Raw genomic sequence first — 115343 nt, 5'->3', positions numbered from 1 at the left:
GCTGTACCATCAACGTGATCAGCGGTGAAGAAGAGGCGCGCCTGATTTATCAGGGCGTGGCGCACACCACCGGCGGTTCCGATCAGCGTCTGGTGGTCGATATCGGCGGCGGCAGCACTGAACTGGCGACCGGTGATGGCTCGCACGCCACGGTGTTGTTCAGCCTGTCGATGGGCTGCGTCACCTGGCTGGAACGCTTTTTCAGCGATCGGCATCTGGCGAAGGAAAACTTTGACCAGGCTGAACAGGCGGCACGTGAAATGATCCACCCGATTGCCGCGCAACTGCGTCAACAGGGCTGGCAAGCCTGCGTCGGCGCCTCGGGCACGGTACAGGCGCTGCAGGAGATCATGGTGGCGCAGGGCATGGATGAGCGCATCACCCTGAATAAACTGCAGCAGCTGAAGCAACGTGCCATTCAGTGCGGCAAGCTGGAAGAGCTGGAAATTGAAGGGCTGACGCTGGAACGGGCGCTGGTGTTTCCCAGCGGCCTGTCGATTCTGATCGCCATCTTCCAGGAACTGAGTATTGATAGCATGACGCTGGCGGGCGGCGCGCTGCGTGAAGGACTGGTTTACGGCATGCTGCATCTGCCAATCGATCGCGATATCCGCACCCGCACGCTACAGAACGTGCAGCGTCGTTTTAGCATTGATGTTGAGCAAGCCGATCGGGTCCGTCAGTTGGCAGAAAGTTTTTTCCGTCAGGTCTGTACGCTGTGGAAACTGGATCAGCGCTGTCGTGAGCTGCTGCTCAGCGCCTGCGCTATTCATGAAATTGGCCTGAGCGTCGACTTCCGTCATGCGCCGCAGCACGCGGCTTACCTGGTTCGTCACCTCGATCTGCCCGGCTTTACTCCGGCGCAGAAAAAGTTGCTGGCCTGTCTGCTGCAAAACCAGAGCGGCAGCATCGACCTGGCGCTGCTGACGCAGCAAAATGCCTTACCGCCGCGGCTGGCGGAACGGATGTGTCGTCTGCTGCGTCTGGCAATCATCTTCTCCAGTCGCCGTCGCGACGATACCCTGCCCGCAGTCCGGCTGCAGGCCGACGATGATGCGCTGCATCTGACCTTGCCGGCCGGCTGGCTGGAGGCGCATCCGCTGCGCACCGAGCTGCTGGAGCAGGAGAGCCATTATCAGTCCTATGTGCACTGGTTATTGACCCTGTCATAATCGACGGGCGTGAAGTCAGCGTGAGGCGAACCGCCGTCGTCTCAGCGCTGTACCCTCGAGTTTAGGCTTTCTTCGCCTTATCCAGCATCGCTCGCAGGCCCGCCACGCGGCTCTGCCCGGTTTTCATCCGCTCTTCAGCACTGACCACTTTGCGCTCCGTTTCCCACTGCAGATCGTCCTGCGGCAGCTCCAGCAGAAAACGACTCGGTTCCGGCCGCACTAACTCGCCATATTGCCGACGTTCGCGACATAAGGTAAAGGTCAGCTCCTTCTGTGCCCGCGTTATGCCGACGTAGGCGAGACGACGCTCCTCTTCGATGTTGTTCTCATCAATGCTGCTCTGATGCGGCAACAGTCCCTCCTCCATTCCCACCAGAAACACATAAGGAAACTCCAGTCCTTTAGAGGCGTGTAGCGTCATCAGCTGCACCTGATCAAGCTCTTCGTCGCTTTCCCCACGCTCCATCATGTCGCGCAGGGTAAAGCGCGTTACCACCTGCGCCAGAGTCATCGGCTCATCCAGATCGCTGCCTTCCAGCATCTCCGTCATCCACTGAAACAGCGTATTGACGTTCTTCATCCGCATTTCTGCCGCTTTCGGACTGCCCGAGGTTTCAAACAGCCAGCTTTCGTAATCGATGCCGCGAATCAGGTCGCGCACGGCATTGACCGGCTCGCGTTCGGTCAGCTGGATAATCTCATGCAGCCAGTGGGTGAAGCGTTGCAGATGTTCCAGCCCGCGCCCGCCCAGCGTCTGTCCCAGCCCGACATCAAAGCTGGCATTAAACAGACTCTTATTGCGCAGGTTGGCCCATTCGCCCAGTTTTTGCAGCGTCGCCGGGCCAATCTCGCGGCGCGGCGTATTCACGATGCGCAAAAAGGCGCTGTCATCGTCGGGATTGGTCAGAACGCGCAGATAAGCCAGCAGATCCTTGATTTCCGGGCGGGAAAAGAACGAGGTGCCGCCAGAGATGCGATAAGGAATACGGTTCTGCATCAGAAACTTTTCAAACACCCGTGACTGATGGTTGCCGCGGTAGAGAATCGCGTAGTCTTTGTACTGCGTCTTGTTGATAAAGTGATGGGCGATCAGTTCACCCGTGACCCGCTCCGCTTCGTGCTCTTCACTGTTGGCAGTCACCACTTTCAACTCGCTGCCCTGGCCCAGTTCTGAGAATAAGCGCTTCTCGAACACGTGCGGATTATTGGCGATCAGGATATTCGCGGCTTTCAGGATGCGCTGGGAGGAGCGGTAATTCTGCTCCAGTTTCACCACTTCCAGCGCGGGGAAATCCTCTTTCAGCAGCACCAGGTTTTGGGGTCGCGCGCCGCGCCACGAGTAGATCGACTGATCGTCATCGCCCACTACGGTAAAGCGCGCCCGCGCGCCAACCAGCAGCTTAACCAGTTCATACTGGCTGGTGTTGGTGTCCTGATACTCATCCACCAGCAGATAGCGGATGCGCTGTTGCCAGCGTTCACGCACCTCCTGATTACGCTGCAACAGCAGCGTCGGCAGCAGGATCAGATCGTCAAAATCCAGCACGTTACAGGCTTTAAGATGCTGGTCATAAAGCGCATAGCAGTGCGCGAAGATTTTATCGCGCTCCGATTGTGCCAGTGCGGCCGCCCGGGGAGGATCGACCAGATCGTTTTTCCAGTTTGAAACGGTAGAGATCAGCTGTTGCAGCAGGGTCTTATCCTCTTCCAGCCACTCTTTGGTCAGCTCTTTCAGCAGGCCAAGCTGATCCTGGTCGTCAAACAGCGAAAAGTTGGACTTCATGCCCAGCGCCGCGGTTTCACGCTTGATAATCTCCAGCCCCAGCGTATGGAAGGTCGAGATCATCAGGCCGCGCGCCTCTTTGCGACCCAGCGTCTGCGCTACGCGCTCTTTCATCTCTCGCGACGCTTTATTGGTGAAGGTGACCGCCGCGATATGGCGTGCCTGGTAGCCGCACTCGCGAATCAGATGGGCGATTTTATTGGTGATTACGCGGGTTTTGCCCGATCCCGCGCCCGCCAGCACCAGACAGGGACCGGTAACAAATTCGACGGCGCGTTGTTGGCTGGGGTTTAAACGCATAGGAAAAATCGCTCAGTTGAATCAAAAGAAAGGGGTTTATACTGGGCGGCAATTATACACAACCGAGATAGCAACATGGCGAAAACCGCGGCGGCTTTACACATCCTGGTGAAAGAGGAAGCGCTGGCAAAAGAGATTCTGGCGAAACTGGCTAAGGGTGGCAATTTTCAGCAGCTGGCAAAGAAGCACTCAACCTGTCCTTCCGGCCGCAATGGCGGTGATTTGGGGGAATTTCGTCAGGGGCAGATGGTGCCAGCCTTTGATAAAGCGGTCTTTACCTGCCCGCTGTTAACGCCTTACGGGCCGGTAAAGACCGGCTTTGGTTATCACATTATCAAAGTTCTCTATCGCAGCTGATTACTTCTGCTGCTTCATCTGCTGCAATACGGTGCTGCACTGGTTATCGTCGTTATCACTCGGCGAAATCAGTGCCAGCAATGCCGCAGCCGGGCCGACAACGGTACCCAGCGCCACCGCTGCTGCGCCACGGGCCAGCAGCGGACCGGCTTTCACGCCGGCATCCGGATTTTTAAAGGTGCCGCGCACATAGAGCGGTGAACGCAGCGTGATGATACGCACCCCTTTACTCTCCGGATTGACCGAAAGATCCATCCGCTCAGTGGCAAAATTGGCGTTACCGGTGACGTTAATCACCGCATTTTCGGTATCAAACACAAACAGGTTTGGCGTCGCCAGACCGTTTTGCAGTTTGATATCGGTAGCGGCGCAGTTAATCCGTACCTGATCGTCGCCAAATAGCTTGCCCACCACGTAGTTGCCGACGTTCAGTCCGGCAATCTCCATCAGGCTACGGCTGATCACGCCGTCGTTCATCAGCAGCTTCAGCTGACCGTTACTGGTCGCCAGCAGATCGGCTACCGAGTTACCGGTGCCGGTGAAGCTGGCATCGCCGTTTAGCTGGCCGAGACTGTTTTGCATCGCCTGAACATTCGGGAACAGCTGACGCAGGCGCAGTTTACGCGCATGAATGTCAGCCCGGCCGCGCATCGGCGTGCGATCGCCTTCCAGCCGGATAGTGCTGTTGAGGGTGCCGCCCGCCATACCAAAACGCAGGGGATCAAGCAGCAGATCGCCATCCTTCAGCTGCAGATGGGTATAAAGATCGCTCAGCGGCAGCGAATTGCTGTGTTCAATGCGTTTCCCGCTGAACTTAACGTCGGCATCCATCACGTCCCAGTTTTTAGTGTCGAACCGATCGTGTGGCAATATCCGATCGGCTGGCTGGCTCGATTTCTCACCCCGCCGCGATTTTGCCTGTGCGGTTTTGTCGCTGCCTTTACCGGAATCGACCCCAATCAGCGGCCCCAGATCGGCCATCCGCAGTTGGTCTGAGGTCAGCTCACCGCTCAGCCGGGGGCGCGGTTTGCCCTGGCTGTAGGTCAGCGAACCATGAATATCACTGTCGCCAATATGGCCGTTAAATTTCTGATAGTGGTAGATCGCGCCCTTATCGTCGCTGAATTTCGCGATCAGGTGGCCATCGGTTTCGTACGGCGGCGTGTCAGGCAACAGCACGCCGGTCAGCCCATACAGATTCGCCAGCGTGTCGCCAGAGAAGCGCAGACGCACATCCAGCCCGCCGAGATTCATTGGGTCTTTCACCCCGCCGGTCACCTGCACGCGCGTGGTGCCGTTGCGGATATCGGCCTGCACCGGGAACGGCGTCGTCTGGCTGCGCAGCGACAGCATTCCGCCAATCTTGCCTTCACCGTTCAGTTTCTCGTCGTTATAGGTTCCGCGCGCCTGCCAGCCGAAGACAAAGTCGCCTGCGCCCTGCTGCTTATCGTCACCGCCAGCGATCTGACCATACGGCACCGGTTTACCTAACGGATTAACCTGTACCGTTACATCGGCGTGGTTAATCGCGTCGCGATAGCGAATCTGGCCCTGATCGAACAGGATGTTATCGAGGCGGAATGACCAGGCCGAAGGTGCCGCCTGCTGATCGTTGCTGTCGCTGTTGGCGAGATTGAAGGTCCAGTTATTTTTCTTATCCGCGGTCTGAACCAGCCGCGCATCGGGCCGCTGCAATTTAATCCACGGGATGAACAGCTCTTTATGCAGTAACGCCAGCGGAGCCAGCGTGGCATCGACCCGCTGCAGATGCACCATGGTCAGGTCAGGAATATCGGGCGGATTGCCCAGCATGATATCTTCCGCATGCACCTGCGGCCATGGCACCCAGCGCCGCCAGCCCTGCTCTTGCGGATTGCGCGCCCAGTCGACGCCCAGATCGCCGCGTATCGCAAACGGACGATTGAGTTCGGTCGTGACTTTCTTATTGATGGTGGGTTTCAGTCGGTTCCAGTCAAAGGTGGCGATCACCACGATGATGATCACGATTAACAACAACAGAATTCCTGCAACCCAACTGACTATTTTCCCGGTACGCGACATTGCGCTTTCTCCTTGCACTTTCACGGTCTCCGTTAAAGATAGTCGAGACCGTGGGCAACGGGATCAGGGAAGCTGGATAGTGAGATGATTCAACTCAGAAAATGGGAGCGGACGCGAAAAGAAATAGCCCTGCGCGGCAATAGCGGGCGAACTTCTGACCTGCTGCCACTCATCGTCGGTTTCTACTCCTTCGACGATCACCCCGTTACAGTAGCGGTTGATTAGCGCCAGCAGCATCGAAAACAGGCTGCGTCCTTCATCGGAATTGCGCAGCAGGATAAACAGCTCGCGCGACAGTTTGATGTAGTCATATCTCAGTTCGGTCAGCGCCGAAAAATTGGCCATGCCAGAGCCAAAGTCATCCAGCCACAGCGGCCCGAGCTCCGGCATCTGAGCGATCATCTCTTCCTGTGGCAGGACATGGTGTTCTGTCAGTTCAAAGCGAACCCAGGGCAGGCGAACAATCAGGCTGCGGATGGCCGGATGATGCTGAATAGATAACAGCGACGGCCCATCAATGTTGACCGAGGCGACCACCGCATTCTGCTCAAAGAAAGCAGCCCACTGCGTTAACAGTTCGAGTTGTTCCTGTACCACATGCAGTCGCTGCGCAATCTCAAGCCCGGCAAAATAGGCTTCCGGCGACAGGGTTTCTTCCGGTGCAGACGGATGGCTAATGGCCGTCAGCAACTCGATTGCCAGCAACCGCCCCGTCACCTGATAAATCGGCTGGAAGCGATAAAATCGTTGGCATTGGTGCCAGAAATGCGGCGTTTCCGGTTGGGAGTTGAGGTCAGTTGAAGAAGGTAGCCATTGACTAATACTCTCCATCACCATGATGTTTTCCTGGTTGGTAATGAGCGCTCAAAATTGGCGACTCAGCGGCGATTATCGACCATGCCTGTGATCGCTTGATGAAATGTCCGGCCACATCAAAGCGGGGAGTTTAACAACCTTTAGCGGGACACTATCGCCAAAACAAGCCGAAAATAGCCCTCTTTATCAGCGCGATCGCCGCTATTCGTCACCTTAAGTTAAATTAAAACACCGTTTTAAAAGCATTGACGTCTGCCATACCAGACGCGAGACTAAGGCGATATTTCACTACAGGTCTAAAACCATGACGCAGAAAAAAATTGCCATTATTGGTGAATGCATGATTGAGCTGTCCGAAAAGGGTGAGAACATTAAACGCGGCTTTGGCGGCGATACGCTGAATACTGCGGTCTACCTCGCTCGCCAGGTGAATCAGGATCAGCTTCGGGTCGATTACGTTACTGCACTCGGCGTCGACTCCTTCAGCGATCAGATGATCGCCGCCTGGCAGCAGGAGAAGGTCAATACCGATCTGATCCAGCGCCTCGACAACAAGATGCCCGGCCTGTATGTGATTGAAACCGATGCTGAAGGCGAGCGCACCTTCTGGTACTGGCGCAGCGATGCCGCAGCCCGTTACTGGCTCGACAGCCCTCAGTCAGAGGCGATCTGTCAGCAGCTGGCGCACTACGACTATCTCTACCTGAGCGGCATCAGCCTGGCGATTCTGGCCCCGGCCAGCCGCGATAAGCTGATGCAGTTGCTGGACCGCTGTCGGGCCAATGGCGGTAAGGTGATTTTTGATAATAACTATCGTCCGCGCTTATGGGCGGATCAGGCCAGTGCGCAGGCGGCTTACCGCGCCATGCTTAACCGCACCGATATCGCTTTTCTGACGCTGGATGATGAGCATCTGCTGTGGGGCGAACAGCCGCTGGAGGCGGTGATTGCCCGCACTCGCCAGGCGGGAGCCAGTGAAATTGTGATTAAACGCGGCGCAGAATCGTGCCTGGTCGCCGTGGGTGATGCCCCCCTGACGGATGTCCCGGCGGTGCGTCTGGCGAAGGAGAAGGTGATTGATACCACGGCCGCCGGCGACTCGTTCAGTGCCGGTTATCTGGCCCGCCGCCTGACCGGCGCTTCAGCCGAAGCCGCTGCGCAGCGGGGCCATCTCACCGCCAGCACCGTGATTCAGCATCGTGGCGCAATTATTCCCGCTGAGGCGATGCCCGACTAAACGGCTCCGGCGAGGGCGTATCAGTACCGCCCGTAGCCTGCCCGACCCATTATTGCCTCTTAACAGCCCGCAGCGAAATATCCGGTAAATTCCGGCTAACAAAGCGGGCTATACCGGACATTTACCTTAAGCGGATAAATCGTCATTAATCGCCTATCCTGCCGCCTTAACGCCTCCAGAACGACTTATAAATTCTTGTTTAAAATTAGCCGCTTACTGGAAAAAAATCGCCACCAGGCATAGTCCGAATCTGGTCATTTTTACCGTTTTCGGATGGACGTCCGGCTGAAAAAAGACCATCTTTTAATCAACAACAGCAGGACGCTGTGCTCTCCGGCCGCGAACAAAACAATTAAAACATCCCTCGCATCAGGACATGTTATGCACACAGAAATTATTAATATCTGGCCGCACGGTGATGCGCCAGGCGCCAGCGATTCGCGCGCGCAGCCGCAAATTATCGATATGGCCAAACAGTATGAGCCTTACGATCGCGCCGCCACCGGCGTACGTTGCCCGGAAATGGCGATCTGGCATCCGGTGGAGTCGAACGGTATTACCCTGCTGGTCGCGCCGGGCGGTGGCTATCATCGCGTGATGATCGATCGTGAAGGGAGCGCGCTCGCCACTTTCTTTACCTCGATGGGCTACACCCTGGCGGTAATGACCTATCGGCTGCCTTATGATGGCCATCATGAGGGGCCGGACGCGCCGCTGGCCGATGCGCAGCGGGCAGTACGGGTGTTGCGTGAACGTGCGCAGCGCGGCCTGAACGGCAAATACATCGTGATGATGGGCTTTTCAGCCGGCGGACACGTCGCCGCCAGCCTGGGTACCCGCTTTGCCGAAAAGCTCTATCCGGTACAGGATGGCGCAGAAAACTTCTCGCCGCGTCCCGATGCGATGGTGCTGGTCTACCCGGTGATCAGCATGCGTGACGGCATTGCTCATGAAGGTTCACGTACCCGATTGCTCGGCGCATGGCCCGATCAAAAAACGATTGAGGCCTATTCACTGGAAACCCGGGTTCACCCGCTGGTGCCGCCAACCCTGCTGATTCACGCCGCCGACGACGAATCGGTGTCGGTGAACCACAGCATGGCGTTTTTCGGCGCATTACGGGAGCACAACGTCCCGGCAGAGGTGCATTTCTATCAGAAGGGTGGCCACGGATTCGGTATCCGTGGCGTGGCAGATTTGCCCCTTGCCAGCTGGCCGATGCTGGTGACCGAGTGGCTCAGGGCAAAAACCTGAGGAATTACGCGGCGGGCGGCTGAATGTCGCTGACGCTGTTATCCGGCTGGCTGGCATCGTTGCCGGCCGCCGGTGCCGCAGGCGGCGCCATCACCTTCTCCCAGCTGCTCTGCAGGCTTTTCACGTTGGTTTCGGCTTCCCCTTCCGGCTGAATCAGCACCATCATCAGTTCCTGGCTAAGCTGCTGACGCAGTTCCTGATTCAGCTGCTCGCGGGTCAGACCGGCGAGGAACGTCTGCCGCAGTTTCTGATACTGCTCCGGGGCGATATCCACCACCGAGTTCTGCTGTGAACGCAGACGCTGGCTCATCAGCACATCGGTATCGGTGCGGGCGTAGGTGGTGAACAGCTTGTTCAGCTCCAGCAGTTTCTGCGCCATCAGCGCATCAAACTCCTCCTGCGGTAAGCCTTTATCACGCACCGTCGCCAGTTCGCGCGCCACCAGCGTCATGTTCTGCGCCAGCGATTCATTGCGCGCATCCAGGTTGATGGAGCATTGCGCACGCTGATAGAGCACACGACAGTCAAAACCAACCTGTACGCCCTGCGCTTTGCTGTCGCTTAGCGCACGCTGGACGTGCCAGAACAGCGCTTCACGCGCCAGATCGCCTTGCCAGTAACGTTGCAGGTTCTGGGAATCACGGATCGGTTGCCACGGCGTATCCCACACCAGCGACAGACGATCCTGAGTCATTTTGCCGTTGACCAGATTCACCGGCTCATGCGGCAGCGGTGATAAAGTCGGCAGCGGCGCAGGCGTTTCACGTTTGCCGGTTAACGGCGAAAACGCTTTATTGATCTGCTCGGAGAGGCTACGGCTATCAACATTACCTACCACATACAGCGTCATCGCGTCAGGCGTATACCACTGACGGTAAAAATCATTCAGCTGGGTTAAATCGACCGGCGCGCGCGGTTGTGCCGCGGGATCGTGCGCCAGCAGGGCCGAGCCTTTCAGCCGATAACGCCACCAGACATCCTGGGTATCTTTCGGCCAGGTCGCAACCGGATCGGACGCGGTCAGCGCGGTATTCACCACCTGCTCGGTAATCGCCATATTGCCGGCGGTAGCCGCCAGCCAGCTCAGCGCTTCTTTCAGCAGTTCAGGGCGATTGTTCGGCAGGCTGAGGTTGTATTGGGTGAAATCATAAGAGGCGATGACAGGTGGCAGCGGGTGCTGGGGATCCATGGCCTGTTGCCACAAAGCGCGCTGCTGGTTGGTGTCGAGCGCGGTGTTATGCACCATCGCCAGACGTGGCAGCAAATGGCTGAAGCCCGCCTGTTGCGCACTTTCGACCAGCGAGCCAGTATTCACCACCATGCGCAGTTCGATGCGGTCACTGGGACGTTGCGGTGTGGCCAGTAACTGCCAGTTAAATCCGTTATCCAGCTTGCCTTCCTGCCAGGCCGGATCCGGTTGCAGCGTTTCTGCCTGGAGACCATAGCTGGTCGCTGCCAGCACTAATCCACCAACCAAAAGCCGAATTCTGGTGCCCTGCATGTGAACCCCTACTCAAATAATTCAAATATCGTTATCGCTGGCACGTTTTGCCGCTGTTATTAGCGAATCGGCTGGCGCCGAATCGCGCTGTTATCCAATAACAGAGTGTTTGACCACAGGAAGCTCAGGATGTCGCGCAACGAAGTGAAAAACGTCAAAAAAAACAAGTAGAGTTTATTATCCAAATGCCCGCTGTCAGGGCAAGTGACAGCGGGCATTTGTCGGGATTTAAGTGCAAATCAATGATTAAAGTGTGGGATCAGCTGCTTTTTTCGCCTTATTCCCACCGGCCAGCGTCTCTTTCAGCTGTTTTTGATCCAGCTGGTCGACCCACTTCGCCACCACCACGGTCGCCACGCCGTTACCCACCAGGTTGGTGAGCGCACGGGCTTCGGACATAAAGCGGTCGATACCCAGGATCAGCGCCAGACCGGCTACCGGCAGATGGCCGACCGCTGAAAGTGTCGCCGCCAGCACGATGAATCCGCTACCGGTCACCCCGGCGGCCCCTTTCGACGAGAGCAACAGCACCACCAGCAGCGTGATCTGATGGAAGATGTCCATGTGCGCGTTAGTGGCCTGGGCGATAAACACCGCCGCCATGGTCAGGTAGATCGACGTGCCATCCAGGTTGAAGGAGTAGCCGGTCGGTATCACCAGGCCCACCACCGATTTCTTGCAGCCCAGTCGCTCCATCTTATCCAGCATACGCGGCAGCGCCGACTCCGAAGAGGAGGTCCCCAGCACGATTAACAGCTCTTCTTTGATGTAAGCAATAAATTTGAAGATGCTGAAACCGGCAAACAGCCGCGCAATCAGTCCCAGCACCACCACCACGAACAGGATACAGGTGATATAGAAGCAGATAATCAGCTGGCCGAGCTGCACCAGCGAGCCAACGCCATACTTACCGATGGTGAACGCCATCGCGCCGAATGCGCCGATCGGAGCCAGACGCATGATCATGTTGATAATCCCGAAGATCACGTTCGAGAAGCTCTCAATCACGTTGAAAATCAACGTGCCGGTATTACCGAGGCGATGCAGCGCGAAACCAAACAGAATGGCGAACAGCAGTACCTGCAGAATGTTGCCGCTGGCGAAGGCGCCGATGACGCTGTTAGGGATCACATCCAGCAGGAACGCAACGACTCCCTGCTGCTCCGCCTGCTGCGCGTAAACCGCCACCGCTTTGGCATCCAGCGTGGCCGGGTCGACGTTCATTCCGGCTCCCGGCTGCACCACATTGACCACCACCAGACCGATGATCAGCGCAATAGTACTGACAATTTCAAAATAGAGCAGCGCCACCGCGCCGGTGCGGCCAACCGCCTTCATGCTCTCCATACCGGCAATGCCGGTCACCACGGTACAGAAAATAACCGGGGCGATAATCATCTTGATCAACTTAACGAAGCCATCTCCCAACGGCTTCATCTGGGTCCCTAATTCCGGATAAAAATGGCCTATCAAAACGCCGATGCCAATCGCCATCAGCACCTGGAAATAAAGGCTTTTAAAAAGTGAGGTTTTCATAAACAGGTGTCCACTAACGCCGTGAGGTGATGTTGTCGGATTCGTTATTGTGACTGACGGGCAACACGGGCGGCGCCTGACAGTAACCCGAAAATAACACTCTGTTTACGTGATTAATACAGGCTTACAAAGCAGGGGGAAATGATACAGACGTAATTCTGAACTGAAACGCTTCAGCATAGGGTTTTGTAACTAAAATTCTCGCAAAATCAATGAATCAGGTAATTATTCCGGCAGTGAGCGGTTTTCAATCCATGCCTGATTGAAGCGCGCCAGCGGCAAGGCTTCAGCATAAAGATACCCTTGCCCGATATGGATGCCGCGCGCCAGCAGCCAGTCGCGCTGCTCGGCGGTTTCGACGCCTTCAGCAACCACATCCAGATGGATGATCTCGGCTATTGCCGCCACGATGCGCACCATGGTGTCATCATCCGGCAGCGCCGCGACGAAGCTGCGATCCATCTTCAGCTTATTGACCGGCAACGCTTTGAGCTGATGCAGAGAGTTCAGGTTGGAGTAGCCCATGCCGAAGTCATCCAGCGCGACCGCCACGCCGGTCTGCTGCAAGGTCCGCAGCAGCGAGATGGCCTGGCCGGTATCCCCGATATGGGCAGTTTCCGTCACTTCCAGCACGAAGGTGCCTGGCGCAATCTGATGGCGCTTCAGCAGCGCCTGCAGATGGCTCACCATCGCGCTATCACGCAGCTGGACCGCAGAGATATTCACGCTCAGCGGCAGCATAATGCCCTGTCGCTGCCAGCCGGCCAGAATGCGGCACGCCTCTTCAAACACCCAGCGGCCAATCGCGCTAATTACCCCAATCTCTTCAGCGCTGGCGATAAACTCCTCGGTCAGACCGAAACTGCCGTCCGGCTGACGCATTCGCAGTAGCGCTTCCGCCCCAGCCAGTTCGCCGGTGCGCATATCAATCTGTGGTTGCAGGTAGAGGGCAAACTGATCGTCATGCAGCCCCTGCAAAATGTCGTGCTCCTGGGTCAGGCGTTTTTGCGCCCGCTCGGTTAAGGCCGCATCGAAGAACAGAATCTGGTTCTTACCCTGATGGCGCGCCGACATCATGGCGGAAGTGGCGCGATCCAGCAGCTCATTGGCACTCAGCGGTTGATCGTCGCGCAGCGCCAGGCCGATGCTGGCGTTCGGTCGCAGCTGCAGCTGATGCAGATTAACCGGCTGGTTGAGGCGAATCATCAGATTACGCGCCAGCCGCAGCGCGCGGAATGGATTACTGGCGCGCTTCATCAACAGCACGAAGTCGCTGGGACCGGTTTGCGCCAGCAGGGTGTGGTCATCCAGGGTACTGCGGATTTTCTCGACCAGCGTCAGCATCAGGGTGTCGCGCTGCTCATCACTCAACACGCCATTGGCTTCCTGCAGGGTCTCAATGCGGATCACCATCAGGCCGAGTGGCTGGTCAGGATTGCACATGTACTGCTCGACCAGCGCCAGAAACAGCGCCCGGTTGGGCAGATCGGTGACGTCAAAATGGGTGGTCAGCCGGCTCATCTCATCATGCACTGACTCGAGCACCTGCTGATTACGGTTGTAACTGCGGATCAGCATGCCGATCTCATCGTCACGGTGGCTCGGCGGCAGCGTCAGTTTGTGGGTCAGAATCGACTGCGGCGGCAGCTCCTGCAGTTCACGCGAGATATTACGCAGCGGATGGACCACCAGCCGGTTAATGCACCAGCTGATCGCCACCGACAGAATCAGCGCCAGCAGCAGATAGGTGGTGATCATGGTCGACAGCGTACTGAGGATAAACTGGTAGACCCGCGTCGAGTTGGCCTGCAGCACCAGATAGGCCAGCGGTTTAGGCAGCCCGGTGTTTTCAACCGAGTAGAGCGGCAGGGTAATCTGCACCGGCAACTCAAACAGGCGTGCCACCAGTCGCGGCACCGGCTTCTCATTTTCGAAGTCAGCATGCAGCGCCTGGAACGCGTTGGGCAGCACCACGTCGGCACGCGATAAAATCCCGGCGGGTTTCAGCGAGTGGAGAATGCGTTCGGCCTGCGGAATGTCCGCTCTCAGCACCGCTTCTGACAGCGGCTGCCGGACGGTATGCGCGATATTCTCCATCTGCTGGGCGTAGTCAATCCTGCGCTGCTGCACAAAATGAAACAGTTGGATGACGATAAAGATACTGATGGTGATAACCGCAACCAGCGAAACCGTCGCCATCTGCTTTATCGTAAGTGACCGGCTTACCCGCAAAAATTCTCTCCCGACTATAAAAAAGCTCAGATATCAGACAGGAAAATGTCCGGCAAGTATATCCCAACGTTGGTTTTTTTTGTTGGCAATAGCGCCACAGCGGAGAGATTCGGATTCTCTACCCGATAAGGGCGATTTTTTCCGCACTTATCGGGCAGGCAATAGCAGTCGCGTTACCGTTTTTCCTGAAACGCCATCCAGGTCAGCAGTTGCAGGCTGGCCGAAAAATAGTTCTGATCCGCTGCCAGCCGGTCGCTCAGATAGCCGGTCTCATTCAGCGTCAGGTCGCGCACCGCCAGCAGACCGCCTTCAAGATGGTAGGGCGCGGGAGTATTGGCCAGGACATCAAACCAGGCCGGCGTCATCATCCGGCTATAGCCCTGCCAGACCTGCTGGAACGGCACCAGCGCCAGGCTGTGCGGATCGTACCACCAGATATTGAGCGGCACGCGAATCGCATCGTAGCTGAAGCGGCTGGAATAGCCGATGGCCGGGGCAACCGAACCGTCGGCATTCAGCGCCACCCAATCCAGCGGCAGACCACTGTTACCGAAATGCAGTTTACCGAGCAGCTCAAAACCATCGTCAATCAGTTGATTCCACACCTGCAGATGGCTGTGTTCACCGAACTCCCGCCACGCCTGGAACAGGAAGTAAGAGGGGTTCAGCACCACGTAGCTGCTTTTATTGAAGCCCTGTGCGCCAGGCAACAGCACGGTATGGCCGCCAAAGGTCACCACATCCAGCTTAATAATCGCCCGCTGAATACGATCAGACGCCTGCTGATAACTCTCCACCTGCCATTTCTGCGCGGCGCGCTGTAACGCCCAGGCCAGCAGCACATCGCCATCAGCGGCGTTATTTTTATCCGCAACCGGGTTTGCCGTGCCTGGCGTATAGCGCCAGTAAAACAGATCGGTCTGTGGATTCCCTAACTGGCTGCGCGTCCACTGCCATAGCCGATCAAAGGTGACGCGATCGTCATTCGCCACCGCCAGCAGCATGCCGTAGCCCTGCCCTTCGGTATGGCTGACATTGTTATTCGCGGTGTCGATGACCCGCCCTTCTGACGTGACAAAGCGACTTTTAAAACTGTCCCAGCCGCTGGCTGCGGCTTGCGCGCTGCCGAGTAACAGCCAGATACAGCAGATCCATCCCAGCCACTGTGGCTTAACGTTCATTCACCCGTCCTATTGATATCGATAATACAGCGTACTGCCATCATTCAGTTCAGGCGTTACCGGCACCGCACTGCTGCCGCCCTGGGCCTGCAGCCAGCCCGAGAACAGCCCCGCCGCGACTGCGCCAAACGCCGCCTGCCAGTCAGCAGCCGTATGGATATTATCACCTGCCGGTAAGGCGTGATGGCTGATCAACAGCGCCTTCTCTTCCGGCTGCAGCTGCACAAATCCCCAGTTAAAACGCGCCAGTTGCAGATTCATTTCCCGCTCCAGATCCTGCACCGTGCGTGCTTCAGACAACGGATAGCGGGTCGCCAGCGATTCGCCCATGTTGTAGAGGAATGCTTCGGCCTGCTGCTGGCCGCCGTTGGCGACCATGCCCTCAATCAGTACGCTGACCAGATCAAACCAGCCGGGTGGATGCGGATGCGACACGCCAGAATGCTCATTCATTATTTATCTCCAAACAGATAACGGACATAAAGCTGCGCGCTGCTTTCGTTGTAATCACCAAAGGTGTCGTAACCCAGCTGACCGCCAATCGTCACCTCTTTATTGAGTTTGTAATCGGCTCCCGCGTGCAGGTTATAACCGATACCGTTTTTACTGCCGCCGGAGTAGTACGCGCTTTTCACGCTACCGTCGGCAGCCAGCGCTTCCAGCTGTGACTGCAGGCTGGCATCGTCCGGGAAGTAAGCACTCTTGTCCTGACTGTAGGACTGATAGCCGACCGAGCCGCCCAGCTTCACCTTCAGATCGTCATACTGACGTGAGAAGTCGATCGGGAATGACACGGAAGCGTAGTTTTGCGGACTGAAGTAGCCGCCCTGGCCATAACTGAAATAGCTGAGGTTTTTCGAGAAGTCCATCCACGACAGGCTCATCCCCAGTTTCAGCTCCCGGTCGTCGGCATGGTAAGGACGCACATAAGCGCCGGCGGTCGCCTGCAGATTGTTGTTACTGGCGACATTCTCGCCGAGGTAGCTGTAAGCGCCCGCGCCAGCGTAGAAACCGGCATCGCCATTGTCATAACTCAGTAAGGCATTGCCGCCGTTTTTGGTGACGCGACCCCATCGCTTGCCGCTGGTCTTGTCCTCTGCGCCAACATATGACAGCAGACTGTCGGTGATGGCGCGACGTTCGCCAGTCAGGATCAGCGTCAGGAAGTCGGTAAGCTTCGGCGACCACTGCACCCCACCCACCAGCGTACTGAGATCCTGACCCAGCGGCGTACTGCCGAGATCGACTTTGTAACTGTCGCCCTTCAGCGCCAGATTCAGCTCCACGCCCGAGGCGGTTTGTGAATCGGTTGTGGCGTTCGGCACGTCATTCAGGGTTGCCCCGCCTGCGGCGACCACCTGGCCCTGGGTTAAGGCGTTGGTGCCAAAACGTCGCCATGCATCGCCCGCGGCGCTGCCGGCCGTCAGCGACACCGGCGTCATGGTGAAGTCAAAGCGCGACTCACCAAACGGTACGGTAGAGAAGGTCAGCGGCGCTTTGGCTTCGGTCAGCTTGCTCAGTCCCGATTCGCCATCACGACCGCGCACCTGCACCATTCCCTGACTCCAGCTGGCCGTTTTTTCCTGCAGCGAATCCATCATGCTGTCAATCTGACGCAGGGTCTGCGATGAGGCAGATACCGTCGCATCGCCTTCTGGCTGCTCAGAGCGGGCAGACGTGGTGGCAGGCGCAACCTGCCAGGGCAGCACGGTGCCGTAGCGGGAAGCTGAACGCCCGACCGGCGACGTGTTGCGATTGATAAACGGATTATCCGCCAGCGCCAGCCCGCCCACGGTCGGCATACTGCCCGGCTGCGCGCCCTGCAGGCCAATCAGCTGTCCGCGTGCCGAACGCAGATAGCGCATCGCTTCGCTATGCTCGCCATTCGCTTCCGCCACCCGCGCCAGCAGCAGCAGGCGATCCGGCGTCTGGGTGGCGGTGTTCAGGCCGCGCGTCAGCGTGTTGGCGCGCTGCACATTGTTCTGCGCCAGCGCGACGTTAATCGCCCCGACGCGCGCATCCTGAGTCGGCGTGTCCTGCGTCATCAGGTAGTCGTATACCACGCCCGCGTCCCGGTTCATCTTACCGTCCTGATAGAGACGCGCCATGGCGAACATCAAATCGCGATTCTGTGGATCCTGCTGTAACGCACCGATCAACTTATCGTAGGCCGCTGCGTACTGCCGCTGCTGCCGCAGGCGGTCAACTTCATTAATCAGATACCCGTTACGTATCGCCGCCAGCTGCGTCGGCGTGCTGCGCGCCTGCAGTTCCGGGCTGCTGAGGAAGCGCTGCGCTTCGGCGCTCAGCCCGGCCTGGTTCAGGACCGCCATCTGCGCTGCGTAATCACCGGCATTACCCTGTACATCGCGCTGCATATTGGTGCGCACCACCGAAACGGCGGTGGTGAGATCGCCAGCCTGCGCCAGCTTCTGCGCCAGATTACCGGCATCAGCCGGGTTGGCGGGCGGGTTCACCGCTAACGCTTTCAGGGTGTTAGCGGCGGCGGCATTGGCACCCTGAGACAGATACTGGTCAGCGGTGCTCATCTGCAGATTAAAATTGACCCGCTGCGCCAGAGCGCGCATCTCTCGCGTTTGGGCAGACGGCGGAATGCGCGATAGCAGCACGCTGGCCTGCTGCCAGCCACCGCTTTCGCTGGCGTTGAGTGCGCCAGCATAAAGTTCACTGTTGCTGGCACCGCTGCGCATCACCGGCTGCATTACATTAGCGGCCTGTAAAGGTTCACCCTGCTGTCGGTAGAGACGGGCCAGATCAAGCCGCAGCCAGCCATCGGCTGGATAACGCTGGACTCCCTGCTGCAACGTCGCGATGGCCGCTGCGTTGTTGCCGGCGGCCAGCTGACGCTTCGCCTGCTGACGCAGCGTATCGGCACCGTTTGCCTGCGGCGTCACGCTCTGACGAACGCTGGCTGGCAGCGAGCCCAGCAGGGTATTGGCTTCAGCACTGCGATTCTGCTGACGCAGCACGTAGAACAACCCCTCTTTGGCGCTGCGGTTATTGGCATCGCTCTGCAGAACAGATCGGTAGGTCTGCTCCGCCTGATCGAGCTGGTTACTGCGCCGCTGCACGTCAGCGCGGAACAGGCGGGCAGCAATGCCTTTCTCGCCTTCAGCCTGCGCCAGCGGTTCGCTTAATGCCAGCGCCTGTGCACTGTTGCCGCTTTTCAGCGCCTGCTGCGCATTGGCCAGCTGCGCATAAAAACGGGCATCGTCGGCCTGCTGCTGACGGGCCGACCCCTGATCGCCTCCCAGCTGCGCGGCGCGTTGCAGATAGTCTGCGGCTTCCTGATAACGACCGGCGCGCTGAGCGACATAGCCCATACCCGCCAGCGCATCGGCGTCCTGCGGATTGGCGCTCAGCACTTTTTCGAAGCTGGTCTGCGCACCGCCCACGTCACCGCTGTTGAGCGCACTGAAACCGGCACCTTTCTCAGCGCCCCCGACGTTTTTACGGTAATAGTCGATTACCGCGGCATCCTGTGGATGACGCTGTTGCCAGGTCTGATACAACGCGGCATCGGTGGGCTGCGGACCGAGCCACAGCAGCGCCTGCCGCAGCGAGCGGTCGGCCTCCTGATTCCCACTCGCCAGCGCGGACAGCACCTCAATCCCTTCGCGACGGGTCGACTCCTGATACGTCAGCGCTTTACCCAGCGCCAGCTGCGCGCCGGTATCCTGCGGGTGCTGCGCGGCAAACTGCCGCAACGCCTCTACCGCCTGTGGCAGCAGAGTACGGTCACCGGCCATCGTCAGATAATATTCAGCAGCAACGCTGGCTGGCGGCTCATTGCCGCTAAAGGTATTACGCCAGGTCTGCAGAGCGGCAGCAATGTTGCCGCTGCGCGCCTGCTGACGCGCCAGTGACAGCTGCGCCTGCGGAATCGTCTGTAGCTGACGGGCATTGTCCAGCTCGCTCAGGTGTGGATCGTTGGGTGATACTTTGCTCAGACGCTGGCGGTACTGCGCTGCGGCGGCATTATCACCGCCCTGCTGCGCATAAAGCGCCAGTAAATAGAGCGCCTGCGGGTTGTTGGGCTCCACCATCAACACCTTCTGCAGCGAGGATTTCGCCAGATCGTCATGCGCTTTCTGATGCCAGTAAGCCGCCTGATCGAACAGCGCCTGCAACGCCGGATTGGCGCTTTCAGCCGCCAGCAGCGACGGTGAAAACGCCAGCAGGCCGCCCAGCAATAACGCATGATGAACACCGGCACTTATCAGATTTTTTTTCATTCTTGTTATCCTTACTTCTTGCCGGAATGACTATCCTGCTTCGGATTCAGACGCCGCCACGCATGACGCTTCAGCATCACCCAGACCGCACTGCCCACCAGCGCAGAAAGCAGCAACGCCGCCAGCGCAAGGAATACCGAATGCTGATTGGCGTACCACACCACCATCATGTACCAGGGCATTTCCCCGACCGGGAACTGCGCGCCAACACGGAAACTGCGAATGCCATTTTCATCGGTGATGATTGCGGTATCGCCACGAATCGCGGCATTGATACGTGCCGAACTCAGATCGTTGTGGAGCCGCAACAGCTGATCGTCACTGGTCGCCACCGTGACCACCACCAGCCGATCGCGATTCCACGGCGAGCGATAGCTCAGGAAGCCGCGCCACGCTTCGTTAGAAGAGAAGTACCGATCGGCATCCAGCTGTTGACGACTCCAGTCACCGCTCAGCCAGCCGCGCAGTTTCTCCAGCGTATCGGACTCTTTCACACCGAAGGTGCTGCTGCTGGCGTCATAAGGTGAAGAGGCCAGTAACGCCCGATTGAAATCGCTGTTGCCGGTGGTGCTGACCGTCAGCAGATCGTTCTGCTGCAGCCGTGCCAGATTAGTGCCGCCCTGCGGCAGACCAAACAGCACCTGATTCTACGTCAGAGCTACACCGGTAGCGTTACCGGCACGCGCCGCCAGATCCAGCAGCGTCGACAGTTCGGCATTGCTGGGTTTTTCCGGCAACAGCAGCGTAGTCTGGCCAAAATCCGCCAGGCGAGAGAACGGGAACGAGGCACCGACAAAATAAGAGAGGTTCGGCAGCATGCTGAAGTGGCGGGTGTGGCTGAGATCGATCCACGAATCCTCTTCAATCCGGCTCTTAATGTTGTTATTCAGCAGCACGCCACAGGGCGCATCCGCCCGCGGTTTGATGTTGAAGTAGAGCGCCAGCTGGTTATCGCCATAAATCAGATAGGGTTCGAGGTTGAGCTGATATTGTTCCTGTCGCGCATCGCCCCCTAAACGGTGCCAGACATTTTCCAGCAGTCCGACCTTATTCACGGTCAGGTTGCGCAGGAAGGTCCCGTTCAGCATCACGTTAAGAAACGAATTCTCTTCATCGATCCAGCTTTCAGACGGGAAGCGATAGTGCAGATTGACCGGCACGGTATCGCCATCCCACAGGAACAGATCGGGCGCGGCACGGAAGTTAACGCGCAGCGCATCGTGCCAGATACCGCTGCTGGTCAGGCTCTGGTCTTTACGCAGCAGTTCACTGAGACGCACCGGGCGATCGGTATTGATCCAGCGCGGCGCATCATAGGGTTTGCGATTGCCGAGCGTTTGCGGTTTTACCAGCAGCTGGCTGTCGTCAGTGGTCAGCGGCTGCGTGGTCAGACGGTTTGCCGCCTGACGCAGCTCGGCATCGTCATTACCGCTCACCAGCAGCAATTTATACACCGGGTTATTCGGGTTATCGACTACCTGCAGCATCGGCCCGTTGCTGGCTGGAAAGGTCAGCGTACCGATGCGATCGCCGGGGTGACCAAACAGAATGCCGTTGTGCTCCGGCAATTCACCCCGCATCACCGGGAAGCGAATACCGCGATAATCGCTCTGAATGCCGAGCCAGGACGCCACCAGCGTCGCCGCGCTCACGGCATCCGGTGCGACATTACTGGCGAATCCGAAGGTGACAGTGGCGGCGGTCATACGTTGTGGATCGAGGAACGGCCGCGGGAAGTTGCGCAGGCTGGTGCCGATGTTCAGCTGCTGGCCCTCAAGGCTCAGCGTGGTTGTCGGCATGATGGTGACCTGATACTGCTCGGCGCTTGCACGCTCGCACAGTAACTTGTCGGCATCATTAATTTTGAAGCTGAGGTTATTGCTGGAGACCACCATCGCCGCCGGAATATCCAGCTGATAATCGCTGGTATCACTGTCGCTGGCGCCGAGCGGCAGCGTGCCGAGCGGCTGGCCGTTCAGCATCAGCTGCAGCGAAGTGTTGCGCGCCGCCAGCGCCTGCGAGACGCGCAGCGTCAGGTTGAGACGCGCATTAGTCACCACCTCATCCGAGGGCAGCGTAAAAGTAATGCCAGACTGTAACTGGCCGCCGGTCAGCGTGATGCCGCGCGCCTGGCCCATCTGCGCCACAGAAATAGTGCTGCTGATCGGCTGGTTAATGGCGGCGCTGATGACCGGCTGTGGTTCCACTACCGGGGGGGCGGCCACCGGCGTTACGGCCTGACCTGGCGCGTAGGGCAGCGCACTGGCGGCCGCTTCCAGCGCCGGATCACCATTGTTCAGCCCTTGCGGCAGTGGCACGGTGGAGAGCGCACCGCTGTCCTGCGTCACCGCGTCCCCAGTCGGCGCGGACGCGGCAGAGGTAGCCGCCGGCGCACTCTGTGCCGGTGCTGACTCAGGCTGGACGCCCGATGACGCCTCGCCAGCCGCAGGCTGGGCTGATGGCGTCGCTTGCGCAGTGGGCTGCACGGTCGGTGCCGCGCTGTTGACCGGCGCGGGGTTGCTGGTGTCATCAGCAGATGGCGTTTCGGCCCAGGCTGGCGTCAGCCACAGCGCCGCGGTCAGTGAACTGACCAGCAGCGTTTGGGTCAGGGTTTTCATACTGCGCCATCCTCTTTCGCCGCCGCGGCAACCGGGTCGACATTTTTACGTTTATCGTGGCGTCCTTTCCAGGTCAGCCAGAACAGCTCAAAGACGGTACGAATAATGGTTCCCAGCGAGATCAGCGGGTTATCCTGCTTATACTCCGGCTGAATCCAGGCATCGGCGCGTGCCAGCACCACCCGCACCAGCTCACGGCGGCGCGCCAGAGGCATCGCCTCAAAACGCAGACGGATGGTTTCCGCATCGCCAGAAATCTTACTGACCGGAATGGTGATCGCGCCCGATTTAAGCAGCAGATCGATCTCTTCAATCTCATCGAATTCATGACGGTTATCTGGCGCATCCAGCTGCGCGCCGCCCATAGAGAGATCGCTGGTCAGGGTGCGTGACGAGATACCGCTGGCGTAGTGAATGATCGCCGGAATCTGCACCTCAATACGGATGGTTTTACGCACCTGTTTGGTTTCGCGCGCCACGGCAATCGCCGCCATCAGAATGATCAGGCTGAAGATGGCCCAGCCGACGTTCAGCGCAATAACGTAAGGATCGACGCCAAAGTAATCGTGCATCACCGCTCGCACCACGCCCGCCACAATGCCGATACCCAGCAGCAGCGCCACAATGACGTGCGGACGCACGATATGGAAATCGAAGAAGCCCTGATCCAGCACCCCGCCTTTATCGGTCACGTTGAATTTGCCGTGCTTCGGCGACAGCAGCGTCAGGATGGTCGGGATCACCAGGTGGAAACACATCACCGTCTCATAAATCTCACCCCAGAAGGTGTAGCGGAAACGGCCATTCATCCGCGAGTTGACGTACAGCGACATCACCAGATGCGGCAGCACGTACGCAAAGATCAGCGACGCGGAGGAGTGAATAATATTCAGATTAAACAGCAGGTAAGCCAGCGGCGCGGTGAGAAAGGCTACGCGCGGCAGACCAAACTGGAAGTGCAGCATGGCGTTGAGATAACACAGGCGCTGCTGCCACTTCAGGCCGCGACCCAACAGCGGATTATCCACCCGGAAAATCTGCGTCATACCGCGCGCCCAGCGGGTACGCTGAATGATGTGCAGACCGAGACGCTCGGTCGCCAGACCGGCCGCCAGCGGAATGGACAGAAACGCCGATCCCCAGCCAAGGCGCTGCATTTTCAGCGCGGTATGCGCATCTTCGGTCACGGTTTCTACCGCAAAACCGCCAATCTGCTCCAGCGCTGAACGGCGGATCACCGCACAGGAGCCGCAGAAGAAAGTGGCATTCCAGTTGTCATTGCCCTGCTGTACCGGGCCGTAAAACAGTGAACCTTCATTGGGAATGCTGCGCGCGGCGCGCAGGTTACGCTCAAACGGATCGGGTGAGTAGAAGTAGTGTGGCGTTTGCAGCAGCGCCAGCTTCGGATCTTTCAGGAACGGGCCTACCGTCGCCTGCAGGAAGGTACGCGTCGCGACGTGGTCGCAGTCAAAAATGCAAATCAGCTCACCTTTGGTGATCTTCATTGCATGATTGAGGTTGCCGGCTTTGGCGTGATTGTTATCGTCACGGGTGATGTAGCCTACGCCCACATCGGCGGCGAAGCGGGCGAACTCACTGCGCTTGCCGTCATCCAGCAAATAGACTTTCAGTTTGTCACGCGGATAGTCGATACACTGCGCAGCCAGCACGGTATCGCGCACCACATCGAGGCTCTCATTATAAGAAGGCACGTAAATATCAACCGTCGGCCACAGATCGGTATCATCCGGTAACGGTTCGATGGTGCGCTTTAATGGCCAGGTGGTTTGCAGAAAGCCGAGAATTAAGATCAGCCAGACATAAAGTTCAGCCAGATATAAGCCAATCCCTAAAATCGCTTCGACTTCGGAATTAAAATGCAGGGTTTCTGTCGTGCGCCACCAGATATAACGGGTGGACATCAACGCCGACAGAATCACCATCATCACGGTTATTTTGCGGCTTTTGCTGAAACCCAATAAAAACATCAAACCGATGCTGATCAGGCCAAAAATATACTGTTTCTGGCTGTCCATTGGCGTAATGATGATCACCGCGGCAACGGGCGCAAGCACCAGCAGCAGCAGGTAAAACCCGATTTTACTCATGATTCACCCTGAGAAGAGCTGTGTAAATTCAATCACCTGTTCACATCAGGTGATTAATATTGGTTAGTACGGATGGGAGCCTGAACTTCGCCGTTGCCGACGGTGATATTCAGAATGCTGCTGACACGTTTGGCAATCAGTTCAATATCAAAGGCCGCCGCAGACGCGGGACTAAAATCATACACAGACTGCTGGGAAGCATTTGCTTCACCCACACTTTCGTCGCGGTGAACCACGCCGAGTAAATTATCGCCCAGCCGCTGTTGCATAAATGCCGTCACGTCACGGTTAATATTGCGGCGGTTGTCGCACTGGTTCAGGACGAAATAGTGACCCTGTTTATTGTTGAGAGGTTTACCGGTCATCCGGTTCTCCTCAATCTGCGGTAATAAAGAGACCGAGGCGGTATCCGCTAACATCACCACTAAATGCATATCGGCCAGCGCCGTCATTGCTTTAAGGGCCGGACCCGGACCCGGCGGAAAATCAGCCACAATGACCAGGCCGGGATAATTAAGCACCGTGTCGAGTCCGCGCTGAATAAAGTGCGGATCTTTCATCAGCTGTTCTTCAAAGCGCTCACGCTGGGGCTCGGTCACGTCGCCATAGGGCAGCACGAAGATATTGCCGCCGGTGGTCAGAATCGACTGACTCCAGTCCGCCTGCTCTTCCGAACGGGCCACAAATCCGCGCCCGTCATGAAGCGGAACGCCAAAATGCAGACGCAGAGCATTCTGCACATCAAAATCAATTGCCAGAACTTTGCTACCGGAACGCGCCAGACTCCAGGCCAGGTTCGCCGCCAACGTGGTTTTCCCTACTCCCCCTTTCGGCGAGCACACACAAACTAACGGCATAGCGCAATCTTCTCCAGTAACGGTTTCAATAAGGTCTCTTTTGGCAGGTTAACCGGTTCGCTGTCGCGTGAGCGGAACAATGCACCAAAACGTCCCGGTTCGGCGCGGTTCGCCGACGCAGGCGGGGTGAGGTCCGTCGGTGGGTTTGCCACCGCAGCGGGCTGAACAGCAGCAGGACGCAGCGTTGCCACCGGCTCTGCCGGTTTTAGCGAAGGCGGCGGGAACAGCGATGAAGATCCAGCTTCAGCGGTCACTTTCGCTGCGGCAGCACTGCCCGCCAGACTGTCCAGTATCGAGCCGCGAGCTGCCGCTGCCGGTTGTGCACTGAGCGTCGGCTGGCGCGGCTGAGAGGCCGGAGCCGGCGCGCTGAATTCATCGCCGCGCAGCGGCTGAGGTTGGGGCAAATCGATACGCTGACCGCCGCCAAGGGCATTCTGCTGGGCATCGCTCGCCAGCTGACGAATCAATGACCATTTACTGTGTTCCGCCGCTTCCTGCGTCTGGCCAGACATATCTTTAAAGGCGATGTCGAGCGTTTGCGTCTTCTCTTTAAAACGCTGCAAATCGTCGTAATTCTTCATTGACTATGGCCTGCAACAAGGGGGGAATTTTCCTGGAATATAGCACATCCGCTTAAACTCAGTGAGAAAAATCTGATTACAAAAACAGCGAATTCAATAAAATAGTTTAATCAGAAAGATTCGATAAGCGCCGAAAAAGGGTGACAGCGACTGCTTTTGCCCTGAAATTAATAAGTAGTTGTTAAGTTAAATTGATTAGCAGGGTTTCAACATTCAGCGACTGAGGTGTACTCATGGAACGGCTGGCCCAGCCAGCCGGGATAAGATGAGATTAATCCCTGGCACTGACTAAATTTGCCCGATGGCTTTGCGCGCATCTGCCTGGATTTAATCCCCGGCAGAGATTGAGGATATTTACCGGTTTTTTGCTGCAAATATCCGCGGCTGAACCCATTGATTAATCAGGATAATGAAAAAAGACAGCAGAGGAGGGTAAGCGACACCCGGATGTGGGCTGAGCGGGACGCGTCAGTAAAAAAGGCCCCCGCAGGAGCCTTCTTATCTTTAACCGACTTTTTCTGCCGCGCCGACCGGCTGATTTTCATCCTGGTCGACGGCGAAGCAGGCGATCTGCTGACCACCGTAGCTTTTCAGCTTCGGTTGCAGCTGAACGCAGGTGCCAAAGCGCCGGCGGCAGCGTGCGTTGAAGGCGCAACCCGGTGGCGGACTGAGCGGACTCGGCAGCTCGCCGGTCAGCTTAATCCGCTCACGGCGGTCGTCCGGATTCAGACGCGGCGTGGCCGACAGCAGAGCCTGGGTATACGGATGGCGCGGATTAGCAAAAATCGCCTCTTTGCTGCCCTTCTCAACGCAGCGTCCGAGGTACATCACCATCACTTCATCCGCAATGTGCTCTACCACCGACAAATCGTGCGAGATAAAGACGTAGGAAAGTCCCATATCCTGCTGCAGATCCATCATCAGGTTCAGCACCTGGGCGCGCACCGAGACGTCGAGCGCCGAAACCGGCTCATCGGCAATCAGCACGTCCGGATCGAGCATCAGGCCGCGGGCAATCGCAATACGCTGGCGCTGTCCCCCGGAGAACATGTGGGGATAGCGGTCGTAATGCTCGGTCTTCAGGCCCACTTTGGCCATCATCTCCAGCGTTTTCTCGCGGCGCTCGGCTTTGGTCAGCGTGGTATTGATGACCAGCGGCTCTTCCAGAATCTGACTCACTTTCTTACGCGGATTCAGAGAGCCGTAGGGGTTCTGAAAGACGATCTGGATTTTCTGACGACGCAGTTTCTGCGCCTGCGGATCGTGCTTCAGCAGATCCTGTCCATGCCAGTAAAGCTGGCCTTCGGTCGGGGTTTCAATCATCGTCAGCAGGCGGCCAAGGGTGGATTTTCCACATCCTGACTCGCCGACTACCGCCAGCGTTTTGCCGCGCTCCAGATTAAACGACACGCCATCCAGCGCTTTCACCAGACGTTCCTGACCAAACAACCCTTTCTTCACCGGGTAGTGCTTTTTCAGATCGATCGCCTGTAACAAATACTCATGCTTGGTTGTTTCATGACTCATAAGTCGGTCTCCCGGCATCGTCCAGCGGATAGTGACACTTGGACTGGCGGCCTGGAATGGTGCGCAGTTCCGGTTCTTCCTTACGACAATGGTCAGTGGCATAAGGACAGCGTGGGTTGAGCAGGCAGCCAACCGGGCGATCGTATTTGCCCGGTACCACGCCCGGCAGCGAGGCCAGACGGGCTTTATCGGCAGCGAACTCCGGCAAGGCACGCAGCAGCGCCTGGGTGTAAGGATGACGCGGTGCCTTAAAGATATCGGTCGCTTTGCCGCTCTCCACCACCTGACCGGCATACATCACAATAATGTGGTGCGCCGCTTCGGCCACCAGCGCCAGATCGTGGGTAATCAGGATCAGCGCCATGTTATCCTGCTGCTGTAACTCCAGCAGCAGTTCGATGATCTGCGCCTGGATAGTCACGTCGAGCGCGGTGGTTGGCTCATCGGCAATCAGCAGCTTCGGACGGCAGGCTATCGCCATGGCGATCATGACACGCTGGCTCATCCCGCCCGACAGCTGGTGCGGATAAACATCCAGTCGCGACGCCGGATCGGGAATGCCCACCTGATTCAGCAGGTCGATTGCCCGCTGACGCCGGGTACGTTTGTTGCCGCCCTGATGCACTTTGATCGCTTCCATGATCTGGAAACCCACGGTGTAACAAGGGTTGAGGCTGGTCATCGGGTCCTGGAAAATCATCGCCACTTCCGCGCCCACCAGCTGGCGGCGCTCTCTTTCGGAGATGCGTTTCAGGTCGCGCTGGTTAAACTCCAGCTTTTCCGCCATCACTTTGCCAGGGAAATCGATCAGCCCCATGATCGCCAGCGAGCTGACCGACTTACCGGAGCCTGACTCGCCGACAATGCCGACTACCTGGCCCTGCTCCACCTGATAACTGATGCGGTCAACCGCCCGGAACGGTGCCTTTTCGTCGCCGAAATGCACCGACAGTTTGTCTACATTTAATAACGCCATCTCGGTGCCTCTTTACTGCTTGAGTTTCGGGTCGAGTGCATCACGCAAACCATCGCCCATCAGGTTAAATGCCAGCACGGTAAGCAGAATGACTAATCCAGGGAACGTCACCACCCACCAGGCACTTTGCGCATACTGCAATACGTCGGAGAGCATGGTGCCCCACTCCGGCGTTGGCGGTTGCGCACCCATACCGAGAAAGCCCAACGCCGCCATATCGAGAATGGCGTTGGAGAAACCTAACGACGCCTGCACGATCAACGGTGCAAGACAGTTAGGCAGAATATTAACGAACATCTGACGCAGCATACCGGCCCCGGCGACGCTGGAGGCGGTCACGTAGTCGCGGTTCACCTCCACCAGTACCGCGGCACGGGTCAGACGAATGTAGTGCGGCAGCGCGACAAACGTCAGGGCGATAGAGGCGTTAACGATTGAGGGACCGAAAATAGCCACCAGCACCAGCGCCAGCAGCAGGCTCGGCAGCGCCAGCATGATATCGACCAGGCGCATAATGGTGGCATCCACCACGCCGCCGAGGTAACCGGCCAGCAGACCGAAGATCACCCCGAAAATCAGCGACAGCACTACCACCAGGCAGCCGACCAGCAGCGACAGACGCGCGCCGTACATCAGACGCGACAGCACATCACGGCCAACATCATCGGTACCGAGGATGTAGCTCCAGTTTCCGCCTTCCTGCCAGACCGGCGGATGCAGCAGCGCATCACGGAACTGTTCCGCCGGCGCATGGGGCGCCAGCAGATCGGCGAACACCGCCACCAGCAACATAATGATGATGTACGCCAGGCCCACCACGGCGCCTTTGTTGCGTTTAAAATAGTGCCAGAATTCCTGAAACGGGGTCATCGGCTTGGGTGCAGCGGTTACGCTGGCGGGATCAACAACAGACATGATGCCCCCTTATTTCTTATGACGTATGCGCGGGTTAACCACGCCATACAGCAGATCAACCAGCAGGTTGACCAGGATAATCAGTACCGCCGTCAGCAGCACACCGCCCTGCACTACCGGATAATCGCGGCGTTGCAGCGCTTCGATCAGCCAGCGACCCAGACCCGGCCACGAGAAGATGGTTTCGGTCAGGATCGCGCCGGCCAGTAAGGTTCCGACCTGCAGACCGATGACGGTCACCACCGGCAGCATGGCGTTACGCAGCGCATGCACCACGATAACCCGCATCCGCGTCAGTCCTTTAGCGCGCGCCGTACGGATGTAATCTTCACCCAGCACTTCCAGCATCGCCGAGCGCGTCATACGTACAATCACCGCTAGCGGAATGGTGCCGAGCACGATAGCGGGCAAAATCATGTGCATCACCGCATCGTGGAAATCACCCGCCTCACCCCAGAAAAAGGTGTCGATCAGCATGAAGCCAGTCAGTGGCATGGTGTCATCGAGGAATACGGTGTCGCCGACGCGGCCGGAAACCGGCGTCAGATTGAACTGTACCGAAACCAGCATGATCAGCATGATGCCCCACCAGAAGATCGGCATCGAGTAGCCGGTCAGGGAGATGCCGACCGCGGTGTGATCGAAGATCGAGCCACGTTTAACCGCCGCCATCACCCCAACCGGGATGCCGATCGCGACCGCAAACAGCATCGCGCAGACGCCCAGTTCCAGCGTGGCTTTAAAGCGCGGCACAAATTCATCCCATACCGGGATGCGGCTCTTGAGTGAAATGCCCAGATCGCCATGTAATACGCCGTTAATGTAGTTCAGATACTGTTTCCACAGCGGCTGATCCAGGCCTAACAGCGCCATTAACTGCGCGTGGCGTTCAGGGGAAATACCGCGTTCGCCCGCCATGATCAGCACCGGATCGCCGGGGATCATATGAACAAATGCGAAAGTGAGTAATGTAATACCGATAAACGTTGGGATGACAAGGCCCAAACGTCGGAGTATGAACTGCAGCATAATCCGGGTTCTCTCTTGTCCGCGCGACCGTCGCCGCGAGGGTAGTTATTGCTTACATCTGACGATCGGGTAGGCCCGACCGCGACGCAGCCAGGCTGCGCCTCTACCGTTTCCAGTAAAACAGGGAGATAAAGCCGGAGCGACGGGTGGCCGCCCCGGAAAAGGCAACAATTATTCCTGAATGTCTACCTGGGCAAAGTAGTGTCCGCCAAGCGGATCGACTTTGTAGCCGGAGACTTTCTTGCTGACCGGTTCGTAGACCGTTGAGTGCGCGATCATCAGCGCCGGTGCCTGGTCATGCATCACAACCTGTGCCTGCTTGTAGTACTCGATGCGCTTGGCCTGATCGGCGGTGGCGCGTGCTGGCTGAATCTGATCCTCAAAGGATTTATCGCACCAGCGCGAGTAGTTAGAGCCATCTTTGGCCGCTGAACAGCTGAACAGGGTGGCGAGGAAGTTATCCGGATCCCCATTATCACCGGTCCAGCCCATCATTACGGTCTGATGTTCGCCGGCTTTGGCACGCTTCAGATATTCGCCCCACTCATAGGTCACAATCTTGGCTTTCACGCCAATCTTCGCCCAGTCGGACTGAATCATCTCCGCCATACGGCGCGCGTTCGGGTTGTAAGGACGCTGTACCGGCATCGCCCACAGGTCGATGGAGAAGCCGTCAGCCATACCTGCTTCTTTCAGCAGCGCTTTGGCTTTTTCAGGATCGTAGGCGTAGTCCTTCACGGCGTCGTTGTAGCCCCACATGGTCGGTGGGATCAGGTTTTTAGCCGTCTGGCCTGCACCCTGATAAACGGCATCAATGATCGCCTGCTTGTTCACCGCCATGGTCAGGGCCTGACGTACTTTCAGGTTATCCAGCGGTTTTTTCTCAACGTTGTACGACAGATAGCCGACGTTCAGGCCAGCCTGCTCATACAGGTTGATGTTTTTGTCCTGCTTCATGCGCGCAATGTCAGCCGGGTTTGGATACGGCATTACCTGACATTCGCCCTTCTGCAGTTTGGCGTAACGCACGGAAGCATCCGGCGTAATGGAGAAGACTAACCGATCGATTTTCGGTTTAGTGCCCCAGTAGTCCGGGTTGGCTTTATACAGAATGCGCGAATCTTTCTGGTACTGCAGCAGCTGGAACGGGCCGGTACCGACCGGATTCAGGTCGACCTTTTGCGGTGAGCCGGCTTTCAGCATGTTGTCCGCGTACTCTTTCGACAGAATAGAGGCGAAGTCCATGCCGAGATCCGCCAGGAACGGCGCTTCAGGACGGGTCAGCACAAAGCGCACGGTATGATCGTCCACTTTTTCAATTTTGCTGATCAGCTTCGGCATATCCATGCCTTCGAAATATTCGTAGCTGCCGCCGGAGACGCCATGGTAGGCGTTGTTTTTATCCAGCTGGCGTTCAAAGGTGAACACCACATCATCCGCGTTAAATTCACGCGTCGGTTTGAAATCTTTGGTGGTCTGCCACTTCACGCCTTTGCGCAGGTGGAAGGTGTAGGTTTTGCCGTCTTCGCTGACATCCCACTTCTCGGCCAGTGCTGCGTGTAATTCAGTGGTGCCGATGGTGAACTCAACCAGACGGTTATAAATCTGGCGTGAGCTGGCGTCATAAGTGGTACCCGAGGTGAACAGCTGCGGGTTAAAGCCTTCCGGAGAACCTTCTGAACAGTAAACCAGGGTTTTTGCCTGAACACCGGCGGCGACAGTCATAGCAATCAGGCTCAGACCGACCTTCAGCATCCCGGATTTAGCCAGGGAGTTGATCATGCTTTTGCTCCATTGTGATGTGATGTTGTGTGCATTGCCCGACCTCTGGTTTTTTTATGCGGTCCAGGCGTACCACCGAACGGGTGGCTAAAGCGCGTCAGGTTTTTTATGTTTTTCCTGATGCCGTGGAAGCGGTCAGAAAATTCCGTAACTGCGCTTTATTGACGCATCAATTTGTCAACAGTTGCAAAGAACGTCAATACAACGGTTAGTTATTTACACAGAGTGTGAGGGATAGCAAGCAACGGTAAAAAAAACCCTTTTCGGCTAAAAGCCATACAAAGCACAGTGCCGCTGGCGTAACGTCCGGACTTTCTGCTGGATAGCCAGTTTGTCGCTAGTGATTCTCACCGCTAAAAAACTTAAAACTTTTACCGGCAAATGTTGAATAACTGAACGATTCACCGTGCGTTATGACGTTCAGCCAGCGGAATATGCTGGTATTGAGGCATAAGAAATCAGCAACTTGCCGCTTTCGGTCATAAGAAGAACGTGTCACGAATTATCCCTGCGTCGCAGATGTGCCAAGGGCTGCCGATGGGAAAAGCGGATTAATCCCGGCTGAAAAGCAGATTGCGTTACGGATGCCTGTTATTGGAACTTTCTGGAAGATCGACAAACAGAACAGTCAGCAATGGGAAGCGGGAATAGCGTAAAGGAGAAGAAAGGCCCAGTTCACTGTAAGCCTATGCCTGCAGAGTAAACACGCTCAGATTCACCCTGATTGCGGTTTGTCAGCAGGCTGAAGCGAAGGGAGCATATGCCTGTAGCAAAGCATAGCGGGCCTGGGATGGCCCGCGCTGAGCCTGCCAGGGATGGCGTCTTTTTGCGTCTTTGCGGAAGGCGTATGCTCCCTGAAGCCTTACTGGCGTTGAAACCGGGACTGCTCAGGGAACACGGTCAGATCGGAAAGACGCTAAAGCCAACCCCTGGCCGCCTGCTACTGCTTCGGACGTAAAGCGAAGGGAGCATACGCCTGTAGCAAAGCATAGCGGGCCAGGGATGGCGTCTTTTTGCGTCTTTGCGGAAGGCGTATGCTCCCTGAAGCCTTACTGGTGTTGAAACCGGGACTGCTCAGGGAACACGGCCAGATCGGAAAGACGCTAAAGCCAACCCCTGGCCGCCTGATACGGTTCCGGACGTAAAGCGAAGGGAGCATACGCCTGTAGCAAAGCATAGCGGGCCAGGGATGGTCCGCGCTGAGCCTGCCAGGGATGGCGTCTTTTGCGTCTTTGCGGAAGGCGTATGCTCCCTGAAGCCTGCCTGGCGTTGAAACCGGGACTGCTCAGGGAACACGGTCAGATCGGAAAGACGCTAAAGCCAATCCCTGGCCGCTCGGCCCGCGCCGTCCATGGCGCGGGACGCTTTCCTCTTCTGCCCGTGTTCCCGGCGCCTTGAGCTTATTCGTTGCGGCCAGATTCACTCTGACTGGGCCAATCAGCAGGCTCAAACCTCCTTCGGAGTTCCTCATCCTCTTTTGCTACAGACGAAAAAAAACCTGTCTTTTCAGACAGGTTTCTTAAATATGGTCGGCGAGAGAGGATTACCGGGCTCTGCGAGCCTGCCCTGCGGGCCGTTGCTGAAGCAACGTTGTCTCGCTGCGCTCGGCTCAAACCTCCTTCGGAGGTCCTCATCCTCTTTTACAACAGACGAAAAAAAACCTGTCTTTTCAGACAGGTTTCTTAAATATGGTCGGCGAGAGAGGATTACCGGGCTCTGCGAGCCTGCCCTGCGGGCCGTTGCTGAAGCAACGTTGTCTCGCTGCGCTCGGCTCAAACCTCCTTCGGAGGTCCTCATCCTCTTTTACAACAGACGAAAAAAAACCTGTCTTTTCAGACAGGTTTCTTAAATATGGTCGGCGAGAGAGGATTACCTGGCTCTGCGAGCCTGCCCTGCGGGCCGTTGCTGAAGCAACGTTGTCTCACTGCGCTCGGCTCAAACCTCCTTCGGAGGTCCTCATCCTCTTTTACAACAGACGAAAAAAAACCTGTCTTTTCAGACAGGTTTCTTAAATATGGTCGGCGAGAGAGGATTCGAACCTCCGACCCACTGGTCCCAAACCAGTTGCGCTACCAAGCTGCGCTACTCGCCGATGGGGGCGCATGTTACTGCGACCCCCGATCAGCGTCAACCGCTTTTTGCGCTTTTGCCGCCAATCGCCTGGAAAGCGCGCGGTTGCTGATCATCCCGCACCCGATTCACCGATTCGGCGTTGTTATTACAGCGGTTTCGCCGGGCTGGTCGCCGGAGCCTGACACCAGTTGTTGGCCGGATTAATCCCGCCATCTGGCGAGGTGTAACCCAGGCAACCAAGAATGGTATCAAACAATTCTACGTGGCGATGGGTTTTGCCGACGCGCTGCTGCGCCTGTAAGCGCTCAAAGTTGCTGCGGTTCTGGCTGTCGGCCAGATACTTATCTGACGCCCACACCATCATCGGAACGCGGAACTGCTCCGGCGGTGCCATCTCACGTGGGGTGCCGTGCAGGTGCATATTTTCGCTGATCGACTCACCGTGGTCAGCGGCATAGAAGACAATCGCCTTCTTATCACGCAGCTGATCCAGCACGCTGTCGAGCATACTATCGACATACAGCACCGAGTTGTCATAGGCATTAATCAACTGTGCTTTGCTACAGGTTTCATCCACCCCCATACATTCCGGCTGGTACTTCGCGAAACTGCGCGGATAACGTTGAGAATAGAGATAGTGCGAACCCTTGGTGTGCAGCACGACCAGATGCTTGCCTTTCGGGAAGCGATCCAGCGACGTCTTCATCTCAGGCACCAGCAGCATGTCATCGACCGCTTTACCCTGGTTACGCTTCTCTGAACCAATCTGCTCACGGAAAGCAAAGTTATTGGCGTTGATGTTGTCGTAGAACCAGACCTCACTCTGCATCGCAAACAGCTCAGAGGTAAAGCCCAGCTCTTTCATCACCGCAAACACGTTTTGCTCTTTCAGCGTACGGCCAGGATTATCCATGGTGCCGCCTTCGCGCACGAACATGCAGCGCAGCGACAGCTTGGTAGCGGTGTCACAGGATTCACCGCGGAACGCGACCAGGTTTTTCTCTTTCGAGAGCTTCGGCGTGGTATCACGATCGTAGCCGAGCATGCCCATGTGATCCCAGCGGGTGGTTTCCCCAATCACGAACACCACATAGGTGTCGTCCAGCCCGGCAGGTGCGACGTAGGTAAACTTCTTCGCCGGATCGAGCAGTTCCTCGCTATTCAGCGACTCATCTATGCGGGTCCAGGCAAACAGCCCCACCGCCGCCAGCCAGTTCGAAGGTAGATAAGAGTGCGCCACCACACCGCCGTAGCTCGGCAGATCGATGTTGGTGATCTCTTCATTATTCTTCTGCAGCTTGTCGAAAAACCGAATTGGCAGCCAGACCAGCGCCACACAGATCAGCATAATCAGAGTGGGTTTCAGGCGTTGTCCTGGCGTACGCAGCTGTTCATTCAGCGTCATACTCAGTTTATTACGCCAGATCATTAACAGCGGCAGCGCGCTGACCAGCACCATCCACAGGATGAAATGGTAGCCAATCACCTCTTTGGAGAGATCGGTATCGGTGGTCATCACCGATGCCACAATGCCGTAGCCAATCACGACGTTAAAAAATGCCATGTAATAGGCGGCAGCAACAGAAATCAGCACGATAAGCGTGGCGAGCACGCGATAAAACCACTTTCCACCCAGCGACAGCAGCCGCATCAGGAAGAAAGTCAGCAGCACAATTGCCACCACTTCGGTCACGGCAGTCAGCCAGTTGGTCACCGTCGATTTCGTCAGGAAACCGTCAAAACGGCGATAAAAAATCGGTAAATTCAATAATATACCGAGATAGAGCGCGAGCAGTAGCGACAACTTTTGCTGCGTTAAGGTTTTAATATAATTCATGAAAAATGGAGTTTCCCCGGAATGATGCGCTTTACCAAATCTTTAATGTGACTACCGAAACGCGGCAGAGTTCGCTGAATAAGCGGACCGGACCAGATGAAGGAGAATTCTGAACGGATTTACAGGCTATAACGCGAGGTGGCCCAGTAAAACATGGCGACACCTGATAGACCAGAAAATAATCTTTGTCGAGCCGATTAGCACATTTTTTGTACAAACGGTATTGCCGGTCGGATCCCGACTGAGGCAAACAAGGCAGAAGTGCGGGATAAGGCGTGGCGGGCGGACAGGAGAGAGCGGGCCAGCATAGCTGGCCCGCGATACGCTTAGCGAATGATGTTCAGCGTCACGTCGATATTATTGCGGGTCGCGTTTGAGTAAGGACAAACGATATGTGCGGCATCAACCAGCTTCTGCGCTTCGGCTTCATCCATTTCTGGCAGATGAATGTTCAGGGTAGCTTCGATACCAAAGCCATTCGGGATCGGACCGATACCGACTTCACCTTCAATCCACGCCTCTTTCGGCATCGCGATTTTGTCACGGCCGGCGACGAATTTCATTGCGCCCAGGAAGCAGGCTGAGTAACCCGCAGCGAACAGTTGCTCAGGGTTAGTCACTTCACCACCAGCACCGCCCATCTCTTTTGGTACACCCAGCTTCACGTCCAGCACACCGTCAGAGGAGGTTGCACGGCCATCACGACCACCGGTTGCTTTGGCTTTTGCACGGTAAACCACTTGTTCTAAAGACATGACATTTCTCCGTTACGCTATTTAATCGCTCACTACTTGTAACGCGGTAATGAGGCGGTGAGGTTCAACGGGCGCGGTACGCCCGTCAGTAAGATTTATCGTGATCGGTTCAGATTGTCGCGTAAACCGTCCAGCTGCACTTTCAGCGCCAGCAACGCATCATCGTCACAGGCGGTCGCGCATTTGACCGCTTCCGGAATAGATTCCGCCTTACTGCGCAACGCCCGGCCAGCCTCGGTCAGAGTCACTGCAACCTGGCGCTCATCCTGGCGGGTGCGCTGACGCATAATCAGTCCGGCACTTTCCAGGCGCTTCAGCAGCGGCGTCAGGGTGGCTGAATCCAGGAAAAGCTGCTCGCCAATCTCTGAAACCGTAAGATCGTCCTTTTGCCACAGCACCAGCATCACCAGATATTGCGGGTAGGTAATGTCGAGTTGGGACAGCAACTGACGATAGACCTTATTCATCGCCAGATTAGCGGAATAAAGTGCAAAGCAGAGTTGCTGATCGACCAACAGTGGCATCGTTTTCACTTTTTTGTCATCTTGATCACTGTTCATAGTGGTAAATATAGATAGCGCGCTAGATAATTGCAAGCAAACTTTTTGAACAGGGGAAAACGCATGCAGAATTCACTGGAAGAACACGCGCGACGCTACGCAACGCAGGCCCATGCCGATGCTGGTCAGCGTCGCAAATATACCGATGAACCCTATATTGTTCACCCGGCGGCGGTGGCGGAACTCGTCCGCAGCGTCAGCGATGACGACGCCCTGCTGGCGGCGGCGTGGCTTCATGATACGGTTGAAGATACGCCGACCACGCTGGCCGATATCGACACGCTGTTTGGTGCCCGCGTCGCCAGTCTGGTCGAGATGCTGACCGACAGCGCACCGGCATCCGCAAAGAACCGGGCAGCGCGTAAGCTGGCGCACTTCCGACATACCGCCAGCGCCAGTCCGGAGGCGCAAACCATCAAGCTGGCGGACATCATCGACAATACCCGGGCGATCGTGCGCTTCGATCCCCACTTCGCCCGCATCTATCTGGTGGAAAAACGGGTGCAGATTGATCTGCTGAAGCAGGGTGATGCGCAGCTATGGCAGCAGGCCTCAACCATTATCGAATCAGGCATTGCCCAGCTGGGACAGCCACCCTACAACGTGCCGGACAGCTGGTTTGAGAAGCAGGCGGCCAGATACCGCGAGCCAGGCTAAAAAAAAACCCGCCATGGCGGGTTCCTTTGGATTTTTCTTCATTATTCCAGCAGTTGCCGACCCAGATAGGGATTGGCATGCAACAGCTTCATTAATTTCTGTGCTGTCGCGGAAGGACGGGTACGTCGGGCTTCCCAACTTTTTACTGAAGAAACGCTTACGCCCATCACTTTTGCAAATTCATCAACCTGCATGCCGGTCATTTCGCGCAGACGCTGTGGCTCTGGCACGGCAGGTTGGCGTTGAATAGAGACCTCAGCGGGACGGTTGTCACGTGTCAAAACAATCTGCTCAAGGCTGCTGAGCAATTCAAACATTGGGTCTTTTAATTCCATAGAGAACTCCTTAAAAACTCACTATGAAGCACGTGAAAGTAGAGAGGTACGAGTCTGAAGTCAGACTCTGAAACCGGGCCTGGTCAGGCTGTATCCCGCAAGGGTTTGTTTTTGTTATGAGAGAAACCACTACGGGACACAGCCTGCTGTGCACTGCTTGTAAACATGTCAGGTCAATGCAACAAATGCCGGGAAGCTAAGTATGGATAGAGACCTGACGATTTGCCGCGCAATTTATAATTATTTTTTTATCTTTTCTTAGCCGGAAAAGTTCCAGCGCCACTAAATAGTTGAGGCTACTATCTTTTGTACCTCAGCAAGCGGCAAAAAAATCAAATTATGTTTGGTAGTAATGTGGATGCCGTCATGCTTTCTGTCGGCATATTGTCGATTCTGTGAGGAAATACACTTCCACCTGAACGAGTGCAAAATATACGCCAATGGCTCACTTCTTAAACATTTATATTCACTGTGTTAATCAAATTAAGAATAGTCCTGGGGCGATATGCCGCGCGGCCGCGGCGTGGCTCACATCCGTGGGCTAACAATTCTTTTACTCTGCCGTAACCTTTTCCGCGGCTGGCGCAGCCGTCACCACGCGGGTGCCTTATGCAGGTGCGTGCGAACGATCTCTGCGAGATCGCTGCGCTGTCGTGGTGCGCCGCCGGGCGACAACATCACCGGAGAGATTCTGCGAATGGCAGAAGAGTTAATCAAAAGGAACAGTGATGAGTGAAGTTGATTTTAATGTGAGTTATGCCTCCCATCGGGTGCCGATGATGGGGCGTAATGCGGTTGCTACCTCACAGCCTCTGGCGGCCCAGGCTGGGATTCGAATGCTGCAACAGGGCGGTAATGCGGTGGATGCCGCCATCGCCACGGCTATCGCGCTGACCGTGGTCGAGCCGACCGGCAACGGCATCGGCAGCGACGCCTTCGCCATTGTCTGGGATGGCCGGGAACTGCACGGCCTGAACGCCTCAGGGCGTGCGCCAGCCGCCTGGAACCTGCAACGCTTTGCCGGACATAAGGTGATGCCGGAGATCGGCTGGGAGTCGGTCACAGTGCCCGGTGCCGTTTCGGCGTGGGTGGCGCTGGCCCAACGCTTCGGCACGCTGCCGCTCACTACCTTAGCCCAGCCGGCGATTGACTATGCGCGCCACGGTTTTCCGGTTTCGCCGCTGATTGGCCAGCTGTGGCAGCGCGGCTACGACAAGCTGCGGCATCAGCCTGGCTTCAGCGACTGTTTTGCCCCGCAGGGTCGTCCACCACGCATCGGCGAACTGTTCCGTAACCCGGCGCAGGCCAGCACTTTGCAGCAGATTGCCGCGAGCCAGGGGAAAAGCTTTTATCGCGGTGAACTGGCGCAGAAAATGGTGGCCTTTGCCCGCGAGCACGGTGCCGCCCTGACGCTGGACGATCTCAGCAAGCATCGCGCTGACTGGGTGAAATTACTGTCACGTCCGTTTGCCGGCGGATCGGTGCAGGAGCTGCCGCCTAACGGTCAGGGCATCGCCACCTTAATCGCCCTCGGTATCCTCGAAGAGTGGGACATTGGCCGCTATGCGCCCGACTCACCGCAGTGGCTGCATCTGTCAATTGAGGCGATGAAACTGGCGCTGGTCGATCTGACGCGCTACGTCAGTGATGAAGATCACCTTGAGTTCCCGGCGGACCGGCTGCTGAGCGCTGACTATATCCGCCAGCGGGCCGGGTTAATCGATCCGGCACAGGCGGGTGATTACGCGTTTGGTGCTCCGCAGCAAAGTGGCACGGTCTATCTCTCCACCGCCGATGCCAGCGGCATGATGGTGTCATTTATTCAGTCTAACTACATGGGTTTTGGATCGGGCGTGGTAGTGCCGGATACCGGTATCAGCCTGCAGAACCGCGGCGCGGGTTTTTCACTCGATCCGCATCATCCCAACGTGGTGGCGGGCGGCAAGCGGCCGTTCCATACTATTATTCCCGCCTTCGCGCTGGATGGTCAGGGTCAGCCACTGATGTCGTTTGGTGTGATGGGCGGCCCGATGCAGGCGCAGGGGCACCTGCAACTGGCGCTGCGGATTATGCTGCATCGGCAAAATCCGCAGGCCGCGATCGATGCGCCGCGCTGGCGAGTGGAACAGGGCCGTGAAGTGGTGTTTGAATCGACTCTCGACCGCAATACCCTCAGCACCCTGCGCCGTATGGGCCACCAGGTGGTGCTGGAAGATCCGCTGAGTAACTATAATTTTGGCGGCGCACAGGCGATTGTCCGCGATCCGCAGGGCTTCTATATTGCCGCCACCGAAAGCCGTAAAGATGGTCAGGCCGTGGTGTTTTAAGGCCGCCTGAGCGCGGCTGCCAAGCGTTATGCTGCCCGTGGTCTGCGGTTGCGGATGACCGACGGACAGCAGCCGGGATGACCGGCACAGCGTCATCGACCGTGTTGCGCATCCTGCCCGGCAACAGACAACCGCGATCGGCTGCATATCACTGATGGTTTCGCATTGTGCCGCGACGCGGGTTTGTTCTATTCTTTAGGCCATTCTTACCTGGACATCAGCCAGTTTCACCGACAGGAGTTGAACGTATGGCTTTAGGACTCACACGCCTCTGGGCGCGCGGCGCGTTTTTAGTCGCTGGCGCGCTGATCGTGCTGCAACTCACCGCATGCGGTGATAAAGAAGGCGAGCAGCGCAAAGCATTTATCGATTTTCTGCAGAATACCGTAATGCGCAGTGGCGAGCACCTGCCGAGCCTGAGCGAAAACCAAAAACAGAGCTTTGGCAATTTTGCCGGTGATTACGCCATCCTGTATGGCTTCTCGCAGCAGGCGAATAAGGCGGTCGATCAGGGTATGCGTCCGGTGGTGGATGAGCTTTCTGCCATTCGCGTGCCGCAGGATTACCTTAATCGTCGCGACTCGCTGCGCCAGGCAAACAGCGCGCTGGTGATTGTCACTCAACAGATCGAAAGCGCCAAAATGCAGGCGGACAGCAGCAAAGCGGCCCTGAAGCAGTCTGATGATCTGAAAAAAGTCTACGATACCGCCTACAACAAAGTGGTCACCGTGCCGGCGAATCAGCTTATCCCACTGTTGCCACAGCTGCAGGCGCTGAGCCAGGCCGCGGTACAGACCGGTGATTTCCTGCAAACCCAGGGCACCCGCGTCAGCTTTAACGATGGCGGTGTGCAGTTCCCGACCCAGGAGCAGGCTTCGCAATATAACGCGCTGATGAGCACCTTATCAGCCAATGCCCAGGCGCTGACCCAGGCACAAAGTGCCGTTCAGGGTGGTTTACAGTAACCTCATTTAGCGGCAGGCGTCGATCGCCTGCCCTTTTCCCACTCCGTTTTGTCTCCCCTCTCCCCTTGCTTTCTGCTGGCCTGACTAAAGTGTGATCGGGCGCATTTTTGTCCAAAAATAATTTGTGATCGAAGTCACAGAGTCATAACAAACTGCCGCCTGTAAAATGTGACAATGATCACAGATAAGCCGGTTTTTCGGTTAAAATTCCGCCACCTTAAGACTCTTCTGAGTTAATTTTGTGATCATAGTCACTAAAAATACCCCTGCCACCACCCGCATTACGTGATCTGAATCACACTTATTTCGGCCGCTACGCAGCGTCATATTCGCGTGGTAGAGTCCGGCTGCATACAGTAATACCACCGGCTGATTGCCGGGGTGGCTAAACAAAAACAAGCGCGCTCTCCTATTGCAGCGCGTCTCAATAAGGGGTGGGTTTATGTCCTCATCAGTGAAGGTCAAAGTACAGAGCTTTGGTCGCTTTCTGAGTAATATGGTGATGCCAAATATCGGGGCGTTTATCGCCTGGGGTATCATCACTGCACTGTTTATTCCAACTGGCTGGATCCCTAACGAAACGTTAGCCAAACTGGTTGGCCCGATGATCACCTATCTGCTGCCGCTGTTGATCGGCTTTACCGGTGGACGTCTGGTCGGCGGCGATCGTGGCGGCGTGGTCGGTGCAATCACCACCATGGGGGTGATTGTTGGTGCCGATATGCCGATGTTCCTCGGCTCAATGATTGCTGGTCCGTTGGGCGGCTGGGCGATCAAGTCGTTTGACCGGGTCGTCGACGGCAAAATCAAAAGCGGCTTCGAGATGCTGGTTAACAACTTCTCTGCCGGCATTATCGGTATGCTGCTGGCGCTGCTGGCGTTCCTGGCTATCGGTCCGCTGGTTGAAGGGTTGTCGCACATCCTCGCGGCGGGCGTGAACCTGATGGTGCAGAACAACCTGCTGCCATTAACCTCCATCTTCGTCGAACCGGCGAAAATCCTGTTTCTGAACAACGCCATTAACCACGGCATCTTCTCACCGCTCGGTATCCAGCAGGCGAGCGAAGCGGGCAAGTCGATTTTCTTCCTGATTGAAGCCAACCCAGGTCCCGGTATGGGCGTGTTGATGGCGTACATGTTCTTTGGTCGTGGCAGTGCCAAACAGTCTGCGGGCGGTGCGGCTATTATCCACTTCCTCGGCGGCATCCATGAAATCTACTTCCCGTATGTGCTGATGGCGCCGCGTCTGCTGCTGGCGGTGATCCTCGGCGGGATGACAGGCGTCTTCACCCTGACGCTGCTGAATGGCGGCCTGGTCTCCCCTGCTTCGCCAGGTTCTATCCTCGCCGTGCTGGCGATGACGCCAAAAGGCGCTTACTTCGCCAATATCGCGGCGATCATCGCGGCGTTCGCGGTCTCCTTCGTGGTCTCTGCCATCCTGCTGAAAACCAGCAAAGTGAAAGAAGATGACGATATCGAAGCCGCAACAAAACGCATGCAGGATATGAAGGCGCAGTCTAAAGGCCAGACCACAGCGGGCGCACCGGTTGCCAGCGATGCAATGAGCGTTGAGCTGCACCACGTGCGTAAAATCATTGTGGCCTGTGATGCCGGTATGGGTTCCAGCGCCATGGGCGCAGGCGTGCTGCGTAAGAAAGTGCAGGATGCCGGCTTAAGCAACGTGTCGGTAACCAACACGGCGATTAACGCCCTGCCGGGTGATGTCGATCTGGTGATTACCCACCGTGACCTGACCGAACGCGCGATTCGCCAGGCGCCCCATGCTCAGCATATCTCGCTGAACAACTTCCTCGACAGCGCGCTCTACAGCACCCTGACCGACCGTCTGGTGGCGGCTAACCGCAGCGAAGTCCACCGTGAAACGGTGCAGACTGCGCTGTCAGACAGCTACGACGAAGGCAACGCGCACCTGTTCAGACTGGGTGCGGACAACGTGTTCCTCGGCCTGAGCGCCAGCAACAAAGAGCAGGCGATTCGTTTTGCCGGTGAACAGCTGGTGAAAGGCGGCTACGTTGAGCCAGAGTATATTGACGCGATGCTGGCACGTGAAAAACTGACGCCAACCTACCTCGGTGAGTCGATTGCCGTGCCGCACGGAACGGTTGAAGCCAAAGACCGGGTGCTGAAAACCGGCGTGGTGTTCTGCCAGTATCCGGCAGGCGTGCAGTTTGGTGATGATGCGGAAGATGTGGCGCGGCTGGTTATCGGTATTGCAGCCCGCAATAACGAGCACATCCAGGTGATCACCAGCCTGACCAATGCGCTGGATGATGACAGCGTGATTGAAAAGCTGGCCAATACCACCCGTGTGCAGGACGTGCTGGATCTGCTGTCAGGCAAACCGGCCACCGCGTAATTTAAACGGATTATTTTCCCTGGGGCGGTCAGGCCCGTCCCGATTCCTGGGGCGGGCGTGCCCGCCCCTTCGTCATTTGATATGGGTCAAAAATTATGAAAGCGTTACATTTCGGAGCAGGAAACATTGGTCGCGGCTTCATCGGTAAATTACTGGCGGATGCAGGTATCGAACTGGTTTTTGCTGATGTGAATCAGGTGGTGCTGGATGCACTCAACGCGCGTCATGAGTATCCCGTTCATGTGGTTGGCGAACAGGCCAAAGTGGAAAGAGTAAAAGGCGTTAGCGCAGTAAACAGCACCAGCGATGAGATCATCACGCTGGTGTCAGAGGTTGATCTGGTGACCACGGCGGTTGGCCCGCAGATTCTGGAACGCATCGCCACCAGCGTTGCCAACGGTCTGGCCAGACGCAGCGACAACGGTAATCTCCGTCCGTTAAACATCATCGCCTGTGAAAACATGGTGCGCGGCACCAGCCAGCTGAAACAGCATGTGCTGAAAGCACTGCCGCAGCAGTATCACGCCTGGCTGGAACAGCATGTCGGTTTTGTTGATTCTGCGGTCGATCGCATCGTCCCCCCTTCCGAGGCAGGCAGCACCGATCCGCTGGAAGTGACGGTCGAAACCTTCAGCGAATGGATTGTCGATAAAACCCAGTTCAAAGGCGATCTGCCGGCCATTCCAGGCATGGAGCTGACCGATAATCTGATGGCCTTCGTCGAGCGTAAACTGTTCACTCTGAATACCGGTCATGCCATCACCGCTTATCTTGGCCAGCTGGCGGGTCACCAGACCATCCGCGACGCGATCCTTGATGAAAAAGTACGGGCGATTGTTAAAGGCGCGATGGAAGAGAGCGGCGCAGTGCTGATTAAGCGTTACGATTTTGACGCCGATAAGCACGCGGCTTATATCCAGAAAATCCTCGGCCGGTTTGAAAATCCTTACCTGAAAGATGATGTTGAGCGGGTCGGCCGCCAGCCGTTACGTAAACTGAGCGCGGGCGATCGCCTGATCAAGCCGACGCTGGGTACGCTGGAGTATGGCTTGCCGCACGATTGTCTGGTACAGGGTATTGCGGCCGCGATGCACTATCGCAGCGATCAGGACCCGCAGGCTCAGGAGCTGGCTGCGCTGCTGGCAGGGAAAGGCCCACAGGCCACGCTGGCTGAGATTTCCGGACTGGACGCCAACAGCGAAGTGGTGGCTTCTGTGGTGAGCGCCTGGCACGCTATGGCATAATGCGCGCGTGTTAGTGACGCAAGCCGGGCGCAGTTCGCCTGCGCCCAACGGCGGTATTGAACCTATGCAGGCAATAATGGAACAGAAGCAAGCTTTTGAAAACCGGGTGCTTGAGCGCCTGAACGCCGGTCGCTCGGTGAGAAGCTTTCTGATCGCCGCCGTTGAGCTATTGGCTGAAGCGGTCAATTTGCTGGTGTTGCAGGTGTTCCGCAAAGACGATTACGCCGTCAAATATGCCGTTGAACCGCTGCTGCTGGGCAATGGTCCGCTGGGTGAACTGTCGGTGCGCCTCAAGCTGATTTACGGACTTGGCGTCATCAGCCGGCACGAATATGAAGATTGTGAACTGCTGCTGGCGCTGCGCGAGGAACTGAATAACGACACCGGCGATTACCGCTTTACCGATGATGAGATTCTCGGGCCGTTTGGCGAGTTACACTGCGTGACCGCCTGGCCACCTGCGCCGGTGTTTCACACGGAGGATGCGGAGCTGCGCAGCATGCAACAGCAGCGCTATCTGCAGATGGTGCGTTCCACCATGGTGCTGTCGCTCACCGAGCTGATCTCCCGCATCAGCCTGAAGCAGGCTTTCAAAAAGTCCGCCAATTAAATCTATCAGGTGCCAGACCGGCACCTGATATCGCTGTAACCTCACCGGGAATATGCGCCCGATTTGGTGTATCCTTTGCCTGTTTTCCTCAACGAGTTGTTGTCATGAAAGAGCAAGAAAAGAACGAAATCAAACGTCTCAGCGATCAGCTGGACGCCCTTAACCGCAAAGAGCCACAGTTACTTGAATCGGGTGATGTTGAGAAACTGGGCGCACTGCTGAAAGAAAAAGAGACGCTGGTCACTGAGATTGAGCGCCTGCGTAATCAGCGCGTCGAGAAGCTGAGTGCCGAAGCGCAGAAGCTGCAAAAGATGGGCTTCAGCCGCGAAATCACTAAGAAAGAGCAGGCGAACCTGGGCGCGCTGAAAAAAAGCGTGCGCGGCCTGGTTGTGGTGCATCCAATGACCGCGCTGGGACGTGAAATGGGTCTGCAAGCGATGACCGGCTTCGCTAAAACGGCCTTCTGATCGGGCGATCAGGCGGCAGCCTGATCGATCCTGTGCTCGCCGGCGGCAGCATCAACCTGCTCCGCCAGCGTATCCAGCAGTTGGTAACGACGGCGATACTCTGCACGCTTCTTGCTGGCAATCTCTTCCAGGGTTTTACGTGGCAGGCTTAACGGCAGCGTAAACATCCCATCCCGGCGTGCCTTTCCGTTCAGCGACAGCCAGAATTCGCTGTAGCTGGCAAAGAATTTATCCCCTTTACTGTGACGATAGCGCAAGCTCCGGAAAACATGGGTTTCATCGCCGACCGCCAGGATATTTTCCACCCCACACTGCCGTGCCACAATAAACACCACTTCCATTAACAGACGTTTCGGAAATAGACCGTGTGCCGCTTTGGTCGCCTCGCGAATAACGTCATTGCTGATATGTTTACGCGGCCCCTGCAGTCCGCCAATTAATAAGGTGCGCTTTTTATTCTCGTTAATAATCGAGAAGGAGAGCGAGGCAATAATTTCGCTGTTATAACGCAGCACCAGCGTCACTTCGCCTTCGCGGTCGAAATAACCCGAACTGCAGGAGAGTAAAAACGTCTCGTCATTTTTACCGTTCAGCGACGCCAGTAAATTATCACCGGTGCTTTGCAGCAGCTGGCGTAACGCCGGATTCGGCAGATTATTCATCAGGGTATAGTGATCCAGAATCGCCTGTGCACGCGCCGCAATGCTGATGCCGGCCCGCAGATAAGGGCGGTGCAGCTTGGCGGGCAGCAGCCCCTGGGTGCTCATCAGCAGCCCGATTTGCGGTAAATGCGACAGCTGATGTAAATAACGCAACGTTGTCAGTGGCGATATTAAGCTCCTTAACACAAATTTCAGCCGAAAACGCTTGCTCAGCCAGAGCTTATTTGGGATATATTTTCCGCTTATTAACTGAAAAAACAGCGAAGCAGATGAATCAGTGCGGGTCTGGTGAGTAGTTATAATTGACATAGTTAGCGACACACAGTTAGCAGGAATGTCGCTGAGGATAAAACAACCATTATCAACGGCAGGTTAATGTGGCATAAGGTTAAAAAGCGCCCTGCTTTAAACCTGTGGTTTGTTTATTTTTGGTTTAATTAAGCCTGGCCGGAATTAAGGCGAAAAAAAACCGGCGGAGCCTGTCCACCGGTTTATTATCATCACGTTAACGCAAAGATGACTTACTGAGCAGCAGCAAAGCGCGCTGCCGCTTCGTCCCAGTTAACCACGTTCCAGAACGCTTTGATGTAGTCAGGACGCTTGTTCTGATACTTCAGGTAGTAAGCGTGTTCCCATACATCCAGACCGAGGATTGGGTAGCCAGAAACGCCGGCGATCGCTTCGCCCATCAGCGGGTTATCCTGGTTAGCCGTAGAAACGACCGCCAGTTTGTCGCCTTTTTTAACCAGCCACGCCCAGCCAGAACCGAAACGGGTCGCTGCGGCTTTCTCAAACTCTTCCTGGAATTTTTCCACGCTGCCGAAATCTTTTTCGATAGCGGCTTTCAGGTCGCCCTGCAGGGTGGTACCAATTTTCAGGCCTTTCCAGAACAGGCTGTGGTTAGCGTGACCGCCAGCGTTGTTGCGCAGTGGGCCTTTTTTATCTGCTGGCAGCTGATCCAGTTTGGTGATCAGCTCGTCGACCGGCAGATTGGCAAATTCAGTGCCTTCCAGCGCCGCGTTCGCGTTGTTGACATAGGTCTGGTGATGTTTAGTGTGATGGATTTCCATCGTCTGCTTGTCGAAATGCGGTTCCAGTGCGTCGTATGCGTAAGGCAGGGATGGCAGTGAATAACTCATGTTCTTCCTCTCCATTTAGTATTTGAGCAGCACGACGAATTCGGGACGTGCCGCGTAAGCAGTCGAATCATTATAGTTAAATTCATGTAGCGTAAAAGGGTAATCAATGCCCTATTAACCATAAGGATTTGAGCAATCCGGCAAAAGCAACCCGTTGTTTTTACAGACTGCCGCCTGATGTGATGCTTTTCAGACGGCTTTGGCCTTGCTTCTGCGCGACGTGGCGGCAGCCTCAGCGCCGCTCTGCTGGCCTGGACTCAGCGACCCAGTTCGCGCAGCGCGCTGTCGAGCGCGCCGACCAGCCAGTCGATGTCGCCCTGCTGGAACGCCAATGGCGGACGCAGTTTCAGCACATTCCCATACGGGCCAGCGACCGATGTCAGCACCCGATGCTCACGCAGTTTCTCAATCAGGTCCAGCGCCAGCGCTTTGTCAGGCGTTTTGCTGTCACGATCGGTGACCAGCTCAAAGCCAATAAACAGCCCGGCACCGCGCACATCACCGATGCAGTCGTAGCGATCCATCAGGCTGCGCAGTTCGGCCAGCAGTTTCGCCCCGACTACGCGGCTATGCTCCTGCAAGCCCTCTTCGGTGATCACGTTCAGCACCGCCTGCGCCGCCGCCATTGCCACCGGATTACCGCCAAAAGTATTGAAGTAAGGAATCGAGTCGCTGAAGGCTGCCAGCACCTCACTTTTGGCCAGCAGGCCCGATACCGGAATGCCATTGCCCATCGGTTTACCGGTGGTAATGATATCCGGCACTACATCGTGACGACCAAAGCCCCAGAAGGCATCACCGGTGCGGCCAAAGCCAGGCTGCACTTCATCGGCGATGAAAATGCCGCCATTGGCATGCACCACGTCCACGGCGCGTTTCAGGAAGCCGCGCGGATCCGGCAGCACCCCGTCGGAGGAGAAAATGGAATCCGCCAGAAAACCGGCAAATTTAATGCCGTGCGCAGCCATATCATCAATCTGCTGCTGAATCTGATCGGCAAACCATTCGCCCAGATCGGGCGCATCAACCCGATACGCATCAGGCGGCATCACCAGCCGGGTGGTCGCCGCCAGCGGCTGTCCACTGCCGAGCGCCGGCGAAGCACCGGAGGTCAGCTCACTGGTGCCGTGATACGCCTCTTTACTGACGATAATGCCGCTGCCGCCGCTAAAGGCGCGCGCCACGCGAATCGCCAGATCGTTAGCCTCAGAGCCGGTACACATGTACATGGCGCGATCGATCGCCGCGGGCGTGGTGGCCAGCAACGCTTCGCTGTAATCGAGGATATTTTCATGCAGATAACGGGTGTGGGTGTTCAGCATTTTCATCTGCTGCGTCACCGCCTCAATCACCGCCGGATGGCAATGGCCGATGCTCGCCACGTTGTTATAGACGTCAAGATACTTGTCGCCGGCCGCGTCCCACAGATATTGCCCCTCACCACGCACCAGATGCACCGGCTTGCGATAGAACAGGCGATAGGATTCGCCGAGCACTTTGCTGCGTTTTTCGGTCATTTTACGGGTGTCGCTATCCAGCGCATCCGCATGTTCGGCCCGAAAACTGTTGGTATCCATAATAGTGGAACGCGTGGCCATGATAACTCCCGTTGCGAGGTGAAGTGGTTGAGGCTGATAGCCCATCATGCCTGCCTGCGCTAAAAATGCAACCAAATACACAAATACAACCAAATACACATGACGGCATCCGGGCGCTCAGGTAAGCTTAGTCACTGATTCAGCCGACTTTCGCACTGCGCCTATAAGGAACCGACCATGCTGCAGGAAACGCGTCTTCAGCGCATTCGTGCCCTGCTGACCACCTTAAATCAGGTCAGCACCGATCGCATCATCAGGGAACTGGGGGTGTCACGCGAAACCGCGCGCCGCGACATTATTGAGCTGGAAGCACTGGGGCAGGCACGCCGTGTCCACGGTGGTCTGGTAGCCATTGAGACGCCGCCGGAGCCGCCGCTGACGGTACGCCGTGCCGCACAGGCCAGAGAAAAACGCGCCATCGCCCGGGCAGCCGCGCAGTTATTGCAGCCGGGACAGACGCTGTTTATTGATGCAGGCAGCACCACCACCCTGTTAGCCGGGGAGCTGCGCGCACTCTCCGGTCTGACCATCCTCACCAACAGTCTGCAGGCTGCGCTGGCACTCAGCGCCGGCGAGGAGCATGACGTGCTGGGTAACGAGATTATTTTACTGGGCGGAACACTGTCAGCCGGCGCGCAGCAGACGCGCGGCGAAATTACCGTCGGAGAGATCGTCCGTTATCGCGCCGATGTTGCGCTGCTGTCGCCGGTCGGCATTGACGCCAGTCGCGGTGCCACCAGTTTTCATCCGCACGAAGCGGCGATTGCCCGGGCGATGGTGCAGCAGTCCGCCACCACCGTTTTACTGGCAGACCACAGCAAGCTGGGCGTGGTCAGCCGCACGGTGTACGCTGCGCCGCAGGTGATTACCACGCTGATTACCGATGGCGGCGGTGAGATTTCTTCTGCGCTGGCCGCCTTACAGCAGGCGCTGCCGCAGGTAATAGTGGTTTAAATCAGGCGCTGCGGATGGCTGTAAACGGTCGCGCGTCCCGGCTTGCTGAAGCCGACCAGCGTCAGGTTGCATCGCTCAGCAACCTCAACCGCCAGCCGCGTCGCCGCCGAAACCGCAAACAGAATCTCGACGCCGCACATCGCCGATTTCTGCACCATTTCATAGCTGGCGCGACTGGATACCAGTACCGCGCCATCGCCCCAGTCTGCCTGGCTGCGGTAGCCCAGCAGCTTATCCAGCGCCACATGACGGCCGACATCTTCACAGCCGCCCGCCAGCTGGCCATCCGGCTGGATCCATGCAGCGGCGTGGGTACAACCGGTTTTCTGCCCGACCGGCTGGTAATCTTTCAGCTGGCCCAACGCCCGATCCAGCTGTGCGAGAGCAAAGGTCTGGGTAAACGGTAAGGGCGACAGCGGTTTGCCGATCTGATCCAACTGTTCAACGCCACAGACGCCGCAGCCGGTGCGACCGGCCATCGCACGACGCTGCGCTTTCAGCGCCATAAAGCGGCGGCTGGAGAGTTCAATCTGCACTTCAATACCGTTACAACCCGGCACCACATCCATCCCGAAAATATCTTCCGGCGCGTCGATAATCCCCTCCGACAGCGAGAAACCCAGCGCAAACGCCTCCAGATCTTTTGGCGTCGTCATCATCACCACGTGAGAAATGCCGTTATAGACCAGCGCCACCGGGACCTCTTCCGCCAGCCAGTCAGGCTGCGCCACCGCAAGATCTGCGCGCTGCCACACCTGGGCCTCGCTGATGCCGGGCTGAATTGTTAAATCTTCGTCGGAAGCGTGCGGAATAACGTTCAAAGAGTACGACCTGTTGTTAACAAATAATGAAAGAGGACTGACCGCGCTGTCGTTCAAAAACAGCCCGGCAGCAGCTAATTTTGCCCTCTGGCATGGGACAGCGCAAATAAACCACGGGGCAATTGATGCGATTCTGCTGACGCAGATTGCGCCCGCCGCGCCCGCTGGCGGCAGAATGAGAATGATTCTTCCTCATGCTTTAAACGCGGCCAGCCTCCGGCCGCGATCGTTGTTGCCCCTACTCATAAAGAGGGAGTAACGGGACTTTTTTTTCAGCGAAATTTTAACACTGTGTAAAAAATGGATTACTAATGACTAACCTGTTGACCCGGGTCAATTTACATACAGGGAGGGCTGCTATTTTGCATTGATTCGCAATGGAGTTAATAAAGAAGAATAATCAATGCAAGTAAGCAGACGGAGTTTTTTCAAAATCTGTGCCGGCGGTCTGGCTGGCACCAGCGCAGCACTATTAGGGTTTGCCCCGGTAAACGCCCTCGCCAGCGTCAGAGAATATAAGCTGATCCGCGCCAGAGAAACGCGCAATAACTGCACCTACTGCTCGGTCGGCTGCGGCATGCTGATCTACAGCCTGGGTGACGGTGCGAAAAATGCCAGCGCCTCGATTTACCATATCGAAGGCGATCCCGATCATCCGGTCAGTCGCGGCTCACTCTGTCCAAAAGGGGCCGGCGTGCTCGACTTTATCCACAGTGAGCAGCGGCTGAAATACCCGGAATACCGCGCGCCAGGCAGCGATAAATGGCAGCGCATCAGCTGGCAGGAGGCGTTTGAGCGCATCGCCCGGCTGATGAAGCAGGATCGCGACGCCCATTTCCAGACCAGCAACGCCGACGGACTCACGGTTAACCGCTGGCCAACCACCGCGATGCTCTGTTCATCCGCCGCCAGCAACGAGACCGGCCTGCTCGACCAAAAATTTGCGCGTGCGCTCGGCATCGTGGCGCTGGAGAATCAGGCGCGGCTCTGTCACGGCCCCACCGTTGCCGCACTGGCTCCGAGCTTTGGGCGCGGCGCAATGACCAATCACTGGAACGACATCAAAAACGCCAATGTGGTGCTGATCATGGGCGGCAATCCGGCCGAGGCGCATCCGGTCGGGTTTAAATGGGTGATTGAAGCCAAAATTCACAACCAGGCTCAGGTGATTGTGGTCGACCCACGTTTTAACCGCTCTGCCGCGGTCGCCGATCTCTACGCCCCGCTACGCGCCGGCAGCGACGTGGTGTTCCTGATGGGGGTGATTAACTATCTGCTGCAACATGACCACATTCAGCATCAGTATGTACGCGCCTTCACCAATGCCGCGCTGATTGTTGATGAGGGCTACCGCTTCAGCGACGGCCTGTTCAGCGGCTACGATGCCGCATCGCGCCACTACGATCGTCAGAGCTGGCGCTATGCGCTCGATGAAAACGGCCATGCGCAACGCGATGAGAGCTTCAGCCATCCGCGCTGCGTGCTCAACCTGCTCAGGGAGCACGCCAGCCGTTACACGCCGGAAATGGTGGCGCGCCTGTGCGGCACACCGCAGGAGAGCTTCCTCAGCATATGCCAGCAACTGGCCGCCACCTGCGTGCCCGATCGCACCACCACCATCCTGTATGCGCTCGGCTGGACCCATCACACCAACGGTTCGCAGATTATCCGCACCGCCGCCATGATCCAGCTGCTGCTCGGCAATATTGGTATGCCCGGTGGCGGCATCAATGCGCTGCGCGGCCACTCCAACGTGCAGGGCTTTACCGATCTTGGCCTGCTGGCACAAAGCCTGCCGGGCTATCTGCCGCTGCCGTCAGAGAAAATGCCCACCCTGGCGAGCTATCTGCAGCAGGCGACGCCTGCGGCCCCGCTGCCGGGCCAGGTTAATTACTGGCAGAACAGTGACAAATTTTTCGTCAGCATGATGAAGAGTTTTTATGGCGATAACGCCACCGCGGAGAATCAATGGGGTTACCACTGGCTGCCGAAGTGGGACAAAAGCTACGACTGCATGGCGCAGGCGGAGATGATGGAGCAGGGCGAACTGAACGGCTGCCTGATTCAGGGCTTCAACCTGCTGGCCGCCTTCCCGGATAAAAATAAAGCCTGTCGCGCCCTGTCGCGTCTGAAATATATGGTGGTGATCGACCCGCTCAGTACCGAAACCGCCAGCTTCTGGCAGCATCATGATGAGTTTAATAACGTCGATCCGGCCAATATCCAGACCGAGGTGTTCCGTCTGCCCTCCTCCTGTTTCGCTGAGGAAGCAGGTTCGGTAGCGAACTCCTCGCGCTGGCTGCAGTGGCACTGGGCCGCCGCCGAGCCGCCGGCTGAAGCACTGCACGACGGCAAAATTCTCGGCAATCTGTTTTTGCGTCTGCGCGATCTTTATCGCCAGGAAGGCGGCACCGCCCCAGAGCCGCTGATGGCGATGCGCTGGGATTACCACGATCCCGCTAACCCGTCGCCGGAAGAGGTGGCGCAGGAGAGTAATGGCCGGGCGCTGGCTGACATTTATGATGACAGCGGCACGCTGCTGCTGAAAAAAGGCCAGCAGCTTAACGGCTTTTCGGAGCTGCGTAATGATGGCACCACCGCCAGTGCCTGTTGGATCTACGCGGGCAGCTGGACTTCACAGGGCAATCAGATGGCGCGGCGCGATAACGCCGATCCTTCCGGCCTGGGAGCCATCTCCGGCTGGGCCTGGGCCTGGCCCGCTAACCGGCGCATCCTCTACAACCGCGCCTCTGCTGATGCCGATGGCAAAGCCTGGGACCCGCAGCGCCGCCTGATCGAGTGGGATGGCGCACGCTGGCACGGCATTGATGTACCGGACTATCCGCTGACCCTGCCGCCGCAGCAGCAGGCCGGGCCGTTTATCATGCAGCCCGATGGTCTCGGTCATCTGTTTGCGCTCGACAAACTGGCTGATGGCCCGTTCCCGGAACACTACGAGCCGATGGAAAGCCCGCTGGCTGACAATCCGCTGCATCCGCAGCAGCGTCACAGTCCGGTGGTGCGGTTGTTCCGCAACGATGCGGCCAGTCTGGGCGAGGCCGCTGACTATCCCTGCGTGGCGACCACCTACTCGATTACTGAACTGTTCCGCCACTGGACCAAACACGCCCTGCTGAACGCCATTGCGCAGCCGGAGCAGTTTGTCGAGATCGGCTCCGAACTGGCCGCAGAGAAAGGAATACGCGCCGGGGACAGCGTCAGGGTGACGTCACGTCGCGGCTATATCAAAGCCAAAGCGGTGGTGACGCGCCGTCTGCCACGTCTGATGATCGACGGCAAGCCGGTCGATACCGTGGGCATTCCCTGTCACTGGGGCTTCGAAGGCACGACGCGCAAAGGCTTTCTCGCCAATACGCTGACCCCTTCAGTTGGCGATGCCAACTCACAGACCCCGGAATACAAGGGATTTTTAGTGAACGTGGAAAAAGCGTAACGGTGGATGACGATGGCTTACCAATCACAAGATATTATTCGTCGCTCAGCGACCAACGGACTCACCCCGCCACCGCAGGCGCGCGATCATCAGCGCCAGGTCGCAAAATTAATCGACGTCACCACCTGCATCGGCTGTAAAGGCTGTCAGGTGGCCTGCTCAGAGTGGAACGACATCCGCGCCGAGGTCGGGCATAACGTGGGGATTTATGACAACCCCACCGACTTAAGCGCCAAAGCCTGGACGGTGATGCGCTTCTCCGAAGTGGAAGAGAACGGCAAGCTGGCGTGGCTGATTCGCAAAGATGGCTGCATGCACTGCGCCGATCCCGGCTGCCTGAAAGCCTGTCCATCGGCGGGGGCCATTATTCAGTACGCCAACGGCATCGTCGATTTCCAGTCAGAGCAGTGTATTGGCTGCGGCTACTGTATCGCCGGTTGCCCGTTCAACGTGCCCCGACTGAATAAAGAGGATAACCGCGTCTACAAATGCACCCTGTGCGTGGATCGCGTCAGCGTCGGCCAGGAGCCGGCGTGCGTTAAAACCTGCCCGACCGGTGCCATTCATTTCGGCAGCAAAAGCGACATGCTGACGCTGGCCGCCGAACGCGTTGCTGAACTTAAGGCGCGCGGTTACGCCCAGGCCGGGGTGTATAACCCGGCAGGCGTTGGCGGCACCCATGTGATGTATGTCCTGCATGACGCCAGTCAGCCGCAGCGCTATCACGGTTTACCGGCCGATCCGCATATCAGCCCGACCGTTACCTTCTGGAAAGGTATCTGGAAACCGGTGGCCGCCGTCGGTTTTGCCGCCACCTTCGCCGCCTCGCTGTTCCACTATGTCGGCGTGGGCCCGAACCGGGTCGCCGAACACCACAATGATGACGACGACGATCGCGCGGAGGAGCGCAAATTATGAAAACTTCCGATCGCCTGGTGCGTTATCGCCCGGCAGAACGCATTAATCACTGGATTGTCGCCTTATGCTTTGTGCTGGCTTCGCTGAGCGGGTTAGGCTTTTTCTTTCCCTCCTTCAACTGGCTGATGCTGATATTGGGCACGCCACAGCTGGCGCGTATTCTGCATCCGTTTGTGGGGGTGGTGATGTTTGCCGCCTTTATGCTGATGTTTTTGCGCTACTGGCGGCATAATCTGGTCAATCGCGACGATCTCTACTGGGCCAGAAATATTCACCGTATTGCCCTGAATGAAGAGGTCGGTGATACCGGTAAATATAACTTTGGTCAGAAGTGTGTGTTCTGGGCTGCTATCATCTGCTTAGTACTGCTGCTGGTCAGTGGCATTGTGATCTGGCGACCTTACTTCGCCGGTGCATTCACTATTCCGCTGATTAGACTGGCACTGGTGGTGCATTCGGTTTCCGCCACGGCGCTGATCCTGATGATCATGGTGCATGTTTATGCCGCGCTGTGGATCAAAGGCACCCTGACGGCGATGGTAGAGGGTTGGGTCAGTTCCGACTGGGCCAGACAGCATCATCCGCGCTGGTACCGTGAGCAGCGTAATCAGCCTCTTAAACAGGAAAAACGCCCCTGATGAGTATTCGCATTATCCCGCAAGATCAGCTGGAGAAGAGCGAAAAAACGACGGCGGAGATGATTCCGCCGTTACTTTTTCCACGGCTGAAAAACCTGTACAGCCGCCGTGCTGCGCGACTGCGCGACCTGGCGGCTAAAAATCCACTGGGTGACTATCTGCGTTTTGCCGCAGTGATTGCCGAAGCGCAGGAAATTGTACTGTATGACCATCCGCTGCATATGGATCTGCAGGCGCGGCTGGTCCAGAGTGCCAGTGAAGGCAAGCCGCCGCTGAATATCCATACGCTGCCGCGCGATACCCACTGGCACCGATTGCTGCACTCACTGATCGCTGAGCTGAAGCCAGAAATGAGTGGCCAGGCGCTGGCAGTGCTGGAAAACCTGGAGAAAGCCTCGGCGACCGAGCTGGAGACGCTGGCCAGCGCGCTGTTCGCCGGCGAATATGCACAGGTCAGCAGCGACAAGGCACCGTTTATCTGGGCGGCGCTGGCCCTTTACTGGGCGCAGATGGCCGCGATGATCCCGGGCAAAGCGCGCGCCGAAATGGGCGACCAGCGTCAGTTTTGTCCGGTCTGCGCCAGTATGCCGGTCGCCAGTGTGGTACATATGGGTAGCCATGATGGCGCACGTTATCTGCATTGCAACCTGTGCGAGAGCGAGTGGTACGTGGTGCGCAGTAAATGTACCCAGTGCGAACAGACCCGCGATCTGCACTACTGGTCGCTCGACAGTGAGCACGCGGCGGTGAAAGCGGAGAGTTGCGGCGACTGCGGCACCTATCTGAAGATGCTGTATCAGGAAAAGAACCCGGCTATCGAACCGGTCGCCGACGATCTGGCGTCGCTGGTGCTGGATGCCCGGATGGAGCAGGAAGGCTTTGCCCGCAGCAGCCTTAACCCGTTTATGTTTCCTGGCGAATCGTAGCTAACCTGGAGAAACCCGATGAAACTGATTGGCAGCTATACCAGCCCGTTTGTGCGTAAGATTTCGGTCATCATGCTGGAAAAAGGCATTATCTTTGAGTTCGTTAACGCATCGCCCTACAGCGATGACAGTCACGTTCCGCACTACAATCCGCTGGGAAAAGTCCCGGCGCTGGTGGCTGACGATCAGCAGATCTGGTTCGATTCCAGCATCATTGCAGAGTTTCTGGAGCTGCGCGGCGATGCGCCCGCCCTGCTGCCTGCCGATCCTCATCAGTCGCTGCACATCCGCCAGCTGGAGAAACTGGCGGATGGCGTCAGCGACGCCGCGCTGGTAATTGTGCGTGAGCAGATGCGGCCAGGCAATCAGCAGTCAGAAGAGGTGTTGCTGCGTAACCGGGAAAAAATCCAGCGCAGCCTCGATATGCTGGAGACCCTTGCCGCCGAGGGCAAATGGCTCAATAACGGCCAGCTCAACCTGGCCGATATCGCCACCGGCTGCATGATCGGTTACCTCAATTTCCGGCGGGTGGTACCAAACTGGTGCGTGGAGCGGCCGGCACTGGTGAAACTGGCGGAAACGCTGTTTCAGCGTGAGAGTTTTGCGCGGACAACGCCGCCTGCGACGTAATGGTGATCTGAGCCAGACTTCATTAAGAGGGACAATGGTGTCTGGCAGGATTACGCTTTATTAACCAGTCCGCAGTAGTGCTGGTCAGAAGAGGCGATACACAGGTCGTGAGCAAGATAACTCTGCGCACTGACTGGTTCCCTCAACACGATCACTGATACAGATTCCTGAATGTTCACCTCACGCTTGCCCAATAAATTCCTGCGGATTAGCTCGTTAAGAATACGTTCAGGGATATTCTCAACATCAGATGTTTTATCATCATGAACAATTATGTGGCTTGCTTTTTCATAGCCTGGTGCCCACATATTATTATTAGGTGAATTTTTATAAACAGCGATAAGGGGTTTCTTCCACGCAGCAGCGATATGTACAATTGATGTATCTGGCGTTATAACTGCGTCTGACTCTTTAACCAATGCCATCACATGATGCAATGTATAAAAGGGATTTTTCACAACATTATCAGGAAGCGGCACCACCATTTCGTTGCGATGGTCGAGAATGATGACTTTTACCTCTCTGTTGTTATCATTAATCATTTTAATAATCTTCAGCAATTGCTGTTGCGAGAAGTTCCTTTCCGGCGTGCCTGCAAACGCATTAATAATAATTTTTTTCCAGGGACTAAGAAAGTGCCTCACCTCATCAAGCACAACATCAGGAAAATGCAGGCTATAAGTGACATTGCCTGTCGCTTCAATGCCAATACACTTACTGATCAAAGAAAGTAACTCTGTAACATGCTGCTTTTCATTTTTGTAGGAAACTGAAACGGTATAATGCCTGATGTCAGATTTCTTATTTAGCCCAATAACGAATCTGGCATTGATATCCCGAAAAAGCTTCAGCCGATGCACTGGCGTTTCAGATAAACAAGGATCGATAATCAGATCGTATTTATTTTTATTTAGCAAGCTCATGGTTGACTTTGAAACGGTGTGATTTAAAGACTTCAGATAATTTTTGTAACTGCAATCTGCTGCCTTATAAATATGTCTGATAAAAGGGCTGTATTGCATCACACCGTAACAGGCTTCTGTTACCAGTAAATCAACTATATAGCCAGCCTGGTGAAGAGACCGGATGAGTGGAGTCGAAACAATGATATCCCCTACTTTACCTTCATTGCGAACAAGCAGTATTCTTTTCACGGAATCAGGTTCAAAGCACACTTTATTTCGTTTATCCCAGAGAAGCTTTGCAATAGAGATTTTCGCCTCGAGTTTCACCTCTTTGAGAAAGTAGTTCCTTCTTCGATTCCATTCGCGTATTTTTTTGAATGACCCCTGTGACACTGTGATTCTTACATCCTTATTCATTGCACCCTTGCTGCTTCCTGAGCAGATGATTTATTTGATACAAAATATCACAAGCCAACAGTCGTTTATTTATATCAATCTTTTAATAAGGGAGCAATTATACAACACCCTGAAACGCGCACTATATAAGAACATTTAATCGCCCTGAAAGATTATCATTCATTTAACATGCCTGATTGGATTTTTGCTAAAAACACCCAACCACTTTTGACCCCATTAACCTTGCTGCATCATGCGTTATGATATGACAACTTAGGTTAACAAATATAATAACTTCACCTATAAAACCTAACTGTTAATTGAGATAACTAATTTAATCATAGAGAAAATTAAATAGAACACTCCACTTTAAACGATTATTTCCACATATTACTTCCGAAGATATCGCCAGAATGAATACTCTCGGAGATAATTATTATCGACCGGAAAAATAATCCGTTTTTCAGAAATTCCTCGCTGTTTATTAAATAACCTTCAGCGAGTTTACATTGAAGGAGGTGTATATTTGAACAGGATTAAACAGGAAAAGGAGAAGGTAACGAGAGATTTTTTAGCGCGGCTGAAACGGGTTGGCGCCCGTTTCAGCCGCTGACCACAAGCAACTAACAGGAGTAGTTGATATGGCTGAGCATGATAGTAAGCCAGAAGTGTGTGTTTCCAAAGCGTTACGGCAGCTGAAGGTGGGATATACCAGCATCCGTCACGAAAAACGTTCGACCGGTATGACCACGTACTACAGCCGCACGCCCAGCCTGCATCTCAAAGGCAACTGGCTGGAGGAGGCAGGGTTTGGGACCGATACGCCGGTCACCGTGGCCGTGGAGCGGGGGCAACTGGTGATCCAGCCTGTTAAGTGACAGGCAAAAAGATCCCGGCTCGGTGGCCGGGATCTTTAGTTATTTAGGTAACCCTTTTTTGTCCTTATGCTCTTGTACTCTGGCTTTTATCCAGAGACCAACTCCAAGAGTTAAGCCAATAACTAAACCTTTTTTTACGGAAATGAAGATAATTTCCTTCCAGTCAAACAAAAAGGAACCAACTTTGAAATAAATCAGCATTGAACCAATAAAGTTCGCTACGAAGCAAATACAAAAAAAAACAAAAGAACAGCGATAAGCGAGCGTTACGAGTTTGCATATTTTATTTTTCTTCATTTTTTTGTTCCACTTTATCAAGAGTATCTTTTGTAATGCCACCGACTATTTCACTTGCTGCTGAGCCACCAATAGCACCAATTACTTCAGCAGTACCTTCTTTGGCTGCTGTAGATAATCCGCCAGTAATGTACTTATCCGATTTACTCCCTGCGACAGAGCCTATTCCTGCACCAATTACCGAATTTACTGGGTTTTCTCCCTTAATCCCACTACCAATGGCTGCACCGCCCATATTTATTACAGCCGATATTCCGATACCTTTTCCTGTTGTCGCAGCTGCTGTGACTCCCGCCATAATCGCATCCACATAACTGAACAGATCTTTCCCACCACGCTGAGACATTGAATTAACGGTGGTTCCTATGGCTGCATTGATTGCAATAGTTTCTTTAATTGTGCTGCCCAGTATCGAACCACTAAATGTCAGTGGTAAATCTCCTATGCTGGCATTTGATTTGTGATAACCCCAGGTATTCATTATCGTCTGCGCTTTTAACATCGCTTCAGAGTCAGGAGCGCGTTTAATGTAGTCCTGCCCTGACAGCAATCCTTTAACAAGTTCCAGCGAGACGGCGGAACCGTAATTCTTCTCCATCTCCGAGGCATAAACTCGAAGGTAACCGGACAGCTCAGCACGCTCTGTGCTGGTCATCTGTGACGGGTCTTTGGTGAATTTTAACATCAGGTCATCGCTGCGTTTGTCGGCATTTTCCAACTGAATAAGCTCATTAGCTGCAGCCAGTGACTTATCACCATTCTTAATTTTTTCAACAGCTATTTTGAGCTTGTCCGAAGATGTGTCACCAAGAAAATTATTCTCAACCGCGTTTTTACCTGCCTGCGCACCCGCCACCGCGTCCGCCGTGCTGTCTCCGGCAACGCCGCCAGCCAGACCCGCCGCCAGCGTTCCCAGCGCACTCATCGTCTGCTTCTCCGTTTCCGACAGATCGCCGACCGTTTTACCCGGATACAACTGCTTCATCACCAGCCCGGCCATCAGTTCGCCGCTGACGCCGCCGGCTGCTCCCGCCAGCGCATTGTTCCCGGATGCGTAAGACGCTACCGCCCCGACAACCGCGTGGGCCATCGCCTGCGCTTCCGGGTTGCCTTCCGTCAGCTTATGTATCTGCTCAGCAAGATACGGACTTGCCGCGCCGCTCAACGCCTGCGCCACGTTCCCGCCCGACAGGCCCTGCACCGCCGCCGTTACCGCACTGATGGCCTGCTGCACCTTACCGCCGGTGCCGAACCCGCTCTCCGCGAACGCCTGCCTGTAGAAGTTGCTGTAAACCTGTTTACTGACGTCGCTTGCGCTGTACTGCTTCGTCGGATCCTTCAATTTAAGCTCAGCCAGCGCCCTGTCGCGGTCGGTCTGCGTGGCGCCGGACATCTTCTCGTTCGCCTCCCGGGTTGCGATGATCTCACCCTGCGTCCGCGCAATATCGCCCGCCTGGCTGCCGATTTCACCTATCAGCTGCGCCGCCTTCAGCCGGTTCTGCTCCTTCTCCTTGTCAAAGATAACGTCCAGACCCGGATTCGCATTTTCCACGTCGCGGCTTAAACCGGCAACGTCCTGCGCCTGTTTCTCCTTATCGCGGATAACGATGGTGCCTTCGCTCACCGCCGCCTTCGTCACAGAGTCTGCGCTGCCGCTGTCGTTCAGCCCCGCCAGCATCCCGTTCGCCATGTTCCCGGCGAACTGACCGCCCACGCTGCCGCCCGTGCTTATCCCGGCGCTCTGGTGCTCCACCTCATATTCCGCGTGGTTCTCAATATTGCCGAAGCCCAGCGTGCCGGTGTCGAGCCGGTTCTTATCGGCGGAGGCCGTTGAGCTGATAACCGCGCCGTTCAGCTGCGTATGCTCACCCACCGTCACGTCAAAGCCGCCCTTCCCGGCAAAAATCCCCGTCTGCTCCGCCACGCTCTGCCAGGTACTGTGCATCTTATCCCGGCTCACGTTCACGTTCGCCGACCCGGTCATTGAGCCGAAGGTGAAGCTGCCGCCCGCGCTGGCGCTCTGCTGTCTGCTGTCGTAGCGGTCGCTGTCCTGCTCTGAGGTCAGCGTCAGGTTGCGGCCCGCGTCCACCTTCACGCTCTCACCGCTGGCCTGCGCGCCCAGAAGCGTGATGTCGCGCCCGCTGGTCAGGCTGAGCCGGTTGCCCGCGTCCAGCGTGGTCTCGCTGTGCGTCAGCCCGTTGCCTTTTTCGCTGCCCTTCGCCGCGCTGACGCTCGCCGACACGCTGATGCCGTAGCCGCCTGACCCCACGCCGATGCCGACACCGACGCTGCCGCCCTTGCTGCTGTTTTTCCCATCGGTGCTCTGCGTGTTCTGCGCCGACTGCAGCAGGATGTCCCGTGACGCATCCAGGCTCAGGTCGCCGCCCGCCTTCAGCTGGCTGCCGGCGATGCTGATGTTGCCGCTCTGCGCCGTACCGTTTTTGCCGGTTGCCGTGACGGTCAGATTCCGGCCCGCCGTCAGCGTACTGCCCTGCGACTGACTGCTCTCAGTACGCGCTTCGCTTTTCGACGACTGGCTGCCGTACGAGGCGCTGACGCCGATGGTGTTGGTCGATCCCGCCTGATAGCCGTCCTGCCCGGGCTTCAGGTCGCCGGCTGCATTGTGCGCGTCCGCGGCGGCAGTGTTCAGCCCGTCCATCTGAGCCGCCTGCGCCGCCTGCACCCCGTTCAGCGCCGCCTGGGTGTTCTGCAGCGCGCTGACCCGCCCGTCACCCGACTTCCTGGCCTGCTGCGCGCTGCTCACCGCCGTGTTGAGCGCGCTGCCTGCCGTGCCTGACAGGGCGATGCTCAGACCGCTCTGTTTCTGCTCGAAGGTTTCCTTACGGCTGCGTGAATCAAAGCCCGGGTCGATAGTTACGCTGTCGCCCGTCAGGTTCATGTCTTTACCCGCCACCAGGTCTGCGCCGCCGACGTGCAGCCGGTTGCCCGCCGTGATGTCCACGCTGCCCTGGCTACTGCCGATGGTGCTGACGCTCTGGCTCTGGGTGGTGCCTTTCTCATCAATTTCGTGCCGCGTGGACTGCTTGCCGACGGTGAAGCCGATGCCGCCGCTGCTCATCAGCCCGCTTTTTTTCTTTTCTTTCAGCTGGTAGTGGCTGTCGGTCTCGGTTGCCGCGCCGATCTCCACGTCGCGCCCGGCCCGCAGACTGACGTCCTGGTCGGCAGCCACCGCCGAGCCGGTCACCGTCAGGTCGCGTCCGGCGATGACCGTGACGCTTTCGCCGCTCAGCAGGCTGCCGTTCTCGCGCGTGCTGCCGTCCTGCGTAATAGTGTGGCTGCTGCTCTTTTTCAGGAAGCCTTTTCTCTCAGAACGTTCTTCACTAAAGTCCAACGCCCGTTCGGTGGCGGTATTGAGGGTCACATCCTGTTTCGCCTGCAGTGCAACGGCCCCCAGCTCACTGTGCAGAGTGCTGGCCGTGGCGGTGATGTTGCCGTCCTGCGCTACCACCGTGACGCCATCACGTCCACTGAGCGTGCTCCCCACCACGTTCTCACTCAGCATTTCCTCTGAGCGTTCACCCTTAGTTTTCCGGCCGCGACTTTTTTCTTCTGAGACGCGGTGCTCGCTGTCTGTCGTGTGGTTGAGGATGACATCCTTTTTCGCCTGCAGCGCAACAGCACCCTGTCCGCTGTGCAGCGTGCTGCCGGTGACCGTCACGTCACCCTCACGCCCGATGACCGTTACGCCCTGTTCTCCGCCGAAGGTGCTTCCCATGCTGCCCTCGCGAATCGTCTCCTCGTCACGATGACTGCGGGTATTACCCAGCCGCCTGTTCTCGCTGTCCAGGTCCTGCGTGCGGGTACGCGCGTCCTTAATGGTAACGTTCTGCGCGCTGACGCCAATGCGGCCCTCGGCACTGTCAACCTGCGCGCCCTCGGCCAGCAGGTTATTACCCGCCACCAGCGTCACACCCTGGTCACCGCTCAGGGTGCTGAGCACCAGGCGATCTTCCTGACGGCTGTTGCTGACCGATGAAGTCCGGCTGCCAGCTTCAAGATGGGTGGTATTGGTGGTGGTTTCAGCGCCGATGTGAATGTCGCCGCCAGCCTGAACCCGGGCAGAGCCGGAGGCGCTGGCCTGGCTACCGGTCAGCGTCAGGTCACGCCCGGCCGAGAGCAGAAGATTGCCACCGGCGTTAAGCTCGCTGCCCTGCGCCTGCTGCCACTCGCCGCTGACCTGCGCCATGCGCCTGCCCGCTTCTTCCATGCCGCTGCTGGTGCGGTTACCTATCGCCCCGGAGATCACGTTCAGGCTGCCGCTGTGACTGCTTTTCGCGGCACCGATCGCAAGGTTGTTGCGCGCGCTCAGGCTGAGATTATCGGTGGCATCCAGCTTCGCGCCCTGTAGCCGGATATCAGTGCCGCTGAGGCTGATATCATCAGCGCTCATCGTCGCCTGACGCAGGGCATTCTGCAGATCGGTGCTGATCGTCAGCGTATCCGCTTTCACATCAATGCTACCCGCCTTGATGTCGCCTCCCTGGTGCAGGAACTGACCGCTGTCGACCGACAGCGCCTTATCCGCAAACAGGTTACCGGCATTGGTCACGCTGTCTGCCGAGAGCTGCAGATTACCGCCGCCAATCACCGCGCCCGCGCCAGTCAGGCGCAGCGTGGTCTGTGCCAGATAAACTTTCGGCACCCACACCGTCTGAGGGCCGTCTTCCGTATCAACCGTTTCGCTGACCAGCCAGACGATATCCTGTTGCAGCGCCGCAATCTGCTGCGGCGTCAACGCCAAGCCCGGCACCAGATGGAAATCCTGCGCCACTTTAGAGCCGTTGTTCATTAGCTCCTGATACTGCGTCATCGCATCCCAGCCGTTAACGGAAGGCCTGCCGGTCAGTTTCAGGACCTGCTCGCGTACCAGACGCTGCTCATAAAAACCGTCGCCCAGGCGTTTATGCACCTGTGTCGGGTCATAGCCCACCCGTTCAAGCAGATAGTCGCTGCTGATAAATTTGCTCTGGCTGGTAAAGCGCTCGTCAGTCACCACCAGGAATGGGCTGCCCGCTGCGGTTTGCTGACTGAACAGGCCGTTATCGGGCAGGGTGGTGGCGACTTTCTCCAGCTGTTGCAGCGCCGTCAGCGCCAGCTCTGCCGGTAACAGCGGTCGACCTGGCTGAGATGGGGAGTTGAGGCTGGACTGCGTAATCTGGCCGCCCGCCGCAAGTTCTGTGTCGCCGTCATGACGGGCAACGCCGTCTACGGCAAAGGCCAGGCCACACGGTATTAGCTGGTCAATGATTGAGGATATTAAATACCCTTGTTAAAACCCCTATTACCAAACTGATGCCCAAAACATTTTCCGGTTTTCATATCGACGTAAATATTCACGGGAGTAGAGGTCTCAATCTCCATCCATGACTTGTTTTCTACATCTTCGCTAGAAGTCTCAACGATATAGCATTCAACACCATCATAAAAAGCCGTTTGAATGAAAGTAAATTTCTCACTCCATCCCATTTTATGCCGGGATGCGTAGTCACGAGCGGCGTCCTTAGCGTCTTCTAAGCTTATCATTGCTGAATTCCATAATAGACATTGTACATAGCACCGCCTACAACAACCGGCCCAAGAAGTACGCCAGCTGCTTCATGTCGAAGTGCGGTAAAGGTAATCTCATAGTTATTGGTTAACGGGAATTTGAAACCATTAATAACATAACGTGGTGACATTCCTTTCGCTCTCATTAGCCCAACCATCTCGGCAAATGCTTCTTCCAGATACCGTAAAATATATGACCTGTTGTAGGAGCTAATATGCATAAAGGCTCTAAGCTCTCGAAGCAGATAAAACTTTGGCGCAATGGAGGAATGTACCCGCTCATGATATATGGCCGCCAGAACATCCTCAGCCGCTTGTTCCACTGTTTTTACTGTACGGTCGTAGGCTCTGCCAATAGTAATGTCACCCCATAAATTAGTTGAACCTAACCCGGCATTTTGCTTATCAGTAAAGCGGATTTTTGGGCGATACCGCCAGGATGAAGAAGTGTTTCGGGGGCCATTCATTGCGCGGCCCACTGATGCGCTGTATTTAGGCATACGTATATTTCTGTATGAATGCCTGAAGGCGTCGCGAGGGTTCTTTTTCAGTAAAATCGCCATCACAGTATCTACGCCAATCATGGTAATGGCTGCCGCTAAACAGGCAGCCGCATCATCAAGATCACTTTCGGTCCTGGCTTTGTATGTGGTCTTACCGAATTCGTAGAGTTTTTTTGAAGCCTCGACAGCCACACCACCTACGGCAGCCCAACCCGCCACAATCAGAATGAGGTCAGCTAACTCACCAATACCAAAAAAGTGTGCACCAGCCCATAAACCAGTTATTGCAGCCATTGTGGCCAATGCCTGAGGGGTCAGCATTACCAACAACTGTTGACCGACATCACCAGGCAGAATTTTTGCAGCCTTAGTGATAGAAAGTTCAAGTTTTTGCTGCATATCCATATTTGAGACATTCATCTAAACACCTTTTAGGATTATTTTCACGCATCTGCTGACGCAACTGTTGCCAGGTTTCAATCGCCTGGCCTTCTTCACGGAGGTTATCGGCTGGCAGCGCTGCCATCATCGGGAAAGCAGAGCAGAGCAACGCGCCTGCCACCATGGCGAGCAGACGCACTGGCGGATGCCAGAGCAATAAACAAATTCTTTTCATGAAAATTCCATTTCACTAACTGTAACCGGATGTAAATTTTGGCGAATTATCCATCAGGAAAGGGGAAAAACAAGAGGGTTGGCTATTTTTCGGGCGGTTTCTTAACCTCCGGATTTTGAAAAAATTTCAGGGTATTCCAGGAAAAAATCAACAAGTAACTATTTGATATATATGAAATATTTATCAGTTGGCACATCAACACAGCCGATTTTTGATGACCGGCAGTGGCAGTTTGAGAACTTTAGCGTATTCATTTGCACCCTAAAAAATGGCCGCTATAGCGGTCACACTCAGGTATGAGTTGAAAACATCAGGCCAAAAAATCCCATAAAAAAAGGGACGATAGCTCGTCCCTTTTCCGCACAACAAATAGCATTACTGCAGCAGCGAGATATCCGCCACCTGCAGGAACAGCTCACGCAGTTTTGACAGCAGCGTCAGGCGGTTAACCCGCACCGCCTGATCGTCGGCGTTAACCATCACTTTATCGAAGAAGTTATCAACGGCTTCACGCAGCTGCGCCAGTTCGATCAGCGCATCCTGATAGCGTCCTTCCGCGAAGTACGGCTGCAGCTTGCTGCTCAGCGCAGTGACAAACGTCGCCAGCTGGATCTCTTCATTCTCTTTCAGCAGTGATGCCTGCACGCTGTCATTCAGCGTTTCGGTCGATTTTGCCAGAATGTTAGAGACGCGCTTGTTGGCGGCGGCCAGCGCAGCGGCTTCATTCAGCGTACGGAAGTGCGATACCGCTTTCATGCGTGCATCAAAGTCAGCCGGACGGGTCGGACGACGCGCCAGCACCGCCTGCAGCGTATCAATGCTGTGGCCTTCTTCCTGATACCAGGCGCGGAAGCGACCCAGCATAAAGTCGATCACATCATCCACTACGCTGGCGTTGCTCAGCTTGCTGCCATACAGACGCACGGCTTCTTCAGTCAGGGTTTGCAGATCAAGCGGCAGATTCTTCTCGACGATGATGCGCAACACACCGAGTGCGGCACGACGCAGAGCAAACGGATCTTTGTCGCCTTTTGGATGCTGACCAATGCCAAAAATGCCGGCCAGCGTATCCATTTTGTCGGCGATCGCCAGCGCACAGGCGACCGGACTGGACGGCAAATCGTCACCGGCGAAGCGCGGCTGATACTGCTCATTCAGCGCGACGGCCACATCTTCAGCTTCGCCATCGTGACGCGCATAGTGCATCCCCATCACGCCCTGCGTGTCGGTGAACTCGAACACCATATTGGTCATCAGGTCACACTTCGACAGCAGGCCCGCGCGGGTCGCATGGTTGACATCGGCGCCAATCTGACCGGCAATCCAGCCGGCCAGCGCCTGGATGCGATTGGTTTTGTCACGCAGCGTGCCCAGTTCTTTCTGGAACAGCACTGTTTCCAGGCGCGGCAGATGATCTTCCAGACGTTTTTTGCGGTCGGTATTGAAAAAGAATTCCGCATCGGCCAGACGCGGACGCACCACTTTCTCGTTACCCGAGATAATCTGGCGCGGATCGCTGGATTCGATATTGGTGACGAAAATGAAGTTCGGCAGCAGGTTGCCGTTATCGTCATATACCGGGAAATATTTCTGATCGCCTTTCATGGTGTAGACCAGCGCTTCAGCCGGCACCTTGAGGAATTTCTCTTCAAAGGTGGCGGTCAGCACCACTGGCCACTCCACCAGCGAGGTCACTTCTTCCAGCAGGCTATCACTGAGATCGGCATTACCGCCCAGACGACGGGCGGCGGCTTCGGCATCGGCCTTGATCATCGCTTTACGGGTCTGGTAGTCGGCGATCACCTTGCCGCGTTTCTCCAGCACGTCCGGATACTGATCGGCGTTGTCGAGAGTAATGTCATGCTCGCCCATGAAGCGATGGCCGCGAATGGTGCGCGCAGAGTCCACGCCCAGAATGGTAGCGGGGATCAGCTCATCGCCCAGCAGCAGCGTCACGGTGTGAACCGGACGGACGAACTGCACGTCGCTGTCGCCCCAGCGCATCAGTTTTGGCACCGGCAGTTTGCTCAGCGCGGTGGCGATCATCGCCGGCAGCAGAGCCTGAGCCGCTTCGCCCTTAACCTGAGCGCGATAGACCAGCCACTCGCCTTTGTCGGTGCTCAGACGTTCAGCCTGATCAACGGTGATGCCGTTACCGCGTGCCCAGCCTTCTGCGGCTTTGGTGGCGTTACCGTCGGCGTCAAACGCTGCGCTGACCGCCGGGCCGCGCTTTTCCACTTCCCGATCGGGTTGTGAGGCGCTCAGGTTCGCCACTTTCAGCGCCAGACGGCGCGGTGCGGCAAACCAGCTGACGTCGCCGTGGTTCAGATTGGCGGCATCAAGTTCCGCAGTGACCTGCGCGGCAAAGGCTTCAGCCAGGCTGCGCAGGGCTTTTGGTGGCAGCTCTTCGGTGCCGATCTCCACCAGGAAGGTTTTCTCAGTCATGGCTGCCTCTTACTTTTTGTTATTGCACATCGGGAAGCCCAGTGCCTCGCGAGAGGCGTAGTAAGCTTCAGCCACGGCTTTCGTCAGGGTGCGGATACGCAGAATATAGCGCTGACGCTCGGTGACCGAGATCGCCTTACGCGCATCCAGCAGGTTGAAGCTGTGTGCCGCTTTCAGAATGCGTTCATAGGCGGGCAACGGCAGCGGTTTTTCCAGCGCCAGCAGGTGCTGCGCCTCTTTCTCGTACTGCTCGAAGCAGGTAAAGAGGAAATCCACGTCGGCGTATTCGAAGTTATAGGTGGATTGCTCCACTTCGTTCTGATGGAACACGTCGCCGTAGGTGGTTTTACCCAGCGGCCCGTCGCTCCACACCAGATCGTAGACACTGTCGACGCCCTGGATATACATCGCCAGACGTTCGAGACCGTAGGTGATTTCACCGGTCACCGGTTTACATTCCAGGCCGCCCACCTGCTGGAAGTAAGTGAACTGCGTCACCTCCATGCCATTGAGCCACACTTCCCAGCCCAGTCCCCAGGCACCCAGCGTTGGGTTTTCCCAGTTATCTTCCACGAAGCGAATGTCATGCACCGTCGGGTCCATACCCAGCTCTTTCAGCGACCCGAGATACAACTCCTGAATGTTGTCCGGTGACGGTTTGATGATCACCTGAAACTGGTAATAGTGCTGTAAGCGGTTCGGGTTTTCACCGTAGCGACCATCGGTCGGACGGCGTGACGGCTGCACGTAAGCTGCGGCGATCGGCTCCGGGCCGAGTGCGCGCAGGCAGGTCATTGGGTGCGAAGTGCCAGCGCCTACTTCCATGTCCAGCGGTTGAACAATGGTGCAGCCCTGACGTGCCCAGTAATCCTGCAAGGTCAGGATCAGGCCCTGAAAGGTCTTGGTATCAAACTTTTGCATGTTGAATTTGCACGCGATTGGCTAGATGAAAAAAGAGTGCGACAGTATACCCTTTGACCGCGCGATGTGCAGCCGGAAATCCTGTACGGTTGCGGCGCGGTTTGGTTGTCGCGTCCTTTTGCTGCCATACAGAGGGCTCCGAATCCTGCCGGCAAAGGTTGTTGCCACCGCCGCGCCTGGCTACCCTTCTCCGCACGGACGTTATGCGCAAGAGGACGCCATGCCGCAGAAGATTTACTGGATCGATAATTTACGCGCGGTTGCCTGCCTGATGGTGATCGTGATCCACACCACGACCTGGTATATCACCGGGCCGATGGCGGTCACCGGCACGTCGTGGGACGTCGCCAATCTGCTGAACTCCGCCTCGCGAGTCTGCGTGCCGCTGTTTTTCATGATCTCCGGCTACCTGTTTTTCGGCGAACGCAGCGCCCAGCCGCGTCATATGATCCGGCTGGTGCTGTGTCTGCTGTTCTACAGCGCGGTATCACTGGCGTATATCACCTGGCTGACGCCGATCAGTGAAGGCCGATCGATCCTGAAAATGCTGCAAAAACCGGTGTTTTATCACCTGTGGTTTTTCTTCGCGCTGATCGGTATCTATCTGATGTCGCCGCTGATTCAGGTGAAGTCGGTACAGGCGCGCTATGTGGCGCTGCTGGTGCTGGTGCTGGCGGTGCTGGCCAATCCGAACACCGTCAGTCAGTCGCTGGGGCCGTTTCACTTCCTGCCGGTCAATCTCTATGTCAGCGGCGACAGCATCTACTACCTGCTGTATGCGCTGTTAGGACGGGCTATCGGCACCATGGAGACAGAAAAACGCGGGCTGACACCCGCTGCTAGCGGGGTGTTTATCGCCTGTGTGATTGGCATTGCGCTCGGGACAAAGCAGGCGTTACGGGACAATGGCGCGTTTAACGACACCTGGTATCTCTACTGCGGACCGCTGGTCTTTATCGCAGCGATCAGCTTACTGCTGGTGTTTAAAAATGCCCTTAACCAGCGCGCGCTGCCGGGTTTATCGCTGATTGCGCGCTACTCTCTGCCGATCTACGGTTTTCACGCGCTGTTTATCCACTATCTGCGTACCCATCACTACGACGATATGTCGCGTCCGTGGTTCGATCTGCCGTGGGTATTCGGGGTGACGCTGGGCGGAAGCCTGCTACTGGCGATGGCGCTTAAACGCGTTGATAAACGTCACTTCGTCAGCTGATCGGCGTCACGCTGACAGGCGCGACGCAGCTGGCGCGCCGAGGAGAACCCGGCCGCCAGCGCCGCTTTCTCGGCTGATTTGCCCTGCTGCTGATGCTGGCGCGCAATGCTGACCCGCAGCTGTTCATGGTATTCGCGCACGCTGATGCCCAGATGCTGACGGAACAGCCGCGCCAGATGCCGACTGCTGACGTGCGCCCGTGCTGCCAGCTCGGTCAGCGACCAGCTGTACTCGGGATGGGCAATCATCGCATCCTGCGCCCGATGAACCGCCGGGTGCAGATGGTTACGATAACGCAGCCAGGGTGAAAGCTGCGGATCGTCACCGGCGCGGCGGAACCACACCACCATTTCACGTGCCACCGCCAGCGCGGTCGGCGTATCACACAGCTGATTAATCAGATGCAGCGCCAGATCGATGCCCGCCGTAATGCCGGCGCTGGTCCAGATATTGTCATGCCCGACAAACACCCGATTTTCATGCACCAGTGCCTGCGGCGCAGCCGCTTTCAGCCGATCGATGACCTCATGATGGGTAGTGCAGCGAATGCCATCCAGCAACCCCGCTTGCGCGGCCAGCAGCGCACCGGAACAGACGCAGACCAGCATCAGGGCCTGTGAATGCAGTGCTGCCTGCTGCTGCTTCAGCCACTGGCGCGCCTGTTGCGCTTCGGGCGTGGCGTAACAGATCCGCGAGTCATAAACACCAGGCACCACCAGCAGGCTGTCGGCAGGCAAACCTGCTGGTAACGGCTCAATCCCGCCGATGGTCATCCCGGTGGAGCAGATCACCTGCGGTTGCGGTCCAATGTAGCGCAGCACAAAGCGATCGCCCGCCAGCTTAAGCGCCTCCGCCGGGCCAGTCAGATCGAGCGCCATCACTCCAGGCAGGGTTAAAAACCAGACGGTCTGTTTCATCGGCTGGCCTGGATTACACCAGATCCCAGCCGCGGGCGCGCCACAGCGCGGGCAGGTCCGCCATGTTGTCGAATCGCGTGACCAGCGGATGATCCAGTTCCGGATTATGCGCATCGGCGCAGTAGTAGAACACCGGAATACCGGCGGCAATGCCGGCCCGCGCGCCCGCTTCAGAATCATCCACCAGAATGCAGCGCTCAATCGCGACCTGCATCTGCTCGGCAGCGTGGTACATCAGTTCCGGATCGGGCTTCCAGTGCAGAATGTCATAACCGCTGTAGAGGTGGTCAGCAAACAGCGGCAGCATGCCGGTTAAGCCCAGCGAGTGCTGCATCTTCTTCACCGTTCCGTTCGATACCACGCACATCGGCACTTTTATCTGTTCAACCAGCGCTTTGGCACCGTCGATCGGCTGCAGGTGCTGATCAAACAACTGCGCCACCTCGGCGCGGTAGGCGGTTTCCACCTCTTCCATCGGCAACGATTGCTGATGCGCCTCACCGACGTCGCGGATGATGTCGTACAATTTGACGCCTTTATACTGCTCAAACATCTGCTGCAGCGACAGGTCGATGCCATAGCGGGCGAAAGTATTGACGTAGGCCTGGGTGCAGAGCAGTTCGCTGTCCACCAGCGTGCCATCGCAATCGAAAAAGACGCATTCTACTGACATCAGACTCTATCCTTTGATTTTGTGGGAGTCCCTCACTCTACCGTACTGAGCGCAGATTGCGAGAGTGGCAATCGGTTGCGAAAAATCATTGTATTGGCCTGGCAAAATCGCCAGGATACGCGCCGATGAATTTTTCTTCTGGATGGATGGCATGAGCAAGCAAGGCCTTTTGCAGCGCATCTTCAAGCTGCAGGAACATGGCACCACGGTGCGCACCGAAGTGATCGCGGGTATGACCACCTTTCTTACGATGGTCTACATCGTCTTTGTGAACCCGCAGATCCTCGGCGTGGCCGGTATGGATACCCAGGCGGTGTTTGTCACCACCTGCCTGATTGCCGCCTTCGGCAGTATTCTGATGGGACTGTTTGCCAATCTGCCGGTCGCACTGGCCCCGGCAATGGGACTGAATGCCTTTTTCGCCTTTGTGGTGGTCGGCGCAATGGGTTATTCGTGGCAGGTCGGTATGGGGGCGATCTTCTGGGGCGCCGTCGGTCTGCTGATCCTGACGCTGCTGCGGGTGCGCTACTGGATGATTGCCAACATCCCGCTCAGCCTGCGCGTCGGCATCACCGCCGGGATTGGCCTGTTTATCGCTATGATGGGGCTGAAAAATGCCGGCATCATTGTGCCGAATCCCGATACGCTGGTGGCGGTAGGGAATCTGACTTCGCACAGCGTGCTGCTGGGCGCGCTGGGTTTCTTTATCATCGCTATTCTGGCGTCACGTAATATCCATGCAGCAGTATTGATTTCGATGGTAGTGACCACGGCGATTGGCTGGATGCTGGGCGACGTGAAGTTCGTTGGCCTGTTTTCTGCCCCGCCAGCCATCAGTTCGGTGGTCGGTCAGGTCGATATCAAAGGCGCCTTTAACATCGGCATGGCAGGCGTGATTTTCTCCTTTATGCTGGTCAATCTGTTCGACTCGTCGGGCACGCTGATCGGCGTAACTGACAAAGCCGGACTGACCGATGAAACCGGCACCTTCCCGCGCATGCAGCAGGCGCTGTATGTTGACAGCATCAGCTCGGTCAGTGGCGCGCTGGCGGGCACCTCCTCGGTCACCGCCTACATTGAAAGTAGCTCGGGCGTGGCGATTGGTGGCCGTACCGGACTGATGGCGGTGGTAACCGGCGTGCTGTTTTTGCTGGTGATGTTCCTGTCACCGCTGGCGGCGATGGTGCCAGGCTACGCCGCTGCCGGGGCGCTGATTTATGTCGGCGTACTGATGACCGCCAGCCTGTCGCGCGTGCGCTGGGATGATTTGACCGAATCGGTGCCCGCCTTTGTCACCGCCGCGATGATGCCGTTCAGCTTCTCAATCACCGAAGGGATTGCGCTGGGCTTTATCGCTTACTGCGTGATGAAGCTCGGCACCGGCCGCTGGCGTGAAATCAGCCCTTGCGTGGTGATTGTCGCGCTGATGTTCGTGCTGAAGATTGTGTTTATCGACGCACACTAAATGCTGCGATAACTGCATCAGGCCGCTCCCGTCAGGGTAGCGGCCTTTTTTATTTCAACACCCCGAGCTGACGCAGGTGGGCAAAGCTGGCATCCGTTGCGCCCTGTGGATGAAACTCAAGGCTGACCCAGCCGGGATAGTTGAGATTATCCAGCAGGGTAAACAGCCGCTCGAAATCGACCTCGCCGCTGCCGGGCTGGTGACGGCCAGGCACGTCCGCAATCTGGATATGTGCAATACGGTCAATAAAGGCGGGCAGCACCTGATAGGGATCTTCACCGGCACGCAGTGAATGCCAGAGATCGTACTGCACCGCCAGGTTGTCGCTGTCGATCTGGTCAAACAGCCGCACTGCCTGCTCCACCCCGGAGATCACCGCGCCGGGCACGTCGCCGTGATTGATCGGCTCCAGCACCAGCTGAATGTCGTGCGCCTTGAGCGCGCTGGCGGCCAGAGCAAAGTTTTCACGCAGGGTTGGCAGCGGATCGCCCTGACCGGCGGCCGGTCCTGACGGACAGTTAATGCGCGGCGGTTTCAGCTGCTGACCATAGCTCACCGCCTGATCGATAGCCCGGCGGAACTCATCACGCCGCGCCGGTTGCGCCGCGAATCCGCGGTCACCTGCATCCCAGTCACCCAGCGGCATGTTAAACAGCACCAGCTGCTGCTGGTTGCGATCCAGCGCCTGCTGGATATCGGCGCTCTCCAGGCCATAGGGGAAGAAAAATTCAACCGCCTGAAATCCGGCCTCAGCGGCGCGGTCGAAGCGTTCATAAAACGGATATTCGGTATAGAGCATGGTCAGATTAGCGGCGAAACGAAGCATATTCTCTCCTGATAAGATGTCGCCCGGCAGCCTCGCCGCCAGGCGAGTGCGGTTAGCTGACTTGAGTGCTGCCGGCCGGCAGCGGCGCGGTCGGCGGCGCAAAACGGATAAACAGCGTGCCAATTACGTAAAGCGCGGCGCACAGGGTAAAGAAGGTCAGTACGCCGCCGTATCCGCCGGTGAGTTGCAGGATCAGACCGGCGAGAATCGGCACCAGAATGCCGCCCACGCTGCCGGCCATATTCATAAAGCCGCCGACCAGCCCAGCGCGCGCCGGATGGGCGATCAGCGCCGGGATACTCCAGTAGATACTGCCGCCGCCGGTCAGGAAGAAGGAGGCAACCGACAGCATCGCCACTGCGGTAATCGGATTCGCCACGTCCGGCAACGCAAAGAAGATCAGCAGCGTAACGCCGCCCGACAGTGCAATCAGGCTTTTCACCACCGTGCCGTGCTGATAGCCGCGCTTCACCAGCGCATCGACGGCGAATCCGGCCCCCAGCGATCCGGCAGCACCCAGCATAAAAATCACAAAGGTGGCATTACCGATGGAGCGCAAATCGAAGCCGCGTGCCTGCGCCAGATAGCTGGGTCCCCATGTCATCAGGCCAAAGTAGATCATCGCCCAGGTGGCCCGGCCAAACATCAGGCCACACAGCGACCGCCAGTCAACGCCCGGACCGGCGGGCGGCGGCGCATCCGGCGCCACACCGTCGTCACGACCCTGCCGTATCAGCGCCATTTCGGCGGCGTTAACCCGAGGGTCCTCTTCCGGGCGATCGCGCAGCTTGTACCACGCCAGTAGCGCCAGCGACATGCTGAACAGACCGGCGACAATAAACGCCAGCCGCCATGAGTCGAGCATGTCGATCAGGTAGGCGATGATCAGTCCGCCAAACGCCACACCCAGCGGGCTGCCGCAATCCATGATGGCCGCGCCGCGTCCGCGTTCCGATTTGGGCATCCAGCTGGCATTCATTTTGCCGCCAGAGGGCGAAATCGGCGTTTCTGCCACGCCCAGCGCGATGCGGGCAAAGATTAGCGACAGTCCACCGGTTGCCAGCGCCAGTCCAATCTGGCTGAGGCCCCACAGTATGCTGGAGAAGGTCAGCACCTTACGCGGGCCAAAGCGATCCAGCGCCCAGCCGCCTGGCACCTGTAACAGCGCATAGGACCAGAAAAAACTGCTGAGAATCAGCCCCTGCATGGCAGGCGACAGATGGAACTCATCCTTGATGAACGGAATACCGATTGAGAGCGTGATACGGTCCATCAGGTTGACCGCCAGCAGGAAAAACAGCACGGCGAAAATGCGCCAGCGAACCCGGGTAGGCTGGGACGCGGCATCGGAATCAGGGTGTAACGCTTGCATAACTTTCTCCCGCTTGTCAGTGGCGATGCCGGGTAAATCCCGGACACTGAACATATGTTCATTAACATATCTTATGTTTAGACATTAAAGCGGATCCTGTGAGAAAAGATTTGCGGCAGCTCACACTTCAGTAAATTTAGCTTTAGTATAGAAGGGAAAAACAGGGAGTCGCCCATGGCGATATGATAATTTACCTTTAATAATCAAAGATAAAAAAACAGAGCTTGCTTCTGGCGGACAAAAAACAATAAGACCTGCTTTATTAACATCAGAAAAGGCTTATTACAAATGTTTAAATAATAAACATATGAACATAGCCAATAGCGCACCTGTGGCATCAAAGCACATCTGTCTGTCATCCCGGTAAAGAGGAGGGTCCTCTGCGGTACGATCGCGCATCGCCGCGATCCCGATTGCGGAATATTGCTTCTTCGCGGACGCGGATCTGCGCGCCGCTAAGCGTCGGGCCCGGACCAGTTTATGACTGAAATCTCCCGGTGATCCAATCAACATTTCGTCCAGTCATCGCGAATAACCAGATGATTTTTTTATCTTATTCGCTGCGGTGCCGATAATTTATATGTTATCTACTTCAGGACATAACAAGGAAAAACCATGACATCAATAAACTCTGGCGCATTCAACCCTGATAATTCTGGTAGCACAACCCTCTCTCAAATCAACCACATCACCCGCAATATCGACAAATTGATGACTGAGCTGATAAGCGTAAAGAACGGCACGGCCGGTAGTTCACAAAAACAGCGTCAGCAAAAGATCGAATCACAGATTCGACAGCTCCAGACACAGCTATTAGAGCTGGAGCATAAAAAGTCGAGTGACATGACCCGGAAACATCAGCAGGAAAAACAGGCGAGCAGCACGGCTGAGGCTCAAAAAATTAAGAGAGAGAAAAAGCAGGTTAATCTTTATATCTGATGTTGTTTCCAGCTTACCGGTGATAGACGATTTCGGCAGTTGCGGCCGCTCATAACGGCGGGTCGCCATTCTTTTCAGGCAAAACGGAGCACTCGCCAGGACAGGCGAAAATTTGTTCATTCAACGCGGGAAAGTAAGAGAAGCGTTGAAGGCGCAGCGGTAGATCCCCCGATGCGCAAATCATGAGCCGACCATTACCCGTTAAGTCAGTGGCAACGCGGTTACCAGCCCAGCATTTTTTCCAGCGCCAGCCGCGAACGAATTAACACCTCAAGGCTGATGGCCGGATCAACCGGCTGGTCAGCCCGCTGCGGCCAGCTATCGGGCTGGCGATGCATCCGCAGGGGGATCTCCAGGCTGGCCGGAATCTCATTTTCCGCCAGCGCCTGAAGCAGCGGCGCATAATTCAGTTCACCCTCTCCAATCGGCGGGAAATGGTATTCCCCGTTCAGCCGCATCACATCTTTAATGTGGCAATGCCGGGCACCAGGCAGCATCGTCAGCGCCTCGGCGATAGGATCCTGCTGTGGGCAGAGCGATACCATGTTGCCGGGATCGAGGTTAAATGCCACTGCCGGATGGCTGACCGCTTCCAGCAGCGCGAAGCCATCCTCAGCCACGGCAAAGGCGTCATAATCCGGATCGCCTCCATTCTCGATACACAAAATGCAGCCAGCCTCTTCGGCAATCGGTGCCATCTGCCGCAGGTTTTCAATTAACGCAGCACGATTATCGCGTCGGGCAGTGCAGGCATTGAGATAACGAGCACCAATCAGCCGGGCGAAGGCCACCCGCAGCCGGAATTGTTCCACTGCATCCGGCGCGGCCAGGTTAATGGTGCAGCCAAGCGCGTGCATCTTCAGGCCCGTCTGCTGTTTAAGATCGTTGATGCGGGCGGCATTCTCCTGACCAAACAGGGCCGGATCGAGTTGGCCCACATAACCCTGATTGTAAGCCAGCTCAATGTAAGCGAACCCCGCCGCACGCACGGTCTGGAAGGCAACTTCCGGCGGATGCCCATCGAACATGGCGCTGTTCACGCCCAGCTTCATTTTTTCCATCATCGTCTCCTTAAGACGTTAGCTATGACGCCAGCTTCAGCGCTTTTCATCCAAACTTTACAAACGTTCAATACCGATTCTTATGTTCAAAGATATAGAGCAAAGCATGCCAGGGTGAAGTGATGACGGTCACAAAAAAAAGCGTAACCCGTATCGGCAGACAGAGTTGCGGGCAGGGTCACATCGGGGTAAAGGTGATTAGTCTCAACAGGATTCGGAGCAGACGGTCAGCCGAAGCCTGCGCAGCTGGTCACAATGAACAAATGACTTATCTATGCGCTTATGAACAGAAGCTTAAGCGCTCGCGAACCGCAGCATTCCGTCAGATTTCAGGATGCACGCTGCGTTCATTGGGCAGGCTGGTCAGCCGCAGGGTGCGGGGACCAATATTCGGTTTACTCATTTCCACTTCACGTAAGGCGATCCACTGATGGTCGTTATCCATCTCCCACAGATGCAGGCGCTGGGTCGCGGGCGAGAGCGCGCAGGACCAGACCAGCATTGGTTCAGCATCGCATACCACCTGGATATCGGGATAGAGCGATGAACGCAGACGGCCTGCGCCCGGCAGCAGCCGCAGCGAATCGAGCCCCGCTTCACGCTCGCCGGTCAGCTTGAGCAGGCTCTGGCGCAGCGTCCAGATTTGCGTTACCGCTTCGATAAAATCCTGCTGGGCATTAATCCAGGCGATCTCCCCGGAGGTTAATCCCTGCATTAATTGTTCCTGAGTCTGGCGACTGCGGGCCCGCACGATTTCCATGTCCAGGCCGGCGCGGCCGCCCTCTTCAGCCAGCAGCACGCCGGCCGTATTGCCGGCATAAGCGATGCTGAAATCAGGCAGATCGGGGTCAGCAAAAGCGGGGCGTCCATGGCAATCGGTGGTCAGGCGCGGCAGCGTGTTAATGCCATAAACCCGCAGCATCAGCTGGGCCAGCAGCGTACGCGCGGCCAGAAAACGCCCACGGCGCTTATCAGCAAACTGCTGTGCCGTATCAATAATATGCTGGGGAATGCGCATATCTTGTGCAGAGAAGTCGGGGTTACCCGTCCAGCGTACAAAATGACCAGCCATCTGTCGCTCCGTGAAAATGGTCAGATAATCATCAGCTGCATTGTAAGAATTTTCTTAACTTAATGCATCCGGCACAACACAGAATGAACCAAATTAGGAATAGGATGAGCGATCTGGCTAGTTTCGCGGCGGTGAAAATTCAGTCGGGTCAGAATAAGCGTCGCGACGGGCATCGCGACGCCAGCGGCATCAGGCGAACCGGCACGCCTGTTCAAAACTGAGGCGCGGCAGACGCGGGTGCAGTTTTGACGTCTCGCCATAGCCGAGGTTAATCAGCAGGTTAACCTGATACTGACTATCAGCAAAGAACGCCTCATTTACCTTCGCCGGATCAAAACCGGACATCGGGCCAGCATCCAGTCCCAGCGAGCGGGCCGCCAGGATCAGGTACCCGGCCTGCAGGCTGCTGTTACGAAAAGCGGTCTCTTTCGCCGCTTCCGGGCTGCCGGTAAACCAGCTGCGGGCATCGGCATGCGGGAATAGCGCAGGCAGTTGCTCGTAAAATTCGCGGTCCCAGGCGACGATCACCGTGACGGGCGCACTCATGGTTTTTTCGAGGTTGCCGGAAGAGAGCGCCGGTTTCAGCTTCTCTTTACCTTCCGCCGACGTCACGAAAACAAAGCGGGCGGGCGAGCAGTTAGCCGAGGTCGGGCCCAGCGCCGTTAAGCTATACAGCTGTTCCAGCAGGGCGTTGTCGACCGGCTTCGCCTGCCAGTAACTGTGGGTGCGGGCGTCGGTAAACAGCGTGTTCAGTGCGGCAGTGTCAAGCGGTGTACTCATGCAACTCTCCTGTTTCAGGCAAAAAATTTCGCCCAAGGGTGACCACGAATAGGGGTTCGCTGCCGGCGTGATGCCGCGACGGCGGCAGATAATAGCGTTTATCAGACGGGACAAATCACGACCATCCGCCGTCGATCATCAGGTCGGCGCTCTGACCGTTATACGGCAATGCCGGGCCGCCGCAAAATAACATATCAGCAAGAATCACCGCAGGTGCGCAGTAAAGTGAAAGCGTGAAAGCGGGGAAAGGCGCCGGTCCGATAAGGACGCACTATCGGACCGGCAAAAGCGAGGTTATTTACCGATACAGAAGCTGGAGAAGATGCGGCCCAGCAGATCATCCGAGGTGAACTCGCCGGTAATCTCACTCAGCGCCTGCTGAGCCAGGCGAAGTTCTTCTGCCAGCAGCTCACCAGCCCAGGCACCCAGCAGCTGCGCTTTGCCCTGCAGCAGGTGCGTCGCTGCTAACTCCAGCGCCTGCAGATGACGACGGCGCGCCAGGAAGCCGCCTTCCATATTGCCGGCGAACCCCATGCTCTGCTTCAGGTGATCGCGCAGTTCATCAACCCCGGTGCTGGTGCGTGCCGACAGCCGAATCACTGCGTGGCCATTTATCTCTGTCAGGCCTGGCTGTTCACCGGTGACGTCGGCTTTATTGCGCACCACGGTAATCGGTAACTCAGGCGGCAGGCGTGAAACAAAGTCGGGCCAGATGGCCGCGGCTTCGGTCGCGTCGGTGGTAGTGCCATCGACCATAAACAGCACCCGGTCAGCCTGCTCAATCTCCTGCCAGGCGCGCTCAATACCGATGCGCTCGACTTCATCGCTGGCCTCACGCAAACCGGCGGTATCGATGATATGCAGTGGCATGCCATCAATATGAATATGTTCACGCAATACGTCGCGCGTGGTGCCGGCAATGTCGGTGACAATCGCCGCGTCACGACCCGCCAGCGCATTCAGCAGGCTCGATTTGCCCGCGTTAGGCCGACCCGCAATCACCACCTTCATCCCTTCACGCAGCAGGCTACCCTGGCGCGCCTCAGCCCGTACGCCATCGAGATCGGCGATCACCGCATTCAGCTGCGCTTCGATTTTGCCGTCAGAGAGGAAGTCGATCTCCTCATCCGGGAAGTCAATAGCTGCTTCAACGTAGATGCGCAGATGAGTCAGGGCTTCCACCAGTTGATTGACGCGGGTGGAGAATACCCCCTGCAGCGAATTGACCGCAGAACGGGCCGCCTGCTCTGAGCTGGCATCGATCAGATCGGCTATCGCCTCGGCCTGCGCCAGGTCGAGCTTATCGTTGAGAAACGCGCGCTCTGAAAACTCACCCGGCTGGGCGATGCGTACGCCGGGCAGCGCCACGATGCGTTTCAGCAACAGATCGAGGATCACCGGACCGCCGTGGCCCTGCAGCTCCAGCACATCTTCACCGGTAAACGAGTTAGGCCCCGGAAACCACAGCGCAATGCCCTGATCCAGTACGCTGCCGTCAGCATCGGTAAACGGCAGATAGTCGGCATAACGCGGCTTAGGCAGTTTGCCCAGCAGCTGCTGCGCCACCTCGGCTGCACGGGCACCGGAGATGCGCAAAATACCTACGCCGCCGCGTCCGGGCGGCGTAGCCTGGGCAACAATGGTATCGCTGTGGCTCATAAATTCTCTCTCGCTACAAAAAACAAAGGCGGTCGCTTTGACCGCCTGAGGATAGACCGTTTAGGGCGGGATCGCTCCCGCTTTACATCGCTTAGGCTTTCTTCTTGTCGCGGCTATGCAGACCACGTTTTTCCAGGCCGCGATAAATCAGCTGCTGCTGGAGAATGGTAACCAGGTTGCTGACGATGTAGTACAGCACCAGACCTGACGGGAACCACAGGAAGAACACGGTGAAAATCACCGGCATGTAGGTCATGATCTTCTGCTGCATCGGATCGGTCACGGTGGTCGGTGACATCTTCTGAATGAAGAACATGGTAATGCCCATCAGAATCGGCAGGATGTAGTACGGGTCCTGCGCGGACAGGTCATGGATCCACAGCACAAACGGCGCGTGACGCAGTTCAACAGAACCTGACAGCATGTAATACAGTGCCAGGAAGATCGGCATCTGGATTACCAGCGGCAGACAGCCACCCAGCGGATTGACCTTCTCTGCTTTATACAGCGCCATCATTTCCTGGCTCTGCTTCTGCTTGTCATCACCCAGACGTTCACGCATCGCCTGAATCTTCGGCTGCAGCATGCGCATCTTCGCCATCGAGGTGTACTGCGCTTTGGTGAGCGGGTACATGATGCCACGCACGATAAAGGTGATCACGATAATGGAGAAGCCCCAGTTACCGATGAAGCTGTGGATAAATTTCAGCAGCTTGAACAGCGGCTGAGAGATAAACCACAACCAGCCGTAATCGACGGTCAGATCAAGGTGCGGCGCAATGGCTGCCATCTTGTCCTGAATTTCCGGACCGACCCACAGGGTTGCACCGAGGTTCTGCTGTGCGCCTGCGGCAATGGTCACCGGCGCAGATTTGTAGCCAATCGCCGCCACGCCATTACCCAGGTTGCTGGTGTAAAGGGTGTTGGTGCCATCGGTACGCGGAACCCATGCGGTGGCAAAGTACTGCTGCAGCATCGCCACCCAGCCGTTGCTGGTGGTGGTGTTCAGGTTCTCGTTATCCGCGATATTGTCGAATTTGTACTTCTCATATTTCGAATCGCTGGTGGAGTACGCCGCGCCACGGAAGGTATGCAGTGCAAAGTTGTTGCTGCCGGTATCACGGTGCTTCGGCAGATCAATGGTCTGCTTCAGCTGGCCAAACAGCGACACTTCCAGCGGCTGCTGAGTGGTGTTGTTGACATGATAATCGACGTTAACCGCATATTCGCCACGCTTGAAGACGAAGGTTTTGGTGTAAACCACGCCGTTTTCAGCGGTATAGGTCATCGGCACACGCAGCTCGGACTGGCCTTCCGCCATTTCGAAGTGATCCTGCGTGGTGGTGAACAAAGGACGCGCGCCGTTGTTCGGGTTGTCCGGGCCATTACGACCGGTCAAACCACTCTGTGCCTGATAAAGGAACGATGGCGTCGTTTCAAGCAGCTGGAACGGCTGGTCGGAACCCAGTTTGTCCGGGAAAGTCAGCAGCTGTGCTTGTTCAACATCACCGCCGCGGGTGTTGATATTTAATGACAGGACATCAGTCTTAACGGTGATCGTCTGGCCCTGACCGCTGGCCGGTACACCCTGACTGGCGGCATCACCCGCTACGCTGTTAGTGTTTTGTGTGGTCTGCGTCTGCTGTGGCTGCGGAGCGTGGTCCGTCTGCCAGGCTTGCCAGATCATAAAAGACACGAACAGAAAAGCGATGAGAAAGAGATTGCGTTGCGAATCCATCGTTAATGTTCTCTGGTATCAAAGGTTTTTGGCGGCACAGGATCGTCACCACCCGGGTTCAAAGGGTGGCATTTTAATACGCGTTTTAACGTCAACCAACTGCCTTTTATCACGCCAAACCTGCGTAACGCCTCAATTCCGTATTGAGAGCAGGTCGGATGAAACCGACAGTGTGGGCCCAGTAATGGACTGATGCCGCGTTGATAGACGCGTATCAGGACGATCAGGAGCCGCGCGCCAGGCGACAGTGACGACGCCATAATTTCTCCAACGCTTCCGCCAGCATACGGTTATCCAGATCGGCAACCCCTTTCTTCGCCACCACCACGAAGTCCATCGACGGCAGTTCATGTTGACGCAGACGAAAGCTTTCGCGGGTCAATCGCTTGATCCGGTTACGTTCGTGGGCGCGTTTCACATGTTTTTTAGCGACGGTGAGACCGATGCGGGGATGCCCCAGCGCGTTAAGGCGGCCGAGAATAGTAATTTGCGGCGTGCCAGCCCGTTGTGGCTGCTGGAAGACGAAAGTGAAATGAGTGGGAGTTAACAAGCGTAACTCCCTGGGAAATGCGAGCTTACCCATCAGGGCTAGCTTTATTACTTAGAAACGGTCAGACGAGAACGGCCTTTAGCACGACGACGTGCCAGAACCTGACGACCATTTTTTGTAGCCATACGAGCACGGAAACCGTGTGAACGGTTGCGCTTCAGTACGGACGGTTGAAAAGTGCGTTTCATGGCGGTTTCTACCTAAACTTGAAAATTTTCACTGGGTGACGCGTTTCGGGCCAATAAATCGACCGACGCCTCAATGTGTCTTTAATAAAGAGGCGGGATTGTAATAATTGTACAGTCCCGAGTCAATTTACTTCGCGTGTCGCAGTACCTGGAAACACGGATACAGCCCGCTGAGTCCGGGCATTGGGCTTAACGCGACAACGCCGGGTGACGAATTATACGGGCTCCCGGTTAAAGCGCAAGGATCGCGCCGGATCTTATTGCGATCAAATTGGCGGATCGTGGGGATAAAACGAGAAGTCACCCGAAAATCTGACGCATTCAGCCAGATTCCTGCTGGTTTTTCCCGCAACTGGCGTAAACTTCTCTGCGCGCCTTTCGCCTGTGGATAAAAAGGATCAAAACTGTGTAGAAAGGGAAGATCTCTGTCTCGCTTTGCGCTATGATCCGCCCTTCCGCTGACGATCCTCCGGTGATTGCAGGACGGAAAACCGCTGATAGCGGTCGCAGGCGCTTTCTTACGTCTGTGTCAAAAATGAACGTTTCTTAGAGTAACGCCTACTATTCTTATCGAATTTGTACGAGTGGAGTCCGCCGTGTCACTTACGCTTTGGCAACAGTGTCTTGCCCGTTTGCAGGATGAGCTTCCTGCCACCGAATTCAGCATGTGGATTCGTCCACTACAGGCTGAGTTAAACGACAATACGCTTGCCTTGTATGCTCCAAATCGCTTCGTACTCGACTGGGTTCGGGACAAATACCTCAATAGCATTAACGCATTACTGAATGAATTCTGCGGTCCGAACGTACCGTTATTGCGTTTTGAAGTGGGTACACGCCCGGTTCAGCAAACTGCCGCCGTCAGCCAGCCGGTGATGGCCAGCGTCAGCGCGCCTGCTATCCCGGTACAGAGCCATATCCGTCCGGCCCCGACGCAGATCATGCGTCCAAGCTGGGATAACGTGCCGGCACCCGCTGATGTGACCTACCGTTCGAATGTGAATAACCGCCATAACTTCGATAACTTCGTCGAAGGTAAATCTAACCAGCTGGCGCGCGCGGCGGCACGCCAGGTGGCAGATAATCCGGGCGGCGCGTACAACCCGTTGTTCCTGTATGGCGGCACCGGCCTGGGGAAAACCCACCTGCTGCACGCGGTAGGCAACGGCATTATTGCGCGTAAACCCAATGCTAAAGTGGTTTACATGCACTCAGAGCGCTTCGTCCAGGACATGGTTAAGGCGTTGCAGAACAATGCGATCGAAGAATTTAAGCGCTACTACCGTTCGGTCGATGCGCTGCTGATCGATGATATTCAGTTCTTCGCCAATAAAGAGCGTTCGCAGGAAGAGTTCTTCCACACCTTTAATGCCTTATTGGAAGGCAATCAGCAGATCATCCTGACCTCAGATCGTTATCCAAAAGAGATCAACGGGGTGGAAGATCGTCTGAAGTCGCGTTTTGGCTGGGGATTAACGGTAGCGATCGAGCCGCCTGAACTGGAAACGCGCGTGGCGATCCTGATGAAAAAGGCCGACGAGAATGATATTCGTCTGCCGGGTGAAGTCGCCTTCTTTATTGCCAAGCGTTTACGCTCCAACGTCCGTGAGCTGGAAGGCGCGCTGAATCGCGTGATCGCCAACGCCAATTTTACCGGCCGGGCGATCACCATCGACTTCGTGCGCGAAGCGCTGCGCGATCTGCTGGCGCTGCAGGAAAAGCTGGTCACCATTGATAATATTCAGAAGACCGTGGCTGAGTACTACAAAATTAAGGTCGCGGATCTGCTGTCCAAACGCCGTTCGCGTTCGGTAGCCCGTCCGCGCCAGATGGCGATGGCGATGGCAAAAGAGCTGACTAACCATAGCTTGCCAGAAATCGGCGATGCCTTTGGCGGACGCGACCACACGACGGTGCTTCACGCCTGCCGCAAGATTGAGCAGCTGCGTGAAGAGAGCCACGATATCAAAGAAGATTTCTCTAATCTCATCAGAACATTATCTTCCTGACGCTATGAAATTTATTGTTGAACGTGAGCAGTTACTGAAGCCGCTGCAACAGGTGAGCGGCCCGCTAGGGGGTCGCCCGACGCTGCCGATTCTTGGAAACCTGCTGTTGCAGGTGACAGAAGGTACGCTGTTGCTGACCGGTACCGATTTAGAAATGGAGATGGTGGCGCGCGTTGCCCTGACGCAGGCCCATGAGCCTGGAGCAACCACCGTGCCCGCGCGGAAATTCCTCGATATCTGTCGCGGATTGCCGGAAGGCGCGGAGATCACGCTGTCACTGGAAGGCGATCGCATGTTAGTGCGTTCAGGCCGCAGCCGCTTCTCGCTGTCGACCCTGCCCGCCAGCGACTTCCCGAATCTGGATGACTGGCAGAGTGAGGTTGAATTCACCCTGCCGCAGGCGACGCTGAAACGACTGATCGAAGCGACTCAGTTCTCAATGGCGCATCAGGATGTTCGCTACTACCTCAACGGGATGATGTTTGAAACCGAAGGGGAAGAGCTGCGCACCGTGGCTACCGACGGTCACCGTCTGGCGGTCTGTTCAATGCCGATCGGTCAGGCACTGCCGAGTCACTCGGTGATTGTGCCGCGTAAAGGGGTGATTGAGCTGCTGCGACTGCTGGATGGCGGCGATACGCCGCTGCAGGTGCAAATCGGCGGCAGCAATATCCGCGCGCACGTCGGCGACTTTATCTTTACGTCGAAGCTGGTCGATGGTCGTTTCCCTGACTATCGCCGCGTATTGCCGAAGAATCCCGATAAAGCGCTGGAAGCCGGCTGCGATCTGTTAAAGCAGGCATTTGCCCGCGCAGCGATTCTGTCGAATGAGAAGTTCCGCGGCGTTCGCCTCTATATCACCGAAAATCAGCTGAAAATCACCGCCAATAACCCTGAACAGGAAGAAGCGGAAGAGATGCTGGATGTCAGCTACAACGGCACCGAACTGGAGATCGGCTTTAACGTCAGTTACGTGCTGGATGTGCTGAACGCCCTGAAGTGTGAAAATGTTCGTCTGCTGCTGACCGACTCGGTGTCGAGCGTGCAGATTGAGGATGTGGCGAGTCCCGCGGCAGCCTATGTCGTCATGCCCATGCGCTTGTAGAATATATCGGCCTGGCTTACTTGCCATTCTGATTCCGGGCAGTGCTCGCCCCTGGTCACATACTTCAGTATGCTCCCAGGGCCTGCGCGCTTCTTGTAGAATATATCGGCCTGGCTTACTTGCTACGTTGCGCCCCGGCAGTGCTCGCCATCCTCACGTACTTCAGTACGCTCCGGAGGCGGGGCGCAACGTAGTTGCGACGCCGACGGCCTGGTGACTGAGGTATCGGGCAAACCTGCTTTGCCGTTGACGCCCTGGATCGCCAGGCCCAAAATTTTATTGCCCTTCACGCTGGATTGATTCATGGCTTTAACCCGCCTCCTTATCAAAGATTTTCGTAATATTGAGCAGGCTGACCTGCAGCTGGCACCCGGCTTTAATTTCCTGGTCGGCGCCAACGGCAGCGGTAAAACCAGCGTATTAGAGGCGATTTACACCCTGGGCCACGGTCGGGCGTTTCGCAGCCTGCAGGCGGGCCGCGTGATCCGTCACGACGAAGCAGCCTTTGTGCTGCATGGCCGGCTGGAAGGTAAAGAGCGGGAGATTTCTGTCGGGCTGACCAAAAACCGCGCCGGTGACAGTAAAGTACGCATTGACGGCAGCGACGGCCACAAAGTGGCTGAACTGGCGCAGCTGTTACCGATGCAGTTAATCACGCCGGAAGGGTTTACTTTGCTCAATGGCGGCCCCAAATACCGTAGAGCCTACGTCGACTGGGGCTGCTTTCATAATACGCCCGGTTTTTTCAACGCCTGGAGCAACCTGCGCCGCCTGTTAAAACAGCGCAACGCCGCCCTGCGCCAGGTCTCACGTTACAGTCAGATTCGTCCCTGGGACCAGGAACTGGTGCCGCTGGCTGAACAGATAAGCCAGTGGCGCGCCGAATACAGCGCGGCGATTTCGGCGGAGATTACTGCCACCTGCCGCCAGTTCCTGCCCGAGTTTGAGCTGCGCTTTTCATTTCAGCGCGGCTGGGACAAAGAGAGCGATTACGGCGAACTGCTGGAACGCAACTTTGAGCGCGATCGCGCCCTGACCTACACCGCCAGCGGGCCGCATAAAGCCGATTTTCGTATTCGGGCTGAAGGGACGCCGGTGGAAGATTTACTCTCACGCGGGCAGCTAAAACTGCTGATGTGTGCATTGCGTCTGGCGCAGGGCGAGTTCCTGACAAGCCAGAGCGGACGCCGTTGTGTTTACCTGATCGATGACTTTGCTTCTGAGCTGGATGACAGCCGCCGACGCCTGCTGGCAGAGCGGTTAAAAGCCACCGAGGCGCAGGTGTTTGTCAGCGCTATTTCTGCCGAGCATGTAATCGACATGACCGACGAAAAGGGCAAGATGTTCCGCGTGGAACAGGGTAAAATAGCGGTTCAACCTGAAGATTAAAATGAGCGAGAAACGTTGATGTCGAATTCTTATGACTCCTCAAGTATCAAAGTCCTGAAGGGGCTTGATGCGGTACGCAAACGCCCGGGCATGTATATCGGCGATACCGATGACGGTACCGGTCTGCATCACATGGTATTCGAGGTCGTGGATAACGCAATCGACGAAGCGCTCGCTGGTCACTGTAGTGACATCGTGGTCACCATTCATGCGGATAACTCCGTTTCGGTGCAGGATGATGGACGCGGCATTCCAACCGGCATTCACGAAGAAGAAGGCATTTCCGCCGCTGAAGTGATCATGACGGTGCTGCATGCGGGCGGTAAGTTCGACGATAACTCCTATAAAGTCTCCGGCGGTCTGCATGGCGTCGGTGTCTCGGTGGTTAACGCCCTGTCACAGAAGCTGGAGCTGACCATTCGTCGCGAAGGCAAAGTACACCAGCAGGTCTACGTCCATGGCGTGCCGCAGGCACCGCTGTCGGTGACCGGCGAGACCGATTTGACCGGTACCCGTGTGCGCTTCTGGCCAAGCCACGAAACCTTTACCAACGTGCGCGATTTTGAGTATGACATCCTGGCGAAACGCCTGCGTGAACTGTCGTTCCTCAACTCCGGCGTGTCGATTCGTCTGGAAGATAAGCGTGACGGCAAGTCTGATCACTTCCATTACGAAGGCGGCATCCGGGCATTCGTTGAATACCTCAACAAAAACAAAACCCCGATTCACCCAACCGTGTTCTATTTCTCTACCGAGAAAGATGGCATCGGTGTGGAAGTGGCGCTGCAGTGGAACGATGGCTTCCAGGAAAACATCTACTGCTTCACCAACAACATCCCACAGCGTGACGGCGGTACCCACCTTGCGGGCTTCCGTGCGGCGATGACCCGTACCCTGAATGCCTACATGGATAAAGAGGGTTACAGCAAGAAAGCCAAAGTCAGCGCCACCGGTGACGATGCGCGTGAAGGTCTGATCGCAGTGGTTTCGGTGAAAGTGCCGGATCCAAAATTCTCTTCACAGACCAAAGACAAACTGGTTTCGTCTGAAGTGAAATCAGCGGTTGAACAGCAGATGAACGAACTGCTGGCGGAATACCTGCTGGAAAATCCGGGTGACGCAAAAATCGTGGTCGGCAAAATCATCGACGCAGCGCGCGCCCGTGAAGCCGCACGTCGTGCCCGTGAAATGACCCGTCGTAAAGGCGCGCTGGACCTGGCGGGTCTGCCAGGCAAACTGGCAGATTGCCAGGAGCGCGACCCGGCGCTGTCTGAAATCTACCTGGTGGAGGGTGACTCCGCTGGCGGTTCGGCCAAACAGGGCCGTAACCGTAAGAATCAGGCGATTCTGCCGCTGAAAGGTAAGATCCTTAACGTTGAGAAAGCGCGCTTCGACAAAATGCTCGCCTCGCAGGAAGTGGCCACGCTGATTACCGCGCTCGGTTGCGGCATTGGTCGCGACGAGTACAACCCGGACAAGCTGCGCTATCACAGCATCATCATCATGACCGATGCCGATGTCGATGGTTCGCACATCCGTACGCTGCTGCTGACTTTCTTCTACCGTCAGATGCCGGAAATCATCGAGCGCGGCCACGTTTATATCGCGCAGCCGCCGCTGTATAAAGTGAAGAAAGGCAAGCAGGAGCAGTACATCAAAGATGACGACGCGATGGATCAATACCAGATCGCTATCGCGCTTGATGGTGCCACGCTGCACACTAATGCCAGCGCCCCGGCCCTGGCTGGTGAGCCGCTGGAGACGCTGGTCTCTGACTTCAACAGCACCCAGAAGATGATCAAGCGTATGGAGCGCCGTTATCCGGTTGCCCTGCTGCGCGCGCTGATTTATCACGACACGCTGAGCGATCTGAGCAATGAAGCAGAAGTGACCCGCTGGCTGAACAGCCTGGTGAGCTATCTCACTGAGCGCGAAGCGCACGGTAGTACCTATCTGGCGCAGGTGCGTGAAAACCGCGAGCTGAACCTGTTCGAACCGGTGCTGCGCGTCCGTACCCACGGTGTGGATACTGATTATCCGCTGGAAGCCGATTTCATCCAGGGTCCTGAGTACCGCAAAATCTGTGGCCTCGGCGACAAGCTGCGTGGCCTGCTGGAAGAGGATGCTTACATTGAACGTGGCGAGCGTCGTCAACCGGTAGCCAGCTTCGAGCAGGCGATTGAGTGGCTGGTGAAAGAGTCGCGTCGCGGCCTCTCGGTACAGCGCTACAAAGGTCTGGGCGAGATGAACCCTGAACAGCTGTGGGAAACCACCATGGATCCGGATAGCCGTCGTATGCTGCGCGTTACCATTAAAGATGCGATTGGCGCTGACCAGCTATTTACTACCCTGATGGGCGATGCGGTTGAACCGCGCCGTGCCTTCATCGAAGAGAATGCGCTGAAAGCCGCCAATATCGATATCTAATCGGCTGCTGACGTCACAGGCCATCACGCAAGTGATGGCCTTTTTTTTGCCCTGCACAGTCCGATACTCGCAGACGAGGGCACCGCGTTGCCTGCAGGCTGCGATCGCGATCACTTTTTAGCGGCGGGCCCTCCCTTACTCTTGCTTCTCTTCGCGCCTCTGCGGGCGCACTATGCTTTTCAGACAGGGAGTTACACCATGATTATTTGCGATCGTCTCGACTGGGCCACAGAACGTCACGCCTTTCATCCGGTCATTGACCAGGCGATAAGCTGGATTGCTGAGACAGATTTTAGCCAGCTTGAAAGCGGGAAATACCCGATCCTCGCGGACGACAAAATGTTCTGTCTGGTGCAGGAGATGATGACCGAGCCGGCCAGCGCCCGGCGGGCAGAATCCCACGTCAGCTACATCGACATCCAGTACCTGCTGGCTGGCGTAGAGAATATCGGCGTGGCTCGCGCGCACCCGGAGCATGTGGTGACCGAAGATTTTATCCAGCAGCGTGACGTGGTTTTTTATCAGCAGACGATAAACGAGTCGATGATCACCCTGATGCCCGGCATGTTTGCACTGTTCTTCCCGCATGACGTTCATCGTCCCTGCTGCGCGCCCGCCGAACCGGCCCTGATTCGAAAAGCCGTGATTAAAATCCATCGCGATCTGTTTACCGGCTGAGGTCCGGCCGTCAGTCATTTGTCATCGCTTGCCGCTAAACTGGTCAATGTGAGCTGAATCGCGCTAGCATTGAACAAAACCCAGACGCAACGAGGACCCTATGTCTATTAAATTGATCGCTATCGATATGGATGGCACCCTGCTTAATCCGCAACATGAAATCACGCCGGGCGTGAAATCCGCTCTGGATCGCGCCCGCCAGCAGGGGGTCTCGATTGTGCTAACCACCGGCCGGCCGTTTGTCGGTATCCAGCGCTACCTGATGGAGCTGGATATGCAGACGCCCGGTCAGTACGCAATCAGCAACAACGGTGCGCTGGTCCATCAGGCCGAAGATGGCGAATGCGTAGCGGAAGTGACGCTGACCTTTGACGACTACCTCTACATTGAGCAGCTGGCGCGTGAGCTGGGCGTGCATTTCCAGGCGTTCGACAAGTCCCACCTCTATACGCCAAATAAAGACATCAGTGAATACACCATTCATGAAGCCAGCCTGACCGGGATTCCGGTACGCTACCGCGCCGTTGAAGAGATGGATCGCGCCACCCGCTTTCCGAAACTGATGATGATCGACCGGCCTGCCCTGCTGGATGCGGCCATTGCCCGTCTGCCCGAACAGGCGCGCCAGACTTACACCATTCTGAAGAGTGCGCCTTACTACCTCGAAATTCTCGATCGTCGGGTTAACAAGGGCCAGGGCGTCAGAATGCTGGCTGAGAAGCTTGGGCTGAAGCAGGAAGAAGTAATGGCGATTGGCGATCAGGAAAATGATCTGGCGATGATTGAGTATGCCGGCACCGGAGTAGCGATGGGTAATGCCATTGATTCGGTTAAGGAAATCGCCCAGTTCGTGACTAAAACCAATATGGAAGATGGCGTAGCACACGCGATTGAAGAGCTGGTGCTGTAATCGTCTGTTTTCTTGCTGGCAGGCTGCAGCGCAACAGATTGTCTGTTTTGTGATCAGGATTGTAGTACGACCTTGATAGGTGGTACTACAATTTTTGCTCAGGCATTGGCCGGGCAAAGGAACACAGACAGTGGAAAAGCAGGACGTCAGCAAAACCGATCGGATTCTTTTAACGCTGGGCGAAGAGATTGTCTCCGGTCAGTTTGTGGCGGGTCAGCCGTTGCCCGCCGAGGCGGACCTGTGCGAACGGTTCGCCACCTCCCGTAATATCATCCGCGAAGTTTATCGCTCGCTAACCGCGAAACGACTGATTGAAATTAAGCGTTATCGCGGCGCTTTCGTCACCCCGCATCAGCACTGGAACTTCCTCGACAGTGACGTCCTGCAATGGTCGTTAAAGCACAATCACGATCCACAACTCATCGCCGCGATGAACGATGTGCGGGTGCTGGTCGAGCCGCAGCTGGCGCGCTGGTCAGCCGAACGCGCCACCTCGCAGGATCTAGCCGCTATCGAGCTGGCGCTCAACGATATGATCGCCCGGCACAACGATCGTGACGCCTTTAACGAAGCCGATATGCGCTACCACGAGGCGCTGCTGGCTTCGGTTCACAATCCGATTCTGCAACAGCTCAGTATCGCCCTGGTTCAGCTGCAGAAAGCGGTTTTTGCCCGCACCTACCGCGCCGATCGCGACAATATGCCGCAAACCCTGCGTGAACATCAGAACCTGTTCGATGCCATTCGCCATCAGGATGGTGCCGCCGCAGAAGCGGCGGCACGCGCCATGATTGCCAGCTCAACCCAACGCCTGAAGGAGATCGTGTGAGCCACTATATCGCTCTCGACTGGGGCTCGACCAACCTGCGCGCCTGGTACTACCGCGACGGCGACGCTGTTGAGAGCCGACGTTCAGAAGCGGGCGTCACCCGCTTAAACGGCCGCAGCCACCAGCAGGTGTTCGATGAGATAACCCACGGCTGGCCGGTGAATGCGGTGCCGGTGGTGATGGCGGGCATGGTGGGTAGCAACGCCGGCTGGAAGGCCGCGCCCTATCTTCCCTGCCCGCTGACGCTGGACTCCCTCGCGACGCAGCTGACCGCAGCCGGTGAAAATCGCTGGATCGTGCCGGGATTAAGCGTCAGCCGCCGTGACAATCACAACGTGATGCGCGGTGAAGAGACCCAGCTGCTGGGGGCGCAAACCCTGGCACCGGCGGAACTGATCGTGATGCCCGGTACCCATTCCAAGTGGGTGAAATGCGAAGCGCGCCGGGTGATCGATTTCCGCACCGTGATGACCGGCGAACTGCATCATCTGCTGCTGAACCACGCCCTGATCGGGACCGGTTTACCTCAACAGCAGCCGGATGCGGCGGCCTTTCAGCGCGGGCTGGAAACAGGCATCAACGATCCGTCCCTGCTGGCGCGCCTGTTTGAAGTGCGGGCGCAGCATCTGCTGGGTGCGCTGGCCCCCGGGTCGGTCAGCGATTTCCTCTCCGGTTTGTTGATCGGACATGAAGTCGCCAGTCAGGCGGCGCAGTCGGCGCTGAGTGGTCCGGTGACGCTGATTGCCAGTGAAGCACTGGCCCAGCGTTATCAGGCGGCTTTTGCCCTGCTCAATATCCCGCTGCAATGGCTGGCAGGCGATAGTGCCTTCCAGCAAGGAATAAGGAGAATTGTCGATGACCTTGCCCTTTAAGCTGCCGCTGATCGCCATCCTGCGCGGCATCCGGCCGGACGAAGCCGGGGCGCACGTTAGCGCCCTGATTGAGTGCGGTTTTGACAGTATTGAAGTGCCGCTCAACTCGCCCGACTGGCAGCAGACCCTGCCGCAGCTGGTACGTCAGTTTGGTGATCGGGCCATGATTGGTGCCGGAACGGTGCTGAACGTCGCGCAGGTCAACGCCGTTGCGGCAGCAGGTGCCCGCCTGCTGGTGACGCCGAATACCGATGCAGAGGTGATTGCCGGGGCAGTCCGGCAGCAGATCTGGACGGCCATCGGCTGCGCCACCGCCAGTGAAGCCTTTACCGCGCTAAACGCAGGGGCCCATGCGCTGAAAATTTTCCCGGCATCGGCTTTTGGGCCCGCCTATATCAAGGCGATCAAAGCCGTATTGCCGCCGGAGGTGCCGCTGTTCGCAGTAGGTGGTGTGACGCCAGAAAACCTGGCGGACTATCTGGCGGCGGGCTGCGTCGGTGCCGGACTGGGCAGTGACCTGTACCGCGCCGGTCAGCCGCTGTCGCGCACCGTGGAAAAAGCTGAGGCTTTTATTGCTGCTTATAAGGATGCCGTACGATGAAAATCACAAAACTCACCACTTACCGCCTGCCGCCACGCTGGATGTTCCTGAAAATTGAAACCGATGAAGGCGTCTGCGGCTGGGGCGAGCCGGTAATCGAAGGCCGGGCGCGCAGCGTCGAAGCGGCGGTGCATGAACTGGGCGATGCACTCATCGGTCAGGACCCGGCGCGCATTAACGACTTGTGGCAGGTGATGTACCGGGGCGGTTTCTATCGCGGCGGTCCGATCCTGATGAGCGCCATTGCCGGTATCGATCAGGCGTTATGGGATATCAAAGGCAAAACGCTCGGCGTCCCGGTCTGGCAACTGCTTGGCGGTCTGGTACGCGACCGGATGAAAGCCTACAGCTGGGTTGGCGGCGATCGTCCCGCCGATGTGATTGCCGGGATTCAAACGCTGCGCGCCATCGGCATCGATACCTTCAAGCTCAACGGCTGCGCCGAAATGAGCCTGATCGATAACAGCCGCGCGGTGGATGAGGCGGTCAATACCGTGGCGCAAATCCGCGAAGTCTTTGGCAATCAGATTGAATTCGGCCTCGATTTTCATGGCCGGGTCAGCGCGCCGATGGCGAAAATATTGATCAAAGAACTGGAGCCCTATCGGCCGCTGTTTATTGAAGAGCCGGTGCTGGCCGAGCAGGCAGAATACTATCCGCGCCTCGCCGCGCAAACCCACATTCCGATTGCCGCAGGCGAACGCATGTACTCCCGCTTCGAGTTTAAGCGGGTGCTGGCAGCGGGCGGACTGGCAATCGTGCAGCCCGATCTCTCCCATGCTGGCGGCATCACGGAATGCGTCAGGATTGCCGCGATGGCAGAGGCTTACGATGTCGGGCTGGCACCGCACTGCCCGCTCGGACCGCTGGCGCTGGCCGCCTGTCTGCAGGTCGATTTTGTCTCGCATAACGCCATATTCCAGGAACAGAGCATGGGCATTCACTATAATCAGGGAGCGGAACTGCTTGATTATGTTGTCAATAAAGCTGATTTCGCCATGCACAATGGCAGCTTTGCGCCGCTGAACCGGCCAGGTCTCGGGGTTGAGATCGATGAAGCGCTGGTGATTGAACGCAGCCTTGATGCCCCAGACTGGCGCAACCCATTGTGGCGGCACGCTGACGGCGCCGTTGCCGAATGGTAACGTTTGCCGCTTTTCAGTAGCAGCTACCTGCTTCACCCCATAATAAGAAACACTCGCCAGGTCCCGCGCGATGCGGGATCCGGGTCCGCTATACCCTACGTGAGGATCTCCCGATGAGTGAACATCTGCATCTCAGTACCGTGAAAAAAATGAACCGGCGCATTATGCCGTTCATCATGCTGCTCTACCTGATTGCCTATATCGATCGCGCCAATATCTCCGTCGCTGCGCTACAGATGAATGCCGATCTGGCGATGACCGCCGAGATGTACGGCATCGCCGCCGGCATTTTTTACGTCACCTACATCATCTTCGAAGTGCCGAGTAACGTCCTGCTGACGCGGGTCGGTGCGCGGCGCTGGATCGCCCGCATCATGGTGAGCTGGGGCATCATTGCCGCCGGCATGAGCCTGGTCCAGACGCCCACCCAGCTTTATGTGATGCGCTTTCTGCTCGGGGCGGCAGAGGCCGGGTTTACGCCCGGCATTATCTTCTACCTCTCCTGCTGGTATCCGCGTAGCGATCGCGCCCGCGCCATGTCGATGTTCTATATCGGTGCGGCGCTGGCATCGGTAATTGGCCTGCCGCTCTCCGGCAGTCTGCTGAACATGCACGGCATGTTAGGTGTCGAGGGCTGGCGCTGGCTGTTCCTGCTGGAAGGCATTCCCGCTTTCTTCCTCGGCATCGTCACCTGGTTTTATCTTGATGATTCACCGGCCAAAGCGCGCTGGCTCTCCGGCGAGCAGCGTAGCTGGCTGCAGCAGACCATTGAACGTGACGAGAAGCATTCCGCCATACACCATCACAACTGGCGGGTGGCGCTGAAAAGCGGTCGCGTCTGGGCGCTCAGCCTGCTGTGGCTGTTGCAGGCGTTTGGCACCATCGGCGTGACGCTGTTTCTGCCGCTGATTGTCAAGGCCGTGGCGGAGGACCGCAGTAACCTGATGGTCAGCCTGCTGTCGGCGGTGCCGTTCCTGTTTGCCTGCCTGTTTATGTATTTCAATGGCCGTCATTCGGACAAAACCGGTGAGCGGGCCCGTCATCTGGGATTGCCGTTGATCGCCGCGGGCCTGCTGCTGCTGGGCGCGATGGCAGTCTCGCAACAGTGGCTGGCCTACGGTCTGCTGGTGCTGATGGTGGGCCTCAACTGGGCGATTACGCCGGTCTTCTGGGCCGTCACCACCGAGACCATCTCCGGCGTCGCCGGGGCCGCGTCGATTGCGCTGATCAACGCCGTGGCGAACATTGCCGGCCTCGGTTTTCCGCCGATCATGGGCCGCATCAAAGATGCCACCCACAGCTACAATGATGGTTTGCTGATTGTGGCGGGCGCACTGGTGCTGGGCGGCTTACTCGGCCTGCTGCTGGGACGAAAAAAAACCGTCGAGGGTGACGGGCGGGTGCTCAGTGAGGCGAAATCGAAGCTGCATCTTTAGCCCGTTTGGCGTAGCGTGTGGGGCAACATTTTTATCAGGTTGCCTCCATGCGCGAAAAACAGATCACCTTTGCTGCCCGCCAGCATCAGCTTACCAATATCAATGTCTGGACCGCCGATAGCCAGTGGCTGGCGTTTGACCTGCGTCCCTCCGGCGCGTCGTTTACCAGCCAGACCATTGAGCGCGTCAATGTGACCACCGGCGAGGTTGAGGTGCTGTATCAGGCGCACCACGGCGCCCATGTCGGGGTAGTTACCGTCAGCCCCGATCTGCCGCCGCGCTATGTCTGTATTCACGGCCCGGAGCATCCCGACGCAAGCTGGCAGTATGACTTTCACCATCGGCGTGGCGTCATTATTCAGAACGGCAATGCGATGAATCTCGATGCCTGCGACATTACCCCGCCCTTTACGCCCGGCGCGCTGCGGGGCGGCTCGCACGTACATGTGTTCAGTGCCGACGGGTCACGCCTCAGCTTCACCTACAACGATCATGTGATGCATGAATGGGATAGCCGCCAGGACCTGCGTAACGTGGGCATCGCCGTACCGCTGCGGGCAGTGACGCCGCAGAAGCAGCATCCCCGTGAATATGACGGCAGTTATTTTTGTCTGCTGGTCAGCCGTACCCATGCGCAGCCCCTCCCCGGCAGCGACCAGATTAATCGCGCTTATGAAGAGTGCTGGGTCGGCGATCGCGGCTATCAGAAACCGGACGGCAGCTGGCAGCGCTGGGCCATCGCCTTTATTGGCGATACGCTGAATACGCAGGGTGAAAAACGGCCTGAGTTGTTTATTGTCGATCTGCCCGAGGCGCTGGAGGATTATGCCCGCGCGGGCGAGGCGCCGCTGGAGGGCAGCGAGCGGCAGTTACCTGCACCGCCTGCTGGCGTGCAGCAGCGTCGCCTGACGGTAAGTCGCGGTCTGGCACTGCAACCGCGCCACTGGCTGCGCGCCGCGCCGGACGGCAGCCAGATCGCCTTTCTGATGGCGGACCCGCAGCAGGTGGTTCAGCTGTGGACCGTATCGCCCAACGGCGGCGAGCCACGCCAGATCACCTGGCTGAGCCACAGCATCCAGTCGGCGTTTAGCTGGCACCCCAGAGGTGAGGCGATCGCCTTTATCTGCGACAACAGCGTGATGCGGTGTGAGGTGATAAGCGGAGCATGTCAGCGGCTGACTGACCGGACAGAGCAGCCACCATCAGGTGACGCGGTGGTCTGGTCGCCTGATGGAAGCCAGATTGCTTATATGCGTGAGGTGAACGGCTGGCGGCAGCTGTTTACGGTTGCGGCGACGGCGGCTGCATAGTCGGCATCGGCTGTGCCTGCGCCAGATTTTCCTGGGTATGCGCCAGCTTCTCGCTTTGCAGTACCCGCTCGCGCGGAGAGTCGATCGATTTGTCACTGTCGTTGCGATAATAATCCCACGGCAGTAACAGCGTATCCAGCGCAGCGGAGAAAGGCAGATCGATCAGCGCCAGCGGTTTTAGTGCCCAGCTGGTGTCATCATCGACCAGCAGATCGGCGCTGGCGCGGGTGCCGGGATAGTAGCCCTGACTGGCGCCGGTGTGTGACATGACGCTGGAGCAGCCGCTTGCCGCAACGGCACAGCAGACTACACCCGCCAGCGGTAACGTTTTCATCAATTTCATTATTATCATCCCTTCAGTCCTGACAGAAGCCTGACTGAGTTGGTTTGCCAGACAACGCCATCACTCTGGGGTGAAGTCCGTTCTGGTCCGGCAAAGGTAGTCCTGAGTGTATGTCATTTTCTCAAACAGGCGAAAAAAATTGCGTTTTCCCCCTTGAAAGCTGACGTCCGGCACCCATTTTTAGATTACGGACGCACTCACCGTTGCCGCAAGGGACAGTGAGGTGCCGTACAGAAACCTGTCCCGTAGTGGAAGGTTGCCAAAACTTGCTGAAACTCAGGAGTCTTAATATGCGTAATTTTGATCTCTCTCCACTTTATCGTTCTGCCATCGGCTTTGACCGCCTGTTTAACCTGCTCGAAGCGAATCAAAATCAGAGCAACGGCGGCTATCCTCCGTACAACGTCGAGCTGGTCGATGAAAACCACTATCGCATTACCATCGCCGTAGCCGGTTTTTCTCAGAGCGAACTGGAGATCACCGCCCACGATAACGTGCTGATCGTGCGGGGTGCCCACCCGGAAGAGCAGACCGAACGTAAATACCTGTATCAGGGTATCGCCGAACGCAACTTCGAGCGTAAATTCCAGCTGGCCGACCACATTGTGGTACGCGATGCCCGTCTGGAAAATGGTCTGTTAAGCATCGATCTTGAACGCCTGGTGCCGGAAGAAGCGAAACCACGCCGTATTGAGATTCTGAAATAATCATAACAAACGCCGCTAACGCGGCGTTTTTCGTTTTTGATATCAGTACCTGCTCAGGGAGCAAAAAGGCTGCTCCGCTCCATGGTTTCAGACGGCTGATTGAGTTAACGCGATGGCAGCATACGCCTGTAGCAAAGCATAGCGGACCAGAAATGGTGTTTTTGCGTCTTTGCGAAAGGCAGCCATCACGCTCTTAAACGCCGCGCCAGCGGCGTTTTTCTGCCCTTAGATAGGTTTGCCTTTACGGCTGCGTTCGCATCGCTAAACGCTGACCCACTACCCCGCCAAATACGTTTACCAGCAGCCCCAGAATAATGATGGTAGCGCCCAGCATCTGCTGTCCCGACAGATGCTCATCCAGCACCAGCGCAGCGGTGATAATCCCGACTACCGGCACCAGCAGCGACAGCGGCGCAACGCGCCAGGTTTCGTAGCGGCTCAGCAGGTTGCCCCAAATCGCATAGCCTATGATGGTGGCGATAAACGCCAGATAAATTAACGCCAGTATGGTCTGTAACCCGATATGCAGCAGGCTATTGAGGATGGCGGCCTGGCCGTCAAACAGCAGCGAGCAGGCAAAGAAAGGCACCACCGGCACCAGCGCGCTCCAGACCACCAGTGACATGATCGGCACCTTGCGGTTACGCATAATGATCTTATTGGTGATGTTACCCAGCCCCCACGACAGCGCGGCCGCCAGCGTCAGCATCATTGTCGTCAGCGTGATACCGGCCGTGGTCTGGCCCTCCATGCCCGCCGTGGCCAGCATAAACATCCCCAGCGTGGCGATAATAATTCCGACAATGTGATTCCAGCGCAGCTTCTCCGACAGCAGCAATGCGCCCAGCAGCAGCGTGAAGAACGCCTGCGCCTGCAGCACCAGCGACGCCAGTCCGGCGGGCATGCCCAGCTTGATCGCCAGAAACAGAAACGCGAACTGACCAAAACTGATGGTCATCCCGTAGACCACCAGCCAGCGCAGCGGAATCGGCGGACGGCGCACAAAGAAGATGGCGGGAAACGCCACCAGGCTGAAGCGCAGCCCGGCCAGCAAGAAGGGCGGCATGCCCTGCAGCCCTAACTTGATCACCACAAAATTGACGCCCCATACCACCACCACGCACAGCGCTAACAGCATATCTTTTACCGACATCGGATACTCCTTGTGCCGCTTCAGGCAGTGATCGCCACCGGCGTCGCGATATCCACACAGCAGTCGTCACCCACAATGCGAAAATAGTCCTCTACCGCCAGCGCAATCGACTTATCCAGCGCACCCGCGTTAAACCATAACGTCCCGACCTGTTGCAGCCGCGTATCGACCCGCAACGCCAGCCGGTCATCAAAACTAAACGGTGGCACCGCACCCATTACGCAGTCGGTCAGCGCCTGGGCCATCTCAGGAGCGGCAAAGGCGGACTTCTTACCGCCGATGGCGCGCGCCGCGCTTTTGAAATTGATGCGGCAATCGCCCGGCACAATCGCCAGCAGATAACGCGCATCGGCACCCTCCGGCATACTGACCTCAAGCACCATCGCTTTGGCCGCCTGATTGAGCGCGTTACCGCGTATCTCACTGATCAGATCGGTCTGACCCACCGCCTGATGCTCTGCCACCCGATAGTTCGCCTGATGCTGATCCAGCAGCGCGATGATTTTTTCAAACGTCGTCATTCCCCTCTCCTTAATCTGGCGCAACCTGGATTAACTCCAGGCGATAGCGTGCTTCATTTTTTTATCGGTCAGGCCGAAAAAGAAGCCCATGGTGATGCGGGTATCGCCTTCGACCCGGTCAATTTCGTGATAGAAGGCGGGATTAAACAGGTAGATATCGCCGCTGCGCGGTGAAAACTCGCAGGTTTCACTGCCCGCCACTACGCCGCTGTGGTAACCCAGTTCACCGGCGGTTTTGAACTGTTCATCTTCCGGCGACCATTTTTTGTTGTAGATGCGCAGCGCGCCGCCCGCGTTGCACTCCTGCAGGCAGACCACGCAGCTGAGCTGATGCAGGATCTGGGTTACCGCCAGACCGCTGTCGGCGGCATCGCGCACGATGTTGTCGTTATGCAGGGGATTCGCCACGCCGTCGGCATGAAAACGCACAATCGAACCGGCATACTCGCCCCGGCCCGGCTCCTGCGCGGTACGCAGGCTCTCCAGCCTTAGCGCATGTTGTACCCAGTAGTAGATCTGTTCACGCAACGCGCCAAGCGACGGCGGCAGCGACGGCTGAATGTCGCGCAGCTCAGTAAAGTAGTTATCCGGCGCCGTCGTATGCCGGGCCAGATAGGGCCCGAGCGTAGTGAGCGCACCGTTGGGGTAGTGGGATACGCGGATCTTTTCCCGGCAGCGCTGAAGATCGGTCACCACCGCCTGACGGACGTCCGGCGTGAGGAAATTGCGCAGCACCAGCAACGGCACGCGTGCCGTCACGATGTCATCCAGCCAGGTCGACTCCACAAACATGTTGGGATTAATCACGCGGAACTGATTGAAAATAGCCATGTTTCTCACTCCCTAAACGGTATTTCATAGAGTTCATGATTGTTCATTCGCCGCCAGTTGCCGGCGCTGCCTGGTATTGCCACCGGTTCAGACGCGATCAGGGTACAATCGTCCTGTTGCCGAAAATGCATCGTAAAGTAGTCGGGATACGGCGTGTCGTGCGGATGCCACTGCCACGCCCAGGCCTTATCGCGGGTGACAAAAATCGCATTACCTGCGCTGCCGCCTGGCGCAACCTGGGCCATTTTTTCCCGCAGATAGTCACGGGTGAAATCAGCCGGGGTGATCTGATCGACCAGATAGTGCAGATACTCTTCCGAATCGAAGCGCGATTCAGTCAGGCCGAGCTGACGATAGATGGTGGGCAGAAAACCGTTGTGCATCATGTACCAGCGATGTCCCGCGCTGTTGCGCCACAGCGGATGCGAAAACTCCAGCCCGTGATTTTTACTCAGGGTGGCGTGGCGCACGTGTACCGCCAGAAAGCGGCTGCGCAGCCGATCAACATCAATGCCCGGCAGCGCGTCGGCAAACGCGCCGGTGCCATGCAGGGTGCGGATCTCGCCGTTCTCCAGCCACAGACAGCCCCAGCCGTTGGGATGCTGTTTGATCGGCCCGTCGTGGTCGGCGCTCTCGCCACAGCTCATGGCGCGCGCGGCCTCCAGAATGGCGGCGCTGTCGAACCGGCCATGCGCCAGAATCATTCTGCACATACTGTGTTTCTCCCTGCCGCCGCGGGCTGCGCGGCGATCACCTGATGAAAGGCCGCCAGAATCGGTTCACGCGCCGCTGCGCTCAGGCAAAAAGTCGCCAGAATCCCGGCATGGCGGGTCAGATCGGCATACAAAGACGATCGCGGTGAAACCTGCAGCGTCGGCAGCCGCAGCGTCGGCATCAGCTGACCCTGCTGATGCTGATCGATCCAGCGCTCGGCCGCCTGCAGCTGTGCCGGTTGCCGCAACCGTAGCTGGCCTACCGCGCGCGGCGCGGTGAAGGCAAATGCCGGCAGCACCGCGCCCGCCTCCAGGCCAAAAGTCACATCTGCCCAGTCGATGCCGGTGGCTTCCTGCACCAGCGTTGTCACGCCCATGCCTGACAGGCGAAAGCCCATCTCCAGAAAATGCGGAATGCCGTTCACCAGGATGAAATCGATATGGAAAGCGCCCTGACGATAGCCAAAAGTTTCGCAGCAAAACGCCATCAGGCTGGTGAATGAAGAAGGCAGCGCGGCCGCCGCCAGCGCCACATGTCCCGACTCGTAAAAGCTGACGCAGCCCTCAGCATCACGATGCTGCTCAATCACTTTCTGGCAGCAGGTCAGCGCCTGCGGATGTCCCTGATGCACCACGCCCTGCAACGAAAATTCCTCACCCGATAATCCGCTCTCGACAATGAAACCGCTGAAGCCGCGGCCGCCGTAATTCATCGTCTGTACCAGCTTGTTCACCACCTGGCACAGCTGATCGGCCCGTTCAATCAGCCAGATCCCCAGCCCGCCGCCGCCATCCACCGGTTTCACCACGCAGGGATAGAGCAGCGCCTCTTTCGCATCCAGAATGCTGAGCGGCGAGGCGAAGAAGCGGAACTCCGGCTGTGGAAAGGCGGGCCAGGCTTTTTTCAGCGCCATGCGCTGGGCATATTTATCCAGCGGGATAAACGCGGCAGGCGCATCGGGTCCGGCCAGCATTTCCCGTACCCGTCCGGCGCTGGCGTTGTAGGCTTCAAAACCGGCCAGCACCACCTGTGGATGCGACAGCAGACCGGCGTGCAGATAAGCCTGGATCACCTCCCACGGGTTTTCTGGTCGATCAAGGCGAACGATCAGATCAAAGGGCAGCGTCAGGCTCAGCGACTGGTAATCAACAAAGTCGCCCATCTCAGCCAGCACGGTAAAGTAGCCGTCGCGCTTCGCCACCGCACAGTAGGGATTGTGTCCGTCACGGGTCGCGCCAATCTGCAGAAAAATCTTTTTCATCGCCTCGCCTTACCGGACTAACGCCCGGAAATGACTTCAGTCACGGTGTCGTTCAGCTCACCGTGGTTAACCTGAATCACCGCTTTATGGGGATCAAAACGCAGCACGCGCGACAGCGGATCGGCGCTTTTGCCGTCCAGCAGCGAACTGACCGGGTTGCTCTGCCAGCAGTGACGCATCTGCGTCAGCGTCATGCCGGAAAGCTGAGTTAACTGCTGCGCCAGCGCGTTAGCTTCACTGCGCTGGTCAAGGAGATCGCGGATCGCCGCCTCATCCAGCGCAATCTGCTGCCGGGTCAGCCAGTGGTTAAGCTGTTGCCCGTGGGCGAGGAACGGCGAGTAAATCATGCAGATCAGCTGATCTTCACTGAGATCGAACGCCTCGACAGCGAACGTCGCCGCCCGCTGGCGCTGACGCTGGATCGCCGCGTCATCCTGATACCGCGCCGCCATTTCGTCGATCAGCTGCGGCGGGAAATCCTTCTTCACCATTAAGCCGAGTGCAAAGCGCACATATTCACGGATCCCTTCGGCGTAGTTGCGCTGCAGCAGGGTTTCCGCCCGCAGCCCGCGCAGATGAGCCATTAAGGTCGGATTGCCGCAGTCTGACTCAGAGAAGCTGAACATCAGCTCATCGAAACGGAAGCGCATAAACTCGCTGAGCAGCGCCCAGTGCGCGCCCGCTTCATAGGCGGTGTCCTGATAGATATTGAAAAACAGCGGATCGCGCGCTAACTGATGGGTAATGCGGTGCGCAGGCGTCAGCTGATCGGCACCGTTGATATCGGTGAAATAGCGTTCGGCGACGCCATCCAGCGTCTGCAGGAAACCGCTAAAGCCGCGGCTTTTATCCGCCACCGGCGCGTCGAACAGCCGCGACAGATGGCGCGCCCAGGCAACATAGGCTGCCTGCTCCTGCGGCGAGTCGCCGGTGATGATCACATCCACGCCACCGTCGTAATCCGCCGCCAGACCAAATGAGTTGACCATGCTGAGGTTGCAGGCGTTACAGAAGGTCGAGCGCGCATCGGCGCGAAACCGGTGGCCATTCATCAGCACATCGTTGCGATTCTGCTGCCGCACCGCCTCCGGCATCGGCAGATGCCGGGCGAAAGGACGAATCTGTAACCCATCCACCACCAGACATTCAGCCAGCGGATCGTCATGCATCGCCAGCGATTGATAAACCCGGTTGATGTTCTCCATCACGCTGTCGTTCATCGCCGCATGACGATTGGTGCTGACGCGCAGGCGAAAGGTGGCACCGCGCTGCTGCCAGATGATGCCCTGGATATAGCGGACATAGGCCACCATATAGCTGCTGTCTTTCCCGCCGCCATAGGCGAGCAGAACACGGTTATTTTCCAGCTGCTGCCGATCGGGTAACGCCGCCAGCAGACGGTCAGAACAGCGTTGTGCAGAGTCGATGATGGCCGGCGAAAGGTAGCCCTGAATCTCCTTCATCATGGTGGACAGATTATTCATTTTTCACTTTTTCCTTACGCGAATAGAATCACTCAACCGCCTGAACGCCTGATGTCGCAACCGGCGGCCCGCGCGGATGACGATGACGATCGGCACACCTCTCAGACGCGCAATCGCCAGGGCGACAGGTCCGTTTAGCGTCATGAATAATTAAGAGATGCAGGCTAAAGTACTTTGAATGTACTCTGTTGAATATGCACAGATCAGCGCGATATGGGGTGGTACAGATGGCCGATGTTGTCGGAGAACAGGAGAGTCAGAGCAGTCGTTACCGCCAGATAGCCGAACAGATCAAGCAGGCGATTCATGCCGGTACGCTGGCACCCGACAGTCGTCTGCCGTCGGTGCGTACCCTGGCGACGCAGTATAACGTCAGCCTCACTACCGCTCTGAAAACATTACGTACGCTGGAGGATGAGCGCTACGCCGTCGCCCGGCCTAAGTCGGGCTTTTTTGTGGCGCCGCAACGGCATCGCCCGCGACAGCTGCCCGCCGTCAGCGAACAGCCACGTGCCATCGCCCCGCTCGACGAACAGACTGAGCTGCATCTGGCGATGCTCGGTTCGGACTGCCGGGTGCGTCTCGATCTGGCGAACGGCGACAGCGCGCTCTATCCGGTGAAGAAGCTCGGCTTGCTGATGCGCCAGATGGGCTACAGCAAGCCTGCCCTGCTGGGCAACACGGTGAAAGGCACCGGCTATGCGCCGTTAAAAGTCGAAATTGCCCGCCGGGCGGTCGATTACGGCTGCAATATCAGCACCGACAATATCCTGATCACCAACGGCTGTATCGAAGCTATCTCTCTGTCGCTGCGCGCCACCACCCAGCCTGGCGACGTGGTGGCGGTCGAGTCGCCCTGCTATTTCGTGCTGCTGCAAATGCTGCACAACCTCAATCTGCGGGTGATCGAGGTTGAGGCCGGGCCGGAAGGCTATGTGAATGTGGCGAAGCTCACCGGGCTGTTTCAGCGCAAGGCGGTGCGGGTATTTCTGACTCTGTGCAACATCAATAATCCGCTGGGGAAAAGCATTCCTAACGAGCAGAAAGCCTATATTGCACGGCAGGCAGATGAAAACGATGTGGTGATCATTGAGGACGATATTTTTGGCGATACCGCCTTTGGTGAGCGCCGCCCTTTCCCGATGCGCGCCTTCAGCCCGAATGCCATTCTGTGCAGTGGCTTCTCCAAAACGGTGGCCCCCGGCATCCGCATCGGCTGGGTCCACAGCGTCAACTACATGCGCAAAATCGCCTCGCTGAAATATACCTCGACCATGGGCACCTCGGTGTTGTCGCAGGCGGCGGTCGCTGAGCTGCTTCGCAGCGGGGGTTATGACGCGCATCTGCGCAAACTGCGGCGCGAGCTGGCGCGGCAAATCAGCGCCATGCGTCAGTCGGTACTGCGGGAATTTCCGCCGGGAACCCGGGTTTCAGATCCGGAAGGCGGCTATGTGTTATGGGTGGAGATGCCTGCGCAGGCGCTGAACGTGCGCTCACTGTTTCTGAAAGCGCGGAATGCAGGCATTGGCATTGCGCCCGGCCATATTTTTGCCACCGATCAGCGCTATGACCACTGTTTCCGGCTCAATGCCGGTTTCGGCTGGAATGACGAGGTTGAACAGGCGATACGACAGCTGGCGCAGTGGTGCCAGCTGTCATTAACCGGGCCGCAGGATTAGGCGTCGCGCCAGGCGGTCTCAATCTCTTCGGCCAGAATCTGCACCGCCCGCTCGATGTTCTCCGCATCCGGCACGTAGTTCATACGCATGCATTGATGGGTGTGCGGCCATTCATGTTCCAGTCCCGGAAAGAAAAAGTGGCCCGGCACCATCAGTACGCCGCGCGCTTTGAGCCGCTGATAGAGCGTCTCGGTGCTGATCGGCAGATCGCGGAACCACAGCCAGAGGAAAATGGCCCCTTCCGGTTTGTGGATCAGGCAGCGCTCCTCCGACAGATAGCGACGCAGGATAGCGATGGTCTGCTGCACCTTGTGCTGATAAAACGGCTTTATCACCTCTTCTGACAGGCGCAACAGATCGCCACGGCGGATCATCTCACCGGCAATCGCCGGGCCAATGCTGCCGGGCGCCAGGCTGATGATGCCGTTCATGTTGCTCAGCGCCCCAATCGTTTTCTCATCGGCGATAATAATGCCGCAGCGTGCGCCCGGCAGGCCAAGCTTCGACAGACTCATGCAGAGAATAATGTTGGGATTCCACAGCGGGCGGACCTCGCTGAAGATAATGCCGGGAAACGGCACGCCGTAGGCGTTGTCGATCAACAGCGGGACGTCGTGCTGCTGCGCCAGCGCATCCAGCTGCAGCAGCTCATCGTCGGTGATCACGTTGCCGGTCGGATTGGTCGGACGCGACACGCAGATCAGCCCGATATCCTCTTTCATTGGCAGATGTTCGAAATCGACGTGATATTTGAACTGGCCGGCCGGCAGCAGTTCAATGTTCGGTTTGGCCGAGACAAACATGCCCTCTTCCAGCCCGGCATCGGCATAGCCGAGATACTCCGGTGCCAGCGGGAACAGCACGCGCTTTTTGCTGCCGTCGGCCCGGCGGCCGGCAAACAGGTTAAACAGATAGAAGAAGGCGCTCTGGCTGCCGTTGGTCAGCGCAATATTCTGCGCGCCGATCGGCCAGCCCAGCTGGTCACGCAGCAGTTCTGCCAGCGCCTCCAGCAGTGTCGCTTTGCCACGCGGGCCATCGTAATTGCAGAGTGCCTCGCTGAGCTTGCCTTCCTCGTGCATCTGCTGCAGCAGTTGCTGAAAGTAGTCGTTCATGGCCGGGATTTGCGCCGGATTGCCGCCACCCAGCATGATGGTGCCGGGCGTACGCAAGCCTGCGCCCATATCTTCCATCAGCCGTGAGATGCCGGAATGTTGGGTAAATTTGTCGCCGAACTGAGAAAAGGACATAGCGGTTAAAAATTTGTGATAACGAATCGGGGGTCCACCATAACGCCCGCCACCGGCGGGCGCAATGGGAAGGCGCAGGGATTACTTCAGCGCCTGCGGGTTAACACAGTTTTTATCGACCTTACCGCTGAGCGCAGCGATCAGATTATCCACGGCATCCAGCATCATGCCGTAGCGGGTTTCGTGAGTCGCGGAACCGATGTGCGGCAGCGTCACCACGTTGGGCAGCGACAGCAGCGGAGAATCGGCCGGCAGCGGCTCTTTCTCGAACACATCCAGCCCGGCGGCGTGCAGTTTTCCCGCCTGCAGAGCAGCGATCAGCGCGTTTTCATCCACCACCGGTCCGCGACCAGCGTTGATCAGCACCGCTTCCGGCTTCATCAGAGCGATTTGCTCTGCCCCGATCAGATGATGGGTCTGTTCAGTCAGCGGCAGGCTGATGCAGACAAAGTCGCTCTGCTTCAGCAGCGTCTCCAGTTCGCAGCGCTCTGCGCCAAACCGCGTCTGCGCTTCCTGATGCTCGCGGCGGGCGTTGTAGAGGATTTTCATGCCAAAGCCAAAGTGGGCGCGCTGGGCCAGCGCCATGCCGATGCGGCCCATACCGAGGATACCCAGCGTTTTATGGTGCACGTCGATGCCAAAACGCTCCGGACCGATGCTCTTCTGCCAGTTGCCCGCTTTTACCCAGGCGTCCAGTTCCGGCACCCGACGCGCGGTGCTCAGCACCAGCGCCATGATGGTATCGGCGACGGTTTCCGTCAGCACGGTCGGGGTGTGCATCAGTACCACGTGACGCTGATTCAGCGCCTCGACGTCAAAATTGTCATAACCGACCGAGACGCTGGAGCAGGCGCGCAGTTTTGGCATTTTCGCCAGCAGTTCGCCATTCACTTTACCGCCTGATCCCAGCAGGCCTTCGGCCTGGGCCAGCGCCGCAGCGTGTTGCTGCTGGCTGGCAGGTGACAGATCGCTGATTTCAGTCACTTCGGCATGCGCCGCCAGGCGCGCGCGCAAATCGTCGGGCAGTTTTTTATACAGAATCACAGCGGGTTTCATTCGGTGGCTCCCGGTCATTAAATAAGTGACGGGCGGCGCTCAGGCCGCCCGGAAAATGAGGGCTAACGTCTGGGCTTACGCTTTCAGGCGTGTTTCGCCCCGTGCAGCGGCGGCGTCGTCTTGTTCTGCGCCGGTTTAACAATCAGCGTCAGCCACACCGACACCAGCAGCGCCGATCCCATAAAGATGTAAGACGCGGACGGGCTGCCGGTCGCACCATTAAGATAGCCGACAATCCACGATCCGATAAACGAGCCGAGCGCGCCCATACTGTTGATCAGCGCCATCGCCCCGCCGGAAACATTGCGCGGCAGCATCTCAGGAATAATGGCGAAGAACGGGCCGTAAGGGGCGTACATCGCTGCACCGGCAATCACTAACAGGGTGTAGGAGAGCCAGAAGTTGCCCGATCCCACCAGATAAGAACCGAGGAACGCCAGCGCGCCGATCAGCAGCAGTGGCCAGACAAACAGCTTACGGTTTTGCGTCTTATCAGAGGCCCACGAGACCACCACCATCGCAATGGTTGCCGCCAGATACGGCACCGCTGACAGCCAGCCAGCTTCAACCATTCCCATCTGGGTACCGTTACGCAGAATCGATGGCAGCCACAGCACGAAGCCGTAAACGCCAATGCTCCAGGCAAAATATTGCAGGCAAAGAATAATCACATTGCGATTACGGAACGCTTCACTGTAGTTACGCACCGCTTTGATATTGTCCTGCTCTTTTTGCAGTTCCGCCTGCAGTGCGGCTTTCTCTGCATCACTCATCCAGCGCGCCTGTGCCGGTTTGTCCTGCACCATAAACCACCAGGCGATGGCCCAGACAACGGCCGGAATCCCTTCGAAAATGAACATTTCACGCCAGCCGAAGGATTCGATCAGATAGCCTGACACCACCGACATCCACAGCACCGTCACCGGGTTACCGAGGATCAGGAAGGTGTTAGCGCGTGACCGTTCCGATTTGGTGAACCAGTTACTGATGTAGATCAGCATGGCTGGCATCACCGCAGCTTCAACTACCCCGAGGATAAAGCGGATCGCCGCCAGCATCGGAATATTGCTGACGATGCCGGTCAGCGAGGCGCAGCCGCCCCACAGAATCAGGCACCAGAAAATCAGTTTCTTGACGCTGCGGCGTTCGGCGTAGATCGCCCCAGGGATCTGGAAGAAGAAGTAGCCGAGGAAGAACAGGGCACCCAGCAGAGAGGACATACCTTTGGTAATGCCGAGATCGTCGTTTATCCCCGCCGCCGAAGCAAAGCTAAAATTAGCACGGTCAAGATAGGCCAGGCTGTAGGTGATAAACACGATGGGCATGATGAACCACCAGCGTTTTGGCGCGATTGTCTGCGTTTTCATCGAGAACTCCTGTGTCAATATGTGAGGCGCGGGCTACGCGTCGCCGAGTTGCTGACGCGTCGGCAGACCTTCGCTGTCGCCAATCACCTGAATCGCCATCGAACCAATTTTGTTGCCGCGCTGAATCGCCTGCGGCAGGCTCAGACCTTCCAGCAGCGCACTGATCACGCCAACGGCAAATCCGTCGCCAGCGCCCACGGTGTCCACCACGTTATCGACTTTAATCGCGGCAACCTGACCTTTTTCGCCGCTGGCGGTTTTATACCAGGCACCGTCACAGCCGGTTTTAATCACCACCGCTTTCACCCCTTTATCGAGGTAGAAGTCGGCAATCGCTTCCGGTTGACGATAACCGGTCAGAATCAGTCCCTCTTTCTCGCCAGGCAGCACCCAGTCGGCGTACTCTGCCAGCAGATTAAGCTGAGTACGCATCTCCTCTTCGCTGCGCCACAGCACCGGCCGCAGGTTAGGGTCGAACGAAATGGTTTTGCCGCGCGCACGCATCTCTTTTGCCGCATGTTTCAGCAGCGCCAGCGAACTGTCGGAGAGCGCAGCCGCCACGCCGCTCAGATGCAGATGGCGTGCCGAGCCAAAGTAGTCCGCGTCGAAATCGTCTACCGACAGATGGCTGGCGGCCGAGCCTTTACGGAAATACTCCACCAGCGGATCGGAGCCATCATCCACTTTGGATTTAAGCTGGAAACCGGTCGGATAACGGTTATCCACCGTCACCTGGCGATGATCAATCCCCTCTTTCTCCAGCTGTTGGCAGATAAAGCGGCCAAAGGCGTCATCCCCGACGCGGCTGACCCAGCCTGTTTTAAGGCCGAGACGCGCCAGGCCAGTCGCCACATTCAGTTCCGCACCTGCCGCGCGTTTAACAAAGGTTTCCGCGGCGGCCAGGTCGCCGGTTTCACGGGCGATAAACATCGCCATCGCTTCCCCGATAGTGACAACATCAAGCGTACCGTTGTGATGCGTAGTCATCTTCACTCCTTAAACGTTGCGCAGCAGCGACACATAATGGCGCGTGACCGCAGTCAGGTCCTCGCCTTCCAGCGGAAACTCAATCCCACGCGGAGCCGTAGCGGGCAGCTGTTGCAGCAGGGCGCGCCAGCCGTCATCGGCTTCATCCAGCGCGATTGCCCGGTAGCTGTCGTGATGCGGGATCGCTGCTTTCACGTGGATATAACCGACCTGCGCCGCCAGCTGTTGCGCGGCCCGGGCGGCATCTTCGCCGGTCCAGCACCAGTTACCCATATCAAACGTCATGCTGATCGGCAGTCCGGCTGCGCGGACCGCAGCGAAAAACTGCACGCTGGCGGCGAGCTTGCCGTGCTCGGTCTGATCGTTTTCCACCGTCAGCGACAGTGGCTGGTCAGCCAGCAGTGACGACAACGACGCCGGAAGCGTGCCGGTGAAGTGACCCAGCGCCAGCTTGAGACGCTGTGCGTTTAACTGGCGTGCTTCTTCAAAGTAGTGAGTTATGCGCGGATTTACGTCACCGTCGTCACAAAACAGCGTATCCGGCACCGAATAACTGGCGTGCAGCTGATGCTGCGCCACCGCGGCGGCCAGGGCAGGCAGATCGGCCAGCGTGGCCTGATCACACAGTTCACGACGGATTTCAACGCCGTCAGCACCCGCCTGCTGAATGATCGGCAGCAGTGCCGTCTGACCGCCGAGCGCGGCGATCTGCGAATGGCCGTAAGCGGCGGTGACCACGATAATGTCTGGCTTCATGTTGTGCTCCATCGAGGCTTTCGCCTTAAGTTCTTTAAAAACCCTAGATGGAACCGGTTCCAAAGCAAAGCAGCAAACCATGAATTTATGATCGTGCTCACGAAGCGAGCACGCAGGGGATGAGTAAAAGTCTGAAAATTAGCGCAGAGGCTGGCTGGAACCGCGAACAATCAGTTCGCCAGAGAAGACCTGTTCGGCGACCGGTAGATCGCTGCTTTCGATACGCGCAATCACTCGTTGCAGCGCGCTGTAACCGATCTGCCAGGTGGGCTGTTTCAGCGTGGTGATCCCGACGCCCGCCAGCGCGGCCCACTCCAGCTCATCGAAGCCAAGCAGGCCGATATCGCTGCCCCAGTGCAGATTGATCCGCTGCAGCGATCGCGCCACCTGCAACGTCAGCGCGCCGTTGGCCACCATTACCGCGCTGCGTTTGCCTGCGTGACGTTGATGAAAGGCGCGCAGCGCCTGATCAAGCGCGGCGGGCTGATGCAGCGCCAGCTCCGCATTCTCATGCTGCACCTGCGGATAAGCCGTCAGTACCTGGCGGAAAGCCTGCAAACGCTCACGTCGGGTGTTGACGCTGCCCAGCGGCTCACTCAGAAACAGCAGCGCGTCGTAACCGTTATCGACCAGATGACGCGTCGCCGTCTCCGCCGCTTCGGCATTATTCAGCCCGACCACGTCGCAGGGAAAATCCGGGATTTTTCGGTCAATCAGCACCATTGGCAGCAAAGATTGTTGCAGATGGCTCAGCACCTCTTCGCGCATTCCCACCGCATTCACCACAATGCCTTCCACCTGATAGCTGCTCAGCAGTTGCAGATAGTGCTGTTCGAGGTCCACTTCGTTGTTGGTGTTACACATCAGCAGGGTGAAGCCCTGCTCGCGGCAGGCGGCTTCAATGCCACTCATCACGTCAACTGAATAGGGATTGGTGATGTCGGCGATGATCAGCCCTATCAGGCGGGTGCGGCCGCGCTTCAGGCCGCGCGCCATCTGGCTTGGCCGATAGCTGAGATCGGCAATAGCCTGCTCAATCCGGGCTTTGAGATCGGCTGAAAGAAGATGCAGCTCACCATTGAGGTAGCGTGAAACGCTGGTTTTTCCGGTTCGTGCCGCGTGAGCAACATCGCTAATGGTGGCGCGAGGCGGCCTGATTTTCATGAAATATCCTGCAAAAGTAGAAACCAGGCAGAGACTAGCACAGCCGCGTCCAGTCGCAAAAAGCCCCGACGCTACGGCGGTAATTGCAGCCACGGCTGCCACAACGTCTGTAATTGCTGCGGCGACGTGCCTTTCAGCAGCTGTAACACCATCTCTGCCAGCTGCTCGCCGACCTGATGCTGCGCCGCCTGTCGTATGGTGATAATGGGATGATCGAGAATCGCATCGCGCGGCAGTCCATCCCAGCCGATCAGCGAAATAGCGTGGTTGCCCGTCGCCCGGCCAGCCTGTTGCAGCGCCACCATCGCCCCTTCTGCCAGCGGGCCACAGTCGGTGATAATCGCATCGGGC

General features: G+C 57.0%; 94 protein-coding genes, 1 tRNA gene, 3 other RNA genes and 1 pseudogene (2 of these 99 cut by a window edge). 35 read left to right on the top strand and 64 right to left on the bottom strand.

The window, feature by feature from the left end:
* A protein-coding gene (gene gppA, locus FHW04_RS10510) for a guanosine-5'-triphosphate,3'-diphosphate diphosphatase (protein ID WP_031375062.1) crosses the window boundary here: on the top strand, nucleotides 1-1172 show its 3' portion. 313 nt of this gene lie to the left of the window's left edge; the window shows 1172 of its 1485 coding nt (coding positions 314-1485); the start codon falls outside the window, past its left edge; it ends in the stop codon at nucleotides 1170-1172.
* A 61-nt stretch (nucleotides 1173-1233) separates the two neighbouring features.
* Here gppA and rep read toward each other — a convergent pair whose 3' ends face one another.
* Nucleotides 1234-3255: a DNA helicase Rep gene (rep, locus tag FHW04_RS10505; RefSeq protein WP_031375063.1), complete on the bottom strand. Its 2022-nt coding sequence runs from the start codon at nucleotides 3253-3255 to the stop codon at nucleotides 1234-1236.
* A 75-nt stretch (nucleotides 3256-3330) separates the two neighbouring features.
* Here rep and ppiC point away from each other — a divergent pair, with 75 nt between their 5' ends.
* A complete protein-coding gene (ppiC, locus tag FHW04_RS10500) occupies nucleotides 3331-3612 on the top strand; it encodes a peptidylprolyl isomerase PpiC (RefSeq protein WP_031375064.1) in 282 nt (93 codons plus the stop codon).
* Here the strand turns inward: ppiC and FHW04_RS10495 are convergent, their stop codons facing one another.
* Nucleotides 3613-5673, bottom strand: a complete 2061-nt coding sequence (locus tag FHW04_RS10495) for an AsmA family protein (protein WP_089561600.1) — start codon at nucleotides 5671-5673, stop codon at nucleotides 3613-3615.
* A gap of 63 nt (nucleotides 5674-5736) precedes the next feature.
* Nucleotides 5737-6510 (bottom strand): cyclic-guanylate-specific phosphodiesterase, encoded by a 774-nt coding sequence (pdeH, locus tag FHW04_RS10490; protein ID WP_069728613.1) that lies wholly within the window; start codon nucleotides 6508-6510, stop codon nucleotides 5737-5739.
* Nucleotides 6511-6793: 283 nt separating this feature from the next.
* Between pdeH and FHW04_RS10485 the strand changes: the two genes are divergently transcribed.
* Nucleotides 6794-7726 (top strand): sugar kinase, encoded by a 933-nt coding sequence (locus FHW04_RS10485; protein ID WP_031375067.1) that lies wholly within the window; start codon nucleotides 6794-6796, stop codon nucleotides 7724-7726.
* A gap of 381 nt (nucleotides 7727-8107) precedes the next feature.
* The gene (locus FHW04_RS10480) at nucleotides 8108-8980 is read left to right on the top strand and encodes an alpha/beta hydrolase (protein ID WP_031375068.1); all 873 of its coding nucleotides are present in this window, start codon (nucleotides 8108-8110) and stop codon (nucleotides 8978-8980) included.
* A gap of 4 nt (nucleotides 8981-8984) precedes the next feature.
* Here the strand turns inward: FHW04_RS10480 and FHW04_RS10475 are convergent, their stop codons facing one another.
* From FHW04_RS10475 to FHW04_RS10370, 22 genes and pseudogenes are all read right to left on the bottom strand, one after another.
* The gene (locus FHW04_RS10475; protein ID WP_089561601.1) at nucleotides 8985-10481 is read right to left on the bottom strand and encodes a M16 family metallopeptidase; all 1497 of its coding nucleotides are present in this window, start codon (nucleotides 10479-10481) and stop codon (nucleotides 8985-8987) included.
* Nucleotides 10482-10727: 246 nt separating this feature from the next.
* Complete coding sequence (locus FHW04_RS10470) at nucleotides 10728-12017, bottom strand: dicarboxylate/amino acid:cation symporter (protein ID WP_031375070.1); 1290 nt, start codon at nucleotides 12015-12017, stop codon at nucleotides 10728-10730.
* A gap of 225 nt (nucleotides 12018-12242) precedes the next feature.
* Nucleotides 12243-14249 carry a biofilm formation regulator HmsP gene (hmsP, locus tag FHW04_RS10465; protein WP_089561602.1) on the bottom strand — a complete coding sequence of 669 codons (2007 nt, stop codon included), beginning with the start codon at nucleotides 14247-14249 and terminating at the stop codon, nucleotides 12243-12245.
* A gap of 173 nt (nucleotides 14250-14422) precedes the next feature.
* Nucleotides 14423-15430, bottom strand: coding sequence for a glycosyl hydrolase family 8 (locus tag FHW04_RS10460; RefSeq protein ID WP_089561603.1), 1008 nt, complete (start codon nucleotides 15428-15430; stop codon nucleotides 14423-14425).
* 9 nt (nucleotides 15431-15439) lie between these two features.
* Nucleotides 15440-15883, bottom strand: a complete 444-nt coding sequence (gene bcsD / locus FHW04_RS10455; RefSeq protein ID WP_031375073.1) for a cellulose biosynthesis protein BcsD — start codon at nucleotides 15881-15883, stop codon at nucleotides 15440-15442.
* On the bottom strand, nucleotides 15883-19686 hold the full coding sequence (locus FHW04_RS10450; RefSeq protein WP_179420082.1) for a cellulose biosynthesis protein BcsC: 3804 nt from the start codon (nucleotides 19684-19686) through the stop codon (nucleotides 15883-15885). Before FHW04_RS10450 ends, bcsD begins: the two co-directional genes overlap by 1 nt.
* A gap of 11 nt (nucleotides 19687-19697) precedes the next feature.
* A pseudogene (gene bcsB / locus FHW04_RS10445) lies at nucleotides 19698-22304 on the bottom strand (cellulose biosynthesis cyclic di-GMP-binding regulatory protein BcsB).
* On the bottom strand, nucleotides 22301-24412 hold the full coding sequence (bcsA, locus tag FHW04_RS10440; protein WP_069728618.1) for a UDP-forming cellulose synthase catalytic subunit: 2112 nt from the start codon (nucleotides 24410-24412) through the stop codon (nucleotides 22301-22303). The pseudogene bcsB and the gene bcsA overlap by 4 nt, the downstream one beginning before the upstream one ends.
* Before the next feature lie 53 nt (nucleotides 24413-24465).
* Complete coding sequence (gene bcsQ / locus FHW04_RS10435; protein WP_031377812.1) at nucleotides 24466-25269, bottom strand: cellulose biosynthesis protein BcsQ; 804 nt, start codon at nucleotides 25267-25269, stop codon at nucleotides 24466-24468.
* Nucleotides 25260-25850 (bottom strand): cellulose biosynthesis protein BcsO, encoded by a 591-nt coding sequence (bcsO, locus tag FHW04_RS10430; protein WP_069728619.1) that lies wholly within the window; start codon nucleotides 25848-25850, stop codon nucleotides 25260-25262. Before bcsO ends, bcsQ begins: the two co-directional genes overlap by 10 nt.
* Nucleotides 25851-26354: 504 nt before the next feature.
* Nucleotides 26355-27377, bottom strand: coding sequence for a dipeptide ABC transporter ATP-binding subunit DppF (gene dppF, locus FHW04_RS10425; protein ID WP_069728620.1), 1023 nt, complete (start codon nucleotides 27375-27377; stop codon nucleotides 26355-26357).
* Nucleotides 27367-28353, bottom strand: a complete 987-nt coding sequence (gene dppD, locus FHW04_RS10420) for a dipeptide ABC transporter ATP-binding protein (protein WP_089561605.1) — start codon at nucleotides 28351-28353, stop codon at nucleotides 27367-27369. Before dppD ends, dppF begins: the two co-directional genes overlap by 11 nt.
* A 12-nt stretch (nucleotides 28354-28365) precedes the next feature.
* Nucleotides 28366-29268, bottom strand: coding sequence for a dipeptide ABC transporter permease DppC (dppC, locus tag FHW04_RS10415; RefSeq protein WP_031377816.1), 903 nt, complete (start codon nucleotides 29266-29268; stop codon nucleotides 28366-28368).
* A 9-nt stretch (nucleotides 29269-29277) separates the two neighbouring features.
* The gene (dppB, locus tag FHW04_RS10410; protein WP_031377817.1) at nucleotides 29278-30297 is read right to left on the bottom strand and encodes a dipeptide ABC transporter permease DppB; all 1020 of its coding nucleotides are present in this window, start codon (nucleotides 30295-30297) and stop codon (nucleotides 29278-29280) included.
* A gap of 171 nt (nucleotides 30298-30468) precedes the next feature.
* Entirely contained in the window at nucleotides 30469-32079 is a 1611-nt protein-coding gene (gene dppA, locus FHW04_RS10405) for a dipeptide ABC transporter periplasmic-binding protein DppA (RefSeq protein WP_031377818.1), read from the bottom strand.
* Nucleotides 32080-33605: 1526 nt separating this feature from the next.
* Nucleotides 33606-33734, bottom strand: a non-coding RNA gene (locus FHW04_RS10400) — RtT sRNA.
* 34 nt (nucleotides 33735-33768) lie between these two features.
* Nucleotides 33769-33897: non-coding RNA, RtT sRNA (locus tag FHW04_RS10395), on the bottom strand.
* A 34-nt stretch (nucleotides 33898-33931) separates the two neighbouring features.
* Nucleotides 33932-34060: non-coding RNA, RtT sRNA (locus FHW04_RS10390), on the bottom strand.
* Between the two features lie 34 nt (nucleotides 34061-34094).
* Nucleotides 34095-34171: transfer RNA gene (locus FHW04_RS10385), tRNA-Pro, on the bottom strand.
* A 126-nt stretch (nucleotides 34172-34297) separates the two neighbouring features.
* Entirely contained in the window at nucleotides 34298-35989 is a 1692-nt protein-coding gene (eptB, locus tag FHW04_RS10380; RefSeq protein WP_089561606.1) for a kdo(2)-lipid A phosphoethanolamine 7''-transferase, read from the bottom strand.
* Between the two features lie 326 nt (nucleotides 35990-36315).
* The gene (locus FHW04_RS10375; protein WP_031375563.1) at nucleotides 36316-36744 is read right to left on the bottom strand and encodes an organic hydroperoxide resistance protein; all 429 of its coding nucleotides are present in this window, start codon (nucleotides 36742-36744) and stop codon (nucleotides 36316-36318) included.
* 95 nt (nucleotides 36745-36839) lie between these two features.
* The gene (locus FHW04_RS10370) at nucleotides 36840-37304 is read right to left on the bottom strand and encodes a MarR family winged helix-turn-helix transcriptional regulator (protein ID WP_031375564.1); all 465 of its coding nucleotides are present in this window, start codon (nucleotides 37302-37304) and stop codon (nucleotides 36840-36842) included.
* Between the two features lie 63 nt (nucleotides 37305-37367).
* On the opposite strand from FHW04_RS10370, the gene FHW04_RS10365 reads away from it, so the two are divergent.
* On the top strand, nucleotides 37368-37961 hold the full coding sequence (locus FHW04_RS10365; protein WP_031375565.1) for an HD domain-containing protein: 594 nt from the start codon (nucleotides 37368-37370) through the stop codon (nucleotides 37959-37961).
* 41 nt (nucleotides 37962-38002) lie between these two features.
* Here FHW04_RS10365 and FHW04_RS10360 read toward each other — a convergent pair whose 3' ends face one another.
* Entirely contained in the window at nucleotides 38003-38296 is a 294-nt protein-coding gene (locus FHW04_RS10360; RefSeq protein WP_089561607.1) for an HTH-type transcriptional regulator, read from the bottom strand.
* 728 nt (nucleotides 38297-39024) lie between these two features.
* Here FHW04_RS10360 and FHW04_RS10355 point away from each other — a divergent pair.
* The 6 genes from FHW04_RS10355 (at nucleotide 39025) to FHW04_RS10330 (ending at nucleotide 46286) form a co-directional block, all read left to right on the top strand.
* Nucleotides 39025-40623 (top strand): gamma-glutamyltransferase family protein, encoded by a 1599-nt coding sequence (locus FHW04_RS10355; protein ID WP_089561608.1) that lies wholly within the window; start codon nucleotides 39025-39027, stop codon nucleotides 40621-40623.
* Nucleotides 40624-40871: 248 nt separating this feature from the next.
* On the top strand, nucleotides 40872-41588 hold the full coding sequence (locus FHW04_RS10350) for a DUF3053 domain-containing protein (protein ID WP_069728623.1): 717 nt from the start codon (nucleotides 40872-40874) through the stop codon (nucleotides 41586-41588).
* A gap of 442 nt (nucleotides 41589-42030) precedes the next feature.
* Nucleotides 42031-43965, top strand: a complete 1935-nt coding sequence (locus FHW04_RS10345; RefSeq protein WP_031375569.1) for a PTS mannitol transporter subunit IICBA — start codon at nucleotides 42031-42033, stop codon at nucleotides 43963-43965.
* A 95-nt stretch (nucleotides 43966-44060) separates the two neighbouring features.
* Entirely contained in the window at nucleotides 44061-45209 is a 1149-nt protein-coding gene (gene mtlD / locus FHW04_RS10340; protein ID WP_089561609.1) for a mannitol-1-phosphate 5-dehydrogenase, read from the top strand.
* A gap of 64 nt (nucleotides 45210-45273) precedes the next feature.
* A complete protein-coding gene (gene mtlR / locus FHW04_RS10335; protein WP_176035878.1) occupies nucleotides 45274-45819 on the top strand; it encodes a mannitol operon repressor MtlR in 546 nt (181 codons plus the stop codon).
* A 104-nt stretch (nucleotides 45820-45923) separates the two neighbouring features.
* Complete coding sequence (locus FHW04_RS10330; protein ID WP_031375572.1) at nucleotides 45924-46286, top strand: YibL family ribosome-associated protein; 363 nt, start codon at nucleotides 45924-45926, stop codon at nucleotides 46284-46286.
* 8 nt (nucleotides 46287-46294) lie between these two features.
* Here the strand turns inward: FHW04_RS10330 and FHW04_RS10325 are convergent, their stop codons facing one another.
* The 3 genes from FHW04_RS10325 to FHW04_RS10315 all read right to left on the bottom strand — a co-directional run bounded on the left by FHW04_RS10325 (nucleotide 46295) and on the right by FHW04_RS10315 (nucleotide 49685).
* A complete protein-coding gene (locus tag FHW04_RS10325) occupies nucleotides 46295-47257 on the bottom strand; it encodes a VirK/YbjX family protein (RefSeq protein WP_089561610.1) in 963 nt (320 codons plus the stop codon).
* 212 nt (nucleotides 47258-47469) lie between these two features.
* The gene (sodA, locus tag FHW04_RS10320) at nucleotides 47470-48087 is read right to left on the bottom strand and encodes a superoxide dismutase [Mn] (protein ID WP_031375573.1); all 618 of its coding nucleotides are present in this window, start codon (nucleotides 48085-48087) and stop codon (nucleotides 47470-47472) included.
* Nucleotides 48088-48344: 257 nt separating this feature from the next.
* Nucleotides 48345-49685: an aspartate aminotransferase family protein gene (locus tag FHW04_RS10315; RefSeq protein ID WP_031375574.1), complete on the bottom strand. Its 1341-nt coding sequence runs from the start codon at nucleotides 49683-49685 to the stop codon at nucleotides 48345-48347.
* A gap of 177 nt (nucleotides 49686-49862) precedes the next feature.
* On the opposite strand from FHW04_RS10315, the gene FHW04_RS10310 reads away from it, so the two are divergent.
* Nucleotides 49863-50639: a DeoR/GlpR family DNA-binding transcription regulator gene (locus FHW04_RS10310; RefSeq protein WP_089561611.1), complete on the top strand. Its 777-nt coding sequence runs from the start codon at nucleotides 49863-49865 to the stop codon at nucleotides 50637-50639.
* Here the strand turns inward: FHW04_RS10310 and fdhD are convergent.
* Entirely contained in the window at nucleotides 50636-51460 is an 825-nt protein-coding gene (gene fdhD / locus FHW04_RS10305) for a formate dehydrogenase accessory sulfurtransferase FdhD (protein ID WP_181956013.1), read from the bottom strand. The two genes, FHW04_RS10310 and fdhD, sit on opposite strands and share 4 nt — an antisense overlap.
* Nucleotides 51461-51863: 403 nt before the next feature.
* On the opposite strand from fdhD, the gene fdnG reads away from it, so the two are divergent.
* From fdnG to FHW04_RS10280, 5 genes are read left to right on the top strand one after another with little or no spacing between them, the layout of a single operon-like run.
* Complete coding sequence (gene fdnG / locus FHW04_RS10300) at nucleotides 51864-54914, top strand: formate dehydrogenase-N subunit alpha (RefSeq protein ID WP_089561612.1); 3051 nt, start codon at nucleotides 51864-51866, stop codon at nucleotides 54912-54914.
* A 12-nt stretch (nucleotides 54915-54926) separates the two neighbouring features.
* Nucleotides 54927-55832 (top strand): formate dehydrogenase subunit beta, encoded by a 906-nt coding sequence (fdxH, locus tag FHW04_RS10295; RefSeq protein ID WP_089561657.1) that lies wholly within the window; start codon nucleotides 54927-54929, stop codon nucleotides 55830-55832.
* Complete coding sequence (gene fdoI, locus FHW04_RS10290) at nucleotides 55829-56470, top strand: formate dehydrogenase cytochrome b556 subunit (RefSeq protein ID WP_089561613.1); 642 nt, start codon at nucleotides 55829-55831, stop codon at nucleotides 56468-56470. The genes fdxH and fdoI overlap by 4 nt, the downstream gene beginning before the upstream one ends.
* The gene (gene fdhE / locus FHW04_RS10285; RefSeq protein WP_031375578.1) at nucleotides 56470-57396 is read left to right on the top strand and encodes a formate dehydrogenase accessory protein FdhE; all 927 of its coding nucleotides are present in this window, start codon (nucleotides 56470-56472) and stop codon (nucleotides 57394-57396) included. The genes fdoI and fdhE overlap by 1 nt, the downstream gene beginning before the upstream one ends.
* 18 nt (nucleotides 57397-57414) lie before the next feature.
* Nucleotides 57415-58026, top strand: coding sequence for a glutathione S-transferase (locus FHW04_RS10280; protein WP_031375579.1), 612 nt, complete (start codon nucleotides 57415-57417; stop codon nucleotides 58024-58026).
* Nucleotides 58027-58076: 50 nt separating this feature from the next.
* Here the strand turns inward: FHW04_RS10280 and FHW04_RS10275 are convergent, their stop codons facing one another.
* A complete protein-coding gene (locus FHW04_RS10275; RefSeq protein ID WP_089561614.1) occupies nucleotides 58077-59348 on the bottom strand; it encodes a glycosyltransferase family 9 protein in 1272 nt (423 codons plus the stop codon).
* Nucleotides 59349-59968: 620 nt separating this feature from the next.
* On the opposite strand from FHW04_RS10275, the gene FHW04_RS10270 reads away from it, so the two are divergent.
* Nucleotides 59969-60205, top strand: a complete 237-nt coding sequence (locus FHW04_RS10270; protein WP_089561615.1) for a SymE family type I addiction module toxin — start codon at nucleotides 59969-59971, stop codon at nucleotides 60203-60205.
* A gap of 39 nt (nucleotides 60206-60244) precedes the next feature.
* On the opposite strand, the gene FHW04_RS10265 is transcribed toward FHW04_RS10270, so the two are convergent.
* The 7 genes from FHW04_RS10265 to glyQ form a co-directional block, all read right to left on the bottom strand.
* The gene (locus tag FHW04_RS10265) at nucleotides 60245-60502 is read right to left on the bottom strand and encodes a hypothetical protein (protein ID WP_094106098.1); all 258 of its coding nucleotides are present in this window, start codon (nucleotides 60500-60502) and stop codon (nucleotides 60245-60247) included.
* Nucleotides 60489-65519, bottom strand: a complete 5031-nt coding sequence (locus FHW04_RS10260; protein WP_286882143.1) for a hemagglutinin repeat-containing protein — start codon at nucleotides 65517-65519, stop codon at nucleotides 60489-60491. The genes FHW04_RS10265 and FHW04_RS10260 overlap by 14 nt, the downstream gene beginning before the upstream one ends.
* Before the next feature lie 260 nt (nucleotides 65520-65779).
* Entirely contained in the window at nucleotides 65780-66046 is a 267-nt protein-coding gene (locus FHW04_RS10255; protein ID WP_031593498.1) for a hypothetical protein, read from the bottom strand.
* Nucleotides 66043-66993 carry a hypothetical protein gene (locus tag FHW04_RS10250; RefSeq protein ID WP_089561617.1) on the bottom strand — a complete coding sequence of 317 codons (951 nt, stop codon included), beginning with the start codon at nucleotides 66991-66993 and terminating at the stop codon, nucleotides 66043-66045. The genes FHW04_RS10255 and FHW04_RS10250 overlap by 4 nt, the downstream gene beginning before the upstream one ends.
* Nucleotides 66956-67189, bottom strand: coding sequence for a hypothetical protein (locus FHW04_RS10245; RefSeq protein WP_094106097.1), 234 nt, complete (start codon nucleotides 67187-67189; stop codon nucleotides 66956-66958). Before FHW04_RS10245 ends, FHW04_RS10250 begins: the two co-directional genes overlap by 38 nt.
* Before the next feature lie 375 nt (nucleotides 67190-67564).
* Entirely contained in the window at nucleotides 67565-69634 is a 2070-nt protein-coding gene (glyS, locus tag FHW04_RS10240) for a glycine--tRNA ligase subunit beta (protein ID WP_089561619.1), read from the bottom strand.
* A 9-nt stretch (nucleotides 69635-69643) separates the two neighbouring features.
* On the bottom strand, nucleotides 69644-70555 hold the full coding sequence (gene glyQ / locus FHW04_RS10235; RefSeq protein WP_031375581.1) for a glycine--tRNA ligase subunit alpha: 912 nt from the start codon (nucleotides 70553-70555) through the stop codon (nucleotides 69644-69646).
* 220 nt (nucleotides 70556-70775) lie between these two features.
* Here glyQ and FHW04_RS10230 point away from each other — a divergent pair, with 220 nt between their 5' ends.
* Nucleotides 70776-71771, top strand: coding sequence for an acyltransferase (locus FHW04_RS10230; protein ID WP_089561620.1), 996 nt, complete (start codon nucleotides 70776-70778; stop codon nucleotides 71769-71771).
* Here FHW04_RS10230 and FHW04_RS10225 read toward each other — a convergent pair.
* Both FHW04_RS10225 and yieH read right to left on the bottom strand, forming a co-directional pair.
* Nucleotides 71756-72688: a GlxA family transcriptional regulator gene (locus FHW04_RS10225; protein WP_089561621.1), complete on the bottom strand. Its 933-nt coding sequence runs from the start codon at nucleotides 72686-72688 to the stop codon at nucleotides 71756-71758. The genes FHW04_RS10230 and FHW04_RS10225 overlap by 16 nt on opposite strands.
* A gap of 13 nt (nucleotides 72689-72701) precedes the next feature.
* Nucleotides 72702-73361: a 6-phosphogluconate phosphatase gene (yieH, locus tag FHW04_RS10220; protein ID WP_069728629.1), complete on the bottom strand. Its 660-nt coding sequence runs from the start codon at nucleotides 73359-73361 to the stop codon at nucleotides 72702-72704.
* 151 nt (nucleotides 73362-73512) lie between these two features.
* Between yieH and FHW04_RS10215 the strand changes: the two genes are divergently transcribed.
* The gene (locus FHW04_RS10215; protein WP_089561622.1) at nucleotides 73513-74826 is read left to right on the top strand and encodes an NCS2 family permease; all 1314 of its coding nucleotides are present in this window, start codon (nucleotides 73513-73515) and stop codon (nucleotides 74824-74826) included.
* 49 nt (nucleotides 74827-74875) lie between these two features.
* Here FHW04_RS10215 and FHW04_RS10210 read toward each other — a convergent pair whose 3' ends face one another.
* Both FHW04_RS10210 and FHW04_RS10205 read right to left on the bottom strand, forming a co-directional pair.
* A complete protein-coding gene (locus FHW04_RS10210; protein ID WP_089561623.1) occupies nucleotides 74876-75652 on the bottom strand; it encodes a hydroxypyruvate isomerase family protein in 777 nt (258 codons plus the stop codon).
* A 52-nt stretch (nucleotides 75653-75704) separates the two neighbouring features.
* Nucleotides 75705-77024: an MFS transporter gene (locus FHW04_RS10205; protein WP_094106096.1), complete on the bottom strand. Its 1320-nt coding sequence runs from the start codon at nucleotides 77022-77024 to the stop codon at nucleotides 75705-75707.
* Between the two features lie 615 nt (nucleotides 77025-77639).
* On the opposite strand from FHW04_RS10205, the gene FHW04_RS10200 reads away from it, so the two are divergent.
* Entirely contained in the window at nucleotides 77640-77963 is a 324-nt protein-coding gene (locus FHW04_RS10200) for a FlxA-like family protein (RefSeq protein WP_089561624.1), read from the top strand.
* A 221-nt stretch (nucleotides 77964-78184) separates the two neighbouring features.
* Here the strand turns inward: FHW04_RS10200 and FHW04_RS10195 are convergent, their stop codons facing one another.
* The 8 genes from FHW04_RS10195 to rpmH all read right to left on the bottom strand — a co-directional run bounded on the left by FHW04_RS10195 (nucleotide 78185) and on the right by rpmH (nucleotide 85011).
* Nucleotides 78185-79027 carry a sugar phosphate isomerase/epimerase family protein gene (locus FHW04_RS10195; protein WP_089561625.1) on the bottom strand — a complete coding sequence of 281 codons (843 nt, stop codon included), beginning with the start codon at nucleotides 79025-79027 and terminating at the stop codon, nucleotides 78185-78187.
* Between the two features lie 319 nt (nucleotides 79028-79346).
* Entirely contained in the window at nucleotides 79347-80096 is a 750-nt protein-coding gene (locus FHW04_RS10190) for a 4'-phosphopantetheinyl transferase family protein (RefSeq protein WP_089561626.1), read from the bottom strand.
* A gap of 189 nt (nucleotides 80097-80285) precedes the next feature.
* The gene (locus FHW04_RS10185; protein WP_089561627.1) at nucleotides 80286-80876 is read right to left on the bottom strand and encodes a malonic semialdehyde reductase; all 591 of its coding nucleotides are present in this window, start codon (nucleotides 80874-80876) and stop codon (nucleotides 80286-80288) included.
* A gap of 294 nt (nucleotides 80877-81170) precedes the next feature.
* On the bottom strand, nucleotides 81171-82535 hold the full coding sequence (gene mnmE / locus FHW04_RS10180; protein WP_046289493.1) for a tRNA uridine-5-carboxymethylaminomethyl(34) synthesis GTPase MnmE: 1365 nt from the start codon (nucleotides 82533-82535) through the stop codon (nucleotides 81171-81173).
* Nucleotides 82536-82626: 91 nt separating this feature from the next.
* Entirely contained in the window at nucleotides 82627-84273 is a 1647-nt protein-coding gene (yidC, locus tag FHW04_RS10175) for a membrane protein insertase YidC (RefSeq protein ID WP_031375182.1), read from the bottom strand.
* Between the two features lie 2 nt (nucleotides 84274-84275).
* Nucleotides 84276-84533, bottom strand: a complete 258-nt coding sequence (yidD, locus tag FHW04_RS10170; protein WP_072051038.1) for a membrane protein insertion efficiency factor YidD — start codon at nucleotides 84531-84533, stop codon at nucleotides 84276-84278.
* Nucleotides 84497-84856: a ribonuclease P protein component gene (gene rnpA, locus FHW04_RS10165; protein WP_008926396.1), complete on the bottom strand. Its 360-nt coding sequence runs from the start codon at nucleotides 84854-84856 to the stop codon at nucleotides 84497-84499. The genes yidD and rnpA overlap by 37 nt, the downstream gene beginning before the upstream one ends.
* A 14-nt stretch (nucleotides 84857-84870) precedes the next feature.
* Entirely contained in the window at nucleotides 84871-85011 is a 141-nt protein-coding gene (rpmH, locus tag FHW04_RS10160) for a 50S ribosomal protein L34 (RefSeq protein WP_003849659.1), read from the bottom strand.
* A 596-nt stretch (nucleotides 85012-85607) separates the two neighbouring features.
* Here rpmH and dnaA point away from each other — a divergent pair.
* The 12 genes from dnaA to FHW04_RS10100 all read left to right on the top strand — a co-directional run bounded on the left by dnaA (nucleotide 85608) and on the right by FHW04_RS10100 (nucleotide 99722).
* Nucleotides 85608-87020 carry a chromosomal replication initiator protein DnaA gene (gene dnaA / locus FHW04_RS10155; RefSeq protein ID WP_031375181.1) on the top strand — a complete coding sequence of 471 codons (1413 nt, stop codon included), beginning with the start codon at nucleotides 85608-85610 and terminating at the stop codon, nucleotides 87018-87020.
* A gap of 4 nt (nucleotides 87021-87024) precedes the next feature.
* The gene (gene dnaN, locus FHW04_RS10150; RefSeq protein ID WP_031375180.1) at nucleotides 87025-88125 is read left to right on the top strand and encodes a DNA polymerase III subunit beta; all 1101 of its coding nucleotides are present in this window, start codon (nucleotides 87025-87027) and stop codon (nucleotides 88123-88125) included.
* A 303-nt stretch (nucleotides 88126-88428) separates the two neighbouring features.
* Entirely contained in the window at nucleotides 88429-89514 is a 1086-nt protein-coding gene (recF, locus tag FHW04_RS10145) for a DNA replication/repair protein RecF (protein WP_089561628.1), read from the top strand.
* Between the two features lie 18 nt (nucleotides 89515-89532).
* Nucleotides 89533-91941 carry a DNA topoisomerase (ATP-hydrolyzing) subunit B gene (gyrB, locus tag FHW04_RS10140; RefSeq protein WP_031375178.1) on the top strand — a complete coding sequence of 803 codons (2409 nt, stop codon included), beginning with the start codon at nucleotides 89533-89535 and terminating at the stop codon, nucleotides 91939-91941.
* Nucleotides 91942-92139: 198 nt separating this feature from the next.
* Nucleotides 92140-92619, top strand: a complete 480-nt coding sequence (locus FHW04_RS10135) for a YhcH/YjgK/YiaL family protein (RefSeq protein ID WP_089561629.1) — start codon at nucleotides 92140-92142, stop codon at nucleotides 92617-92619.
* A 100-nt stretch (nucleotides 92620-92719) separates the two neighbouring features.
* On the top strand, nucleotides 92720-93529 hold the full coding sequence (gene yidA, locus FHW04_RS10130) for a sugar-phosphatase (RefSeq protein ID WP_089561630.1): 810 nt from the start codon (nucleotides 92720-92722) through the stop codon (nucleotides 93527-93529).
* Between the two features lie 130 nt (nucleotides 93530-93659).
* A complete protein-coding gene (locus FHW04_RS10125) occupies nucleotides 93660-94358 on the top strand; it encodes a FadR/GntR family transcriptional regulator (protein ID WP_089561631.1) in 699 nt (232 codons plus the stop codon).
* Nucleotides 94355-95230 carry a 2-dehydro-3-deoxygalactonokinase gene (locus tag FHW04_RS10120; RefSeq protein WP_089561632.1) on the top strand — a complete coding sequence of 292 codons (876 nt, stop codon included), beginning with the start codon at nucleotides 94355-94357 and terminating at the stop codon, nucleotides 95228-95230. Before FHW04_RS10125 ends, FHW04_RS10120 begins: the two co-directional genes overlap by 4 nt.
* The gene (locus FHW04_RS10115; protein WP_031375174.1) at nucleotides 95214-95831 is read left to right on the top strand and encodes a 2-dehydro-3-deoxy-6-phosphogalactonate aldolase; all 618 of its coding nucleotides are present in this window, start codon (nucleotides 95214-95216) and stop codon (nucleotides 95829-95831) included. Before FHW04_RS10120 ends, FHW04_RS10115 begins: the two co-directional genes overlap by 17 nt.
* Nucleotides 95828-96976, top strand: coding sequence for a galactonate dehydratase (dgoD, locus tag FHW04_RS10110; RefSeq protein WP_089561633.1), 1149 nt, complete (start codon nucleotides 95828-95830; stop codon nucleotides 96974-96976). Before FHW04_RS10115 ends, dgoD begins: the two co-directional genes overlap by 4 nt.
* Nucleotides 96977-97089: 113 nt before the next feature.
* On the top strand, nucleotides 97090-98412 hold the full coding sequence (locus FHW04_RS10105) for an MFS transporter (RefSeq protein WP_069728637.1): 1323 nt from the start codon (nucleotides 97090-97092) through the stop codon (nucleotides 98410-98412).
* Between the two features lie 47 nt (nucleotides 98413-98459).
* A complete protein-coding gene (locus FHW04_RS10100; protein WP_089561635.1) occupies nucleotides 98460-99722 on the top strand; it encodes a DUF3748 domain-containing protein in 1263 nt (420 codons plus the stop codon).
* On the opposite strand, the gene FHW04_RS10095 is transcribed toward FHW04_RS10100, so the two are convergent.
* Nucleotides 99694-100065, bottom strand: a complete 372-nt coding sequence (locus FHW04_RS10095) for a YceK/YidQ family lipoprotein (protein WP_031378056.1) — start codon at nucleotides 100063-100065, stop codon at nucleotides 99694-99696. The two genes, FHW04_RS10100 and FHW04_RS10095, sit on opposite strands and share 29 nt — an antisense overlap.
* A 290-nt stretch (nucleotides 100066-100355) precedes the next feature.
* Here FHW04_RS10095 and ibpA point away from each other — a divergent pair, with 290 nt between their 5' ends.
* Entirely contained in the window at nucleotides 100356-100772 is a 417-nt protein-coding gene (gene ibpA, locus FHW04_RS10090; protein WP_046289498.1) for a small heat shock chaperone IbpA, read from the top strand.
* A gap of 241 nt (nucleotides 100773-101013) precedes the next feature.
* Here the strand turns inward: ibpA and FHW04_RS10085 are convergent, their stop codons facing one another.
* Genes FHW04_RS10085 through FHW04_RS10060 form a run of 6 tightly spaced genes read right to left on the bottom strand, consistent with a single transcriptional unit; the run spans nucleotide 101014 to nucleotide 106736 of the window.
* Nucleotides 101014-101925: an EamA family transporter gene (locus tag FHW04_RS10085; RefSeq protein ID WP_089561636.1), complete on the bottom strand. Its 912-nt coding sequence runs from the start codon at nucleotides 101923-101925 to the stop codon at nucleotides 101014-101016.
* A gap of 20 nt (nucleotides 101926-101945) precedes the next feature.
* Nucleotides 101946-102446, bottom strand: a complete 501-nt coding sequence (locus FHW04_RS10080) for a YbaK/EbsC family protein (RefSeq protein ID WP_031376131.1) — start codon at nucleotides 102444-102446, stop codon at nucleotides 101946-101948.
* Nucleotides 102447-102476: 30 nt separating this feature from the next.
* On the bottom strand, nucleotides 102477-103277 hold the full coding sequence (locus FHW04_RS10075; protein ID WP_179420083.1) for a 2OG-Fe(II) oxygenase: 801 nt from the start codon (nucleotides 103275-103277) through the stop codon (nucleotides 102477-102479).
* A gap of 5 nt (nucleotides 103278-103282) precedes the next feature.
* Nucleotides 103283-103990, bottom strand: coding sequence for a class II glutamine amidotransferase (locus FHW04_RS10070; RefSeq protein WP_031376133.1), 708 nt, complete (start codon nucleotides 103988-103990; stop codon nucleotides 103283-103285).
* On the bottom strand, nucleotides 103978-105252 hold the full coding sequence (locus tag FHW04_RS10065; protein WP_089561637.1) for an ATP-grasp domain-containing protein: 1275 nt from the start codon (nucleotides 105250-105252) through the stop codon (nucleotides 103978-103980). The genes FHW04_RS10070 and FHW04_RS10065 overlap by 13 nt, the downstream gene beginning before the upstream one ends.
* Nucleotides 105253-105269: 17 nt before the next feature.
* Nucleotides 105270-106736 (bottom strand): hypothetical protein, encoded by a 1467-nt coding sequence (locus tag FHW04_RS10060; RefSeq protein ID WP_089561638.1) that lies wholly within the window; start codon nucleotides 106734-106736, stop codon nucleotides 105270-105272.
* A 227-nt stretch (nucleotides 106737-106963) separates the two neighbouring features.
* On the opposite strand from FHW04_RS10060, the gene FHW04_RS10055 reads away from it, so the two are divergent.
* Nucleotides 106964-108415, top strand: a complete 1452-nt coding sequence (locus tag FHW04_RS10055; RefSeq protein ID WP_089561639.1) for a PLP-dependent aminotransferase family protein — start codon at nucleotides 106964-106966, stop codon at nucleotides 108413-108415.
* Here FHW04_RS10055 and FHW04_RS10050 read toward each other — a convergent pair.
* The 7 genes from FHW04_RS10050 to FHW04_RS10020 form a co-directional block, all read right to left on the bottom strand.
* A complete protein-coding gene (locus tag FHW04_RS10050; RefSeq protein WP_031376137.1) occupies nucleotides 108412-109662 on the bottom strand; it encodes a valine--pyruvate transaminase in 1251 nt (416 codons plus the stop codon). The two genes, FHW04_RS10055 and FHW04_RS10050, sit on opposite strands and share 4 nt — an antisense overlap.
* Nucleotides 109663-109743: 81 nt before the next feature.
* A complete protein-coding gene (ghrB, locus tag FHW04_RS10045; protein WP_031376138.1) occupies nucleotides 109744-110718 on the bottom strand; it encodes a glyoxylate/hydroxypyruvate reductase GhrB in 975 nt (324 codons plus the stop codon).
* 83 nt (nucleotides 110719-110801) lie between these two features.
* A complete protein-coding gene (locus FHW04_RS10040) occupies nucleotides 110802-112085 on the bottom strand; it encodes an MFS transporter (protein WP_031376139.1) in 1284 nt (427 codons plus the stop codon).
* A gap of 33 nt (nucleotides 112086-112118) precedes the next feature.
* The gene (locus FHW04_RS10035) at nucleotides 112119-113072 is read right to left on the bottom strand and encodes a sugar kinase (RefSeq protein ID WP_031376140.1); all 954 of its coding nucleotides are present in this window, start codon (nucleotides 113070-113072) and stop codon (nucleotides 112119-112121) included.
* Between the two features lie 9 nt (nucleotides 113073-113081).
* On the bottom strand, nucleotides 113082-113828 hold the full coding sequence (locus FHW04_RS10030; protein WP_089561640.1) for a xylose isomerase: 747 nt from the start codon (nucleotides 113826-113828) through the stop codon (nucleotides 113082-113084).
* Between the two features lie 138 nt (nucleotides 113829-113966).
* Nucleotides 113967-114992, bottom strand: a complete 1026-nt coding sequence (locus FHW04_RS10025; RefSeq protein WP_089561641.1) for a LacI family DNA-binding transcriptional regulator — start codon at nucleotides 114990-114992, stop codon at nucleotides 113967-113969.
* Nucleotides 114993-115063: 71 nt separating this feature from the next.
* A protein-coding gene (locus FHW04_RS10020) for a LacI family DNA-binding transcriptional regulator (RefSeq protein ID WP_089561642.1) crosses the window boundary here: on the bottom strand, nucleotides 115064-115343 show its 3' end. Its footprint extends 701 nt past the window's final position; the window shows 280 of its 981 coding nt (coding positions 702-981); its start codon lies off the right edge, out of view; it ends in the stop codon at nucleotides 115064-115066.

Origin of the sequence: Pantoea sp. AN62, assembly GCF_050432985.1 — a bacterium.
GTDB classification, from domain to species: domain Bacteria; phylum Pseudomonadota; class Gammaproteobacteria; order Enterobacterales; family Enterobacteriaceae; genus Pantoea; species Pantoea brenneri.
This window is presented reverse-complemented; position numbering and strand designations above follow the sequence as displayed.

Coding starts and splice junctions, on each gene's coding strand:
- FHW04_RS10050 (WP_031376137.1), bottom strand. CDS start 109,662: ATGTCCTTTTCTCAGTTCGGCGACAAATTTACCCAACATTCCGGCATC.
- FHW04_RS10135 (WP_089561629.1), top strand. CDS start 92,140: ATGATTATTTGCGATCGTCTCGACTGGGCCACAGAACGTCACGCCTTT.
- FHW04_RS10315 (WP_031375574.1), bottom strand. CDS start 49,685: ATGGCCACGCGTTCCACTATTATGGATACCAACAGTTTTCGGGCCGAA.
- FHW04_RS10035 (WP_031376140.1), bottom strand. CDS start 113,072: ATGACTACGCATCACAACGGTACGCTTGATGTTGTCACTATCGGGGAA.
- FHW04_RS10365 (WP_031375565.1), top strand. CDS start 37,368: ATGCAGAATTCACTGGAAGAACACGCGCGACGCTACGCAACGCAGGCC.
- bcsD (WP_031375073.1), bottom strand. CDS start 15,883: ATGAATGAGCATTCTGGCGTGTCGCATCCGCATCCACCCGGCTGGTTT.
- FHW04_RS10245 (WP_094106097.1), bottom strand. CDS start 67,189: ATGAAAAGAATTTGTTTATTGCTCTGGCATCCGCCAGTGCGTCTGCTC.
- fdoI (WP_089561613.1), top strand. CDS start 55,829: ATGAAAACTTCCGATCGCCTGGTGCGTTATCGCCCGGCAGAACGCATT.
- yieH (WP_069728629.1), bottom strand. CDS start 73,361: ATGTCAGTAGAATGCGTCTTTTTCGATTGCGATGGCACGCTGGTGGAC.
- FHW04_RS10330 (WP_031375572.1), top strand. CDS start 45,924: ATGAAAGAGCAAGAAAAGAACGAAATCAAACGTCTCAGCGATCAGCTG.
- FHW04_RS10210 (WP_089561623.1), bottom strand. CDS start 75,652: ATGCTTCGTTTCGCCGCTAATCTGACCATGCTCTATACCGAATATCCG.
- glyQ (WP_031375581.1), bottom strand. CDS start 70,555: ATGCAAAAGTTTGATACCAAGACCTTTCAGGGCCTGATCCTGACCTTG.
- FHW04_RS10100 (WP_089561635.1), top strand. CDS start 98,460: ATGCGCGAAAAACAGATCACCTTTGCTGCCCGCCAGCATCAGCTTACC.
- yidD (WP_072051038.1), bottom strand. CDS start 84,533: ATGGCGTCGTCACTGTCGCCTGGCGCGCGGCTCCTGATCGTCCTGATA.
- FHW04_RS10495 (WP_089561600.1), bottom strand. CDS start 5,673: ATGTCGCGTACCGGGAAAATAGTCAGTTGGGTTGCAGGAATTCTGTTG.
- recF (WP_089561628.1), top strand. CDS start 88,429: ATGGCTTTAACCCGCCTCCTTATCAAAGATTTTCGTAATATTGAGCAG.
- FHW04_RS10450 (WP_179420082.1), bottom strand. CDS start 19,686: ATGAAAAAAAATCTGATAAGTGCCGGTGTTCATCATGCGTTATTGCTG.
- pdeH (WP_069728613.1), bottom strand. CDS start 6,510: ATGGTGATGGAGAGTATTAGTCAATGGCTACCTTCTTCAACTGACCTC.
- FHW04_RS10075 (WP_179420083.1), bottom strand. CDS start 103,277: ATGGCTATTTTCAATCAGTTCCGCGTGATTAATCCCAACATGTTTGTG.
- FHW04_RS10265 (WP_094106098.1), bottom strand. CDS start 60,502: ATGAAGAAAAATAAAATATGCAAACTCGTAACGCTCGCTTATCGCTGT.
- FHW04_RS10025 (WP_089561641.1), bottom strand. CDS start 114,992: ATGAAAATCAGGCCGCCTCGCGCCACCATTAGCGATGTTGCTCACGCG.
- FHW04_RS10095 (WP_031378056.1), bottom strand. CDS start 100,065: ATGAAATTGATGAAAACGTTACCGCTGGCGGGTGTAGTCTGCTGTGCC.
- rpmH (WP_003849659.1), bottom strand. CDS start 85,011: ATGAAACGCACTTTTCAACCGTCCGTACTGAAGCGCAACCGTTCACAC.
- yidC (WP_031375182.1), bottom strand. CDS start 84,273: ATGGATTCGCAACGCAATCTCTTTCTCATCGCTTTTCTGTTCGTGTCT.
- dnaN (WP_031375180.1), top strand. CDS start 87,025: ATGAAATTTATTGTTGAACGTGAGCAGTTACTGAAGCCGCTGCAACAG.
- FHW04_RS10225 (WP_089561621.1), bottom strand. CDS start 72,688: ATGAAACAGACCGTCTGGTTTTTAACCCTGCCTGGAGTGATGGCGCTC.
- eptB (WP_089561606.1), bottom strand. CDS start 35,989: ATGAATTATATTAAAACCTTAACGCAGCAAAAGTTGTCGCTACTGCTC.
- FHW04_RS10105 (WP_069728637.1), top strand. CDS start 97,090: ATGAGTGAACATCTGCATCTCAGTACCGTGAAAAAAATGAACCGGCGC.
- dppF (WP_069728620.1), bottom strand. CDS start 27,377: ATGAGTCATGAAACAACCAAGCATGAGTATTTGTTACAGGCGATCGAT.
- bcsO (WP_069728619.1), bottom strand. CDS start 25,850: ATGAAGAATTACGACGATTTGCAGCGTTTTAAAGAGAAGACGCAAACG.
- mtlR (WP_176035878.1), top strand. CDS start 45,274: ATGCAGGCAATAATGGAACAGAAGCAAGCTTTTGAAAACCGGGTGCTT.
- FHW04_RS10190 (WP_089561626.1), bottom strand. CDS start 80,096: ATGGCTGGTCATTTTGTACGCTGGACGGGTAACCCCGACTTCTCTGCA.
- FHW04_RS10080 (WP_031376131.1), bottom strand. CDS start 102,446: ATGACGACGTTTGAAAAAATCATCGCGCTGCTGGATCAGCATCAGGCG.
- dppA (WP_031377818.1), bottom strand. CDS start 32,079: ATGATCAACTCCCTGGCTAAATCCGGGATGCTGAAGGTCGGTCTGAGC.
- FHW04_RS10060 (WP_089561638.1), bottom strand. CDS start 106,736: ATGAATAATCTGTCCACCATGATGAAGGAGATTCAGGGCTACCTTTCG.
- FHW04_RS10085 (WP_089561636.1), bottom strand. CDS start 101,925: ATGTCGGTAAAAGATATGCTGTTAGCGCTGTGCGTGGTGGTGGTATGG.
- bcsA (WP_069728618.1), bottom strand. CDS start 24,412: ATGAGTAAAATCGGGTTTTACCTGCTGCTGCTGGTGCTTGCGCCCGTT.
- dgoD (WP_089561633.1), top strand. CDS start 95,828: ATGAAAATCACAAAACTCACCACTTACCGCCTGCCGCCACGCTGGATG.
- FHW04_RS10255 (WP_031593498.1), bottom strand. CDS start 66,046: ATGATAAGCTTAGAAGACGCTAAGGACGCCGCTCGTGACTACGCATCC.
- FHW04_RS10485 (WP_031375067.1), top strand. CDS start 6,794: ATGACGCAGAAAAAAATTGCCATTATTGGTGAATGCATGATTGAGCTG.
- sodA (WP_031375573.1), bottom strand. CDS start 48,087: ATGAGTTATTCACTGCCATCCCTGCCTTACGCATACGACGCACTGGAA.
- mtlD (WP_089561609.1), top strand. CDS start 44,061: ATGAAAGCGTTACATTTCGGAGCAGGAAACATTGGTCGCGGCTTCATC.
- FHW04_RS10370 (WP_031375564.1), bottom strand. CDS start 37,304: ATGAACAGTGATCAAGATGACAAAAAAGTGAAAACGATGCCACTGTTG.
- ibpA (WP_046289498.1), top strand. CDS start 100,356: ATGCGTAATTTTGATCTCTCTCCACTTTATCGTTCTGCCATCGGCTTT.
- FHW04_RS10230 (WP_089561620.1), top strand. CDS start 70,776: ATGCCGCAGAAGATTTACTGGATCGATAATTTACGCGCGGTTGCCTGC.
- FHW04_RS10070 (WP_031376133.1), bottom strand. CDS start 103,990: ATGTGCAGAATGATTCTGGCGCATGGCCGGTTCGACAGCGCCGCCATT.
- FHW04_RS10480 (WP_031375068.1), top strand. CDS start 8,108: ATGCACACAGAAATTATTAATATCTGGCCGCACGGTGATGCGCCAGGC.
- rep (WP_031375063.1), bottom strand. CDS start 3,255: ATGCGTTTAAACCCCAGCCAACAACGCGCCGTCGAATTTGTTACCGGT.
- FHW04_RS10325 (WP_089561610.1), bottom strand. CDS start 47,257: ATGTCAATTATAACTACTCACCAGACCCGCACTGATTCATCTGCTTCG.
- FHW04_RS10115 (WP_031375174.1), top strand. CDS start 95,214: ATGACCTTGCCCTTTAAGCTGCCGCTGATCGCCATCCTGCGCGGCATC.
- FHW04_RS10355 (WP_089561608.1), top strand. CDS start 39,025: ATGAGTGAAGTTGATTTTAATGTGAGTTATGCCTCCCATCGGGTGCCG.
- fdxH (WP_089561657.1), top strand. CDS start 54,927: ATGGCTTACCAATCACAAGATATTATTCGTCGCTCAGCGACCAACGGA.
- FHW04_RS10345 (WP_031375569.1), top strand. CDS start 42,031: ATGTCCTCATCAGTGAAGGTCAAAGTACAGAGCTTTGGTCGCTTTCTG.
- FHW04_RS10200 (WP_089561624.1), top strand. CDS start 77,640: ATGACATCAATAAACTCTGGCGCATTCAACCCTGATAATTCTGGTAGC.
- dppC (WP_031377816.1), bottom strand. CDS start 29,268: ATGTCTGTTGTTGATCCCGCCAGCGTAACCGCTGCACCCAAGCCGATG.
- FHW04_RS10280 (WP_031375579.1), top strand. CDS start 57,415: ATGAAACTGATTGGCAGCTATACCAGCCCGTTTGTGCGTAAGATTTCG.
- FHW04_RS10055 (WP_089561639.1), top strand. CDS start 106,964: ATGGCCGATGTTGTCGGAGAACAGGAGAGTCAGAGCAGTCGTTACCGC.
- fdhE (WP_031375578.1), top strand. CDS start 56,470: ATGAGTATTCGCATTATCCCGCAAGATCAGCTGGAGAAGAGCGAAAAA.
- rnpA (WP_008926396.1), bottom strand. CDS start 84,856: ATGGGTAAGCTCGCATTTCCCAGGGAGTTACGCTTGTTAACTCCCACT.
- FHW04_RS10270 (WP_089561615.1), top strand. CDS start 59,969: ATGGCTGAGCATGATAGTAAGCCAGAAGTGTGTGTTTCCAAAGCGTTA.
- dppD (WP_089561605.1), bottom strand. CDS start 28,353: ATGGCGTTATTAAATGTAGACAAACTGTCGGTGCATTTCGGCGACGAA.
- FHW04_RS10185 (WP_089561627.1), bottom strand. CDS start 80,876: ATGAGTACACCGCTTGACACTGCCGCACTGAACACGCTGTTTACCGAC.
- FHW04_RS10460 (WP_089561603.1), bottom strand. CDS start 15,430: ATGAACGTTAAGCCACAGTGGCTGGGATGGATCTGCTGTATCTGGCTG.
- bcsQ (WP_031377812.1), bottom strand. CDS start 25,269: ATGCCGTTAGTTTGTGTGTGCTCGCCGAAAGGGGGAGTAGGGAAAACC.
- FHW04_RS10065 (WP_089561637.1), bottom strand. CDS start 105,252: ATGAAAAAGATTTTTCTGCAGATTGGCGCGACCCGTGACGGACACAAT.
- ghrB (WP_031376138.1), bottom strand. CDS start 110,718: ATGAAACCCGCTGTGATTCTGTATAAAAAACTGCCCGACGATTTGCGC.
- mnmE (WP_046289493.1), bottom strand. CDS start 82,535: ATGAGCCACAGCGATACCATTGTTGCCCAGGCTACGCCGCCCGGACGC.
- FHW04_RS10215 (WP_089561622.1), top strand. CDS start 73,513: ATGAGCAAGCAAGGCCTTTTGCAGCGCATCTTCAAGCTGCAGGAACAT.
- FHW04_RS10195 (WP_089561625.1), bottom strand. CDS start 79,027: ATGATGGAAAAAATGAAGCTGGGCGTGAACAGCGCCATGTTCGATGGG.
- FHW04_RS10350 (WP_069728623.1), top strand. CDS start 40,872: ATGGCTTTAGGACTCACACGCCTCTGGGCGCGCGGCGCGTTTTTAGTC.
- yidA (WP_089561630.1), top strand. CDS start 92,720: ATGTCTATTAAATTGATCGCTATCGATATGGATGGCACCCTGCTTAAT.
- FHW04_RS10375 (WP_031375563.1), bottom strand. CDS start 36,744: ATGTCTTTAGAACAAGTGGTTTACCGTGCAAAAGCCAAAGCAACCGGT.
- FHW04_RS10470 (WP_031375070.1), bottom strand. CDS start 12,017: ATGAAAACCTCACTTTTTAAAAGCCTTTATTTCCAGGTGCTGATGGCG.
- FHW04_RS10030 (WP_089561640.1), bottom strand. CDS start 113,828: ATGAAGCCAGACATTATCGTGGTCACCGCCGCTTACGGCCATTCGCAG.
- FHW04_RS10275 (WP_089561614.1), bottom strand. CDS start 59,348: ATGAATAAGGATGTAAGAATCACAGTGTCACAGGGGTCATTCAAAAAA.
- FHW04_RS10475 (WP_089561601.1), bottom strand. CDS start 10,481: ATGCAGGGCACCAGAATTCGGCTTTTGGTTGGTGGATTAGTGCTGGCA.
- FHW04_RS10310 (WP_089561611.1), top strand. CDS start 49,863: ATGCTGCAGGAAACGCGTCTTCAGCGCATTCGTGCCCTGCTGACCACC.
- glyS (WP_089561619.1), bottom strand. CDS start 69,634: ATGACTGAGAAAACCTTCCTGGTGGAGATCGGCACCGAAGAGCTGCCA.
- gyrB (WP_031375178.1), top strand. CDS start 89,533: ATGTCGAATTCTTATGACTCCTCAAGTATCAAAGTCCTGAAGGGGCTT.
- FHW04_RS10205 (WP_094106096.1), bottom strand. CDS start 77,024: ATGCAAGCGTTACACCCTGATTCCGATGCCGCGTCCCAGCCTACCCGG.
- FHW04_RS10360 (WP_089561607.1), bottom strand. CDS start 38,296: ATGGAATTAAAAGACCCAATGTTTGAATTGCTCAGCAGCCTTGAGCAG.
- fdnG (WP_089561612.1), top strand. CDS start 51,864: ATGCAAGTAAGCAGACGGAGTTTTTTCAAAATCTGTGCCGGCGGTCTG.
- FHW04_RS10040 (WP_031376139.1), bottom strand. CDS start 112,085: ATGAAAACGCAGACAATCGCGCCAAAACGCTGGTGGTTCATCATGCCC.
- FHW04_RS10250 (WP_089561617.1), bottom strand. CDS start 66,993: ATGAATGTCTCAAATATGGATATGCAGCAAAAACTTGAACTTTCTATC.
- ppiC (WP_031375064.1), top strand. CDS start 3,331: ATGGCGAAAACCGCGGCGGCTTTACACATCCTGGTGAAAGAGGAAGCG.
- dppB (WP_031377817.1), bottom strand. CDS start 30,297: ATGCTGCAGTTCATACTCCGACGTTTGGGCCTTGTCATCCCAACGTTT.